This is a genomic window from Nostoc sp. FACHB-190, assembly GCF_014696905.1.
Classification (GTDB): domain Bacteria; phylum Cyanobacteriota; class Cyanobacteriia; order Cyanobacteriales; family Nostocaceae; genus Nostoc_B.
This window is the reverse complement of record NZ_JACJQW010000006.1, coordinates 57672-173014: the sequence shown is the minus strand read 5'-3', so window position 1 is coordinate 173014 and position 115343 is coordinate 57672. Positions and strand designations below refer to the sequence as shown.

Here is a 115343-nt window from a genome sequence, read left to right as displayed (position 1 = left end):
TATCCTGGCTTTGGAGAATTTATCGGCATAATCGCCATAAATCCACGCATCCAGTTTTTGGTAAACCTAAACATCGCTTTCTGGCTTCTTTCGCCTTTGTTGGGTGACGTTTATTGGCTTACTGTGTTAATGTTAGCATAGGTTTATGGACATTAGCCAGCAATAACAGTGATGAACATATTTTTTTATGTGACTATGGACATATAAACTTATGTAATCATTTACAATGCCAGCTAGAGGAAAAGGCGCGAACCCTGACTATATGCAAATTTCTGGATATGTACCGCGTGAATTGGGGTTAAAATTCAAAATTGCTTGTACAGCAAAAGAAATTACACATAGCGATGCGCTAGAACAAATGATAAATGATTGGTTGCAGGGTGACGACTCAACCAATTCGCCAGGAAAGGGTAAAAAAACTTAGTTTTGTTTGTGTCAATGTGTCCACCTGTCATTTCGTGACACGAAAGAGCGATCGCCTATCCAACTGTCATTTTGTGACACGAGCGATCGCAAAACTAAACTCTCAATTTTTAATTGATATGCAGATTCCAGAAAATCAAGAGACTTTTGCAGAATTGATTGCAAGAACAGTTACTAGATACAAAGCAGTTAAAACACTGCTAGAAGATCCACGTAATTCAAAATCGGCTGGAGAAATTAGGGATTGGTTTGATTTAAATGAATCTAGATTACCGCTAGGCTACGTAAGCCAACATTATTTGGAGCAAGTAACGGCACTTTACTTTTCAGACATCCTTTCGCAACAAATCTAGCGATCGCATACCCAGACTCTAAACAATGACGGTGATTGTCGGTTTTTGGCGGTATTTTGTTTAAATTATGGATGAATTGTTAAAAGAAAGAACTCTAAAAACTTTGGATGGGTTGCCACCACTGGAACACCTATTTGCTTCTACAACAGAAGATCAGGTTGCGGCGTGGAAGCAAGCTAAGACAACCTTTGCTTGGCTACGGGAATCATTCAAAGACTATTTTTCAGGACAACCAAGCAAACATGATTTACTCTCACCAAGAGATCAAGAGTTTTTAGGGTTGTTAAGAGATTTTTACTTGACTTGGTACACGGCTATTCAATGGGGATGGAGTCACATACAGCAAGACATCCATAAGCGAGGGTTAGATGTTAACGACTATGCTGCTACCCCAGGAGATGCACTAATTCAGTTTTTAGAAAATTCTGCTGATGCTGTGATGCAACCGTCTAGATCAGGCTACTACAGATTTACCCCTCATAATGTGCGTGAGTTGGTTAAATCCGAGAGACAAGTAAATTCAATAATTAATAGGAGGAATGAGCCACCAACAGAAACAGAGTCAGAGGTAATTAAAAAACATTGGTACAAAGTAGCGCAGTCTAGTAAAGAGTTTGAACCATATTTCAACTTTTACGAATCTACCGTCAGGCTACTGGAGTCGGTAAAACGTGACACTCAGTTAAAAAAATATATAAAAGAGCATCTAAGAGCCAAAGACGATCTAGATGCTTTCATTCAATCTGAATGCAACCCTAAGCGCAAGCGCAAGGGATTTGAGTATAAAAATGGTTTATTTTCTCTAATGGATAAACATGGGGGGAAACCCTCTTAACCTTTCTTAATAGTAGATTACCCTCTAGCTGAAAGGGCTATCCTCTGGGGTTTTTATGGATTATTGTAGAGTAAGCAAGCAGAACAGATGCACTATTCATAGGTTCTGCAAAAGCCCAAAAAGAAAAAGGGGTGATTCGCCAAATAATGGAACAAAGCCTGCTACCCGGTTAGATCAAACGAGGTAACGACAGTCCGCTAAGTGGAAAACCACCACAATTTTTAATCTTAAATCTAACAGTAGCAATCTTTTCATCCTTTTACCAGCGAATTTACCCCAGTAGTCGAAAATTACTGGAGTATAAAATGGCAAAAGCGCCGAAGTTTGGAGACCGGGCGCTTTCAGCAAAAAATATTCATAGGGATATTATAGCTGAAAGCTCGGCATTACGGCAAGAATTTTCGCAATTAGAAAGAGCATTTCAGGCGATCACTAGAGAGTTCAGCAAAAAACTGGAGGTGAGCGCGTGAATTTCACCCAGATTGAAGCTGATTTTGAGAAGCTGATTGCTAGTTTTCAGGCGATCGCAACCATTGAAAGTCGCGTGAAACAGGAATTTTACCTTAGCCGAATCGCATCTTGGCATGGCATCACACGCGCTGATTGCAGAAGGCTTTTCAGATTATTTTGCTGTGAAGAATTAATCAATTCCTTGGGTGTAGGAGGGGTAAGAGAATGATTGCTCAAGTAAAGCGAGATTTCCCCAAAATCAAATACGCCTACAATTCCCAAGGATGTAATAAAAACTGGGACATGGCAAAGCTCACAGAGGGCTTTGCAGATGCAGAAGGCACAATCTTAGATGTAGCCCAGCATATTCAAGAAGGTCACGCAATTTGCGCCGGATTACTCGGCGGAAAGCGTAGAAGTAAGCAAAACGTAATCGGTTCGCAGTGGTTGTTGCTCGACATCGATAATTCAAAAGTAAAAATAGACGAAGAAGGACGAAGAGTAACAGATGGTAACGGCAAGGCGATCAGTATTCTCGATCAGCAATTAACTATCGAAGATGCTTTACAAAACGACTTCATAAAAGAGCATTGCGCTTTAGGCTACACCACTGCCAGCCACAGATCAACCTGGCCTAAATTCAGGCTAGTATTCCCTTTACCTGAATATATAGAGGATGTGGCATTAATAGAGGCTTGCACAAGGCTCTTAATGCAGCAATTACCCCATGATCCAGCGTGTAAGGATGCCAGCCGTGTATTCTACGGCAATACAGAGGCAGACTTATTTATTATCAATCCTTGCGCGACATTACCCCACGACTGGATAAAGAAAGCGAAACAACTTCTAGAGCAGGAGATAGCAGAAAAAGAACGCCGCCGCCAAGACCATGAGGAACGCTACAAGCACGAACGAGAACAATTTCAAGCGCAGAGATGGGACGAGGATTTATTAATTGAGCAAGCATTAAGATTCATTCCACCACGTTACTACGGGTCGAATAATTATCAGGAATGCTTGCAAGTTTTGATGGCGTTGACGGCTCATTATGGGGCATCTAAAGCGGAGGCGATCGCCGAATCCTGGAGTCCCTCGCAACCAAGAGAAAACGACAAAGAGTGGAATATTGCCAAAAAAATCAAGTCATTTAAGCGCGATGGCGTTGGAATCGGGACGCTGTTTCATATCGCCAAACAGCACGGATTCAGTTTTCCAAAAAAAGAGTACAAGTCAAGCGATCGCTTGCTTTCAAAAGAGGAGTGGGAGAAGATGCACGGGAGAACTGAGAAACAGGCGATCGCATCCAAACAAAACAATGTAATTCCACATCCGGCAACAAAACAGTTTTTATCTGGTGACGAACTGATTAAAGAAATTAATCTATTGATTGAGAATGACACTAGTAGATCGAAACTTGAAGTAAAAATACTAGACCTAGCAACCAGATCAGGCCGTACCAGTAACGAAATATGGCGGCTCTATAAAACAAGAGATGAGGAAGAAACCGAAATTCTTGACCGGGAAGTAGCCACAAAACAGTTACCCACGCTTCTGGAGGCACAAAGGGCTAGTTTGTCGCCGGATCATCTGCTGTGGGGCGACGGTGGTAAACTTGCATATTTACTAAAAACCACTGCCGAGAGTATGCCCGTGTCGGTTGAAGCCTTGCTAACCACATTGTTTCCAGTCGCAGGGTCAAGAATTGGCACATCATCACGCTTAGTTGTGAACGCTCGGACAAACTACACAGTCACATCAATAATCTGGTCGTGCGTTATCTCTAAGACTGGAACTTTAAAAAGCCCAGCACAGAAAGTAATTATTAATCCACTAGACAAGTTAGAGGCGCAAGAGTACCACAACTGGAGAACTGCAACTGATGACTACAAAAAAGAGTTGAAACGATGCGGCAAGGGTGACGAATTACCAGATGAACCAGCACCGCGTAAACGGTTCATTGTGCAAGGTTGCACAACAGAAGCGCGGATGAAAATTCACGGTGAGAACCCTAGAGGATTACTCTATTACCGTGATGAATGGGCATCGTTTATCACTGGTCGCAACAAATATCGTGGTGGTAAAGGTGATGATGCACAGCTAGACCTAAGCGAATTTAACGGTGATGCCCTCTATAAAGACGTTATAGACGGCGAAAAATGTATTTATCTGGAACGCTCTGCCATTAATCGCACTGGAAACACTCAACCAGAAGTGCTTAAGAAGTTTCAATCTGAGGGTAACTTTGCGGATTACGCTGGCGAGTTCGCCCGTTGGCTGTATTGCTGTAAAGAAAGCCCGTTAGCCTTTATTGACCTATTCGCAGATGATGACGGCATAGGCAAGCTATTGAGCGATGAATTGACATTCCTTTATCAATACTTGGGCAGACTGCCAGAACGTGATTATTTTCTGTCACCCGAAGCAAAGCGAATTTACCAATCTTACCAGCACCAATTAATGAGATGGTTAGCAGTGGAACAGCATCCAGGTCTGTCGGCTACTTACCCCAAACTCCAAACTTATTTGGGTAGGTTCGCCCTATGGTTGCACCTAGTCAACTCTGTCCTCTCTGGAGAATCTACACCAGATCAAATCATCAACGCTAGGGCAATGCAAGCGGCTGTACACTGCGTTGACTTCTACTTGGCACAAGCAAGGCTGATGTATGCCCAAAACAGTGACCAACAAGCGATCGCGGGCAACCTTCTCAAAATTAAAGAGTACATAGAAAAGCACCCAGAGGGTGTGACGGTTCGCAAGATTCGCAGTGGTATATATTCCTTCCGAAAAACATCACCAGATGAAATAAACCAAGGATGTCTCGAACTAGCCCGTATGCGGTTGATAAAGCAGGTAGCAAAAACATACTACCCATTATTAAGTGGAGATGATGATAGTGATGATGAAATGATGATCAACCATCATCACCCTGAGACCATTGGAAATAAAGGGATATATAAAAATGATGATGGTGATGATCAAAAAATCATCAATTTTCAAGAATTAACCAATTTAGATAAACATCTAATGGATGATGATGAAAATACTTTTATATCCGCAACGCATCATCAACCATCATCACTTTTGGAAACTCCTATAGAGCAAGCATCTCAGCGTGATGATGATATCTCACCACAGATCATCACCATCATCGAGAATACAGAGAAAGTGTTGGGTGGCAATAAAAACAGTAAAACAGTAAGTACAGCGATCGCACCTTTACCAAAAGTTGGAGAGAAGGTTCTTTTGAATGGTGAGGAATGCACAGTTTTTAGCTTTGATGAAAAATCGCTAAAGGCGGTTGTTGATCATGAAGACGGTCGATCAACTTGCATAAATGCTTCAAAATTGGAGGTGATCCGATGAATCCGAATCAGTGGAACACCTTAGATGATATTAATTATGTGCGCGAATGCCTTGAACACTGCAAAGATAGCTCAATGTTGCAGGAGTTGAGAGAGATATTTTCACCTGAACTACTCAAAAAAGCTGCTGTTGTTTTAAGCTCGGAGAAAAAATCTTTGATTAAACAATGGGTATTGCATTTGAATCAGTTAAAAACAAATGAATGAAGTAATAAAATATGAATCAACATCAAATTAACCAATCCGTTGAAGAACGCGATCGCCTGTCTCACCAGTGCCATCAATTAGTGGATAAAATTGCTAATCACCGCTATGCAATCAAATTGCTGAGAGTAGCGATCAAATCCCTTCAAACTATCGCAAGCTATAAAATGAATAGGTTAAAGGTTGTCAACCATGATTGATGAATATTTATCAGTATTAAGTCACAAAAAAGCCGCTCAGAAGGTCACAAAGAAAGCCCCAGGTGAGATTCTTGACCCGTTGGAGGGAATCGCCAGAACACAAGCTGCAATGCTCAATCTTGAGCCTACTAGCGAGAATTTAGAGAGTATTGATGATGCTCTTTCGTCAGAGATTGATCTTGCGGATTTAGTCTTGAAAGAGTCTGTCAACTTAATGAATCTATCTGGACACTTTTGGAATAAATCATTAGTTGGTTTCGGTAGTCCTGAAGTGTTGCGAACAATGCCAGAATTGCCCAGCGAGCTTGCAGCGATCGCCTTACGATGTGCGTCAGAGTCGCGTAAGTATTTGCAGCTTTTAAATGAGATTCGCAATCCCAAGAGAGCAACCTTTATCAAGACACAGCAAAACGCGCTAATTGTTGACCAACCACAAAATCTGTTAGAGGAAACACAATTAAATGGCTGGAGAGTGGACACCCGAACGCAGAGAACGACAGAGGCAGATAGCGATGACTGTCAAGCCGTGGCTAAAATCAACAGGCCCAAAAACCGAACAAGGAAAGCGCAGAAGCTCTCAAAATAGCAGAAAGCACGGTAGAAGAGGCGGAGTAGTGCGCGAAATGGAGCAGACTTTATCTAAATTTAGGCGACATAGAAAAGCCTTTTTAAACCTCTCAATTCTATTTGAAAACTTAAATTCACCAACGAACTTTCATGAATATCGATGAACACGCGCAAAAATTAACCGATTACCGCCAGGAGATTGAATCATTAGGGCATGATTTGATCACTTCTGGTAGAGATTCGTTACAGATTTTGAGCGATCGCCTAGACCATCTCAACCCTAACGATGCCGATATTACTACACTCTCACTAATAGCTGAATCGTTTTTGCTGTTGGGCGATCGCTTCTTGTCACTAAGCTTAGGAATCGAAAAATTATTGGAGTTAATCTGATGGAATTGCACAAAAAATATATTGTTGAAATTGTGAACATTATTAATTCTCAAAACTACGAAAATAATTCTAAAAACCGTGAGTTCTTGGAAAGTATAGCTCTTAACTTAAAGACACTTTCAAAGTCCGGTGATTTAGCTGCAATCCTGGCTTTGCTCTTAAAATTAAAAGTAGGACTAGGTTTTGATATTAGTAAACCTGCACCAAAGCCATTTTTAAAAATTGGGTGTATCTCAATAAATGTGTCGGATTTATTTAATTTTCGCGTGAGTAATTTAAATTCACATGAAAGTCTAAAGATGTTACCTAAATTATGAATGACGTTCAACTATTCAAAAGAAATTTGGATGTATTTTACAATTTAGACCGACCATTGCTAAAAACTAAAATTCATTCCAATTTTCGAGACTTTATTTCAAGTAATGCAATACAATTGTTTTATGTTGAAATACTCCCTAAGTATTTAAAAGAGTTGGGGTGTTCTGTACTAAAACAACCAAACGGCTATTACATTTTATTGGATCAATCTCAATTAATTGAGATTTCTGAGCAAACGAAAACACCAATAAATTATGTAATAAATGTTGCAGTGTGCCATGAAATCAGTCATGTAATTGCAGATGCTTTTCAGCGTTTTGATGATGAGGATTTTATTTGGCAACTAGGGTCTACAATGCTTCAAAAAGCAAGTATTCCTGAGTATTTCTATACCAAGATTAAAAATTATCTAAGGAATTGAAAAAATGATTAATCTAGCTGAAGCGATCGCCTTTCACGAACAAAATTTAGGAAACATTGACGGTGACTGCGACGCTAAAAAACAAGCTTTTTACCGTCAAGTATTAAGGCTTTATCTAATGTTACGAGAGCTAGGTATAGAAGCAAATAAAATAAAATCTGCTCAATTTAAAGATACCCCTGGCATCGCTCAAGCGCCATCGGTTAATTTTAAAGTCGATGGAATTAGTTTTGATTTTTTTATCGTAAATGACGTTCTTCAATTGAGAAACAGTGGACAAACTCAGTTATTTGGTTTTCCTAGCGAATCAATCGGATGTGCGGTGAATTTAGCCACCAACATTGTACACAAAGCTTGTATTCAGAAAGCCAGAGCGATCGCTTAATACTTCAAAAATAAAACAAAGTAATTAACCCATCTTTATTAGGTGGGTTTTTATTTTTTTGTACACACTACTGTGAATTTTTATGAGCTAATATTCGCCATATTTACTAATATATTATATGAATTTAGGCGAATTAATTCTAGCTTTTAAAGGGGATTTCACCCAGCTTGATCGGGATATCACGGAAGCTAAGAGAAGGGCGCTCGCTAATGCTCAGGAAATAGAAAAGCAGTTTAGAGATTCACTAAATTTAAATTACAAAGTTCAATTCACTTATAACTCTAATGATGTTCAGAACTTAGTCAAGGACATCACAAGAACAGCACAGGAAGCAATTAAAGCACAGAAAATTGATGTCACTCCAGCACTAACAATTAACAACGCCGAGATAAAGAAATTAGGTCAGGAAGTTGCCAAAGGTCTTGCACAAGGCATCAAAAATAACACGAAAGAAGCACAAAGAGCAGCTAACGAACTTGCTGGATTAACGATTGACGAGACTAAGCGTAGATTAAGAATTAAATCCCCTTCAAGAGTATTCGCTGAAATTGGACAGGATATTGTAAAAGGTCTTGCTGAAGGTATTGGTATAGGTGGCGGACTGTCTGTCACTGGTGCTATCTCTGGACTAGTTGGAGGTGCAATAAATACTGCCAGAAACTTGGTTAATACTGGTTTAGCTTTTACCGGCACATCAATCAATAAATTTAGTGAATTAAGCTCTATCGAATCTCAGCTAAAACTGATTGAAGGTAGTACAAATAGCTTGAAATTTATTCGAGAAGAGAGCGATCGCCTATCTATTTCGCTCAACGATGCTCGAAAAGCTTATGTAGGTTTAGCTGCTTCCGCGAAAGGCACAGAATTGGAATCTGAAGTTAAACGGATTTTTTCTGCTGTTAGTAGCGCGGCACGAGTTTTCAACCTTTCAAACGAGAATTACCTGGGCGCGTTGACAGCTATTCAGCAGATTATTTCAAAGAATAAAATAACAGCAGAAGAATTAAGAGGTCAACTCGGTGAAAGACTTTATGGCGCGGTAAATATTACAGCGCGTGCATTAGGAATCACTACTCAACAATTGGATAAATTGTTGGAATCTGGACAATTATCTGCTAAATTCTTAAGCCAATTTGCGACACAATTAGAGAAAGAATTAGGACAGGGCGTAGAACAAGCGAGTAAAAACTCCACAACATCTTTGAATAGGCTGCAAAATCAAGTTTTGGATTTGCAAGAAAGTTTAGGTAAAGCGGTTGAACCCGGTGTAGTTGCTGGTCTAGATTTTGCTCAAAAAACTTTAAGTGAATTATTAAAGCAAGGCTTATTCAATGATCTAAATAAAGGTGCAGCAGAATTTCGTGATTATTTAGCCCAAAATCCGGAACTAGCCAAGCAGACAGCGCAGGCTATCTCTGGTCTTGCAAAAGACGGAATCAAACTAGCCTCTGATGGCGCAAGGTCATTGCTTGACTACCTCAAACAAAATCCGAACGCGGTTAAAGACGCTGTAACTGCATTTGGTAACTTTGGTAAGGGTATAGGAGATGCGGTAAAACTTGCCAGAGATTTATTAGATGTTTTTGACAATATAGGAAAAACAATTGATAGTTTTTACGACCGAATTAGTAAAGCATTTGGGGGAACCTCCGAACAACAGAAACAATTTGAAAATTTATTGAGATATGGCCCGTTATCATTCTTTTTTCAAGGCAATCAAGGGCAAGCACAACAAGGTTTGGTGGGAGGTCTTTTGTCTGGACTGGGATTACCAAATTCAACCACTACATCCAGTACATCAAATGCGCCCAATACGCCTAGTAGTAGAGTTATTTCACCTGTCGATAGTCGTTACCCTGTTACCTCAGAATATGGATGGCGCTATATCTTTGGGAAAAGGCAATTTCACAAAGGAATAGATTACGGCACTCCAGTAGGGACGGACGTAAAAGCCCCTACATCTGGCATTATCTCCAGAATATTCAACGACAACGGCGGAGGTTTGACAGTAACTCTACAATCAATGACTGAAGCGGGACAGAAAGTTGAGCAGTCATTCTTGCATCTGAGTAGAGCTTTAGTAAAAGAAGGCGATCGCATCTCCCAAGGACAAGTAATTGCTAAATCTGGTGCTTCTGGTGGAAGATCCACAGGCCCGCATTTAGACTGGCGAATCAAAGTTAATGGACAGCAGGTTAACCCCAGAGACTTCTTGAGGATGAATATCTCTGTCCCTGCATCCTCGCCCACTCCACAAACTCAAACACAAAATCAACAACCTTGGCAGAAAGCTGCTGCTAGTTGGTATGGTAGACCAGATGGTTTCCACGGGCGCAAAACCGCATCTGGCGAGATATTTAACGCCGATGCGATGACACTGGCTCACAAGACTTTGCCTTTTGGCACTAAAGTAGAACTTCGCAATCCCGACACTGGGACAACGGCGATAGGTACAGTCAACGATCGCGGCCCGTTTGTTAAAGGACGAGAGTTTGACTTATCCCAAGGGTTAGCAGGTAAGTTGGGGGTTCTCAATTCAAATCCGAATCGCCCCAACATTGAATATAGAATAGTCACACAATCGTCAAGTGGTGGGCAATCTCAACCCCAACCCAGCACATCCACAGCGCAGCAACCACCAGAAATTAGGGCTATCTTGCAAGGCGCAGAGGAGAAGGCAAAGGTAGAGCGCAGGAACGCGCTAAGGGCTACTCAAGACCAGATACAATCTGCGTTACGCGCAGCAAGAGAAGCCTATCAAGGTTCTACTCTGTTTCCCAGCGCCGATGAACGGAACACTCGCCAATCTCAACAACGCTTGCAACAGATTGATGATCAGATCGTGCAGCAACAACGCCAAAGAGAGGATGCCCAGTCAAGAATTAAAATTAACCAAACTCAGATTAGCAGTGGTAGCTTATCACCTGAAGTTGTTTCTGATTTAAATAATCAAATCAATTTAGATACCACGCTAATTCAAAAACTAGATGAATCATTAAAATCACTGCAAGATTCACGCCGAAAAACTTCTGAAGAATACGCTAAATTCAACGAACGCGATCGCCAGTTCAGACAACAACAATCTGACTTGCGAGTATTTCAGTCTAGCAACGAAATCTTGGTAGAAAGGATTGAGCAGTTAAGGGAGTTATCAAAACTGAATCCTTACGCCAAAGAGCTAGAAGCACTGCCACATCTAGAAAAAGAATTGCAATTAAATCAACAGCAAATTAAAATCAATCAAGATTTACTGAATCTTGAGAACCAACGCGATAGAAACGAAATTGACCAGCAAGAGTATTTAAATAGATTAAATGCTATCAAAAACCTGAATGCTGAAGAACTAAAAACAATTGACATTCGCCATAAATTAGCTCGAACTAATGAGTTTTTGCGGCAAGGACAGTTAAAGCTTGACGAAACACTGAGACGTAATTCTGCAATGGTTGAGCGTCTTAGAACTAATATAGATTTAAGAAACGTGGGCATTGGGACAGGCGATCGCATTACCTTACAACGAGATGCTGACTTGATTGAAAATAAAAGTAGTTACTTGCAGCAACGTCAACAATTGCAAGAAAGAGCGTTGCTTGAAGAGTTGCCGATTGACCAGATTAAAACAGAAAGATTGCAGATGGTTCTTAGGTTTAACGAACGCAATCAAGTAATTAACGATCAGGCGCAGCGAAACGCCGCAGACTTGATATTTAATAATTCAAATAGGGTTAATCAAAGCGGTATTGATTTAATTAATAATCGTGCTGATTATCTTGATAGTTTTGGTCTAAGCGGTAATAATCTACGAAAACAAGCAGCTATATCTAGTCAAGAATTGGACTTTAATAACCAGTTAAGAGATTTGCAAAACCTTAAAGATATTGGGGATATTACAGCAGAAACGTTTGCTCAACTCAAGGCTAATTTAGAACAGATTAACCAAGTCAGGCTTGATGCCATAAAGGCACAGTTCGACCCATTAACAGGGATTATTAGGGATAGTCAACAAGCTTTAAGTGGTTTTCTACAGTCGGCAATCATTGACACTAACAATATTGGCGATGCTTTTCGGTCGATGGTTCAAAATATTATTGCCAGTCTTGCCAAGCTTGCTGCTGAACTTCTAACCCAGCAGATATTTAAGGCAATTCTAGGATGGATCGGTATCGGGGTAGGTGGTGGCGCGGGATCTCCTGGTGGTGGATCAGGTGGTGGCGCTGCACCTACAGCTTACAACGGGATGAAAATTCCTAATTACGCGGATGGCGGAATAATTGGGAACATCCAGTCTATAGGTGCAGCCGCGCTTAAAGAGCGACAGATGACGGGGCGACAGCCTTATTTAGTAGTAGCCAGTGCTGGCGAAAGAATACTCAACCACCGAGAAACTGAGATTTGGGAGAGGTTACAGCAATCAGGGCGACTAAATTTTGCTGATGGTGGTGTCGTTGGGATGCAGGCGGTTTCCGCTTCATCCTCTACAACTCCACCAAGTGTCACTATCCCGATTACTATTAACGCTGGCGATAATCCTGGGTTTGATACACAGCGTTTCGCTCAAAAATTACATCCTGTTTTGAAGAATATCACTTATGAAATGATTCAAAATGAATTGCGTCAAGGCGGTGCAATCAAGAGAGGAGATAGATACGGAAGGTAATTAATCTCCAAAAATCCCTATGGTAAAACCATCTACTTCATCTAATTTAACCCTCCAGCAATTTTCATTGCTTATGGAATACGTAGTCCCATTTGATATGATTTTTACATTTTTAAGGTGTATATAAGTATGAGTTAAAAAGCCTCGCTCTTTCCTTTCTTCTTCTGATATGTCTAATATTGTGATTGAAGTTTGTTTAAAAACATCAATAAGTAATTCCCTTGCTGATAAATCACCCGTCCCCATTACGAATTTTTGAATTGTATTATCAAAAAACTTTTCCATAGGGATAACCAAACCAGTTACGATTATCCCCTTTGTAAAAATTGTCAACGGAAATTCGATATTTTTTGATTCCTCTACGGTTTCAACAATAAAAGAAAGAATTGGATCAACGTGGAAATTCATTTAGAATCCTCTAAACTTCTCTGTATCTGCAACCGATGAAATGGGTATTGACCCTCAGATTTTAGCGCAACGCCTCAAACCTGCTATGCAGAATACCGCTTATGAAGTGGTGCAGGAACAATTGAGGCAAGGGGGCGCTATTAAAAGGGGCGATCGGTACGGCTTTCAAGGGCAGGCTTTTTTTTATTAGACAAATTTTTGGGCTTTTAAAACCAAAATTATTGTCTGAACAGTTAAAACTACGTTTCATAATTGAGAATATTCTCAACTATTTATCGAAGGTTTAAAAACCTGCCCTTGAAAGGATCGGTACGGGAGGTAGAAAGTGCCACGAGTGCTTTAACCCTGCTGTATTCTAATATCAGCACGTATTTTTAGATATATGCGAAAAAGATTTGTATTATATTTAGCGATCGCTGCGGCGATAAACGTTTTTCTTTATTTTTCAGCGCCCTACATAAAAAGTTTTACAGAAAAGACAGAGAGTGCCAAGCCTGTTTTGCCATCTAGTAAGGATGAATCAATCTTTGATAAATGTGATAAAGAGGTTGGTAGAAAGATAAGAGAACAGTTTCCTGTAGATGTTGCTCCACGGGAGATAATATCCAAATACATTGATGAATGTCTTGAAAAGTATCAACAACCATGACGATCGCTACGGAAGGTAAAACCTGATAAAACCTGAAAATTTATTCATACATTCATAAATTAGGCGATCGCTAATATATGAATGATTATTCAGATAAACCTATAAAAACCATATTTCTAAAAGCAAGTAAGAAAAAAGTAAGAAATAAATTTCCTTGAATGCTGGCGATCGCTTGTAGTAAGGGTTTTGAGCAGGTGCAACTGAGCAACAACCTTGCGCGGTCGAGGCTAATTACTTAAAACCATAGATAAAAATACGCTTTTTACAGTTTTTTTACGGAATTTATCTATATTTAGTAATCCATAGACAATTTAGTTACTAAATTCTGATTATTTGCAAAATTGTCTATGATTGCGGAAGTATCGATAATTTTGTAAATAATTTTTGATAATTATCGAAATTCTCTATGGTGCGATCGCTACTGAGGAACTGAACCTAATTCTCAAAACTGGATTTTATATCTAGTAGTAGGTGATAGCTATGGTCGTTGACACGCATCCTTTTTTGGATCTAGTTGACAAATCGCTTCATCCAAACGTTTGAGACTATCTTGAACCTCTTTGATATTTTGTTCGTGTCTCGTGAGTGGTTTAGGGGTAATCATCTGAATTAGAAATGCTGCTCCAATCCATAAGACAAATAAAACCGCAACCGCTTTAAGAATTCCGATCGCTACTTGATTGCTATTCATGAGCTAAGTTTAAATTTTCAGCAATTCTCTCACAAAATAGCGATCGCTTGTGTTGTGGTAGTATACGGTATAACGCTCAAAAGCGGTGATTTAATCGACTTTTTGAACGCAAAAGTGCAAACCGTTGAGTTAACGAAATGGCTCAAAAACAATATCTTACACTGCAAGAGTTTTTACAAAGAACGCTAGTTTTGGCAGTCCCAGGCGTTTTACTATCCATTGTTTTGGGGACAACTTTATCCTCTATTTCGCCTCTTTCACCTCAAAATCAAAGTACAGATATACCAAAAAATACCGACACTTCAAATAATTTCAACCTACAGAATGCTAATACAACAGTCAATACAAATAGCATTCTCACCACAGAATCAAGAGGGGATTGTTACAACCGTGTAGGACAAGAACTAGCGCAATCTGAAGCAGGCAAGGTTGTAACTCATTCTCTTATGAATCAATATTATGATGAGTTTATCAGTCGGTGCGGCGGAAATTAGAAATAATAAAAAACTACGTTAAGAACTTGGTAAAAACGTCAGTGCATTTTAAACTGAGCAATTCAGAAAATTAATTTAATTTTGATAATTTTCTGAATTTTGCACAAAATTATCTATGGGTTAATAAGCAATAAAAAAGATGCTACCCCAGTAGGGATAACATCATCGTGTCAGATTATGACAGGAGAGAAGGCGATCGCTAGTCCATCCAAGGGAATCTGTCTTTGTCTGGGTGCAGGGCCACATAGGTGGTGTATTCGTCATCTGGATGCCTTAGAAGAAGCTCAATTTTATCTGGTTCTTGTCGCTCTGTAAGCTTACATCTCCATCCATCATCAAAAGGTATCCAGTCATAGCTGTTAAACTGAATTTCAGCACTCAAAACACTTGAGAAATCAGCATTAGTGTACGGTTGTAACTGTTCTTCCTCATCCTCAATAAAAACATCATATTTTGGTGCGATTGCTGCCACATCAACAAAGAAATGGGCAATATCCCACGATTCATCAATCATCAATTCTTCATCATGTGGAAGTAATGTTAACTGGCAATCATGGCAATGGTAAGTTAGCTGGCGATCGCGTATTTTGACTGTCTGCTGAACCAAACCAGATATATTAAATTGCCGTTGCCATTCCCTAACGCGATCGCGGAATGTGTGGTACAACAATATTCCTGTTAGATCATCTAGCGCAAAGAACTTTCCTAAATTGGCGTAATATTCACAACCTTTCTGCACTTCTGGATCGGCATCAAAGCTCCATCCTTTCGGATCTGTTAACACACGTCGCAATAACTCTTGATTTTGAGGCTTAGGAGAGTATCCAGCTAGTGAGAACAAAAAATCTGTCTTTTTTAGGGAATGGTGAATTCTGATATTCTCAGGACGTGTAATTGCTATTTGGTAGTCATTGAGGAGGCTAATAAATCCCTCAGTTGTAAATAGTTGAGGGTTTTCGTTGAGTAGGTCTTGGATCATGATGTGTTCCTTTTTTGATGATAGGTTGATACCCTCCAGATGGAGGGTATGGACTTTACGCTGCTGCTACTTTCTCACTATTGTTGAGGGCTACTGCTGCCTCACTTATGAATTGTTGGATATGCTCTCTCAGTTCGCGTTCTGTCGCCTTTACGCCTAGACTTGGATAGCCCCAACTAGCCAGGGTACGACAAAAAAAATGAAGCTGGCGACGGCTACGAGCATATTCTAGAACATCTTTCGCTTGATGGATTTGTGCTACTGTAAACATCAGTTCATGCCTCTAACGGTATGGATTTATGGAGGGGCGATCGCAGAGTTTCTCAGGCCATGCGATCGCTCTTTTGTTATTGATCAGCGTGTGACCACTGGTGAAGTATTTGGGCATCTGCCGCAATCTCAGCGTCTAGGGTATCTATGCGTTTTAAAGTTGTATTTACGCTGGCGATCACTGTCTCTACTTTTTTGTTAAACTCTTGTTCTTTTTGGCGCTGTTCTTCAATCCGTTGCAGTAGTTTTTTGTAGCGGGTCATTTGTTTTATCCCCTTTTGTTGTTCTCTAATATATTAATATTACCGTGGTATTACTATGGAGTAAATAAGGGAATTATTAGTATTTACAAAGGGGTTAGACGATAAAATGAATATTTACTTATACCGAGGTAATACTATGGCACTTCTTAGTATTACCCCTCCAGGGGGAGGGGGATAAGATATTTAGTTTTTGAACAGGAGATCCAATTTTTCTTGTTTCGCTGCCTCTATGCCTTTTTCTAAAATCTCTTCTGCGCTTACCTCTACCTTCTGGTTTCTGTACCATCCGCAGTAGGGTTGTATCTCAAACGGCCATCCGGCGAGGTAGAATTTCGCTTTTTCTAAAACCTCGTTCTCTGGAGTGTTTGCTGGGAGACTGAAGTGTTGAGCTTGTCCGTAGAAGGGGTGTAGCAGGGTTATTTCCCAGGTTTTAGCAAATTTGGTGATTATTGCATCACCGTGTTCTGTGGTTGTACCGCAATCCTTTAGCTTTTCACCTGTGCGTTCCAGTTCCTCGGATTCAAACTCTGCTTCTTCTTCGGCGCTAATCTCTGCCTCAATCTCTTCGTAGCGTTCTTCGCATTCTTCTTGTAATTCACTGATTGCATCGGCTAACTCTTGTAGCTCCCCTTGAAGTGCTTCGATTTCCTCAAGAGTGGTAGCGGATGCGATCGCAGACTTGATTGCTTCTAGCATCTTAAAATCTCCTATTCGGTTATCAAGGTTCTGGTTAATTTCTGTGCGGTGCTTTGTGCTGTTTCCTCACCGCTTATAGATATATAATACCACGGTATTACTATGGATGCAATAGGGGAATGATTAGTATTTGCAAAGGTTTTGAGTTTAATTGTTCAATTTAGATTTTAAAAACTTATCCATAGTAATACCCTGGTATTTCAATTTTCCCCGTGGTAATATCGGGTAAAGATTACCAAGGTAATACAATGGCAAGAGACAGAGAGACAGGTAAATTCATTCCAGAAAAAAACAGTTTTGATAAAACTCCATTCCCAATCAAGATGACCGCCGAGATGAAAGAATGGGTCAAAAATCGTGGTGGGAGTGAATTTGTGCGATCGCTAATTCAAGACGCGATGGATCAAGAATCTAGCCCAAAGCAAGCAGCCTGAGCGTAGAGACTCAGGCAGAAGATATCAAAGAAGTAGGCGATCGCCCAAATTCTGAGTTTATTCCTTGTAGCCATTGCGGTAACGCCACGGAGGAAAGCGGGGAGGATAAATCTAATTCAAAGTGGGTTTATTCTTGTAAAAAATGCAAGAAAAAAACATATATAGAGAAAGAATCGGGATATTTTCAGGTTCCCGTAAAAAATACTTCACTTAACCTTGGTAAGTGGATTTTCGAGGAATCTAGGCTTGAAATCTTCTCAAATGCACTGGCAGATAAAATCGAAAAACTGAATAAGTAGCAGGTGTCATTTTATGACACAAACAAGAATCGCACGTTAAGAAAGTATAACCGCACTATCTGGCAAGCCTAAAACAATAATGCTTGGCAGTCCGCCTGAGACATCAACTTCCACTCCCACTTTTACAGCATCGATGCCAACAATTGATGCACTCCAGACTCTAGCAAGCATTATTTTAGTCCTTAGTCATTAGTCCTGCGTCCGTCTTATCATTAACAATTGGCAAATGACAAATAACACAATTACCAATGACCAATCAAGACACAATTTTTAGTAAGATTATTCGGCGGGAAATTCCGGCCAATATCGTTTACGAGGATGATTTAGCTTTAGCATTTACAGATGTTAACCCCCAAGCACCAGTTCATATCCTCGTAATTCCCAAAAAACCCCTAGCGAAATTAGCTGAGGCCGAAACGGAAGATGCAGCTTTGTTAGGACATCTGTTATTAACCGCCAAGCGTGTAGCCGCCGAAGCTGGTTTAACCAATGGTTATCGCGTTGTCATCAATACCGATGCTGATGCTGGTCAAACTGTCTTCCATTTACATTTGCATATTTTAGGCGGCAGACCAATGGCTTGGCCGCCTGGTTGATGTTTTCAATTTTAATCAGGGTGTGAGGGTTTAGGGGTGTGAGGGTTTAATTCAGGGGGGTGGTAGGTGGGAGGATGGTGAAGAAATCTTTCCCCCCACACTCCCCACACTCCCCACACTCCTTAGCCCTTTGAAACTATCTTTTGTGGGTAAATCATCTCTGTACGTACCGTTAATCAATATCTAGTTGGTGGGAATACTAACAAAGTCCAGACAAGCTCTGCACTGCTTGTTGATGGACAGCAAAAACCAACTTGTGCTATGAGGTACGTTTAGATGGCGACATTTAAAGCCCCCATCATTCCCGGATATAACATTAGCTCACAACTATATGCTGGCTCCAGAACGATTGTATATCGAGCTATCCGCGAATCAGATCAACTCCCAGTTGTCATCAAGCTATTAACCTCAGAATATCCTACTTTTCAAGAATTACTCAAACTCCGCAATCAATACACTATTAGCAAAAATCTCAATATTTCTGGGATTATTCAGCCATTATCTTTAGAAACATATAATAACGGTTATATTTTCGTGATGGCGGATACTGGGGGAATATCATTACGAGAATATATTCAAAGCAACACTTTATCCCTAGCAGAATTTTTGAGGATTGCTATTCAATTAAGTACTAGTCTTCATGAATTACATCAAAATCGCGTGATTCATAAAGATATTAAACCAGCAAATATTTTAATTCATCCCCAAACAAAACAAGTTCAATTAATTGATTTTAGTATTGCTTCATTACTGCCAAAAGAAACTCAAGAAATTAAAAGTCTTAATATTTTAGAAGGAACTTTAGCTTATATTTCTCCAGAACAAACAGGGAGAATGAACCGAGGTATAGACTACCGCAGTGATTATTACTCTCTGGGAGTGACATTTTATGAATTATTAACCGGAGAATTGCCATTTAATAGTGATGATCCGATGGAGTTGGTGCATTGTCATTTGGTGAAAATGCCAACTGTAATAGGGAACAGGGAAGAAATTCCGCCAGTACTGGCAGAGATTGTGTTGAAACTGATGGCGAAAAATGCCGAGGATAGATATCAAAGTGCTTTGGGATTAAAGCATGATTTAGAACTTTGTTTAACCCAACTCCAAGAGACAGGCGCAATTAGAGATTTTAAAATTGCTCAACGGGATGTGTGCGATCGCTTCCTCATCCCGGAAAAATTATATGGTAGAGAAGCGGAAGTCAGCACCTTATTACAAGCATTTGAACGTGTTGCCAGTGGCACATCAGAGATGATGCTAGTGGCGGGATTTTCCGGGATTGGCAAAACTGCTGTAGTGAATGAAGTCCACAAACCCATAACTCGTCAACAAGGTTACTTTATCAAAGGTAAATTTGACCAATTTAACCGGAATATTCCTTTCAGTGCTTTTGTCCAAGCTTTGCGTGATTTGATGGGGCAATTGTTATCAGAGTCGGATGCAAAATTGGCACAGTGGCGGAGTCAGATTTTAGAAGTTGTGGGGGAAAATGGGCAAGTTTTAATTGAGGTCATTCCCGAATTAGAGCGTGTAATTGGTAAACAATATCCTGCACCAGAATTATCGGGAACGGAGGCACAAAACCGATTTCAGTTACTGTTTCAAAAGTTTATTGCTATCTTCACCACAGCAGAGCATCCTTTAGTAATGTTTTTGGATGATTTACAGTGGGCAGATTTAGCTTCTTTGCAGTTAATTAAACTGTTGATGGAGGATGAAAATTGTCTGCTGTTGTTGGGTGCTTATCGAGATAATGAAGTTTCTGCTGCACACCCATTAATGTTGACGGTGGAGGAAATAAAGAAATCTGGTAAGACAGTTAATACTATTACCCTTACTCCTCTAGCTGCTCAAAATGTAAATCAGTTAATAGCTGATACTTTACGTTGTCCAACAGAGCGATCTCTCCCCCTCACCGAATTAATTGAGCGCAAAACCAGAGGAAACCCCTTTTTTATCACTCAGTTTCTCAAGAAACTATATGAAGATGGGGAAATTACCTTCAATCATCAGCAGGGTTATTGGGAATGTGATATTACCCAAATTCAATTGCTATCCCTAACTGATGATGTTGTGGAGTTTGTCGCCCAACAATTACAGAAATTACCTCAAACAACCCAAAATGTTTTGCAGTTAGCTGCTTGTGTTGGTAACTCTTTTGATTTAAAAACCTTAGCAATTGTTTCTCAGCAATCTGTCACCGATGCGGCGACAGCATTATGGAAAGCTTTACAAGAGGGTTTGATTTTACCCACTAGCCAAACTTATAAATTCTTTCAGATAGAGACTGAAGCACAAACTAATTCTCAGAACAATATTGATCATGATTCTGTAAATTTGACTTACCGCTTTCTGCACGATCGCATTCAACAAGCGGCTTACTCTTTAATTCCAGAAGACCAAAAACAAGTTACTCATCTGGCGATCGGTCAACTACTCTATGCTAATACACCAGAAACTCAACTAGATAGACATATATTTGAAATTGTCAATCACCTGAATCAAGGGATTGATTTAATTACTCAGCCTGATGAACAACTAAAGTTAGCCGAACTGAATTTAATCGCGGGATGCAAAGCTAAAAGTGCGATCGCCTATAATGCAGCCATCAATTACTTTACCCAAGGAATTGACTTACTCCCGGCTGATCCTTGGACAACAAACTACGAATTAACTCTAAATCTGCATCACGAGCGTTTAGAAGCGGCTTGTCTAAACACAGACTTTGACAAGTTAGCAGCCTGGGGTGACATTATATTGCGATCTGCAACTTCATTGCTCGACACCATCAAAGTCTATGAAACCCGAATGATGGCTTTCCGTTCTCAAGGTAAATTTGCCGAAGTGGTAGAAACTGGGTTGCAGGTGTTGAAATTACTGGGTGTGGAATTTCCCGAACAACCGACTCAGGCAGATATTGGTACAGCAGCGCAATATACACAGCAACTATGGATAGGTAGTAAACCCTCAAGTTTGGCAGATTTGCCTACAATGAACGATCCCTATCAACTGGCAGCAATGCAAATCATGACTAAACTAGTGGCATCTGTTTTAATTGCTGCGCCTGAACTTTTACCATTACTCATCTTTAAGCAAGTTGAGATGTCTATTCAGTTTGGAAATTCCTCTATTGCCGTTTTTTCTTATGCAGACTACGGATTAATGCTCTGTGGTTTTATGGGAGATATTGATGCTGGGTATGAATTTGGACAATTATCATTAAAGTTACTAGAAAAATTCCAGATTAATGCCTTTAAAAGCCGAGCTTACTTTGTTGTCAACTGCTTTATTCGTCATTGGAAAGAACCCTTGAGTCAGTCTATCCAATTTCTGCTAGAGGGCTACCAGAGTGGGCTGGAAACCGGAGATTGGGAATGTGTAGCACTAAATATACTAACATACTTTCAGTACAGCTACTGGAGTGGTCGAGAATTAAGTGCTTTGGCTCAGGAAATGGAAGCTTATCGACAAATTATCAGCCAGGTTAAGCAAGAATCAATTTTAAAATATTATGAGTGTTACCAACAAACAATTTTAAATTTATTGGTAATATCTGAAATCCCCTATTTTTTGGCAGGTGAAGTCTTCAATACAACCCAAATTTTGCCTCATTTACAGGCTACCAATGATCGAGGGGGATTATTTCATCTTTATTTATCTCAAGCCGTTCTCTGTTATTGGTTTGGCAAATATGAACAAGCTGGGGAACAAGCAGCTATAGCACAACAATATATTCATGCTAGTGCTGGCAGTTTTATGATGGTTGTTTTGGTTTTTTATGATGCCTTAATTCATTTGTCCCAATACGAAACGGCGGATACTAAACAACAATCAAAGATTATTGAGCGGGTCAATAGTCATCAAGAAAAACTCCAAAATTGGGCAAATTTAGCTCCCTCTAATCATCAACATTACTGTCAACTTGTAGCCGCAGAAACATTGCGGGTTTTGGGTCAAAATTATGATGCAATGGCACATTATGATTCAGCTATTGCTGGTGCAAAAACCCACGGTTATTTACAAGATGAAGCACTCAGTAATGAACTGGCTGCTAAATTTTACCTGCATTGGGGCAAAGAGAAAGTGGCCTCCGGTTATATGCAGGAGGCATACTACTGTTATGCTCGTTGGGGTAGCCAAGCCAAAACTCAAGATTTAGAAAATCGCTACCCTCATTTACTGCAACCTATTCTCCAGCAGAAAATAGCATCGATGAATGTGCTGGAAACATTATCAGCACAAGTTAATCCTCTGGTTTCCGTTCATAGTTCCCAACAACCGACTCGTTCTTCTAGTACCAACATCAATACATCTCTGGATTTTGCGGCGATTATCAAAGCTTCTCAAGCTATTTCTGGCACAATTCACCTGGATGAACTGCTGCAACAACTGACTCAGATTATTTTGCACAATTCTGGTGGCGATCGCTGCGCCTTAATTTTATCTAATCATCAAGGCGAATTTTTTGTCAGAGCAATTGCGACACCAGATAACACTGAACTTCTTGACGAACCTTTAGAGGGAAACCCAAATTTACCGATCAAATTTATTCAATATGTGAAAAATACCCAAGAAATTGTGGTAGTTAATGAACTGCAAACTGATCTACCTGTCATTGATGAATATTTACTGCAACGACAACCAAAAAGTCTGTTGTGCTTACCGATTCTCAATCAAGGTAATTTAATTGGCATTTTGTATTTAAAGAATCGCTCAACCAGTAATGTGTTTACTAGCGATCGCATCTTGATTCTCAACTTTCTTTGTACCCAAGCGGCGATTTCTCTCGAAAATGCTCGACTTTATCAAGATTCTCAAATTTATGCCCATCAGTTAGAAGAATCGCTGGAAAAGTTACGCCTGAGTGAAAACCGCTTTCAGAAACTTGCAGATAATATTCCCGGATTGATTTATCAAATTCGGATTCAACCCAATGGTTTATCTTCAATATCTTATGTGAGCTATGGATGTCAAAGCCTTTACGAAGTAGCGGCTGAAGATTTAATGTCAGGAAAATATAGTCTGCGCGATTTTGAACATCCCGATGATCAAGCTGAATTGTTTCGCGCCACTATGGAGTCAGCGCAAAATCTCACTACCTTTCGACATGAATGGCGGATTATTACACCCAATGGAAATGTTAAATGGGTAAAAGCCATTTCCCGACCAGAAATTAGCGAAGATGGGGAAATGGTGTGGGATGGGATTGTAATTGATATTAGCGAACAGCAAGCTGCACTTCGTGAACGCGAACGTGCCGAACAAGAGCAGCAACAACTACTAGCAATTGTCAATGCTACACCCGATATTGTCGGTATTGCCGATGCTAATGGCAATAATATTTACACTAATCCTGCTGGACAGAAAGTGTGGCATTTGAAAGATAGTAAGGCAGAATTTCATATTTCTAGTCTGGTGCCACCTCGACTAATACAGTATTTGCAAAATGTCATTATCCCTACCGCTATCCGTCAGGGAACTTGGAGTGGTGAGTCAGCCATCTTAGACTTACATGGTAAGGAAATTCCAGTTTCTCAGGTTGTGATTGCTCATAAAAATGCTGCCGATGAAGTTGAATATTTATCTACTATTATTCGAGATATTAGTGAACGTAAACAAGCGGAAGCTGCAATTGGGCAAAAATCGCAGGAACTCGAACAAGCTCTCAACGAACTCAAACAAACTCAGCTACAAATGGTGCAACAAGAAAAAATGTCTGCATTAGGTAACTTAGTTGCAGGTGTAGCTCATGAAATGAATAATCCTCTCAGTTTTATTTCGGCTAGTCTGCAACAAGCTCAACCCATATTTACTGATATCACCACACACCTCCAACTCTATCAACAAGCTCTCCCCAATCCTGATGCAGAAATTCTCGATCATGCCGAAGAAATTGATTTAGAGTATAGCTTAGAAGACCTACCAAAAATGCTCGATGCAATGGTTATAGCTGCTGACAGATTGAAAAATATCAGCACTAGTTTGAGAACTTTCTCCCGTGCCGATCAGAGTTATAAAGTGCCATTTAATATTAATGAAGGCATTGATAGTACAATTTTAATTCTCAAACATCGCCTGAAAGGTAATGAACAACGCCCAGAAATTATTGTGGTGACAGATTACGGTAATTTACAACCAATAGCATGTTTTCCTGGGCAATTAAATCAGGTATTTATGAATATCATCGCCAATGCGATTGATGCTTTAGATGAGTCAAGTATAGGACGCAGTTTTGAGGAAATTAAACTCAATCCTTACAAGATTATTGTCAAAACAGCAATCGAAAATCAGCATGTTAAAATCTCCATTGCTGATAATGGTAAAGGCATCAGTGAAGATGTCAAATCGCGCATCTTTGACCATTTATTTACAACCAAAGCAGTAGGTAAAGGCACAGGATTAGGACTAGCGATCGCCAGACAAATTGTTGAAGAAAAACATGGCGGCAAAATTGAAGTTAATTCTGTTTTAGGAGAGGGAACAGAGTTTGTAATTTCTCTCCCCATTACAGATAACAATCATTAAGTGAGGGACAAGGTAGATAAGGCAGAGATATTCTAATACTATAGCAGTCCTAAATCATTTGTAAAATTTCTATATCTTTTTCTTCTTTCTTACATTTGCATCCTTCTCTACGAGACGCTACGCGAAGGCGTTCTTGGTGAAGCAGTCCAGTCTTGGGGGTTTCCCCTATGAGGAACTGCTGTTAGCGCAGCGTTAGCGACGCAGGAGAGTCACCCGGAGGGCGGTTCGTTTCCATATCTATGTTTTTCACGACTCATTTAGGATTGCTATATTTCACAAAATTACGAAGATAAATCACTACCTATGCTTCCTCTGTTTGTCCCTTTGGATCATTTTTAAAGTGAAATGGTATTACTATCGACATCGTTAGTAAACTTCGATTTTATGGGAATACTAAATTCTAGACGCGAATACTAACTTGTGCTGCGAGGCATGTATATATGGCTACTGTAACCTGTACACCTATTATTCCCGGATACCAAATTTGCGCTCAACTTTATGTCGGTGCTAAAACCCACGTCTATCAAGCTATCCGCCAATCAGATCATCTGCCAGTAGTCATCAAACTGTTAGCGTCAGAATATCCCAGTTTTCATGAATTACTAGAATTTCGTAACCAATATACAATTAGCAAAAATCTCCAAATTCCGGGGATTGTACAGCCATTGTCACTCTTAACTCATCACAATAGTTATATTCTGGTGATGCCAGATACAGGGAAGATTTCTCTACAAGAATATGTCAACTCTACTCACATCTCCCTAGTAGAATTTTTAAGTATTGCTATTCAATTAACAAGTATTCTCGATGCGATACATCAAAATCGTGTCATCCATAAAGACATTAAACCAGCAAATATTCTAATTCATCCCCACACAAAACAAGTTCAATTAATTGATTTTAGTATTGCATCTCTATTACCAAAAGAAACTTCAGAAATTAAAAATCCTAACATTTTAGAAGGAACTCTAGCTTATATTTCCCCAGAACAAACAGGGAGAATGAATCGAGGTATAGACTACCGCAGTGATTATTACTCTCTTGGTGTAACATTGTATGAACTATTAACAGGAGAATTACCATTTAATAGTGATGACCCAATGGAGTTGGTGCATTGTCATTTAGCGAAAATGCTGCAGGTCATAGAAAGCAGTAAACCGATTCCGCAAGTAGTAGCAGAGATTGTGTTGAAATTGATGGCGAAAAATGCCGAAGATAGATATCAAAGTGCTTTGGGATTAAAGCATGATTTAGAACTTTGTTTGACACAACTTAAAGATACAGGCGCAATTAGACATTTTAAAATTGCTCAACGGGATGTGTGCGATCGCTTCCTCATCCCGGAAAAATTGTATGGTAGAGAAGCGGAAGTCAGCACTTTATTACAAGCCTTTGAACGTGTGGCTAGTGGGACATCAGAAATGATGCTAGTAGCGGGATTTTCGGGGATTGGTAAAACTGCTGTAGTGAATGAAGTCCACAAACCAATTACTCGTCAACAAGGTTATTTTATCAAAGGTAAATTTGACCAATTTAATCGGAATATTCCCTTCTCTGCTTTCGTCCAAGTTTTCCGTGATTTGATGGGGCAATTACTAGCCGAATCTGATAGCCAACTCCGCATCTGGAAACAGCAAGTTTTGGCAGCATTGGGAGATAATGCCCAAGTAATTACTAAGGTAATTCCCGAACTTGAACTCATCATTGGCACACAACCAACAGCACCAGAATTATCAGGTTTAGCTGCTCAAAATCGGTTTAATTTACTATTTGAAAAATTTATTCAAGTTTTCACCACAAAAGAACATCCTTTAGTGATATTTTTGGATGATTTGCAGTGGGCAGATGCGGCATCACTGAAGTTGATAGAATTGCTGATCAGTGAGTCATCAACTGGTTATTTGTTGTTAATTGGTGCTTACCGTGATAATGAAGTGTTTGCAGCACATCCATTGATGCTAACTTTAGATGCGATCGCTAAAGCAAAAGCAACGGTAAATACTATTACCTTAAAGCCATTATCAACCAGCAGTTTAAATCAGTTAATCGCTGATACATTACATTGTGCGGGTAATTTGGCACAACCTTTAACCGAATTAGTATATCAAAAAACTCAAGGTAATCCCTTTTTTGCGACGCAATTCCTCAAAGCATTACATCAAGAAAAACTAATTAATTTTGATTTACAAACTGGGCATTGGCAGTGCGATATTTCCCAGTTAAAATCCACCGCCTTAACAGACGATGTGGTGGAATTAATGGCGCAGCAATTAAAGAAACTGCCTTTAGCAACCCAAAATGTTTTAAAACTAGCAGCTTGTGTTGGTAATCAATTTGATTTAAGTACACTGACAATTGTCTCGGAACAATCGGAAGCAGCAACAGCAAGTGATTTATGGAAAGCGTTGCAAGAAGGTTTAATCTTGCCGATTAGCCAGATTTATAAATTTTTTCAGTTAGAAAATCTCGAACAATCAGAAATAGCTCAAAATGCCAATCCTAGTTATCGATTTCTACACGATCGCGTCCAACAAGCGGCTTATTCTTTAATTCCCGATGACCAAAAACAAGCAGTTCATTACAATATTGGACAACTACTCCTGAAGCAAATTTCTCTGTCAGCCAGAGAAGAACAAATTTTTGCTTTGGTGAATCAGTTAAACTACGGCACTTCCCTAATTACAGCCCAATCTCAGCGTAATGAACTCGCCCAAATGAATCTCTGTGCTGGACGAAAAGCCAGAGTCGCCACGGCTTATCAAGCTGCTTACGAATACGCCACTGTGGGATTAGGACTACTAGCCACAGACACTTGGCAACATCAATATGAAATGACCTTAGCACTCCATGAACTAGCTGCCGAAACTGCCGCATTGAGTGGTGATTTTGAGCAGATGGAGTATTGGATTAATGCCGTCATCCAGCATACCAAAACGCCCTTAGATCAGGTGCAATCTTATCAAATCAAAATTCAAGCGTTAAACTCCCGTAATGATTTTATTGCCGCGATCGCCACAGGTAAATCTGTGCTGCAAACCTTGGGTGTGAGTTTGCCAGATCAGCCAACTAGTGAAGATGTCCAACAAGCTAGACAGCAAATTCAAGACTTAATTGGCGATCGCGCGATTGCAGATTTGATTCATTTACCAAAACTCGTAGCACCAGAACAACTAGCAATTATGCAAATTGCTGCCAGTATCATACCTGCCTGCTATGTTACAGCTTCACCCCTCTACCCCTTAGTGGTGGCGCTTCAGGTTCAACATTCTATTCAATATGGAAACAGTTTATTTTCTCCTTGGAGTTATGCCAATTATGCCTTTCAAATTAAGTTAATCTGGGGCGATATCCGAGAAGCGGAACAGTTTGGACAGTTAGCATATCAGTTAGGGTTAGAACCAGAGTTTAAATACAGTCGAGCCGCAACCTTTGTTGTGTTCGCTGGATATATTTACCACTGTACTGCCCCTTTAAGAGAGACAATACCAATTTTACAGTTAGGCTATCAAGCAGGGGTCGAAACAGGTAGTTTAGAATTTGTGCTTTATACAGTGCAAGCACTGACCTTGAATGCCTTTTGGTCAGGGCAAGATTTGAGTGAGGTAGAATACCAAATTCGCTCTTATCACCAGCAGTTGCAAGAACTCAAGCAAGTAACTACCGCCAAGCATTATTTAATTTACTGGGAAACTGCTCTGATTCTGCTGGGTAAATCAGAAGATGAAGTAACTTTACGTCAAGCATCTTATGAAGCCACATTAATTGCCGAGGTGCAAGTTTCTCAAGATGTCTTTCGCTTGTGTATATTTTATCTGCATCGATTTATCTTGAATTTTTGGTTAGGAGAATATGGCCAAGCTCAACAAGATGCTGCCCAAACCAGACAGTATTTAGCAGGGTGCGTTGGTACAATTATCGAACCTGTTTTTTACTTTTATGATGCTTTGATAATGCTGGCTACATTGCCTCAAGGAAGTGAGGTGACAGAAACTCAATGGCAAAGGATAGAAGAGAATCAAACAGCTTTAAATAATTGGGCGCAATATGCACCAATGAATCATCAACATAAAGTTGATTTGATAGCAGCCGAAAAATATCGAGTTTTGGGGCAGAAAGCTGAAGCCATTGAACAATATAATCAGGCGATCGCCGGAGCAAAAACTAATGGATATCTCCAAGAAGAAGCTCTGAGTCATGAACTAGCTGCTAAATTTTACCTTAATTGGGGTCAAGAGAAATTGGCGGCAATTTATCTGCAAGACGCTTACTATTGCTATGCGCGTTGGGGTGCGAAAGCGAAAACTGAAGAGTTAGAAAATGCTTACCCCAATTTGTTACAGCCAATTTTACAGCCAACTGCCCAAAGTCTAATTCCTTTAGAAACCCTAGCCTCGATTGCTAGTCCCAAAGTTTCTATTCATTCTTCCAGCAAAACCATCCGTTCCGCCAGTACCCTCAACACGGCTCTAGACTTTGCCACCATTATCAAAGTTTCTCAAAGCTTGTCTGGAGTAATTCAACTAGATGAGCTACTACACCAACTCACTCAGATTATTTTGCAAAATTCTGGTGGCGATCACTGCGTCTTAATTTTGCCTGATACACAAGGAGAATGGCAGGTAAGAGCCATCGCTACACCTGAACACACTGAACTTTGCTCTCAACCCTTAGAAGGCAATCTCAATTTACCAGTCAAGCTGATTCAGTATGTGAAACACACCCAAGAACTTTTGGTGATTGATGACATTCAAACAGATTTACCTGTAATTGATGAGTATTTACAGGAAAAACAGCCGAAAAGTCTTTTATGCTTGCCGATTCTCAATCAAGGGCATTTAATTGGCATTTTGTATTTAAAGAATCGCTCTGCAAGTGGGGTGTTTACTAGCGATCGCATTCTCATTCTCAATTTTCTTTGTACTCAAGCAGCGATTTCTCTAGAAAATGCCCGACTTTATCAAGATTCTCAGATTGCTTTGCAAGAACTACAACAGTCTCAACAACTGCTAAGAAGTATTATCGACAACATTCCCCAGGTCGTTTTTTGGAAAGACCGCAACTCAAATTATTTGGGATGTAATCAAAAATTTGCCATCATGGCAGGATTGCCATCGCCAGAAGCGATCGTTGGTAAAAACGACTATGATTTACCTTGGAGCAAGGCTGAATCTGACTCCTATCGTGAATATGATCGCCGGATTATGGAGTCTAAACAGCCACAATTACATATTATTGAAACGCAACAGCAAACAGATGGTAAAACTATCTGGATAGATACCAGTAAAATTCCTCTGTGCGATGAAGCCGGAGAAGTCTATGGAATTTTAGGTAGTTATGAAGATATTAGCGATCGCAAACAAACTGAAGTTGCAATTCAGCAAAAATCTCAGGAATTAGAAAAAGCTCTGCAAGAACTACAACAAGCACAACTACAAATGGTGCAGAATGAAAAAATGTCTGCATTAGGTAACTTAGTTGCTGGTGTCGCCCATGAAATGAATAATCCTCTCGGCTTTATTTCCGCTAGTCTCCAACAAGCTAAACCCACCTTAACCGATATTATCGAACACCTAGCACTATATCAACAAGCTTTACCCAATACCCCAGACGAAATCCTCGACCATGCAGAAAAAATTGACATTGATTATAGTTTAGAAGACTTGCCAAAAGTTCTTGATGCAATGGTGTTAGCTTGCGATCGACTACAAAATATTAGTACCAGTTTAAGAACTTTCTCCCGTGCCGATAAAGATTACAAAGTTACATTTAATATCAATGAAGGCATTGATAGTACAATTTTAATTCTCAAACATCGCCTCAAAGCTAATGAACAACGTCCAGCAATTAACGTAGTTACAGAATACGCTAATTGTTCACCCATTGCTTGTTTTCCTGGACAATTAAATCAGGTCTTTATGAATATTCTTGCTAATGCTATTGATGCGTTAGATGAATCAGGCATGGGAAGGAGTTATGAGGAACTTAAATTAAATCCTCATCAAATAATTGTGAAAACTGCCATTGAAAATCACAGCCTCAAAATATCAATTGCTGATAATGGTAAAGGCATGAGTGAAGAGGTCAAATTGCATATTTTTGACCATTTATTTACGACAAAAGGAGTTGGGAAAGGTACAGGACTAGGACTAGCGATCGCTCGACAAATTGTTGAAGAAAAACATGGGGGTAAAATTGCAGTCAATTCTGTTTTAGGACAGGGAACAGAGTTTGTAATTTCCCTACCGATTACAGATAATTCTATTAACAATAACTAAGTGGGAGACAAGGGAGACAAGGTAGTTTGATGAAACTTATTTCTTTGCCAAGAATGAAAGAGAAACTAGTATGTTTACTCAGCACTTTCAACTCAGCACTCAGCACTTCCAAAAAGAAGAGATGTTTGTTCATCATTGAGTTCAAAAATCAAAGGTTGTACGAACAACTCCGACATATTGAGTATCGTTATTGCGGTTGTTTTCTGGGTTGAGAATTACCCAAAAACCAGGAGTCACCGATATATTATTGTTCAGTCGCCAGCGATAAAATGCTTCGATGTGGTAAGAGTTATCTCCTTCTTGACGGACATCACTGTGAGCAACTCGCGGTGGTAAACCAAAAATAATTCCTGGGAGATTACCCTTACCCCCCACATCAGGAAATGACATTCCAATTGCCCCAAACCACGCATTAGCATTGTCGCCACTATTGACAAACAAAGAATCTGTACTACCCCGCCCATTAGAAATATCGCTGAAACCAGAGTTTTTGGCAGTCGCCCAAATATATCCACCCCAAGCATGAACCTGGAAATTTGGGGAAAAGCGATAGTATCCTTGCATCCCCACAATACTGTTAGCAGTGGCAATACTATTCCCAAACGGAGAGGTTGCTAAAACGCTTCCCGTCCCACCCGTGAGATCAACTACGCCACCAGGGCTATAACCATGAGAGTAAGCTATACCCACAGCGCCTTTTTGACCATGATAAACCAAATGTGCCAGGGCGTTATAACCACCATCAAATAAGCCGTTTTTCTCGGTTGGGTTATTCGGACTGCTGGCTAAATAGCCCAAAGTCAGCACCAAGTCTTGAGTAATATTCCAGTTAGCGCCCACACCACCGCCACCTCTACGGAATATAGGGCTATACGAACCAAACAGTGAAAGTACTCCATTACCATCATCAGCAATACTCGCAGGTGTGACTGTGCTGGAAATATCTGTATAACCAATGCCGGTAGGGCCAACTACAAAGGAGAGGGAATCACTCACCGGGAAGTAGTAACGAACATGGGGTACAAACAGCGTATTGTTACTATCAAAATCGAAGTTCAAACGTGTCATTCCTGTGCCTGTGGCCGCCGCCACTTGACTAGAACCATTGGTATTCGTAAAGTTACCAAATTCCAGCCGGACTCGCAGTAAATCTTTGCCTGTAAAACTACTTTCTAAATTCAAACGACCGCGAGTTGCCAAGAATGGGTTAGTTTCATCTTTTGTACCACCTACTTTGTTACCAAAGGTATCACTCACAGCCGTAATAATTTGAGCATTTAACCTGGTGGTCGTAGAAAATTGCTGTTGTTCTAAAGTGTTTGTCCGCGCTTCTAAATTATCTATCCGACCTCGTATGGTGTTTAATTCGGTGGCAAAGTCTGTCTGTAACTTTTGCAATACCGCTAAGTCTTCTTTGTTGACTAGTTCACTAGTAGATGTGGCAATTAACTCGTTGATATGGTCTAAGCAAGCATTTAAACCGGCAGTAAATTCGTACCGCGTTAAGGCACGATTACCGCGATAAGTATAATTCGGATAACCTGCGATACAACCGTAGCGTTCTACTAATGATTGCAAGGCTGTAAATGCCCAATCTGTTGGCTGTACATCAGCAAATTGCGACACCGATGTGACTTGTCCTTGCAGTGTGTGAGTATTATCTATAGGCTCTGCCAAGACTGCTGGAGAGGCTAAGAGTAGAAGGGAAAAACTGTACAAAAGATGTTTCAACATGGTGTATGGTGTAGTAAAAATCTGCATGGTAAATTAGAAACCTCTGGCTGTATCTGAGCTTGAGAGATTTCGATTTATATGGCAGGAGGCAACTTGAACGAACCACAGAGGCGCAGAGGACGCTGAGGAAAGAGAGTTTCACAGAGTTTTTGTGTAAATCGATAGATTCTCTGGACTTAAAAACTCAACTTTCTATTAATTTCTCACTGATTTATATGTCTGCAATAATAGCACAGGTGATTGATGTGAAAGCTTTTATCTGCGGTTAATGATTCTGACTGAAGTGAGAACCGCTATGGAGGGAATAGAGAATCTGAAAACTGTTCCCTATTCCCTGGCGTAATTACATATCTTCTAATTCCATACCTTTGGTTTCCTTGATAAAAAAGAGGACGAAAAATAATGAGATAGCGGCCGCAGTGGTATAAAGTCCGTAGGCTGCACCCAAGCCGAAATATTGCAAAATCGGAGGAAATGATGTGGAAACAGCGAAATTAGCTACCCACTGCATCGCGGCTGCAACAGAAAGAGCCGCCGCCCGAATTTTGTTGTTAAACATTTCGCCTAAAAGTACCCAGGTGACTGGCCCCCAGGAGAAACCGAAGCAAAATACATAGAGGTTCGCTGCAACAAGAGCGACAAGACCTGCACTTCCGGTCAGGCTGGGATTTCCAGTCGCATCTAGTGGCGCAGTACCGAAAATCGATGCCATTGTTCCCAAGGTAATGGTCATCCCGATTGACCCTAGAATTAGTAAGGGCTTACGACCAAATTTATCAACGAAGGCGATCGCTACTAATGTAGTAATAATATTTACTGCACCTGTAATCACGGTAATGCTAAGGGAATCTTTTTCAGAAAAGCCAACAGCCTGCCATAAAACACTGCTGTAGTAAAAAATGACGTTAATACCGACGAATTGTTGAAGTAAAGATATACCGATACCAACCCAAACTATGGGGAGAAGTCCGCCACTCCGGCGTAAAAGGTCAGAAAATTGCGGTTCCCGTTCCCGCATCACTGTTTGGCGAATTTCTTCGATTTTGGCGAGGACGTTACCTCCGATAATTTTATTCAACACATTGGCGGCTTCTGGTTCTCGTCCTTGGGCTACTAAATAGCGGGGTGATTCAGGAATCATTAAAGCAGCCATACCATACAACACCGCCGGCGGAATTTCTGTCCAAAACATCCACCGCCAAGCATCTATACCAAACAAAAACGGTGACTCGGCGGAACCTGCGGATACTGCTATAAAGTAGTCGCATAGCAAGGCGATGAAAATTCCTACAACAATTGCTAGTTGTTGCAGAGATCCCAATCTACCCCGTAATTGACTAGGGGAACATTCAGCAATGTAAGCTGGGGCAATGACGCTGGCTGCACCAACCGCCAACCCACCCAACACCCGCCAAAAGGTAAAATCCCAAATGGTAAAGGGTAGCCCTGAACCGATAGCACTAATGGTAAATAATACGGAGGCTACTACCATTGCTTTGACTCGACCATAGCGATCGGCAATCTTTCCGGCATAAAAGGCTCCTACGGCCGAGCCTAATAATGCTAAGGATACTGCTAAACCAGTTTGGAGACTGTTGGCGTTGAAAGCTGTTGTCAGGGCTGCAACTGCACCGTTAATGACGGCGGTATCAAACCCAAACAGAAAGCCACCCAGGGCAGCAGCACCAGCAATTAAAATTACATAAAAGTTGTTAGATTTACGACGAGTTGTGGTGGATGTCATGGTTGTATTTGGTGTTGGGGAATAAGATTATGAGTTATTCACGCAGAGACGCATACTTCGACCCTTCTCCTGCCGGAGACGCTACGCGAACGACAGGCTCAGAGCGGCGCTGCGCTCAGTAAGCGGAGGCGCAGAGAGGAGAGACAAAGAGTTGAAACATTTGCCTTTCTGCCTCCTGCTTTCTTTTACCGTCTGGAACGTCTGCGGAGTCTATCAATCATGACTGCGGCAATGATGACTAAGCCTTTCACAACGAGTTGCCAGAAGTAAGACATATTCAACAGGGTCAAACCGTTGTTGAGGACAGCAATGATTAATGCACCCAAGAGTGTGCCGCCGATTGTGCCAATACCACCTGTAAAGCTGGTTCCACCGAGGATGACGGCAGCGATCGCATCTAGTTCATAACCTTGTCCTAACATCCCTGTAGCACTGTACAGGCGACTAGCACTCATCACTCCGGCTAAACCTGCCAGCAATCCACTTACGCCATACACAAACAACAACACCCGATTGACCTTTATACCTGTTAATCTGGCGGCTCGTTCGTTACCACCAACAGCGTATATCTGGACACCCAAAACTGTCTGTCTCAGTACAAACCAACTCACAGCCACTGTTAATAAAGCGAGGATAACTAAGCAAGGCAAGGGGCCGACGTAGCTATTACCTATCCAAGCAAAGTTGATGTTGCGGTTAATAACGGTTGTGCCATTAGCTACTAAATAAGCAGCACCCCGTAAGGCTGTTAATGAACCCAAGGTGACAATAAACGGTGGAACATCCAAATAGGTGATTAATGCACCGTTGAGTAAACCCAGACATAATCCTGTCAATAAAGCAGCCGGAACAGCTAACCAACCCAAGACAGGGATGAGAGAGACTAACACTGCAACTACAGCAGATACAGCCAAGATAGAACCTACGGAAAGGTCAATCCCGCCAGTAAGAATCACAAATGTCATGCCTGTTGCCAGCACTATATTAATAGATGCCTGACGTAAGATATTGACGGCGTTACCTGCGGTGAAAAAGTTGGGACTCAGCAGGGAAAATAAAATACAGATAATGACGAGAATCGGTAAAATACCAGCAACTTGCAAAAAGTTATTGATGGCTTTACGCCGACTGGCTGCGGCATTTTGGTTAGGTCTGTTGTTGACAGGTCTTAAGGCTTGACTCATGATGCTGTTACCTCCGATGCTCCAGTTGCACAGTGCATAATGTTTTCTTGGGTGATTTCTTTGCCTGGGGTGTCGTCGAGTTCGCCGACTAACTTTCCTTCGCGCATGACTAAAACGCGATCGCTCATCCCGACAATTTCGGGCAGTTCGCTAGAAACCATCAGAATTGCGACTCCTTGGGCGGCTAAGTCACTGATAATTCGGTAAATTTCGCTTTTCGCCCCAATATCTACGCCGCGTGTTGGTTCATCTAGCATCAAGACTCTGGGGTTAATAGCTAACCACCGCGCCAGCAGGAGTTTTTGTTGATTCCCTCCAGATAAATCCACGGCGCGAATTTCTAAGTTAGCTAGTCGGATATGGAAGTTTTCGACGGCTTCTGTGGCAATCTTATTAACTGAACCCCAGTTCACAATGCCCAGGTTGGCATCTTGCTTGAGTCTATTCAGACCAATATTCTTTCGGGAACTCATTTCTAGAAATAAACCTTGGTCTTTGCGGTCTTCTGGGACGTAACCAATACCTGCGGCGATCGCATCAGTGGGGGAATGAATCTCTAATTTTTTGCCATTTAAAAATATTTCACCACTAACTTTGCGGTCAGCACCAAAAATCAACCGCGATACTTCTGTCCGTCCCGCACCCACCAACCCAGATAATCCCAAAATTTCCCCAGCCCGCAGTTGAAAACTCGTCGGCTGAATTTTGCGTCCGTCAGTAATATTTCTCACTTCCAGCACTACTGCACCAGGATTCTTTTGTCGTTGATGTTCGTAGAAGTCCTGCATGGAACGACCGACCATCATTTGTACTAATCGCTGGGGCGAAATTTCATCACGAGTCAAACTGCCAATATATTGACCATCACGCAACACACTAATCCGGTCAGCCAACGCATAAATTTCTTCCATCCGATGACTAATATAGATAATGGCAATGCCATCGTTGCGGAGTTTGCGAATCACTTCAAACAAGCGTTCCGTCTCGCGGTCAGATAAGGCGGCTGTCGGCTCATCCATCACCAAAATCCGGCTGTTATCTTTCAGCGCCCTGGCAATTTCGACTTGCTGTTGTTCAGCGATCGCTAATGTGCCAACAATAGTTTGTGGTGTAAAGGTCGCTCCCAAGCTATTTAGCACCTGCTGGGCTTCGAGTTCCATTGTTTTGCGGTCTAAAAATTGACCCCTCTGCAACTCGCTCCCCATAAATATGTTTTCGGTAACGCTCAAGTTGGGTGCAACGTTCAATTCTTGATATATCAGGTTAATACCTGCCTGTCTGGCTGTACCTGGGTCAGTAATTTTTACTGGTTGACCATTAATGCGAATCTCCCCTTCATCCGCAATGTAAGCCCCAGCGAGAATTTTCATTAATGTGCTTTTACCTGCGCCATTTTCACCCATCAGGGCGTGAACTTCGCCGGGATAAATGGTCAGATTTACACCTTGCAAAGCCGGAACACCATGAAATCGTTTGGCAATCCCCTGCATTTCTAATACAGGAATGGCTGTAGAAGCCGGCAGAAAATCAGTTTGAATATTTGTAGTCATGATTATTAAGTGCTGAGTTGTGAGTGCTGAGTGTTGTACACTTCGACTTCTCCTGACGGAGACGCTGCGCGAACGCTCAGTGTACGTGTTGAGTTAATATTTCTCCCCCTTGTCTCCCTTGTCCCCCTTGTCCCCCAATTCCCTACCAACCAGTAGAAGTACTAACGTTCTCTTTCGTAATCAACTTGGCGGGAATCAAAATATTGGGTGATGCGGGTTTTTTGCCGTTTAAAATATCGTTACCAACTTGTACTGCGGTTGCTGTCATCCCTCTAGGATTTTGAGTGGCGGTAGCAGCATATAGGCTATCGTTAGCAGCGATCGCTTCGATTGCTTCTGGCGCACCATCCACTCCGACAATGAAAAATTCTTTGCGTTTGGCTTGGTTGGCGGCTAAATCTACTCCCACGCCACTAGGATCGTTGATGGCAAAAACAGCATCAATTTTGGGGAAAGTTACCAGAATATCGCTCATCACTCTCAGTCCCCCATCCCGGCTACCTTCGGCGTTCTGGTCTTTAGAAAGGATTTTGATATCGGGATATTTGGCTAATACTTTCAAGCAACCATCCACTCGCTGAATTACAGAAGTGACTGGTGGCCCGTTGACGATGACAACATTACCTTTACCTTTGAGGCGATCGGCAATATATTGACAGCTGATTTCTCCGGCTTGCACATTATTGGTGGTGACGGTAGCATCTACCTCTGCGTCTACGCCTGTGTCTACCGCAATTACAATCTTGCCTGCTTTTCTGGCTTGGTCAACTGCTGGTCTAATAGCTTTACTATCAGCCGCGTTGAGAATAATCATGTCAGTATTCGCCGCCACGAAATTTTCAATTTGATTAAATTGCTGATTCAAGTCATAGCCACTAGAAACAACAGTAACTCTGACATCATTACCGCCAATTTTCTTGGCTTCTTTCTCTGCACCCTGGGCCATGACAACAAAGAAAGGATTACTTAAATCGCCCAGGGTGACACCAACAGATCGTAATTTAGTGTTGTGTGTACTTATATCAGATACATTTTTTGCTTCAGTGTTGGGAGAAACATTGGTGCAGCTGACTAAAGTACCACTGACAATACTTAATAAAGTCGCTGCGATTGTTTTCTTGTTCACATTCACCTACATCCTAATAAAACAGTTTGTAAAACTCGAAATATGTGTAGAAATGTTAATCTAACTGAGATCATCTTTTAATTTTGCCGCCTACCTCCTGTTTCCTGCGTTCTCCTAACGATAGATATTCGCTTCCCCTTTCCCAGAAGAGGCTTCAGGGGAGAGAGCAGGGTGCAGGGCGCAAAGGGTAAGAATCTGAAGACTTCCACCCATAATTCAAATTTCCGCAACATTTTCTCAATCAAGAAACTGTTGTGAAATCTGATGTTCTTAAGTTGTAAATTGGTTTTATGCACAGGTGTGCATAACTGATGATTTTTATTTTTGCACACCTGTGCATAAAAAATGTGTTAATTTTATTTAAGTTACTGAACCAAAATGCAAAATCCAGCCGCCAGTCCTGGATTTCTCACAAGAGAGAAATCTAGGGGTGTGGGAGGTGTGGGAGGGGTGGGAGGTTTGGGAGGATGGAGAAGAAATCTTTCCCCCCACACTCCCCTCTCTTCCCTCTCTCCCCACACTTTCCACACCCGCTACCCATACGTGAGAAATTCGAGTTTGTCCTTCTCATCTACAGCAGTGGTCAATATGAGTAAACGAAAGATTTCCATTGAAGATATTGCCCGCAAAGCAGGCGTTTCTCATTCCACAGTTTCACGCGCTTTACGAGACAGTCCGTTAATTAGTGCCAAAGTACGGGAAGAAATCAAAAAACTAGCGCAAGAAATGAATTATGTGCCGAATGCGATCGCCCAAAGTTTACAAAATCAGCGCACTTATACTGTTGGGGTAATTGTTACATCCATCGCCGATCCCTTTTTTGGTGAACTAGTCGAAGGAATTGAACAAGTAGCCAGAAAAGCCGGCTTGAATGTGTTATTAAATGCGTCACATGGAAATTTTGACCAAGAAATAGCCGCTATTGAGAATTTCCACTACCGCCGAGTAGATGGAATTTTAGTTGCTGATTCCCGCGTTGGCAAACACTATAACCAGCAGTTAACGCAATTTACTGTGCCAACAGTTCTAATTAACATCGATACGGAAGATCAACACGAAACCTTTAACTCCGTCGCCATCGACGATCGCTTAGGTGGCTGTGTAGCCGTAGAACATCTCCTAGATTTAGGACACACTCGAATCGGCTATTTAGGAGTAGGTGATGGTAGCAAAGCCGACCAACAACGCCTAGAAGGATATCAACTGGCGCTATCTCAAGCAGAGTTACCAGCAAATCAAGATTGGGTAGCAATTCCCCAGCGAGACAGTCAAACAATCAGTGATTTTGATATCGGTAAACAACTCCTACCCCAATTAGTAGCGGCTGGCGTAACTGGCATTTTTTGCTACAACGATATGGTTGCCGTTGGCGCTCTTTTGACTTGTAAAGAATTAGGTATTTCCGTCCCACAAGATTTGAGCCTTGTGGGATTTGATAATATTGCGCTTGCCAGTTACATCACACCACCACTCACAACAGTCAGTCAGCGTATGGTAGAAATGGGCGAATTGGCTATGACTATGTTGCTTGACTTATTTGAAGAAAAAGCTGTAGACAATATTCTTCTATCGCCATTTTTAGTCAAACGGGGTAGTACTACCAAAGTCAGTCAAGCTAAAAAAATCAGTAATTATATTGAGGTAAAAATCTAGCTTGGTGGTAAAGTTTATAAGTATGTAACAAAAACTTTACGGTTATTTGTGAGCTGCTTTGATGATTTTTGTGCGTAATATCTTGTTCTGGCGATTTTTTATATATCGACACATCTATGTAAAAACCGTAGAATATTTTTCTCTACTTCCTACTCGTGACAGATGACAGATGACAGGTTACAGGTTACAGGTTACAGAGCAATTCTCAATGATTCACAAACATCTCTCTCCCTTGTCTCCCCTCTCCTCCTTGTCTTCCTTGTCTCTGAGTTAAACTCCGTCTCTCAAAAAAAATTACCGGAGCAGTTAGATATAAAACACCGCTCCGGTAAGTTAATTTAAATAAAATATTCACAGTCTTGGAAGTGGATTTACGCAACAACTTTTCTTGATAAATTCACTGTAGGCTATGATTTCGTCAATGCTGCTGAGAAAAGTTGTTTAAATCAAACTTTAATGGTTCTGCAATGTTTATTTGCCAAGAAAAATAATAGAAGACTCTGGATCAGGGAATATTTGTAGTAAAAAACTAGAGACTATAGCTATAGCTTCAGTGAGGTGGGCGGTAGATTTTTCTGTGTCTAAGTTAAACATCCAAAAAATATACTCCCAATCCAAAATCCGAAATCATAGACGGATTAGTCATTGTCCCATTGTTCACGACCAATGAGGTCGCCAATGCGATCGCGCAATAGAAAATCGCATTTTTCCAACTCACATTCAACGCACACCCACTCTCTTGCTGGGATGTATTGGCAGAGTGTATATATTGGCTGTTGTCGGCTAACCATCCCCTTCTGCACCAGTCGGCGTGCTTCGTCTTGGATTACATCTAGAGAGTAGTAATTGATAGAGGGCACCGTATTCACACTCATGATTTGTTCTCACACATTTATACGTAGATAGTATTCCCACTTATCATGGGAAACAAACATGACAGAGATTAGACTTGTAGCTAGGGTTTTGTATTTTGCTATACGGAACTTATTTCATTTTGACGCTACATCCCCTCAAATTATCTAAAGAAATGTTGCAAAAGTCAACGTTTTCTGACATTTATCTTCCATATAGTTAATACAAAAAATCCCATCGTAGTGAAATTGACCTCTTGTAAAGGTTGTTTTATCTGCCTTAAAGAAGTTCTAAAGCTTCACTGCAACGGCCTTCAAGCATAATTCAGCAGACGGTCATAGTTCATACTGTAAATTTAGTTATGTAATCAATCACCAGCAAGTCTAATTTAAAAATGCTGATGTAGGTTCATAGCTAAAATACCCGAAAAGTGTTTCGGTAAGAATTGAAGTATAAACTGTTGCAAAATATATGCGCTAACGTACACCACGAAAACTTGCACAGCCTCATATATTAATTATTTCTTAAAAAATAACTACAGTTGAGTTTGTTAATTACAGCACTGTGGCAAGATTTATGGCTGTAATTCGCGCACTAATGATTGGGTTTAAGGGTGTGGGGCTTCGCCGTGAGCGTCAGCCGAACGGTGTAAGGGTTTTGAATCAGTACAGGACTTACGCACCAAGATTGTCTATAAAGATTGGGTGTAAGGGTGTAAGGGTGTCTGGCGTAAGGGTTTTAGATATATGTACCCCTACACCCTCGCCAAAACCCTTGGTTTTTCGTCTTACTGCATCAGAAATAAGATAGAGACTTGAACCCAAAAAGATGAATTTTTATTGAGTTATTAATTTTCGCTGACGGAAAATTCCTGGCAGTCAAAATATATTGAGATTTGTAACAAGCTTGAAATTTCAGTTTTTTCACCACCTGAGTAACGGCAAAAGAAAGATTAAGGCATAAATCGATCTAAAGCCGCTTTTAACTGCTCAATTTCAACATCTATATTGCCATCTTGTGCTGCTCTGGCAATACATTCAGTCAAGTGTTCATCTAAGACAATGCGAGCGACTCGATCTAATGCGCCTCTAACTGCGGCAATCTGCAATAATACATCAGGACAAGGACTGCTTTGTTGCACCATTGTTTTAATACCGCGAATATGTCCTTCTATGCGTGACAACCGATTAACAATTTTGCGTAAAGACTCTTCACTATGAACATGAGAATGATGGGACTCTCCATGCTCATGATGATCTATATCGTGGGAGTGGAAGTTTTCGGTTGACTGAGAGATAGGCAAGGATTCTGACTTTAATCGGTTTGATCCATTCATGGTATTGAAGCACTGGCAGTACTAAGATCCTAGCCTAGAGGGGTGAGTAGGTGTTATTTCTATTTACTCTGAGGCGCGATCGCAGTATTTAGTTACTTGGTCAGGTATAACTTTCAGTTGAGCGATCGCTTTTTCCAGTAGTTCAATTATCCATCTTTCATATAAGTCTTTATTTTTTAAGATATGTAAACTATTATAAGGTTTCCAAAAAGCTCAAAAGGTCTGCCATTTCTTGAGGACTAGGCTGAAATTTTGGCATAGGCGGCGTTTCACCGCTAATCACTTGGTGAATCAACTTATAAGGAGATTTACGTTTAGAAACAGCTTGTAAACTGGGGCCGACTCGCCCATCTGCTTGCCAACCATGACAACCAGCACAGTTAATTTGAAAGATTGCATTTCCCTGAACTGTGTCTCCAGCCAAGGAAAGAACGGTTTTAACGTAGGGGTCTGAGGCTTGTACCATTTGAACACCAAAGATGCCCAAAGGGATTGATAGCAGTATCGCTAGAGCTAATAAGACGATACGCTGCATCAGAAGTTCAGGTTTGGTAATCTGGTTATCCAAAAGGTTTGCTGTGAAAGTGTAAGGTTATAAAATTTTTCATTTCCTACACATAGCTTAAAAGTTCTTGATTTGTACCGCAAGCACAGGTGACTATTTTCTTACAAGCGGGTATAGCTCAAAAACACTGCTGCAAGCGGGATTCGCCGTAATTTGGTAAAATCAAAAACGGGATATAAATCGTTAATAATTGCAAACAGGAGATTTAAAGTGGTTGAACCCCTGCTTTCTGGTATTGTGCTTGGTCTAATTGTTGTAACTCTCGCTGGTTTATTCTACGCTGCATACAAACAATACAAGCGCCCCAATGAATTGGGTGGTTGATATAGCAGGGGACAGGTAACAGGGTTATAAACCTTGCGGGGTCTATGTTTTCTCATCTGTTGCTGTCCTAAGCTATCAAGGCGAATAGAATTCGCAGCTACACAAACTAAGTCCGTTTATACGGAAGAACAATAAAATCAAAGACTATAAACCTATATATGCGGTTTTTGTCGGTGTAGCTGCGGTTTCTAACCGCCCATTTTGAGGAAATTTAACTTACTACAAAATTTACTATTGTTCCAAAATCCTTTCAATATTGCGCCCAGCATAGAGAAGTCGCACAATTTCGATGCTATCCTCCCGCTCAAAATAAAAAATTAGGTATCTCTTAAAACCCTTCACTGGCCATTTACGTAACCCTTGCAAACTTGGATTATCCAATAAACATAAGCTACCAATTCCAGGCATACGTGACAACTGAGCAAAGGTCTGACGTGCAGAGTCAAAAAATTGTAATGCAGCTTCTGAGTTTTCTAGCGCAATGTAAGCAAAGTGTTCATCAATATCTAAGCTTGCTTTAGGTGTAACAACAATACGTCTTGTCATTACTGTTTTTGATGTAGTTGTTCAACTAATCTGGCGCGTTTTTGTTCCCACCACTCGTCTGTTATTTCCACAACTTCTCCACTTTCAATACCTTCGATTAGCATTGATTCTAAATGTTTCTGGGCAATTCGCTCTTGTTCTTGACGGATGAGATGATTAATATATTCATTGGTATTAGCGTAGCCACCAGTCACAACCTGTTGCTCTAGAAATTCTTGCAATTGCTCAGGAAGCGAAATATTAAGTTTGAACATGAGCAACCACCTTCTGCATTTATCGCCACACAGTTCATAACTATTATGAACTGTGTTACTTGAGTTATGCAAAAAGTTTCTTTGCTTTGGGGGTGTCAGTTCACGGTTCGTTAATCACATCAGAGTCGATAACTCTGTAGAAAGTTAAGGCGGTGTTACCGTAAACTTTTTGGCGAGAGATTTCCCAATTGGGTATTACTGGCGGTGTCCAGCCTTGGGGGTTGTGTTCTGCGGCGATTTCACCCTTGGCATCTAATAAATTATAGTTAGCGATCGCTTCTAGCACAGGTTGATATAATCCACTAGCATAAGGTGGATCGAAATAAATTCTGTCAAACTGTTTTCCTGACAACATTTTTAACTGCTGAATTACATCACCACGTAATAGTTGCCATTGTTGTTCATTGCTGGCTAATTGCTGCCAATTTTCTTGAATAATTGCACAGGCTCGGCTTGATTGTTCAATTCCTACTACCAAGCTGGCTCCTCTACACAAAGCCTCTGCTCCCATTGAACCACTACCCGCGCACAAATCTAGCCAGCGACAACCAACAATTTCGCCTTGCCAAATATTAAAAACAGCTTCTCTTACCCGTGCGCTTGTGGGTCTGGTTTCTTTCCCTGGTAAAGTTTTAATTGGACGTTTGCCGTAAATTCTCAAACTCATGATTATTGGTCATTGGTCATTGGTCACTGGTCATTCAACATTTGCCAAGGACAAATGACAAATCACAAATGACAAATCACAAACCCTATGCTGCAATTTGTTCACGCACTTGAGAAACAAAATTAGATAGGATTTGCAATCCTATATTAGAGGATTTTTCGGGGTGAAACTGCACTGCCATGAGATTTTCTTTGGCAATGGCGGCTGTGATAGTTTGAGTACCGTGAGTAACAGTTGCAGCCCGGACTTGCGGATCTGTTGGGTCAACATAATAAGAATGCACAAAATAAACCCAAGGGTTAGCGGGCAAATGTTCCCATAAAATGCTTTTTGCTTGGGTTAATTCAAGTTGGTTCCAACCCATGTGAGGAATAGTAATTCCTGGTTCATGCTGAAAGCGGCGGACTTTTCCTTTGATAATTCCTAGCCCTGGTTGAGTTCCTTCCGCACTTGATTCAAATAAAATTTGCAATCCTAAACAAATTCCTAAGAAGGGTTTGCCAGATGATATCGCATCTTTTATGGGTTGTTCTAAATTCCGTTCTCTTAAATGTTGCACTGCGGGATCAAATGCACCAACTCCTGGCAATACTACAGCATCCGCTAATGATATCTCTTTAGCAGAATCTGTAATCTTGGGTGTTGCCCCAGCTTTTTCTATGCCTTTACAGACTGAGTGCAAATTTCCCATGTCGTAATCTACGACTGCAATAACTGGCATTGACCTGCTCCTTGTAAATTTATTATGGAGGGTTTTTCTATTCTAAATAATAATTCTAATGAAGAAAAGATTTTTATTAACTTCTTTTGACACTTGGTTAAGAGATCAAGATTCAAATTCATCGGATGATTTATTACAAGAAGTGAGTCAAGTTGCATCGCTCCCCCATGATTTAAAATTTCTGCGGCTGTTACCTGTAGATGTGATGCTGGCTAGTTCCTGGGTAATTCAAAAAGTTGAGGAGTTGCAACCGGATTATATTATCTGTTGTGGGATGGCTGCTAGTAGGCAAAGATTAAGTGTAGAGGAGGGTGCTAATCAAGGTGCGATTTTTTTGCCGACGGCAGTTAATTTGGAAAAATTAGTTTTGGGAACAGTAGCAACTGATATTAGTAGTGACTGCGGTAAATTTGTTTGCGAGGGTCTTTATTATGCAGTTCTTGACTATCTCCAGCAATCTAAACTCTCAACTCGTTGTATATTTGTTCACGTTCCGGTGTTAAATCAAGAAAATTTGCTGGTTGTTCTGGCTGACTTCTTATTAATTATTCACAATTTGGCACTCATATAAAATGGTGTGCGTCTTTAAGGAAAAATCATTACCTAAGTATATGTTGTCATTTTTACTCAGTTTACTGATTTCACAAACCACACCTCCCACACCGCCACCAGAAGAAGTTGTCCAACCGCAACAGGTTCTACCCTTACCAGGAAAGTTAGATTCAGTGCCAACTTTTAATAGCAATAGTCCGGAATTGGTGTTGAAAGAAGGGATTTTATTATCTACTTTTCCTGGGGATGGGAAAAAAGTTCCAACAGCACATTTAAATTTTCCCTTCCGGGGAAGATTTGATATTTTCGCTCATCATGTTGCTAAAGCTGATCCGCCAGAAAATTTGCGATCGCTTTATCTCGGTATAATTTTGCATAACCCGACTGACCAACCAGTCACCGTCAATATCTTGCAGGCGGCGAGTTATTTAAGTCAGCCAGATGCACCATTTATTGAACTACCGCCTTATGTCGAAGATGCGGCGGGTAAAGTATTTGCGGGGCCTGGTTCTCGCGTCATGTCTGATATTATCAGAGGCAGACGACAAGCAATTTTCCCGGCACAAATAGTCCTGGCACCCAAGCAAAGTCAAATGTTGCTCAATCTTCCAATTCCGGTGCAGGGGTTAACACCGCCTTTAAATGGTCGTTCGACTTTAATGCGCTTGCGGAGTAACGGTACAGTCTACGCCGCTAGTTTAGCGATGTTTGCCAAAGATAATCCTGATGGTAGTGAACGTGCGCCGACGTTGGCAGAGTGGGAAAATTTGTTAGATAACGGTGAATTATCCACACCACGAGATAAAACACCAACTCCTTTAGAAGAAACTGGGAAACCCAGAATTTACGGAAGAGTCGCCGGGGTAGCTGGCGGTTCCTTTTGGCGTGCATTTATCGTAGATAGTCCCAAAGCGCGATTTTTGACAATTCCCCAGCCGGGACAAGCTGTTTCTTACGCGCTGAGTACCTTACACGGCGGAACTTTGGGGACGAATCAAATTCAAAGTGCGCCAATGTTAGTCCGTTATCCCGACACTGCATATCGCGCACATGGTAACTATGCAATTCAATACAACTTGAAGTTACCGTTATATAACAACACTGCTACGCCAAAAACTGTTGCGGTGGCGATGCAAACTCCCATTAAAGAAGACCAGTTAGTTAAACCAGGACTGCGCTTTTTTGCTACCCCAGCCCGCCAAACCTTCTTTCGCGGCAGTGTGCGGATACGCTACAAAGATGATAAAGGTATGCCACAAACCAAATTTGTGCATTTAGTCCAAAAACGGGGTCAACCAGGACAACCACTAGTAGTATTAAATATGAAACCGAGCGATCGCCGATTAGTCGAAGTAGACTTTCTCTATCCACCAGATGCTACCCCACCGCAGGTATTAACTGTGTCAACGCAAAGATAAGTGCTGAGTGCTGAGTGCTGAGTAAAAATTTGGCGTTGGTGAATCAGAGTATGAAATGCAAAAACTACCTTTGTTTTTCTTTATACCTTTGCGCCTTTGCGCGGCAGTCGCTACAAGTCGGGAAACCCGCCCAACGCGCTGCCTTGCCTTTGCGTGAGACAAATTCATATTCTCAATCAGCAACGCCAAAAATTCTTCCCTTCCACTCTGCACCGACTCCCTAAGACTCTAGTGCTTGACGTAATTTCCTTTCTAACTGGGCTATTAAAAATTTGTTGTCAACTCTTTCTAATTCAGCAATAGAAACATCTGTACTTTTACGGACAGCTTCTAACCATTGTTCATACTTTTTATCATGTTCTTCCAAAAGCTCTAAAGCTTCGATAATTATTTCCTCAATAGTGTGATACCTACCGCTACTGAGTTTCTCTTCAATAAATATTTTGTGTCTTCGGTTGAATTTGAATTTCATTATTCATGGCTCAAATTTAAATACCAAGGTGCGATCGCCCAAACATTACAGATGTCAAACTTGTTGCAAATAATACTCAAACCGCTCTCGTAGTTGTTCCACAGCTAAATTCTGAGTCCAGTATTCGACAAGGGCGTGACCAAATGCCCAAGCATTCCGATCAGGTGTAGCTGAATTTTCTAACAATAATGGCCACAGTGAGATTAAATCAAAGTTAATTTTGTTGGAATTGTCTGTTTTGAATAGTGAAAATAACTCATAAGCAATTTGAAGTTTACCAATGACAATCGGTAACTGTTCTACAGGGATTTGCTCTGCTAATAAATAAGCCAAGGTGGGAGAACCTGTAGACATGGTAGCAATAAATTGCAGTACAGGACTTTTTAATAAGGTGGTGAGTCCTTGGGTAGTCGCCATCTGGAAGGTATAGTGATCAATAATTTTGGCTGCGGCGACGGTACGAGAATCTAAGTCACGTAAAAACCGGGCGAGTCGCAGTTGTTTGGCTGGTGCGATCGCTTCAATTAAGCCCAATGATAAAGTATCTATATTCCAAGCTGGACGGTTAGTTTTGCGATCGCTTGTAACTACGGGGACAATTAAGTTAGAAAATGCCTCTAGTTTTTCAGCCCGATATTGAGTTGCTTCGCGGATAGAAATTTCCTTTGGCCTGTCTCCCCATTCCCAATTGTATGGCGGTTGCCACTCCCGGATAGGACGCAATTTATCTACTTGGGTGACAACTGCGATCGCAGGTAAATCATCAACTGCGGCTTTCATATCTGCTAAAAAATCCACGTCCATTTGCAAAGCCGGGTCAAGGGCGGGTGTCACCAACAGTAACAAATCTGCGTTAGTTGCATAGTCTATTACTAATTGGCGGAGTTCACCGCGTTTGACTTGTTCGTAACCAGGAGTATCCCAAAGGGTGAGAGTTTCGCCACTAGAAGTTTCCCAATGATAATTTTTAATTTCGTCAGTACTGGGCAACACATCCACCGCCGCCAAGTCAGCTTGGAATAAAGTGTTAATTAGACTGCTTTTACCTGCACCTGTCCGTCCTATGAGTAAAATACTGATGGGTTTTTGCTCAACTTCCGTGACTGGTTCAGCTTGGGTGAGAATTTCGCGCAGAGTTTGGGTTTTGGTTTGGGGGAGAGTTGGTGAAGAACTCACGGCTGTTGTTGGTAGCGTCATACCTCCGTAAAGTGCGATCGCTTGTCTGCATAAATTTCTCAAAGCTGCTTCGCGCAACAGTTGACCTAAATTCACCAATAATTGCTGATTAGCGCGGTTAGTATAACCCTTCGTCGCCCGATTCGCCACCGCCGCTACCGGATTTAATAACCATTGCGCCCAGCCCCAAGCCCGCAAAAGTTTACGGGCTGATGGTTCTAGCTTGCGATATACTTCATAAGCTTGATAAGCTTGCCCGACAGTAGCTTGATTTAAAGCAGGTGATAATCTCTGCATCCACTGGTCTAAATCATCCACTGTTCCCCGAATCAATCCGTAAGCTTGGGGGACATAGATATTCAGCAGGGGATACTGTACTTGGGGATGGTAGATATTCGCCACAGCCACTACAACATCTTGACAGCGTTGCCAAAAAGTTTGCCAATCTTCCCAAATTGGGCGATCATTAATCGATGCTTCCAGAATTTTTTGTAATGCGGCTTCTGCTTGCTGTGTCGCTTCACTTCCCGCCGTTGTGGTGGTGGTATCAACCGCCGCCTCTAGTTCTTCTTGGAATCCCGCCAAAGCCGCTTCAACTTGGGCAATTTGCGGTTGCGTCCACCTCACCAACAACCGCCGCCAACCAAGAAACACAACCGTAAATACCGCCCAAATCCAGTTAATTCCCCAGGCATTGATTTTTAAACCTGCGGCGACTAGTAAGAAAATAATAATAGCTGCGATCGGTGTTGCTAAGATGACCCACTGCCACGGTTTTAAGCGCACCATTTCCCCTGTACCTGCCTTGATTACAGTTCCTATAATGCTATTTTCGCTCTAAGACTGTTTTTACAAGCTCTATATTATTGAGTATCTCAAAGTGTGAAATTCAACTAAGGATAACGCACTATGGTTGCTGTTAATTATGAACAGTTATCACCACAGTGGAGATTTATCCACCTTTAGGATAGGATTTACGTGAATAAGTCACAAAAAAACGCCTGAGACGCATTCAACTATGCTCGTAGACTTTACTGTGGAAAATTATCGTTCAATTAAAGAGCCTGTAACGCTAAGTGCAGTTGCTCAAAAACAAAGCACCCGTCAGAAAAGTCAAAACAGCAAACGCACGCGAGTGAAGTCAGACGATGAAATAACGCCTGGGTATCATCTTGAAGGCTGGGATATTGATATATTACCTGTCTTAGCAATTTTTGGAGCCAACGCATCAGGTAAGAGCAATGTTATTCAAGCTCTGGATTATTTATTGTTCATGATGAAGGATGGTATACAGGAAACAGCAAAAAGCCAGACACTCTTTAAGTACGCAAAATTAGATCCTTTTAAATTAGACAATATTTCAGAAAATAACCCAACCAAATTTGAGTTAAGAACTGTATTTGATAATGCTATTTACACTTATTCACTGATTTTGAACCAAAAACACGTAATTTTAGAAAAACTAGATTATGCTATATCAAAAACTAAGCGTACTCGTCGTTTATTTTCACGTCAATGGGATGAAATAAGTAAAAAGTTCATCTGGAAAACAGGTGATGATTTTTCTGGGCCTCACAACCAACTTCAGAAGAGTATTCGAGAAAATGAGTTATTTATCAGTACATTAGTCAAATTAGAAGTAAACAAAATTAAATCTCTACTAGAATGGTTACGAAGGCAGTGGTCTGATATTAATTTAGGATACCAAACGTCTGATCTGGATTTTATTGCTTCACTCCAAGACATTGATATATTTACATTTCAAGAAATTCTCAAAGAGACATTAGAAATTACCAAAAAGTTTGATACAGGATTATACAATATTAAAATTGAAAAGAAGTCTGAAGAATATTTTGGCTATAATATATTTGCTATACACGAAAAGCCTGATGGACAAACCATTAGTTGGCCATTTGAAGAAGAATCTTTAGGAACACAAAGATTACTTAGTTTTGCCTCTAGACTAGTAGTATACCTAAAAATAGGTGGCTTAGTAATTGTAGACGAATTAGGTCTTAGTCTTCATCCAAAAATCATACATAATATTATTAAAATATTTCAAAATACGAAGACTAACCCTAAAAATGCTCAACTTATTTTCACAAGTCATGATAATACTTTACAAAGAAATAATTTATTACGGCGTGACCAAATTTGGTTTACACAAAAACGCCCAGATCACAGCACAGAATTATATCCTTTGACGGATTTTCATGTTAGAAATGATTTGGCAATTGATAAAGCTTATTTAGATGGACGCTTTGGGGCAGTTCCGTTTCTACCATCTAGTGAAGAAATGATTTTGCAGGGTGATGAGCAGTGCCAAGACAGTTAAATCGTCGTCCACCTACCAAAAAAGTTGCACAAAAAATACTGATTGCTTGTGAAGGAAGTAAAACAGAACCAATATATTTTGATAGCATTCGTAATGATTTAAGATTGCCAACCTTAAAAATTATTGTCTTGCGCCATCAAGGTAAAACTGACCCACGTAGCATTATTGAAAGGCTGATTGAAGAGCGTCAGCAGATGAAAGATAATCAAGAGTGGACTAAAGATGATCATGCTTGGGCAGTTTTTGACGGCGATGAACATATTGAAAAAAGTCGAGATAAGTGGCAAAGTGCAATTTCTAGAGCTAAAAGCCAAAAGATTAATTTAGCAATTACAAACCCATGTTTTGAACTGTGGTATTTACTTCATTTTCAAGACAACTTATCTCAAGTTACTCGTGATAAACTAGTTAAGTTATTGGGCAAGCACATCAGTAATTACGATAAATCAATGTGTCTTTATCCAGAGCCGTTAAAATCGTTGACTGAACAAGCAATTGAGCGTGCAAAGAAAATTGCTAAACAGATAGAAGCGAATGAATTAGATGAACATTCAAATCCTTGCTGTAGCGGTTTGCCTAAACTAATTAGCAGTTTGTTAAGTTTAGAGAATATTTAATACCCTTAAGCTTGATATAAAGTTAGTCTTATTTAGGTCAGAGTTATTCTGTAAAATACTAAATATTAAATCATTATTTATTCAATTAAATGAAAAATTATGACATTTATATTTGAAAAATCTAAAAAATTAAATGAGATTTTACAGCGTTCTGATATGAGTGATGAAGAATTTATTCAAAATATTAAATTATCGAATAAATTATCTACAAAAACAGTAAATTGTGTCCGTATAGAGTTAGCTAAATCTTTTCAAGTGCCGGCTGAGAAGTTATATCCAGATGATAAATTTATAGATATCATATCCCTTCCCTGCTGGGAGTGGGACATGATAGAGCTTGTATTTGCTCTTGAAGAAACACTCAAAATAGATATTGATGAAGAGCAAGTACCTGACTGGACTGATAAAAATATAACTCTAGGTCAATGGATTGTAGAGTTTTTACGCCGCAATTTTCCAGAAAATAATAACCTTAAAAATCAGAAATTGTAACAACAAATGAATCCACCGATTAGACCTCAAAAATTGCCTTTTTTAGAGTCAATTTGTTGGCAGACAGCAGATGTTTATCAGTTTACGCCTGAGCAAATGCTAAGTCGCTATGAAAGGGGTTGGCAGTATCGTCAACTGTTTAATAATTTGGCAGGTGAAGAACTCAATTTTATCAAAGAACTTGCTAGATATTACGATTCTTGGTTACAAGCTGATTTGTCAGCTTGAGGTTGAATCAGGATAATTAAGTTTAGTAAACAAATTTCGGTAATTACCTACTTTGTTGCTGTATTATTTCTGGTTTGTCAGCCAGTTGTGTGAGGATAAAAATTATGTCACGAAGTGGGCGATCGCTACTCATCATCTCGATTACAATTATCAGTACCATCACACTGCTAACCTTTACAAGCTTTCCTGGTATCTCTGCAACACCACAAGCAAATCAACCTCCATCAGTGATTGCTCAAAATGTGAATCTTGGCAATTATTTCAAAGAATTAGGAATTGAAGGATCAATTTTAATTTACGACCAAAATAATAAGAAATTTTACCAACATAACGCCTCGCGTAATTCTACAGCCTTTCTTCCGGCTTCGACTTTCAAAATTGTAAATTCTCTCATTTCATTAGAAACCGGAGTTATTAAAGATGAAATTGCTATTTTGACTTGGGATGGAATTGTAAGAGAATTTCCAACTTGGAACCGAGATACTAATATGCGCCAAGCCTATAAAGATTCCACCGTGTGGTTTTATCAAGTCTTGGCGCGGCGAGTTGGACATGAAAGAATGCAGCAATTTATCAATCAATTTGGTTACGGAAACCGTCAAATTGGGACACCAGAACAAATAGATAAATTTTGGCTATCCGGCCCTTTACAAATTACTCCCAAACAACAAATTGAATTTCTCCAAAGACTTTATCGTAGAGAATTACCTTTTTCTCAACGCACATTCGATTTAGTGCAAGACATTATGATATTTGAGAAAACACCTAATTATATCCTACGAGCCAAAACAGGTTGGGCAATGAGCATAAAACCTAACATTGGCTGGTTTGTCGGATATTTAGAACAAAATAAGAACGTTTATTTCTTCGCCACTAATATCGATATGAAAGATGCTGCTGATGCACCTAAAAGAATTGAATTAACTCGGCGTAGTTTCAAAGCTTTAGGATTACTTTAAAACTTCCTATCTCAACCCCAAATAATTGACAAACATTTCTCTTCCTTGTCTACCTTGTCTCCCTTATCTCCCTTGTCTATTCTGTTATAGGCTCAATTACAAAGCCTGCAATCACCTGCGGTTAATTTTCATGCTTATACTCATCACCATCGGATTATTTTTTATAGTAGGTTTGATTGTTGTAGAAACCATACAAAAATTTCATCCTGCTAACCCAATAATTAATCCTATTTGGGAAGCCCTCTGTCTAGGAATTACTAGCAGATTTTGGATGTGGCTTTTCCGAGAAGCCCAAATTAAATCAGAATGGTTGATTGTATCGGCTATTTTTGGTTCCGTGCTGGCAATGACATCATCGCTGATATTTTGGTATGTTCATGATTCTACAGGTAAGAGTAAGTATACTCTTCGTAATGCTTATTTATTAGTAGGATTGTATCGAGTTGTACTTTACAGCATTAGCATTACCCTTGGCGTATTTTTATCCTAATATTCCACAGTTGAATTAAATATTGGTTAATATCAGCAAACTATCATTTTTTATTGGCGCTGATCTGTGGATTTTTACAAAGCTAATTTTAGTGAATCCTTACTCAAGCTGGTTTTTGCTAAAAATGAGCCTAAATCATTAAATTATGATGAATATGTTTTTGTAAGAAAAGTAGCATTTTGCCATTTAATTCCATAGTAATTATTGGTAAGGATAGTCAATTTATTGCTTAAAACCAGTGAGCCAAGGTTTTAACAGTTAATGCTGCCAAAAATATGGAATCTTAACTTTATTTGAGGAGAAAATACTTATGCCCATTAATGATACTAGTAAAGCATTACTTTCTCATAACGGGCTAAACTCTCAACTGCTCTCCTCAGCAGATAGTTTTGATAATAAAAATCAATATAATTCTTACCTTAGTAGCAGTAGTTATTACCAAACTAGTAATGCAAAAATAACTACAGCAACTAGCAAAAACTATAGTTCCACTACAGGATATGGGTTAGTAAATGCGGCGGCGGCTGTAGCTAAAGCTGTGGGTAGAAATACCTTTGCAAATGTTCCAAATTCGGGGGGGAATAATTGGGGTGCTGACCTTGTAAATGCTCCAGAAGCTTGGAACAATGGGTACACAGGTAAAGGTGTTGTTGTCGCTGTGATAGATACTGGGGTTGATTACAACCACGAGGATCTAAAAAATAATATTTGGACGAATACAAAAGAAATTGCTGGTAATGGCATAGATGATGATGGTAATGGTTATGTTGATGATGTCCGGGGTTGGAATTTTGTCAATAACAACAACAACACCCTAGACCAAAACGGTCACGGTACTCATGTTTCTGGCACTATTGCGGGAGAGAAAAATAGCTATGGTGTAACTGGCATTGCTTATAATGCCAAAATTATGCCGGTGAAAGTGTTAAATGAATCTGGTTCTGGTTCGTATAATGCTATAGCCAATGGCATTTACTATGCAGTGAATAATGGTGCTAATGTCATTAATCTGAGTTTGGGGGGCAATTTTTCTAACCGGACTCTACAAAATGCGGTTGAGTATGCCAATAGTAAAGGTGTAGTTGTGGTGATGGCGGCTGGTAATGATGGCGGTTCTCAACCAAACTACCCAGCCCGTTACGCCAACAATACAGGAATTGCGGTGGGCGCAGTAGATAGAAATAATAACTTGGCTAATTTTTCTAATCGTTCTGGGACAAATGAATTGGCTTATGTGACAGCCCCTGGTGTGGATGTTTATTCAACAGTGCCGAATAATCAGTATGCTTCTTACAGTGGCACATCGATGGCGACTCCTCACGTCGCTGGTGTAGTTGCGTTGATGTTGAGTGCTAACCGTAGCTTAACTCCTACACAAGTGCGGCAAATTATTACAGAAACCGCCGGAAATAATACCCAAGCTGCCACTGCTAGTTATCAGACTGATTCAATTAACACTAGCTCAATAGTAAAATCTGCAATAGCATTATCTAGTTATCAAATCTCTACTACTAATTTCAGCGTTGATCATCACTCGGTTTCTGAAATTACCTCTCCTGCTAAACTGACTAATCAAACCACCGCTACTAATTCAGCAACTAACTTACAGTTCCACTACTATAACGACAATATCGGTATTAAGAGTTACAACAGTACCGATGAAGAGACTCCAAGCGATAGCCCAAATAATGGCAATAATGGTAATTTGGGAAAATTCTTAGAACGACTAGATCAACTTCAAAAGCAACTAGAAGAATATCGCCGATTTTTGGGTTTTTCTAATGGTAAAAGTTAGTCATTAGAGAGTGTGCTTTAAGTATGGGTATAGCAATTATTAACATAACGCCTCTACTTCCAAAATCAGGGTGCGATCGCCTTTAACAATCGTCAGTTGAAAATCATCTCTCTCGTTATGCTGCTACCATCTCCGGTAAATATTGTCCCAGTGCTGGGTTTATGCTTTTAACCCACAGCATAGTCGCTCATTTCCCTCATAAAAGGCGGATAAAAACCTAGAACAATATCTTGTTTTGGTACGCCCAAATCAACTAAATCTGCTGCAATATCATGTTCTGTTGAATTGTAAAAAATCCAGATTTTCTCATTGCGAATATCAAGATGTATTAAACAATGATGCACCCAGCGTTTATGTAACCAACCTAGATGCACAATTTGATAGTGATGGCGCTGCGTATCAAAAATAGTTTCAACCTCAATCTCACCGTAAGCTGGCTTAACTTCTGCGTAACCAATCAACAATTGCTGTACAATTTGCTGGTAGTGCGTTAATTTATCCGTTAATCCTTCCATAGTAAAATTTGCTCCAATTCAATATCGTAAACAATTATTTTTACGGAATTTTCTTGCAGCATTGAGGTGGGAAAATCCAGTTGAAAGAAGCTGTTATAGATTAGATTAGGTACAGCTAGATAGAGAATGCGATCAGGGTCTCCACGGCGTAATGCAGCCCGATAGTTAATAAACTGACCTAGTGCTGTATGAAACTCAGAAATTGCCGATGCACTGGCTAAAAAACTTTTTACTTCCACTGCAATTTTCTCATCTCCTCGCTCCGCAGCTAGTAATCTTTCTGCCCCCAAGTCAATTTCCATATCTACACCACCTACTTTAATCTGAAATGGATCGTGAGTCACATTCCACCCATCTTTAGTAAGAGCCATCTTAACAACTTGATGAAAACGATCCTTAGCCACAAAAGAAGATTCGATATATAGGTGCAATTCAAACCTATCACACCCAGTAAAAGAGTGATATCGCATGGAAGTGTAAACTGTGAGGAATGCTATGACTCAACAACTGCGATCGCCAACAGTCTCATAACTATTGTAAGTTGACCGGAATCACACCAACCATCATCAACAACCGTCTTGGATAAGAGATATGATTAAGTGTGCATTGTGAATTGTTGATATGCTTACTCTGTCTCCCAGTCTACAAGCTAGACTCTCTCAACCTTTAAAAATCGGCTCGTTTGAGGTGAAAAGCCGGGTTTTACAATCGCCTTTATCTGGGGTGACAGATTTGGTGTTTCGTCGGCTAGTGCGTCGCTATGCACCAGATTCGATGATGTATACGGAAATGGTCAATGCCACGGGACTGCACTATGTGAAGCAGTTACCTAAAATTATGGAAGTTGACCCTAACGAACGCCCAATTAGTATCCAGTTGTTTGACTGTCGCCCTGATTTTTTAGCTGAAGCAGCCGTGAAAGCTGTGGCGGAAGGGGCTGATACTGTTGATATTAATATGGGATGTCCGGTAAATAAAATTACCAAAAATGGCGGTGGTTCTTCGCTGTTGCGTCAGCCGGAAGTTGCTGAAGCCATTGTGCGGGAAGTTGTGAAAGCTGTGGATGTACCAGTAACAGTTAAAACCCGAATTGGTTGGAATGACAAGGAAATCACTATTCTCGATTTTGCCAAGCGGATGGAAGATGCAGGGGCGAAAATGATTACTGTGCATGGACGCACCCGCGCTCAAGGTTACAATGGTAACGCCCGTTGGGAATGGATAGCCCGTGTGAAAGAAGTGCTATCGATACCTGTAATTGGCAATGGTGATATATTTTCGGTGGAAGCCGCAGTAAAATGCTTAGAGGAAACTGGCGCTGATGGTGTGATGTGTTCGCGCGGAACTTTGGGTTATCCCTTTTTGGTAGGCGAAGTTGACCACTTCTTGAAAACTGGCGAACTTTTACCGCCACCAACCCCAATTCAACGTTTAGAATGCGCCAGAGATCATTTACAAGCTTTATGGGAATATAAAGGCGATCGCGGTGTTCGTCAAGCTCGTAAACACATGACTTGGTACGCTAAAGGATTCGTCGGCGCGGCTGAGTTACGCGGACAATTAAGTGTGATTGAAACAGTCCAGCAAGGTTTAGATTTAATTGACCGCGCTATGGAAAAATTAGCATCTGGTTATGAGGTTTTGGAAGAAACTACTAGTTTTCAGATGGTTTAGAAGGGGGATGAGGGAGACAGGGGGGACAAGGGAGACAAGGGAGATGAGGGGGACAAGGGGGATGGAAGTTTGTGTGTAGGTAAACAAAAACTCTTAAATTCTTACCCCCCTACACCCTTACACCCCTAAACCCTTCCTACATCGTTACACCCAGCCTCAACAGATTTTGACATACTCTTAACTCTCTAACATCTGCCGTGCAAACTCAATCGCATCTGTAGCTGTAGCAATTTTACCTTCTGCTTGGGCGATCGCAATCTCGGTTAGCAGTTCCCCGACGACTGGCGAGGCTGGAATATTTAGTGCTAACATTAGTTGTTTACCACTCACTAGTTGAGTGGGATGAGCGACCAGATCATCAGGGTTAAGGTAGCGGCTGATCAAAGGTGAGTAAACCAACAGTGATTTGTCGCCTGACATCGCCTCTACCAAAGTATCTTGTGCTACCGCCAATAATACGACAACAGGAAAGACATGACCTGCTTCTTGGAACAAAAAATATTGTTCTCGGATAGACTTGTTGGTAGATTTTAACTGTGGGAATAATTTCAAAGCCGTTGTAATAGCGCGAATTTCAGCACGGCTATAGGTGAGTTCTTGGAGTTCTAATTCGGCAACTCCGGGGTTACTATCTACAAGACAAGCAAGTTTGGCAATACCTAACCAAGTGGTTTTCACAGTATCACGCACATATTGTTGTAATTCTGCACCAAATTGCGGTGCAAGGATGGCTGAAGTTGTGTCAACGGCGGCGAGTTTATCAAAGCTTTCGGCTGTAGCATTTTTGAAGAAATGCACCAGTAAACCATCTTTCCCGGCGTTGGTTAACCAGGGCGTACCTTGGGGACTGGCTAAAAGATAACCTATTTCGGTACGGACTCGTTCAGCTGCGACTGTGTTGAGGTGTGATGCTAAGGTGCGAATTGTGTTTTGTGTATTTGGTTCAATAGTAAAATTCAGTTGAGCGGCTTGGCGATATGCACGCATTAACCGTAAAGGGTCATCTGCGAGGTTGGCTGGTGATACCATACGCAACAGACTTTGTTGTAAATCAGCACAACCTTGCAATGGGTCGATGATTTCTTGGGTGTGGGGATTATAGGCGATCGCATTAATTGTAAAATCACGTCTATGCAAGTCAGTTTCTAAGCTATTGCCTTCTTGTTGGGCAAAGTCAGCCGTGGCTTGGGGAAATACTACACGGGCAATTTTGCGTTCTGCGTCGAGTAAAACAAAGCCAGCTTGATAACGTTTAGCGATCGCTCTAGCTACCTGCACCGCATCCGATGGTATCACAAAGTCAAGATCCCAATATTCACGGGTTCTGCCTAAAATCGCATCACGCACCGCACCACCTACCATGTAAGCTGGTTGTGGCAAGCATTCCAAACTAAAAGGCCAATTTTGTGGCGCGAGAATTGCAGAAACAGAACTGTGCATTGTAATAAAAATCAACCCGGCAACTAGTGAAGAATAGCTTTGCTTACGCTAGATTAGCAATAAAGCTCCTGGAGTTGGTTATATTATGTGTATTTGCGTGAACTGCCAATACGTAGACCGTTGTGTAACCTATCATGCTGTAGAAACCCAACACCAACAGCCTCATTTAACTGAGAACCCGACTTTTGACCCTAATGAACCCTCTATTAACGTTAACATCCGTACTAAAGAAGATGTGATTGAAATGGAATGGGATGTTGTTGGTTGTCTTAGCTTTAAGCAAGAAATGGGTAAATGGGCGAAATTGCGTCCCGGTGAACTAGTACCGACGTGATGAAGATGATAGGTAAATTATCAACGACTACTGCGATTTCTTGTAGTAGTCGTCTATTTTTATGGTTGAATAAATATCACGCCAACTCTAGGAAAATTAATATAATTACTCGCTTTGACCACAGAATTAACCACTCTACCACCCCAGCAATACGCTTTATCCCTGCATACAACCACACCAGAATTAGGTTTTGCCATTAGTAATTTTGCTGGCGAAACTCGCACAAATGTTTGGAATTTAGGGCGTGATTTATCTAGTTATATACATCAATATTTAGTTGATTTTATCCAACCACAAACTTGGGCAGATTTAGAATTTATTGCTGTTGCTAAAGGGCCAGGTGGCTTTACGGGAACTCGTATTGGTGTAGTTCTCGCCCGTACTTTAGGGCAACAATTAAATATTCCCGTGTTTGCCATTTCAACATTAGCGGCGGTAGCTTGGTCATATAAAAATCATACTCAAAAAGCGATCGCTGTGGAAATGCCAGCACAACGAGGTAAAGTATTTGGTGCGATTTATCAAGTTAATTCTCACACTTCAGAAATTACAGCTTTATTTCCTGATACAGTACTAACCCCAGAAGCTTGGCAAGAAACTTTAACTAATAGCAATACTGAGTATCAGTTAATTCATGCGACCTCTGGTTTAGCTGCAACTGTCACAAATATTTTGGAACTTTCTTATCTAGAATGGCGACAAGGAAAACGCCCTCAGTGGTCAGAAGCTTTACCTTATTATGGACAACATCCAGTAGAAATTTAAAAACACTGGCATTTCTCCACATTATAGTTATACTGCTGTCATCACTACGCAAAATTCGTAAGCTACAACTAAAATAATTACGGATAAATATGTGCTTAATACATTATTAATTGAGGAGTATCGATGTGTTTAGCCCAAAATTATGGCAATTTTTAACCGCAGGAACTATTACACTGGTTGGTGCTGGTGGTGGCTTGAGTCTCACAGGGTTATTACTCAAAAATCCCCTTAACATTCCTTTACTATTGACTCAATCAGTAGATAAGAAATCAGCAGTCACTACACAAAATGCCAGTTTAAATACGACCAAACAAACTGTATCAAAGGAATTTCAAGGACAAACCATTTATCAAGCTAAATTACCCACAACAGATAAAGTTATTGCCTTAACTTTTGATGATGGCCCAGGGCCAAAAAATACGACACAAATATTAGAAATTCTTAAACAAAATCATATTAAAGCAACATTTTTTTTAATCGGGCAAATGGTTAGTTACCATCCCCAAATTGTTAAACAAATTGCCGCCGAAGGTCATGTCTTGGGCAACCATACATGGCATCATTGGTATCGTCGGATGGATGTAGCCACCGCCGCGAGTGAAATTAATCGCACAGCAGATTTGATATATAAACTGACCGGAGTGAAAACCACATTATTTCGTCCTCCTGGTGGTTTTCTGCACAATGGCTTAGTGGATTATGCCAAAAGTCAAAAGTATGCAATCATTATGTGGTCTGATGAGTCGGGAGACTCTCAACGTCATGGTCAAACTCCAACATTAATTAAAAATGTTGTCAAAAGTGCCAAACCCGGTGGAATTGTGTTGATGCACGACGGTGGCGGTAATCGTTCTCGCACTGTGAAGGCACTACCGCAAATTATTGCAGATTTAAAGGCGAAAGGCTATAAGTTTGTCACCATCCCGGAATTGCTGGAAATGGAAACCAAAGCCAAAGATGTAGTCACAGCCGAATCTTCTATAGTTACCAAAGATGGACATTCTCATCGTCAATGATTCACAGGACTTACGCAAAAGTATAAAGAAACGAACCGCAAAGAACGCAAAGGACACGAAGTGATCAGAGTTTGAAAGATTTCTTGCGTAAGTCCTAATTCATTCGGGCGGGGTGAAAAAGGTATCTGAAAGGAGAGGGAACGGGGAACCGGGAAGAGTGTAGGGTGCAGGGGAAGAATGTTGACCCAACACTCATACCATTTCACTTTAAATATAATACATATCGGTAAGCAGCGCCTCGACTTCGCTCGGCGACCGGAAGCAGAAATACAGAGGAAGTGATTTGTATCAGTAATTTCGTGAATTGGTATCAGTACTTTGCTATGATCCTCGGCGGTTATGTCAACATGACCAACTGCTGCTTGATCAAGGTTCTCACTCCATCCAAAGTTAATTGCACATTTGCTAAAATTTCCCCTACCGTTGCTTGTCCATTACAGGCTTGCATAAACTCAAACTCTGCTGTGGACAAGTTGACAATTTGGTAGTCGTAATTAAAGATACATTGACTGGGAAAGCCATCAATACAAGGGTTTAATTCTGGGATAGCTGATAACAACTTGTCATCACTTGACCAGTCGGCTTTAGCTAGGGGAGGACGACCAAGGAAAAATTCGTAATGGGTAACTTCTGGGTCGAGTAATTCTATTAAACGATATAACTGACGTTCGCTGAGATTTTCTGCCCGTTCAATTAACTCTGGTGCTTTCCCTAAAAGTCTATCTAACTGCCAAAAACCAGGATTGGAAAAGCCGATAAATTCTAACTCAGAAGCATCAATTAATTCAAATAACGTCTCAACATTGTAATCAACTTCTTGGGGATGAACGTACATATCTGCAAAACATTCATCGCGCTGGTTTTCCATTGCCCAGCGTTGTTTTTCGTATTTGACAATTCTATTGTTTTCTGGTAAGGAGGAAAATATTTTGCGTCCGACTTGCACGCCATCACGGTAGTCGCCGCGTTGTTCGCCTTGGAGAAGGGCGATCGCTTTTTGCATAAGTTGAATTTCCCAACGTCCCAACTCGCCATACACAAAAATGTGCATAATTCCACCTGGGGCTAATTTCTTAGCTAAAGCTTGAATACCGCGAATTGGGTCTGGTAGGTGATGCAAAACCCCGACGCAATTAATTAAATCAAATTCACCGGGTAACTGTTCCACATCATAGATGCTGAGGTGATGAAATTCTACGCGATTCGCACCGGAACGCTGACAACGTTCTTGCGCCACAGCCAAAGCACCCGCACTCAAGTCAATCCCAACTACAGAAGCTTGGGGGTTGAGATGAACCAAGTATTCTGTACCTACACCTGTACCGCAGCCAGCATCTAAAATGCGGATGTCTTGCTTTTGCGGCTTTTGACCTGTACAGAAGCTATAAGCTGCTAACCAATTCCAACGCCAGTTATAACCCGGAGGTGGTTCATCTAGCAGGGGTTCTGGGGGAAAGGGATAGGTATTGTAGAGTTTGGCAACAGCAGCACTTACACTTTGAGAATCTGACATGATCAACAACATCGCAGCATTTCTGAGTTTATCGAAATGCTGGACATTTGTGGTAGGGATTTTTAGGGATTAGGGGCTGGAGGTTAGAGGTTAGAGGTTAGGGGGGACAAGGGGGACAAGGGGGACAAGGGGGACAAGGGGGACAAGGGGGAGAACTTAGAACTTACACTTCGACTACTTCGGCTGCGCTCAGTACAAGTGCGCTCAGTGTACAACACTTAACCCGGATTTCTCACCACACCTTTCAAAGCCTGTGCAGGGGAGCAGGGGAGAATGAAGGTACTCTCTCCCCTGCCCCTCCGCACCTCTGCCCCTCTGCCCCATCAAACGCCTGAAGCTTGTGAGAAATGCGGGTTAACACTCATCGTTCTTGGTAATCTTCGGAGGATTTTGGGTCTAGTTCCCAGCGACGATCATCGCGTTGTTCGAGAATTTCGTTGGTACGGAGGAAGGCGCGATCGCTCATTTCTAAACCAACGGCTGCTGCGATTTCTTCGGTAACATCTTGTTCAGGAACGGCGACAGTACCACCAACAGCTTCATCGCCTACGGTATCTTGCCAGTAAGTATAACCGTCTTGAGTGGTGACTTCGGGGCTATCGGGATACTCTGGGGTAGTTTGATCAAGCGATCGCTCACCAATATTGTACCCTGGTAATTCTTTGACTCCAGTGCCGTAAGATTCAGTAATTTCTTGTGGTAAATCTTCTGAATTAACTTCAGGATGCTGATTTTTTTCTGTCATATATATCTGCCTTTTCTGCATCCTTACCATAACGTTTTTATTAATAAAATTGGTCTGACTTTCGATGTATGACTTTAGTAGTAAAAAAATCTATCCCCTTAGAACGAAGTTAATGTAATTTTTACAGCCTAATCTTATAAGAGTAAATTCAAGGTTAAGCTACTTGTAGTTGAATCTGTTAGTTATGAGTTAGAAGTACTCAACCCACACAACAAGCCCCCTTAATTTCTTCTAAACTCATAACTTTTTTTGGTAAAAATTTCTCATACTCAAATAAGTATTGAGGTAATTTTAGTGGAGGTTAAAAGTGGAATATCACGAGTTTATTACCCATGTCCAAAGTCTCTCTCAATCTAATTCTCGTGAGGAGGCGGAACTTGCTACTCGTGCAACTCTAGAAACTATTAAAGAACGTATTGCAGAAAGTGAAATTCAAGATTTAGCTGCACAACTTCCACAGGAACTAAGTGATTATTTACAAGCACAAACACAAGCAAGTATTCAAAGTTTTCATCTCCAAGAGTTTATTCAACGTGTTAGCCAAAAAGAACATATAGAACCTACTACTACTGCAATTCATGTCCGAGCAGTTTTCGCTGTGTTGCAAAATGCCATCAAGCCTGAAATTTTTTCTCGGTTTCACGCCCATTTTAGTCACGATTACGAAGAACTATTTCCTGCACCATCTACTAGTGAAGTATGAAAGTTTTCCTGAGATTATATGATTCGTGATTTTTATAACATTTTTCATCTCAATAAATTACATTCCTCTAATCTCTAGCCTCTATTGGCTGGTAATTGATCAACTTTCACCCAATTAACAATTAAGCAAAATAGGTAATTCCATGTCATATCAAAACAATCATTCTGGGAAGAAAAAAGTTGCAATTCTAATTGAAAATGATGTCGAAGATGCAGAATTTATAGTTCCTTGTCACGGGCTGAAACAAGCAGGAATAGATGTAGTTGTCCTCGGTGCGCGGATGAACGAAAAATATAAAGGTAAACGCGGTAGAGTTTCTGTTCAAGCAGATGGTACAACTACAGAAGCGATCGCCTCAGAATTCGATGCAGTAATAATTCCTGGTGGGATGGCTCCTGATAAAATGCGCCGCAACCCCAATACAGTGCGCTTTGTCCAAGAAGCTCTGCAACAAGGAAAGCTCGTAGCAGCAGTTTGTCACGGGCCACAATTATTAATTGAAGGCGATTTGCTCAGAGAAAAACGCGCTACTGGTTTTGTGGCTATCCGCCGCGATATGCTCAATGCGGGTGCAAACTATCAAGATGAATCCCTGGTAGTGGATGGTAATTTAATTACTTCCCGCGAACCTGGAGACTTGGCAATTTTTACCACAGCTATTCTCAGCCGTCTTGGTTACGGTGGTAAAGATGTGGCTCTTCCCGATGAAACAGATATTAACGCCGAATGGTGGAAAATTGCTGATGCTTGGGGTGGTTCAACTAAAGGCGAAATTGCTAAAGGTTTAAATACGGCTTTAAGTGGTGAACGTTATTCTCTAGAAGCTCTAGAAAAGTATTACGAAAAAGAGTCTGATACTCAAGCTAAGGCACTGTTTCAAGAGTTAATGGCGCATAAACAGCGTCACATTGAAATATTAGAAACCTACCTGAATAAATTAGGTGAAAAGCCTTCGATAGCTGCCAATATCGCTAATCAATATGCCAAGGTAAAAGCGGCTTTATCTGGTAGTGATGATATCTATCAAATCCGTTGTGCTTTGGGTGATTTACAAACAGGTATTGGGGACATTGGTAATTTATCTGCAATGTTTACTGACCCCATAGCAACTGATATTTTCAAAAAGATTTACGGCGATTTGTTAAAAGACGAACAACGTTTGCTAGAGCTATATCGGGCGCGGCTAAGTGCGGGAGTGCAATCTCCTAAGCCGACAACTGGTGCAGCTGTTTCTATGTAAAACGAACCGCTCCAGGCGCAGATATCGCAGAGAAAGATATTTACGCCTCTGCAATGATTTTAAGGAGATATTAAAGTGACTTCAACAGGCGATCGCACAACTAAAACTACCCCAGAAGCTAATGAGATGGAACGCTGGGCTTCTCTCATTGGCGGTGGGGCTATGGTACTCACAGGTTTAAGTCAACGCTCTTTAAAAGGTGTATTAACTGCACTGGCTGGCGGTGGTTTAGTTTACCAAGGGTTAACTAAGCAAAGCACAATACAGCAAGCACAAGAAGCCCTGGGAATTAATAAACCCATCAAAGTTGAAAAGACGGTAACTATTAATAAACCAGCCGATGAACTTTACCGTTATTGGCACAACTTTGAGCAGTTACCCACCTTTATGAAGCATCTGCAATCGGTGAAGGTATACGACGCAAAACGTTCGCATTGGATTGCAAAAGCGCCTTTAGCTAACAACGTTGAATGGGATGCAGAGATTCTCGAAGATAGAGAAAACGAGTTTATCTCTTGGGCTTCTGTCGAAGGCGCAGATATTGATAACTCCGGCTTTGTCAGATTTAAAAAAGCTCCAGGCGAGCGAGGTACAGAAGTCAAAGTAGTTTTAGAATACAACATCCCCGGCGGTGGAATAAGTGCGGCTCTGGCAAAACTTTTTGGCGAAGAACCAGAACAACAAATCGGTGATGACCTACGCCGCTTCAAAATGCTCATGGAAGCCGGAGAAATCGCCACCACCGAAGGACAGCCAACAGGCAAAAGATGAAGGATAAAACTCACACTTTCTAATTCACATTTCATACTTCACACTTCATACTTTTATGAAAGCAGTCTGTTGGCAAGGTGCTAATGAAGTGCGGGTGGAATCGGTACCAGACCCGACGATTCTTAATCCCCGCGATGCGATTATTAAAATTACTTCCACAGCTATCTGTGGTTCGGATTTACATATATATGGCGGCTATATCCCAACAGTCCAAAAAGGTGACATTATTGGTCACGAATTTATGGGGGAAGTCGTCGAAGTTGGTAGGGAAGTTAATAATTTAAAAATAGGCGTAGACGCGAAGCGGCTTCTCCCTGGAGATCGCGTTGTTGTTCCCTCAACCATTGGCTGTGGTAATTGTGCTTATTGCCAGCGTGATATGTGGTCGCTGTGCGATAATTCTAACCCTAACAGTTGGTTAGAAGAAAAGTTATTTGGCAATGTCACCTCAGCAATTTATGGCTACTCTCATTTATTAGGTGGCTATGCAGGCGCACAAGCCGAATATATCCGCGTACCTTTTGCTGATGTGGGTGTTGTCAAAGTTCCGTCAGATATACCTGATGAAAAACTATTGTTCATCTCCGATGCTATCCCGACTGGCTACATGGGTGCAGAACTCTGTGACATTCAGCCAGGTGATACAGTAGCGGTGTGGGGTTGCGGTGCAGTTGGGCTGTTCGCCATGATTAGCGCCTATATGATGGGTGCAGAAAAAGTAATTGCTATAGACCGCTTCCCCGAACGCTTAGAAATGGCGAAAAAATATGCCAAAGCCGAAGTAATTAACTACGAAGAAGTTAATGCAGGTGAAGCATTAAAAGAAATGACTGGCGGACGCGGCCCTGATGCTTGCATTGATGCAGTCGGTTTGGAAGCGCATGGTGTTGGTTTAGAAGACTTCTACGACCAGACAAAACAAAAACTCAAGCTAGAAAGCGATCGCCCCCACGTATTACGAGAAATGATGGTAGCCTGTCGTAAAGGCGGCACTCTGGCAATTATGGGTGTTTATGGTGGTTTCGTTGACAAAATACCCTTGGGTGCAGCTTTTAACAAAGGTCTAACCTTCAGAATGGGACAAATGCACGGACAGAAATATATGCACTTGTTACTCCAGCAAATCTTGGACGGTAAACTCGACCCTTCTTTTGTGGTAACTCATCAACTCCCACTAGCAGAAGCGGCTCACGGTTATCACATTTTTCAACAGAAAAAAGATAACTGTGTCAAAGTTGTCCTCAAACCATGAATTGGCTGATAGCCGTTCAGTTGTACACACAAATAAATAAAGCAAATGAGGTTATTTATGAAGCAAGTGATTTCTAGCTTACGCAAAATTATGGTTGTTTTCTTAGTAGGATTTATGTTCTTACTGGGACAAGCCTTTAGCTTTGTCAACGTAGCACAAGCTGATGTGACAACTCCCGAAGGAACTTATTACAAAGGCGTACCCGAAGGTCAAAACGACAACCAAGTTAGAAATGCTCAGTCTAAACTGAAAGATGCTGCTGAGAATATCCGCGAGAAACTAAACTTAGATGAGGACACTCCCAGAGCTACAAAAGAGTTTCTCAAAGATGCGAAAAATAAAGCAGGCGAAGCAGTTGGTGGTAATCAACCTCAAGGTAGCAGAGAAGGTTATTATCAAAATCCTCCCAGCAAACAACTCAGAGATAGAATGTAAGTAAAAAGGCAAAAGTAAAAAGATAGCCCTCTGGGTGCGTTAGGCGAGTTTAGATGTTTCACGAAAAAGATAATCAAACTGCCTAACGCACTTGTTTATCTAGCTATTACTTCCATGATTTATATGTTCTCACAAATGACAAATGATAAATGACTAATGACCAAAAACAAATGACAAAGGACTAAAAATTATGAAAGCAGTTTGCTGGAATGGAGCAAACGATGTGCGGGTAGAAACGGTTCCTGACCCCAAAATTATTAACCCGCGTGATGCCATTATTAAAATTACTTCCACAGCAATTTGCGGTTCAGATTTGCATATTTATGATGGCTATATTCCCACCATGCAAAAAGGCGATATCCTTGGGCATGAATTTATGGGGGAAGTTGTAGAATTAGGTAGTGAAGTTAAGAATGTTAAGATAGGGGATCGCGTTGTTGTTCCCTTCACAATATCCTGCGGTAACTGTTTTTTTTGCCAGCGCGATTTATGGTCTTTATGTGATAACTCCAACCCAAATGCTTGGCTGGTAGAACTTCAAATGGGTCACTCACCAGCAGGCTTATTTGGTTATTCGCACTTATTTGGCGGTTACGCTGGCGGACAAGCAGAATATGTCCGAGTACCCTTTGCAGATGTTGGCTTATTCAAAATTCCCGACCACCTCACAGATGAGCAAGTTCTATTTTTAACTGACATTTTCCCGACTGGTTACATGGCCGCAGAAAACTGCAACATTCAATTGGGTGACATAGTTGCAGTGTGGGGTTGTGGCCCAGTCGGACAATTTGCCATTAAAAGTGCTTTTCTCCTTGGTGCAGAGCGCGTTATTGCCATAGACCGCATTCCCGAACGCCTGCAAATGGCCAAAGAACAAGGCAAAGCTGAAGTCCTCAACTATGAAGAGGTAGACATTGGGGAAGCACTCAAAGAATTGACAGGCGGTCGTGGCCCTGATGCTTGTATTGATGCTGTGGGTATGGAAGCACATGGTACAGATGCGATGGCTTTCTACGACAAAGTAAAACAAGCAGTTCGTCTAGAAACAGACCGTCCAACAGCATTACGTCAAGTAATTCTGGCTGCTGGTAAAGGCGGTCATGTCTCAATTGCCGGAGTTTACGGTGGCTTCCTCGACAAAATTCCAATGGGTTCAGCAATGAACAAAGGTTTGACTTTCAAAATGGGACAAACCCATGTCCACAGATACTTAAAACCCTTACTCAATCACATTGAAAACGGCGACCTCGACCCTTCATTCGTAATCACTCACACTCTACCTTTAGACCAAGCACCCCACGGCTACCAAATTTTTAAAGAGAAAAAAGATAACTGTATCAAAGTTGTTCTCAAACCATAAAGTGATTAATGAAATATGACTGACACCAGCGTTAAAAAAATAGATTCTAGCCATTCACCCAAAGGTAAACTCGGTCAAAAATATCTAGCTTCTGGTAAAACAGTTTCGATGCGCCTTTGGGAAAATGAACAACCAGGAGAAGATAAACCACCAACAGCACGGGAATATGAAACTGTTGGTTATGTAATTAATGGTCGTGCAGAACTACACATCGAAGGACAAATGATTTTGCTAGAATCTGGTAGTTCTTGGGTTGTTCCCAAAGGTTCACACCACACTTACAAAATCCTCGAATCATTCACCGCCGTAGAAGCCACCAGTCCACCCGCCCAAGTTCATGGACGTGATGAAAATTAAGTGTTCATAGTTCACCTGTTGAGGTGAGCAGGGGGGCGGAGGGGCTTCGGGTGCAGGGGAGAGCGTACCTTCCTTCCCCCTTTCACCCCTTTCACCCCTGCACCCTTGCTTGCCTACACAAGTAAGTTTCTTATCCGAACCGTATTGAGGGTGTATGGAGGAAGTCCAGTCCAAAAGTTTACCTGTAAACCCTTTCTCAATCCAAAATCCAAAATGGTATTACCCTTCCGCCAGCAGCTGATAAGTTAGCGTAATGAAAATAATAAATTTTTTTTTGTCAAGTCTAGTTGACGTTTTGTAACAAACTTGTTAAATTTGTTTACATAAGTTAACAAGCAAGGAAAAAAATTATGTATACCACCGTTAATGAAGATGGCGTTTTAAATAACTATGCAACCGAACCCCAGATTTACTACGCTGAATACCCAGCAATTTGGGAACAGCGTCGTTACGTTATCCAAGCTGCCGTTGCAAGTTTGTTTGTAACAGGTTTAGTATTATTTGCTTTTGCAGTTAGCTAAGAGTTTTAGACTTCGGTATCGGTATCTCCCATCGACATTCAGACCTTCTCCTTGAACCTCGGTTAGTTTCGCCGAGGTTTTTTATTATTCGTATAATCACAAAACACAAGCTTCAGCAATTGAGTATTAATACCATTTTGGATTTTAGATTTTGGATTTTGGATTGGGAAATTGCTTACTGGTGAGCTTTTCAGTAACCCATTTGTCGCAATCATTTTTCAAATTGGTATAACAACTTTCCCCAGCTTGTTCACAAGCGCCAATACTCACCCAAGTGCTAGAACCATTTTGCCAGTGTTCTTTTTTCCAAAAGAGTAAGCAATTACATGCTAGAAGTTTAGCAAATCAAAATTTTGGGGTGTATGCAAAATAACGTGTAAGGGTAAAAGAATTGCGATCGCTCTTAGCAAAACGAACCAGTCAAGATATCTTCACTTTTCTCAGGGTAACTGACCAGTTGACAACTTGAGCAAATAACCAAGACAGTTCCCGCAACCATTTTGTACAATCCCCGTTCGGATATCGTAAATTTGCTTCAATGTCATCAAAATTTCTGACAAAGCAGCATTATCTGTGCGATCGCCAACTCCGTTTACTGTAATGTTGACTGATAAGCTCCCAACTTCCACAGCCACCGATAAATCTGTCATTGTTTGCTCAAAATTATCTGCTAACTCTTCCTCAAACCAAAATAAATCCTCCACTTTGCAACCCAGCGCCTTGGCTAAACGCAGAGACATCCCCACAGAAGGAGCGTGTTCGCCTGATTCCACACCACTAATACTCTGACGACTTACGCCAGCCATATCAGCTAAATCTTGCTGACTCATACCCAAGCGAGTTCTAATTGATTTGAGATTGTTGCATAGATTCACATCCATTTTCATGAGGTTTTATCTCTCCGTTGTACCAAGTTAAATTTTGCATTGTGGAATTAAAAATTAACTGTAATCGTCAGAATTCAGCACACAGAAGTCAGAATTCAGAATTTAAGAGTAATTCAGGATGATTAATCTATCGTTCTTGAGAAGAATGTAATGAAGCTTTTTAAGCTTCTGACTCCTGGATTCTGACTCCTGAATTTTTACTTGTAATCTTGTGAATAAAAATGCCAAAACTGTTACAACTACAGCAAGTAGATGCAAAATTTTTGCTTAATCACAGTCAGATGAAGACTAATTTCTTCTAGAAAAGCAATGTATAGAAAAATCAGTCCAGCTTGACATTTAGAAACAGCTTCGCCAAACGAAAAACCGAATTCTTGGACGGCTTTGCTCCTTTTCGATTAACGTTAAGCCGTCACTAATTAATGACTAGGCTGGGCTGATATTCAATTGGCAAGCACATGAGGAGTTGTAATTTGACGGTTGAGATTCCCCTAAATCAAGAATATCATACATCTCGCCAATTTACTTGCGCTAATCAAATTTTTGACAAACAGTATTTGTGATTACAACTAGTTCACATTCAGAAAAAATCAAAGCTCACAATTACACTATGCTTTGATTTTTTGAGTTTTGAAATATCATCAATTCCTCATATAAGGCATTTATACTCAAGCCGGAAATCAAATAATTTATGTTGTTGATTTTAGATAGAATAGTCTGTCTATTTATATTAGTAAATATGGAATTATTTCGCTAATGAGTGCTGCGATGCTTGCAAAAACTTCCACAGCTAAAGATTAGCTAAAAAGTGCAAGTTGTTAAATGAAATATAAGTTAAAATTATTACAACCTCACATCCTATACAAAGTTTTAAGAAACAAGATTTGTGCATAATTGTTCAGTATTTTATAGATGGATAAATATACCTGTAACAATGTCAAATTACTGAATTGCGAAAAAAAAATTTCTGGCGCAAGTAAAATTGCAAGATGTATGTTATTCTTGACATATAAGGAATCAAAAGCGTAAAGCAAACAACTCAAGTCTATAACAGGTACGGCATTGTAGTATCTGGTTGATGTAGTAGAGTTCAATCCTGTAAGTTAACTAATTCTTTGATGAACTGATGGTCTAACTCTGCAAGTTTCTGGAGGTATTGTAGAGTTACTAGATAGGTAATAGTCTGAAGTATGGGGAAAACTTTAGCCTGCTTGCAGTTCATCAATTCAATTGGAATCAACCGCACTTTTATACAATTACTTCTGCAACCTGTGATGTGTGAAGTGCGACGAATACAAAGCTGGAAATTTTTTCTACATAACAACTAGAAATTAATGTGTGTCACCTCTCAAATGTAATATTCCGCCTTGATTGCGTGAGGTTTTATCACAATAAAACCAAGTGTTTGAGAGAATCTGGCTCATAAATTTGATTTGTGGCTACTACGCTGCTTGTTGGTAAGTAAAATGACGCAGATGGAGTTTATATTTTACACTCCATCTGCCCTTTATTTTCTCTAATATTTGGGAATTTGCGATCCTCACAACTTATGAGTTGTGTTTATTTAGCTACTTCTAAATCATTAAGTCTTGTGGCAAGTTTAATTGCGACTGGGCTAGTTTTAGCAAATGGAGATAATTGGCGATCGCTATGCTTTTACTGTCTTTCATTATTTTAGGACTGGCTATACTTTTTTGGATGATTGGGTTAATAATCCTTAATCCAATCTGGCAACTACCAATCATATTGTTAGGACTATTATGCTTTTGCATCAGCCTGAAGTTTTCCATTATACCTTTAGAATTACTAGGAATTATTGCCTTAGTAATCACCACACAAAGAATCAAATCCCTTAATAGTTCTCACTAGTACAAGAAGGCAAAAGTAAAAAGGCAAAAGTAAAAAAAGAATACTGATAAGCTAATCTTCATGGCTTATTTACCTAAAATAGCAATCCTAAATGAATTACAAGCAAATCTGCTCCCTACTCCCCATTCCCTATTTCCTACTCCCAGCTTGTACAGATAATTTCAAAAATCAAACCTGATTACTTTATGCGGTACTAACCTATGGAATCATCTATGCAATTAACTAACAACATGGTTTTGTTTGACGATAACGATCGCCTACTAGTCAGATTGTATGCTGCCAATAGCTTAAAAGGCGTTCTTTCGGAAGTTGCTCAAGCCTTTACCCGAAAATACAAGATTCCGATAAAGCTGGAGTTTGACTATGCAGATGTGCTGCGCGAACGCATCTTAGAAGGTGAAACGGCGGATATCTTTATTGCAGATGATGTTTACAATCCGCGTGTATTGATGCAAGCTAGTAAAAGCAGCCCTGTGGTGAACTTTGTCAGAAATAGAATTTGTGCGATCGTCAAATCTGATCTCACAGTCACTTCAGATAGTTTACTAGATTTGATGTTGTCACCTCAAACTCACTTAGGCATATCAGCACCCAAACCAGACCTTTTTGAAGATTATGCCCAAGCAGTCTTTCACCAAGCGGAAAAACTTCGTGTCGGTAGCTTTGAAAAATTAAATAGTAAAGCTTTACATTTAGTCGGAGGTAGTAATCATCCTATCATCGGCGACACAAAAAATAAATTTGCTTATTTCATCCAAGAAACACAACAAGTAGACATTTTTTTAAGCTATTACACCGATGCTCGTTTAGCACATTTAGCTGCACCGAGTTTACAAATAGTAGAGTTACCTACAAATTTAGCCGTTCGCGTCAATTATGGCATGACTATTATCAACAATTCATATAGTGCTGCGGTCATTTTAGCTATGTATATACTCTCTCCAGATGGACAAGAAATATTAGCTAAATATGGGTTTGATACATCTTTGATGGGATGAATAAGTAGAGAAAAGAGGGACAAGGGAGATAGAGGTATAACTGAGTAGTAAAATTTGATAATTTATCTTTTTGATCACATTCAATATGTGCGTTGGAGAGATGTTGTACACAACATCTCTGCTTATCTTTAAAATTCTTATATTATATAAGTTATGTGCAAGATGAATAAATATTTCAGAATAGTAGGTTGGGTGTAGCGATAGCGTAACCCAACAAAGTATGCGTGAATGTTTGGTTATGTTCCTCCAAGCAACCTACACAAATCTTCAGTTTATTAATGATTTTGTTTTGTTATTTATAACTAAAAATCATAAATATTGAAATTATCAATCATCCAGATTCAGAATAATAACTCTTGGTTCTAGAAGATAATAATATCTTTCTAGTAAAACCTAAGTTGGCTAAGTGCCTGGAATTCAAGTTATTGCTGTAAACATTATATGACAAGGCTTTATAGAAAAAATATATTCCCGATAAATATATTTAACTTACTCTAATAGATGTCTTGTAAATAGAATACTCTGTCTATTTTATTTTGTTTAATTGCCAAATATATTAATTGCTTTCTTATTAATATACAGACCTGTCTTTATAACTTAAAAAGGCTCATATTTTATTTATATTTATTTTGCTTTTGTCATCCAAAATACTGTTTAATAATTAGAAGAATTGTTAATCTTTAAAAAGACAAAAGAAAAAGATTTCTTCTTGAGGCGGCAATCAATTAAAAGCAAGAAGAAAGAAAAAGAAATCAGCAAAGGAGAATAAAGGAATGCCACTAAAACTATTAAAGTGCGACGAATCAATTCCTGAAAGAGAAAAACACGTATACATCAAAGAAAAAGGCGAAGACACCACCCAATTTCTCCCCCTATCCAACATCGAAACCATCCCCGGTTCACTCTCAGAACGCGGATGTAGCTACTGCGGAGCCAAACTCGTAATCGGTGGCGTACTCAAAGACACCATCCAAATGATTCACGGCCCCATCGGTTGCGCCTACGACACCTGGCACACCAAACGCTACCCCAGCGACAACGGTAACTTTCAACTCAAATATGTCTGGTCATCAGACATGAAAGAATCCCACATCGTCTTCGGTGGCGAAAAACAACTCCGCAAATCCATCATCGAAGCCTTTGCAGAGTTCCCCGATATCAAACGGATGATAGTCTACACCACCTGCGCCACCGCCTTAATTGGTGATGACATCAAAGCCGTCGTCAAAACTATCGAAAAAGAACTCGGTGACGTAGACATCTTCTGCGTCGAATGTCCCGGATTTGCCGGAGTCAGTCAATCCAAAGGACACCACGTCCTCAACATCGCCTGGATTAACGAAAAAGTCGGCACATTAGAGCCAGAAATCACCTCACCCTACACCATCAACGTCATTGGAGACTACAACATCCAAGGTGATACCTTCGTACTAGAAAAATACATGGAAAAAATGGGCGTGCAAATCATTGCCCACTTTACCGGAAATGGTACTTATGACTCCTTACGGGGAATGCACAGAGCGCAACTCAACGTTACTAACTGCGCGCGTTCCGCAGGATACATCGCCAACGAACTCAAAAAGAGATATGGTATTCCCCGTCTAGACGTAGACACCTGGGGTTTTGACTATTGTCAAGAAACCTTGCGGAAAATTGGTGCATTCTTTGGCATTGAAGACAGAGCCGAAGCCGTCATTGCCGAAGAAGTCGCCAAATACCAAGAGAAAATGGATTGGTACAAAGAACGACTCACAGGCAAAAAAGTCTGTATTTGGACAGGTGGCCCTAGACTATGGCACTGGACAAAAGCATTGGAAGATGATTTAGGAATGCAGGTAGTATCCATGTCTTCCAAGTTCGGACACCAAGAAGACTTTGAGAAGGTCATCGCCAGAGGTCAAGAAGGAACAATCTATATTGATGATGGTAATGAATTGGAGTTCTTTGAAGTTCTGGAAATGATTCGTCCTGATGTGGTGTTGACTGGGCCACGGGTGGGTGCGTTAGTCAAGAAGTTGCACTTACCTTATATCAATGGTCATGGTTATCACAATGGGCCATACATGGGCTTTGAAGGTGCGGTGAATATGGCGCGTGATTTGTACAATGCCATTTATTCTCCTTTGATGCGGCTTGCTGCTATTGATGTTCGTGATGATGCTCCTAAAGCTGCTCCCAAGACAAAAGAAATTGAACACTTGAATGAAAAAGTGACAAATATCACAACCTACATTCAAGAGCGTTGTTTATGGCAATTCCACTCCCGTGCATGGGATAGAGAAGAGAACATCGATGGTGTAATCAAGAAAGCTGTCGAACTCTTAAGTGGAGAAAGATCAGTTCAGGAAACACTGACTGACAAGCTGCATTATGCAGATGCGAAGATTCTGGTGTCTGAACTCAAACGCAACTTACCTTGGATCAAAGAGTTGGACAAAGAGCAAGTTAAGTCTGTATTAGAGTCAGTTAAGCAAAATCTAGTCGGTATTGCGATCGCTGGTTCTCTCAACGGTGAATTGCACCACTCTCTATATTAATAGGAGTCTCACGCAGAGTCGCAGAGTCGCAGAGAGGTGGAAGAGTAGTTTTTTAATTTCTCTACTGTAATTCAGCAACTGTTTCTCACTCCCCAGTCGAACTTAGACAATCACCAACATAGAACTCAGAACTGCAAAATTTAGGCGGAATTCGATTCAAATATCGGTTCTGAGTTCTATTTCCCCCACATTTCACCCTATTCTGGAGGCAATTTAGATGACTTTAGCTGTAAGTAAGAAAGAACGTGCTGGGGTAATCAATCCCATCTTTACCTGTCAGCCTGCGGGTGCTGAATATGCAACCATCGGTGTTAAAGATTGTATTCCCTTGGTGCATGGTGGACAAGGTTGCAGTATGTTTGTCCGCTTGATTTTTGCTCAACACTTGAAAGAAAACTTTGATATTGCATCTTCTTCACTCCATGAAGCTAGTGCGGTATTTGGTGGTATGCCACGGATCGAAGAAGGTGTGAAAACAATAGTAGCACGCTATCCTGATGTGCGTTTGATTCCCATCATCACTACTTGTTCTACTGAAACCATCGGGGATGACGTAGAAGGTACAATCAACAAAGTCAACAAATTCCTCAAAAAAGAGTATCCCAATCGGGAAGTGAAGTTGATTCCTGTACATACTCCTAGTTACCGTGGTAGTCAGGTGACAGGATATGATGCTGGTGTCACTTCCTTGATTACTAACTTGGCGAAAAAAGGTGAACCCAACGGTAAGTTAAACATCATTACTGGTTGGGTTAACCCTGGTGATGTGACTGAAGTTAAGCACATCCTCGGCGAAATGGGTGTTGAAGGTAATATCTTACTCGATACCGAAACCTTCAATGCTCCTACAATGCCAGATAGAAACAGCTTCACCTTTGGTAATACCACCATTGAAGATATTGCTGGTTCTGCTAATGCTGTAGGAACGATCGCTCTGTGCAAATATGAAGGTGGTAACGCCGCTAAATTCTTACAAGAGCAATTTGACGTTCCTGCAATTGTTGGGCCTACACCAATTGGTATCAAAAACACTGATGCTTGGTTGCAAAATATCAAGAAACTAACTGGTAAGGCAATCCCAGAATCTTTGGTTATCGAACGGGGTAAAGCAATTGACGCTTTAGCTGACTTAGCTCACATGTACTTTGCTAACAAGCGTGTAGCTATTTATGGCGACCCCGATTTAGTAATTGGTTTGGCTGAGTTCTGCTTAGAAGTTGAGTTAGAGCCAGTGTTGCTGTTGTTGGGTGATGATAATAAAGCTGCTTCCCAAGACCCCAGACTAGCTGAGTTAGCTAAGAGAGCAAACCACGCTGAGTATGATATCGAAGTGATCTGGAATGCTGACTTGTGGGAACTGGAAAGCCGCGTGAAAGAAAAAGGCGATATCGATTTGATTTTGGGTCATTCCAAAGGTCGGTATATTGCGATCGATAATCAAATTCCAATGGTACGTGTAGGCTTCCCCACCTTTGACCGTGCAGGTTTGTGGAAAAACCCTGTGATTGGTTATCGCGGTGCGGAATGGTTGGGAGATGCGATCGCTAACGCCATGTTTGCAGATATGGAATACAAGCATGACCGTGAGTGGATCTTAAACGTTTGGTAAGAGGCTTCTAAACGCAAAGGTACGCGAAGTATAACGCAAAGGTACGCAGAGGACTTGATTTAAAACTCTGCGTTACTTTGCGCTCACCTTAGCGACCCTCTGCGTTTTTATAGAACATGGGAGAGAGGAATTATGGCAACAAATATGGATGCAAATGTTGTATTTTACGGGCATTTAAGTGAACTTTATCAATTGGCAAAAGAAGGTAAGATTAAAACTACTCTACAAGGTAGTCATACTCGACCCTGTAAATTTTGGACTGCAACTAAAATTTTAAGTGGGATTAAAGATGCGATCGTCATTTCTCATGGGCCTAGTGGCTGCGCGTATGGGGTGAAGCGGGCGTATAAACTTACTAATAGCCGTAACAGTGGTTCGCCTTATGAACCCGTTGTTACTACCAATATGAGTGAGAAAGCGGTAATTTTTGGGGGTGAAAAAGAATTACGCGGTGCGATTCTGGAAGTAGATCAAAAATATCATCCAGATGCGATCGTTGTTGCTACCAGTTGTGCGTCTGGGATTATTGGCGACTGTGTAGATGAAGTGGTGGGTAAAGCCCGTAGCGAAATCAATGCAGAAATCATGACGATACACTGTGAGGGATTCGCCGGGGAATATCGCAGTGGCTTTGATATTGTCTTCCGCCAAATTGTAGACTTTATGGAAGCCCCGACTCCAGAACGCCAATCACAATTAGCTGATTCTGTCAATATTGTGGGCGCGAAGATGGGGCCGGAAAGGACAGAAGTAGAAGGAGATGTCAAGGAACTAAAACGACTGATTAAGGGGATGGGTGCGAGAGTTCACAGCGTGATTGCTGGTGACTGCACATTAGAAGAACTCAAACAAGCACCAAGCGCAGCCGTTAACTGTACCTTATGTTTGGATCTGGGCTATACCATCGGTAAGGCTATGTCAGATAGATTTGGTACACCTTTAAATTCGACAATTCTGCCTTATGGTATCAGTGCTACAGAAAAATGGTTGCGTGGGGCGGCAAAATATTTAAAGATGGAAGCACAAGCAGAAGCTTTGATGGAACGGGAATATGCAGCTATCAAAACAGAATTTGAAGCAGCCAAGAAATATATCGAAGGTAAGTTAGCCATTATCGAGGGACATGACGCTATTAAGTGCTTATCTATCGCCCACATGTTGGAACGTGATTTTGGGATGCGTGCTGTTATCTATAACTTCCATCCCTGGAGTACAGAAGCGCGAGAAACCAGCGTAGATTACTTGTTAGAAACGGGGTTAGACCCAGAAATCTTGATTACCAAGGGGACTTTAGCTTTTGGTAAGTATGAATCAATGAAACAAACTGAAGATGAATTACTAGAATTTATCGGTGGTTTAGATGCTGATTCTGTAGTTTACTTCGGTTCTTCCTTGAGTTTCCCCCATATTCCCGTTGTCGATTTAAACGCCATCTTAAATCGTCCTAGATTTGGCTATCGCGGAGCTTTAAAGGTCGCTAAGTGTATTAAAACCGCCCTTGAATATGGTTTTAGACCCCGCAGTTCCCTAACTAAGCAAATGGTATTCCCGAAAAACTCAGGATTAGCGTCTGCTCAATCACTCACAGGCAAATTAGCCCAAGATTTACCAGATTGTACCGTATATGCAGGGAAGAAGCGGGGCAAATGTTTTAACGAGTAATAACTTAACGCGATGTGCGACTTATTCTTAAAACCCCTCTCCAAACCTCTCCCCTGCAAGGAGGAGCCACTGCGTTGCGCGGGTTTCCCGCGTTGTAGCAAGTGGCGTTAGAGGCTTTAATTATTACTCCCCTTCCCTACAAGGGAAGGGGTTGGGGGTTAGGTTTGAGAGAAACTTGCACACGGCCTAACTTAGCTGATTGTACTTTATATACAAAGAAGAGAACAGGAAAATGCCCTCAGCAATAACAAGTGAAAACTCCCAGAAACTCAATGTCATAACCTCCCACACAGAGCCACTAACCTTTGATAATTGTGACCACAGCAAAGACCCCATTGTCGGCTGTGCGTTAGAAGGTATCGCCAACATGGTGGCAGGGATTAAAGATGTGAGTATTGTGATTCACTCTCCCCAAGGTTGCGCGTCCACTGTGGCGGCTGGTTATGATAACCATGAGGTGGATTTTACTAAACGAAAAGTAGGTTGTACGCGCCTGTTTGAGTCAGACATTGTGATGGGAGCATCTGACAAACTCAAAGGTTTGATTAAAGAGGCGGATCAATCTTTCAAAGCTAAAGTGATGTTTGTCGTTGGTACTTGCGCCGCAGATATTATCGGTGAAGATATTCAGGGATTATGCAATAGTATTCAGCCAGAAATCAACGCCAAGCTTGTTCCTCTGCTGGCTGGTGGTTTTCGCGGCAATGCTTACGATGGCTTGGAAATGGGTTTAGAAGCTTTACTTCCTTTCATCCACAAAAGAAAGAAGCGGCGAGGTGGTAAAAAGCCCAGAATTGTCAATATTATTGCACCACAGGCAAATGTCAATCCTACTTGGTGGGCTGATTTGCAATGGGTAACGCAGACTTTAAAATCTTTAAGGATTAAAGTACAGACCGTAATTTCTCATGGTACTTCCTTTGAAGAATTGGAAAAAGCGGGTAACGCAACTGCCAATATTCTTCTCAGCCATGATGTGGGGTATAAGTTTGCGCGGAAAATGCAAGAAACCCATAATATCCCCCTAATTCTGGATGATATACCTTTACCCATTGGTGTGCAGAATACTACACGCTGGTTGAAAGCTTTAGCAGCGCATTTCAAAATAGACGAAACAAGAGTAGAACCTCTCATTCAAGAAGGTGAAAACAGGGTTGTAGAAACTCTTCGCAAACGAGCATTGATGATTATTCCCCGATATCGTAACTGTAGAATTGCTGTGTCTGCTGATGGGACGATGGGTATTGGGTTGGTAAGAATGCTGTTTGAAGAGTTAGAAATTATTCCAGAGGTGTTGTTGTTCCGTTCAGGAATGCGCGAATCTCGTTCAATTCTAGAGCGAGAATTACAAAGTATGGGAATTTCTCCCCGTGTAGTATTTTCTGCTGACGGGTATCAGATTAAACAAGCCTTGGCTGATGTTGATACTGATGCTGTGATTGGCTCGGTATGGGAAAAATACATGGCGGAGGAATTGGGAATTAAAATTGCTTTTGATGTATTTAGCCCGACAAACAGAGAGACTTATCTTGATAGACCTTATTTTGGCTATGAAGGTATGATTAACATGATGGAAGTTGTTGCTAACGATTGGGAAAGAGCTTTCCGTTCTAAACATATTCATTGGACTTAAGTGGAATGCGATCGCTCTTGGGGAATCATGAGGGCGATCGCTTTATAATAGAATATGGAAAATAAATCTCCATTATGTAAAAAATATGACACACTCTTCACCCGAAAGAATAGTGAGACGTGGAAGAGTATTCCCCGAAATTCAGTGGACAGAAGCCCAAAAAGCCCAAGATAGAGCCAGAAGACAAGCATTTTATGAGCGTTGTTGGGCTATTTTCGAGCGTTTAAAACCAGACATCCTAGATAAATATTATGGTTGGTATATTGCCATTGAACCGGATAGCGGTGATTATTTTATTGATGAGGATAAAGAAGTAGCAAGTAAAATGGCTAGAGAAAAACACCCTCATGTGATTCATCATATTTTTGGCATTAATGAAACAGGTGTAAGTGGCAGAATATGATTGAGGGAAGATTTGGAGAATATGGACAAATTTATTTTGAAATAGATTTAATTGGCGGGGATGGCTTGAGTTTTCCTGTAGAAACAATGCTAGATACAGGATTTACTGAGTTTTTAGCTATGAACAAACAAGATGTAGAGAGTCTTGATTGGCAGTTTTTAAATCAAGATAAATTGAGAACTGCTCAAGGAGAAACTGATTTTGATGTTTATAGCGGTAGAGTCATCATAGATAATCGAGAATGGGAAATTCCTGTATTTGCTGGAGATGAAATACAGGAAATTTTATTAGGTTCTCGATGGTTGAAATCATTTATTTTAGTCGCTGATTATAGTCAAAATAGAGTTACATTAGATTACATATAAAATATGTGGTGTTACTGAATAAAAAGATGAATTAATTTATTAGTGTGATTTGGCGATCGCTTCCACGGTCACAGTCTTAAATGCGATCAGCTACGCTGGGCGTTTACGCCATCGCATTTTTGGTCAGTGCTGGCAAGGACAAACTAATTATAAATTTGAGTGAAAGCGATCGCCATTAATTGGGAATCAAGCATAAGAATACCTAATACCTAAGCAAAGTTCCGCATAGCATCACTCACCAACTGGTGCTTCTGGGGATTACTTGCTCACTGCATAGCAATAACAGTCTCGTGGCTCTTGAGATATATTTGGATGAATAAACCACCGTTTTAATATCCCTTCTCTGTGCATTCCAACTTTCTCCATAACCCTCACTGAAGCGGAATTTTCGAGGTCACAAACAGCCCAGACTCGATAAATCTCATCTTGTTCTAATGCCCAATCTGTTAATACTTGGACGGCTTCTGGCATATATCCTTTACCCCATTCTGATTTTGCCAGAACATATCCTAAATCTGCTTTAAAGTTATTGAAGCGAATTTCTACCATGCCAATGAGTTGAGCATCTTCCTTGCGAATCAGGACATAAGGAAATGCAGAAGCATTAGACCACACTGAGATACATCGGCTGATCCATTGATGGGTTTCTTCAATCGATTGATGGGGTCTCCAACTTGTATATTTAGCTACTTTCATATCTTGTGCGTATTGCTTGAAGATTAATGCTGCATCTTCAGCAACTGGTTGTCTTAAGGACAATCGTTGAGTTTCAAAAGTTAGTGGCGGTTTCATTCACACTCTTCTATTTCCATAACATCCTTATTTAGAGTAACTAATTGTTATGCTACGCTACCCGATGATATAGAGGTCAGTGTTTAATCAGCCATTGCAATACAATGTATCGATCAACTAAACTAAGTTTATGGACTTAGTTCTTCAAAAGTATGGAAAGTGTAAATATCCATCAAGCCAAAACAAACCTCTCACGCTTGTTGTCTCGTGTGGAACTTGGAGAAGAAATTATTATTTCCAACAGAGGAATCCCAATTGCCAAGTTGGTTCCGTTTCATAACCCATCTAATCGGCGAGCTAGTTTAGGGCTAGATCGAGGACGCTTCATTGTACCATTCGACTTTGATGCGCCTTTGCCAGAAGATATCTTGGCAGCATTTGAGGGTGGTGAAGAGTGAAACTGTTGTTGGATACTCAATGTTGGTTGTGGTGGTTTGCTCAACCAGAAAAGTTGAGTGAGGAGGCAATTACACAGATTGCTGATGAAACCAACGAGTTGTGGTTGTCGGTTGCTAGTATCTGGGAAATTGGGATTAAAGTTGCGATCGCAAAGTTACCATTGCCAGAACCACCAGATAGCTACATTTCTAGCCGTATGGGGCAGTTGGGTGTGCGATCGCTAGAAATTACAGCAACTCACGCTTTAAAAGCGGCTTCATTGCCCTTGCATCACCGAGATCCGTTTGACAGAATGTTGATTGCACAGGCACAGCTAGAAAACATAACGCTTGTCAGTGCTGATACCATATTCAGGCAGTACAACGATGTGGCAATTCTTTGGGCTGCCAATTCGTGAAAAGACATAGAATAAAAACATAGTTTTCAAAGGTGGTGTATCATGCAAATACCCATTGCAGACGCATCAGAAGAATTAGTTCGTTTGGTGGAAGCGGCTTTGCAGGGTGAAGAAATTGTCATCCTTAAAGATAATCAACCTGTAGTAAAGCTGATTGTAGTAGAACAAGTAAAAAAGCGTCGTCCTGCTAAGGCTGGTAGTGCTAAAGGTCAAGTCTGGATGTCTGAGGACTTTGACGAACCGCTTGAGGATTTCAAGGAATATATGGAATGAGATTTCTGCTCGACACTCATACATTTATAAATTTTCTTTGGATCTGGGTTGAACTTCAAAAGCTAACTCGTGCCGATAAAAACATACGTTAAATTCTGCAAAGAAATTCATGTGGCCAAGAATAATGGGTGCGTCTCTTACTTGAGTCCACGCAAAAACGAGCATAACAGGGGAAAACTGAGCAACTGTACCAGAAAGTACCAACCCCCTCGCTTCACTGAGACCTAAATTACCGCTTAACTGAACCTTGACAGTCTGCTCATCCCAAACTGCCCCTAACTGCAAGCCTAGATCATAGGGTAAAACATTAACGCTCGCACCAGTATCAAGCAATGCCATCACCTCAACAGAAGAGTTGCGAGATGAGAGAGTCAAGGGCAGATATGGCATGATGACTGAGCGTCCAAGGCTATCGGTGCGCTCTGTAAATGAAAAACGTTGACTATCAAGCATTGGCTATTGACTGAGCCTCAGCTAAAAGGTCTGATAAGGCTTGAACTGAGGTAGAATCGGCTTGTGGAGACCATACAACGGCTTGGGTTGATGCAAGTTGGTTGAGAAGGTCGTGTTTGGTTACGTCATCATCATTAAGTTCCAAGGTACACCCATCTTCTCTGGCTATCTCAAGTAGAAGAAAATGAATCAAGCGTAATTTATCCTGATGAGACAGCTGATTAATGGTAGGTAAAATTTCTTGGAGTGACATACCACAAAATTGAAAAGGTCTAGCTTCTAGTTTATCCCAGTAACATTTTGCCTAAACAGTATGGCGATCGCTTCCACAGTCACAGCCTTAAATGCGATCGCTCTTTTGGTCAGTGCTGGCAAAGAAAAACTAACTCTTCACTATTTGCACATAGTTATTACATAAATTATTACAATAATAAACCTTCAATGAAGGAGAATATTGTGTCTTGAACTTCAGTTGTATTACACATAAGATAAGGAATGTTTAAATTATCTTTAATATACTCAGCATACGCAATCTCTTGTTTTTGAAAAGACTCAAGTAGAGTTAGTTCATATTTAATACTGTCTCTCGCAATTAACTTATTATAAATGTTTTCAGGGTGATCAACTAGAACAAGAATAGCACTTGGACAAATGCCTTTATATGTTGAATATGGAATTGGCGTGATTTCATTATTTTTGTTTAAGAGGCAAAAATGTCCGTCAAGTAAATACCAGTCATCATTTCTTAAATACTTGTCTATTGCAGTTAAGAGAATGTCTTGATTTCCTGGAATATTTCCCACCTGTTTGTTATGAAAATCCTTTTCTTCCTTTTCTAGAGAAATGAGATGACTTGCAGAAAAATATTTGATATTAAAATTTGATAATATTTCGTTACAAAATGTTGTTTTACCTACACCGTGTACTCCACCAACGAAAATAATTTTACGTTTTTTCATATTTTTGTATATAAAACTGACATAAATAATGGACGGTCATGTAAATTCTTTAATCGTAACTAAATCTATCCACTAAAATGCAAATAAACTTAACTGTTCACCTATTTTACCCTGCTCCATTAACTCATGTCTTCCTTGATTCAGTGCATCTATCCATTCAGATTGAATATACCAATCTCTACGCCAGTTTATTGTGGCTTGTGGTGGAGTAAAATTAGGGCAAAGTTCATATATCTGTTTGAGTGAAATTGACGGAAACGTAAAGCTTTGATAGATAAAAGTGCCGTAAGCGAACTCAGATTTTTCAAAATACATATCATAAAACTCTTTTTCCACTCCTAAAATTTGGTGATACTTATCCCACATCTGATCAACAGGTAAAGATATAGTTTTATCAGCAATAAACCCTCCCTTGATCAGAGAATCAGGTGTAGTTTCGTATAAAAGAATTAGATCACCTAATTCAATTCCAATAGAACGTTTTCGCAGCTCAATTTTTTTGCTGCCATCAATAATCCGTTCGGCGTAAATACGCTTAATGCTTAATGCTTTTATATACTTATCCTGCATAAATACCTCCAAGTTCAATAGCTTTTTTGTACCTTTCTAATGGTAGGCTGTGCATTGTCTGTGGCGCACCCTTGAGAATCTCATTGCTGCGTAAGTCACTTAGATGAATCATTTGACGGAGTGGCATAAGGAAATCAAACTCAACAGCCTGCCGTACTTTTTCTTCACTACCGATTTCTTCCAGCGTCAGAACACCCTTCATTCCTAAATCACTGTAGAGTTTAGTAGGTGTACCAATGTAGCGATTAACAATTCTGGCGATCGCTACAACACCAGATATAGGACTACTAGCATAGAACAAGATAAATGCTCCTCTCATCTCATCCTGGGTACGACTGCACCTACCATAATAGACTGTCTTGCCTGCTTGGAATATCTGAATCAGGAATTGAGGACGAATCGGTATCACGTAAGCTGTTTGAGGAGTGTAAACTGAATCGGCGGGATAGGTCAAGTTAAGCCAAGAATGAAGAGAAAATTGATGAATAATATCACCATTATCAGCACTTAGTTGAACCGTACCACTATTCAAGTTAATTTGTCCAATTTCTTCTCTACCAATAGGATTATGAAATGTCGATATTATGGATGGGAATAGAATTTTTGCTTTATTTATAGGGTCTAAATTATTCTGATCATGCTCATAAAAAAACAGTTTTGTTAAAAACCATTCCGGGTTATGACCTTCACGTTCGTATATTTCTCTTCCTATACCTTCTACCCAGAAGCCGTAACGTTCAAAAAAAGAAACTAGTTCAACTCTCGCTGTTGTAACAAAGGCTCTTCTAATTCGTTCTGATTTCCATTGCTCAAAACAAGTTAAGATTAAGTTCCGACCGATACCGCTACGTCTATAATCCTCAGTTACTAAAAGAGTAGATAATTTAGCTATTCCATTGGCCTTTGGCTTCCAGATAGCAACTCCAATTGCTTGTTGATCTCTATAAGCTACGTTAAAAACACTCTCTGAATTTCTCATGGTTTTATCTAACCATTGAGGGAAGCCGGGATAAAGTGGAGATAGCTCATGATTAAGAACTTTGATTAATTCCATCTCATGCCTAAACTGACTACCACTAAGTTTCTTTACGCCAAATGCGGAAACAATAGAATCAAAGGATTCTCCTTCAACATCTCTTCTTCCCCCACCTAATTGTGAGAAATCGCCAATAATTACGGAACTATAAAGCGTATCTAGAAAATTCTGTAACTCTTGTTGATTGGGAAACTTAAACCACTCTACTCCAGGTGCTTCAGAAATGTGATATCCCTTGTTTTTCAACTGGGAGTGGATTGTTGTTTCTATCCACTCACCTGGAACTGTGACTGCACCCAATAATTTAGGTTCTTCTGGATGTGAAGTTCTAACTTGTGAACGTATACGCTGCCATGCCAATTCTACAGGGTCAGCATCAATGCTCCCAGAGGTTCGGCCAATTTTAACTCGTGGCTGTTCCCGAAGATACGAAGGAAATGAATAAATGTAAAGGACGATCTGAATTTCCATGTCTTGAGCGTAGCAGCTTAAGCAAAGCAGTTAGTCTAGAGATTATAACTTTTATCTATGCTGATTTATTCAACCAAATCTTCTATGTTCATTGATCAAGTGAAAAGCTAGATAAGTATATGTCAGTTTACTAACTGGAAATTTCTACCAAGTTAGAAAATAATTCCTTTGGAAAGCCAAGTTTTTTTGTGCAAGACTCGGTACAACTTGCTTTCCATTGGTGGGTGAATTTACAATAACTTGAAGCCGAAGTTATTGAGAGTCTCGCGTAAATTCTTGCATCCTTTGAGATAGTCTAGAGTGGCGATTCTTTCGGCGGAGTGTTCTGACCAATCACCAGCGACATTCATCTTTTGTTCAGTATAGAACTGTTTCATAATATCGTTGTAGTGAGCGATCGCATCTTCTTGTTCTGCTAATTTATAAGTCTCCCGATGCAATATAGCTTGCTGGGGTAAACGCGGTTTTACTGCTGGTTGAACTTCTGGATTAGGAAAGCCTAAACACTGTCCAAATACGGGGAAGACGAAAGGCGGTAAGTTCAATAATGTGGCTACTTCTTGGGTATGGTTGCGGATTGCGCCTATGTATACTGTTCCTAAACCCAAGGACTCAGCCACTACAGTCACATTTTGCGCTGCTACGGAAGCATCGACTATGGCTTTTACCAAAAGTTCGGTGTATTCTAACGCAACATGAGCTAGTCCACGACTGTCAGCAATTTGAGCTAAACGTCCTAAATCGGCTAACCATACTAAGAATACTGGAGCTTGTTTGACATGGGCTTGATTATTGGAAAAACGATATAGTTCTTGTTTGCGTTCTTCATCTTCAACCGCTACCACACTCCAGCTTTGCAAGTTTGCGGAAGTAGGTGCAGATTGAGCCGCAGCTACTAATAACTCGATGATTCCTGGTGGTAAAGGTTCAGGTAAATAAGACCGGACTGAACGGTGAGATAATATTGTTCCGATAGAGTCATTCCAAGGAATATTGACATCAAAAGGAATTTCACCATAGCGCGATCGCAAAACTTCTACAGGATTAGTCATAATTAAAAACTCCCAACATTTCAAAGGTACAAAAAAACTCTTCGCGTAACTTTGCGCTTACCTCCGCGCCCCTCCGCGTTTATCAACTATTCTGGAAACAAAAACACAATCTTAGTCAAAGATTCTAATTCGCTTGAAGAGTAATAATCAGAGTAAATATCCACTGCTAATATTTCTCTTACTGACATCACAAAAGAGATAAATATCAGCAAAACAAACAGCGCAGGAACAATTTGTTTCCAAAGTCTTGAGAAATGATAAACTTTGCTATTCATCATCCATTTTTCCTAGAAAATAGTTAGGATTTACTCACTAAACATTCCGAAAAAAAGCTACTCGTAAAGCCAAGCGACTTTCAGACATGGGAGAAGTAACCGGAGTTACCATGTGCCAAGAATTATCAGAACGTACAATCACAACTGAAGAATGGCTCAGAGGTAAAATATCTTGAAAAGCCGAATCTGGCTCAGAGTCTTTAAGAATCCGCAAACAACCACCCCAATTTTCTGACCATTCTTGATTAAAAAATAGCAGATGAGTTAAAACTTTATTCGGTTCATCTGTATGGGGAAAATGTTGATGTCCTGATTTATATTTACGAAATCCAATATCTATTACACAATCCGTCAAATCTAAGCCAGTCATATCTCCCAAAGCTTGACGATAAGCATTTGTCCAGAGTCCTTCTATTAGATTTCGCCATACATGACTGAGGTGTTTTAAATCAGAAGTGAGTTTTCCTTGTGAAAGCCGTTGTCGCCAGCGATCGTCTTTAAATTTGAGTAGTAAAGGAATATCTTGACTAGAAGCAATTATCTTTCCCCAGTAATAGCCGTAACCCTCCCCTGTTGATAAAGAAAAATCTTGTTTGGGAAAACTAGCTGTTAATTCTAGACTTACATCTTTTGATAATAAGTCTTTAATTAAAGCCCAATGATACGGAACTTTTTGGATGACTGCGGTACGAATAGATTGGAGATTTAGCATGATTTGGTTAAGGTAGATGACTAAACTGAAAACGAAACGTAAATCTGTCTACGATCGCATTTTGCAAACAGCATCAGATTTGTTTTATCGAGAAGGGATTCGCAATGTCGGGATTGACAGAATCATTGCGGAATCTGGTGTAGCAAAAATGTCGCTGTACAATCATTTCAAGTCAAAAGATGCTTTGATTGAAGCATGGTTGCGACAAGAGGATGAAAAATGGTGTCGATGGCTAAAAACCACTGTTGAACAACAAACTTCTGAGCCAGCTAAACAACTTTTGGCAATCTTTGACGCTTTAAGAGAATGGTTTGAAAGTCCAGATTTTCGAGGTTGTGCATTTATTAACGCCTCCGTAGAATTAGCTAATCCTGATCATCCTGGGTATCGAGTAGCACTAGAACATCAACAGGCGATTTACCACTACATCAAAACTCTCGCTCAAGCCGCAGCCCTGACATCACCAGAACAATTAGCCAGACAATTGCTTTTGCTTGTACAAGGTGCGATCGTAGTTGCCATGATGGAAGGCAGTTGGTCAACCGCATCACAAGCGAAGAAAGCGGCGGTAATCCTAATTCAAACAGCATCAACATAAACTCTGCGCTACTCTGCGTTTACCTTTGCGCCCCTCTGCGTTTAAAAAACCCCAATTCATACAAAATGTGCATCTCTCGGATGAAACGCCAACTTAATCAAGCTGTGATGGTAAACATTCTCTGACACATCATTACGAGGGACTCTAGCCGTTAAAGTTTGTTCTCCTACTTTCACTTTGATGGTATAAGTTCCTACACCCCGTACAATCCTTTCTACCCTGCCTTGAATAGAAACTGACCCTGGCTGTTGCGGAATTGCAGAACGTGTATCATCAATGTGGAAAGCATCGCCGGATAGACAACAGGCTGTGATGGGTGCATTGATTTCGCCATAATATAAAAACTCCATAGTGTTAGCTAACTTAATCAAATAACCACGGTGTTCTGCTTCTATTTGACAAGGGATGACGTTATCCATACCGACAAGTCTGGCGAGTTGTTGGTTAGCTGGGCGACGGATGAGCATTTCTAACTTATCGTCTTGGATAATTCCACCGTCAAATAATGCGATCGCGCGATCGGCAAAATTCAAGATATCTGTAAAGTTATGGCTGACTAATATCACCGCCGCCCCTCTAGCTTCCGCCCATTGGCGAATTTTTTCGATGATTTGCGGACGAATTGCTACATCTAAATAAGCGGAAGGCTCATCTAATAACAGTAATTCTGGATCAGCTACTAACCCACAGGCAATACACACCCGCTTACCTTCGCCACCAGAAAGGGCGCGGGCTTGTCGATGTGCTAAATGTTCACAGCCGAATGTTTCCAGTGCAGTATATACCCTATGCTTAATTTGATGCTTGGGTACACCGCGAAACTGTAAGACTCTAGCAACATTATTAAATACCGTGTCATCTAACAGTAATGTCTCCTGAAACACCAATGCAGAACGACGACGCAAGGCTGTTTGATTAACTTGACTAGCATTCTGTCCAAACAATTGCATTTCCCCACGGTAGGATTGCAACATATTGATGGTTCTTAACAGAGTGCTTTTACCCGCACCATTAGGGCCAACTACGGCGAGAAGTTCCCCTGGACGCACAGCGAAATTATCAATTGATAAGATATTTTTGCGGCTTTTACTATCAACCTTCACCTGACGCATATTCAGGATATATTTATTGATTTTCCCCAGATTTTCCTGTGGTTTCATAGGAGGGGATTCTAAATTGACAAACGACTTTAACTTATGTAATTTACTCATAACATCTTTTTATCGTGCTGCAAGATAGTCAGCGACACAACAATGCTGTAGGTGATGAACAGGAGAATGTACGCGATCGCCATCGCCACATCAAAGTTACCTTTTTCTACTTCTGTGACAATAGCTGTAGTTAAAACTCGCGTCTGTCCTTTGATATTTCCCCCCACCATCATCGATGCTCCAACTTCCGAAATGACGCGACCAAAACCAGCAATAATGGCAGCTATCAAGCCTAATCGTGCTTCCTTAATTAATAACCAATGAGCTTGCCAAGGTGTCGCCCCCATTGATAATAATTGCCAACGTAGTTTCGGATTTATACTGAGGATGGCTGCAAAACTAAACCCTGCAACTATCGGGAAAGCAATAATAGTTTGAGCGATAATCATGGCTGTGGTTGTGTACATCAAGTCCAAGTCACCCAAAGGGCCAGAACGCCACAAAAATAGACTCACCACCAAACCAACCACCACAGGCGGTAATCCCATCCCGAAGTTAACAACACTGTTTAATACAGATTTCCCAAAGAAATCTTCTAAAGCCAACCACAACCCCAAAGGTACACCCAACAAAACACTAATAGTTGTCGCCACTCCAGAGACTAGCAATGTCATCGTCATTACTTCAATAACATTGCGATCGCCACTAATTAATAACTCTAGAGCCTTATTCGCTCCATCAATGATTGTATCCACGAGTCTCTTAAAAATCGAAAAAATCTTGAAACGTGCAGTTACCCAAAACCACTCTTTCTTTCTACCTTTGCATCTTTGCGCCTTTGCGCCTTTGCGTGAGCTTTTAAATAATACTATCAGCAACACCAAAGTATTGATGCAACAGGCCTAATCGCTAAAACCCATAATCCTTTTCACTTTTACCCCCATCAGCAAAAAACAATGGCTGTCCAAGTTCTTTCCTACCGTGAGCAGCAATTATTCTCTGTCCTTCAGTAGATAGAACAAAATCAATAAAAGCCTTAGCCCCCGCACTATTAATTTTGGGGAATTTCTGCGGATTTACTTGCATCACATGGTACAGATTTAATAATTTCCTGTCTCCTTCTACCAACACCTGCAAAGAATCAAGATTCTTTTTCTGAAATATATAAGTTGCCCTATCTGCTAATGTATATCCCAGTTTTTGATTAGCAACCTGTAAAGTCTTCGCCATTCCTGAACCTGTTTGTTGATACCAACTACCAGCAGGTTTGACATTCGCTTGTTGCCATAAATCTTTTTCTAACTTATTTGTACCTGAATCATCACCTCTTGATACAAATAATGCTTGATTTTTGGCAATTGCATTAAACGCTTGCACAGCATTTTTATTCCCTCGAATCTTGGCTTTATCAGGATTACCTGGCCCTACAATTACAAAGTCGTTGTGCATAACTAAACGGCGATTAGTCACTACACCACCTTGTAAAACTTTGCGTTCGGCTTTGGGTGAATTGACAAATAGTGCGTCAACTTCGCCTTTTTCTGCTAAAGCTAAAGCTTGTCCAGTTCCCACAGCAACTTTTTTGAGTCGATAGCCTGTTTTTTTCTCAAATGCTGGAACTAAATCATCAAGTAATCCACTGTCTTCGATGCTAGTTGTCATGGCGACAATGACATTGCGATTTGTAGGAGATTGAGCGTTGGCTTGTGGTGTTAAAAAATTACCAATGTCAGCAGTTACAATTGCTAAACAAGAAGCTAAAGCTGCTATGACGAATCTTCTTTGAACCATATAACCTCTCAGGATTTACACAGATGGCGTTGTTGATTGAGAATAGGATTTGTCTCACGCAAAGGCGCAAAGACGCAAAGGTAAGAAGAAAAAGAAACGCAATTTTTATAGTTGATAAGTTTATGAAATTCTGAGTTTTTTTACTGACTCAGGAAGTATTAATTACAGAATTAATTGCAGTGTTGAGAGATAGTTTCACCTCTACTTGCTCAGGTTTTTAGCTTTGAGGAACTAAACTTAGTAGTTCTTCAACGGTGAGGCTGCGTTTGGTTTTGACTGATTGATGGCGGACTGCATCTAATACTGATTGAATTTCGGCTTGGCCGAGGGTAATACCGTGTTGTTCCAGGACGCTGAGTAGGAGATGGCGGCCGGAATGTTTACCTACTACTAAGCGTCGTTCCCAACCTACATCTTCTGGTGCGAACGGTTCATAGGTGATGGGGTTTTGCAGTACGCCATGAGCATGAATCCCTGATTCGTGTGCAAAGGTATTTTCACCGACGATCGCTTTCCAAGGAAGTACAGGGAAATTAGTAGCTTTGGAGACTAATTTTGATACTTCTACCAGTCGTTTGGTATCAATTCCTGTGGGTATATCGTAGAGATATTTGAGTCCCATCACTACTTCTTCTAAAGGTGCATTTCCGGCTCGTTCACCTATACCATTGACGGTGGTATTCACAGATATTGCGCCAGCTTTCACACCGGCTAAGGTGTTCGCCAAGGCCATACCAAAGTCGTCATGTGTGTGCATTTCAATGACAATGGATAGGTGCGATACTAGATGACTAACTTTTTTGTAGGTGGTTGTGGGGTCGAGAACTCCTACGGTATCACAGAAGCGAAACCGAAACGCGCCCCATTCTTGAGCAGATTGAGCAACTTCTAATAGAAAGGATTCATCGGCTCTCGAAGAATCTTCACCACCGACGGAGACAGATAAACCGCGATCGCCAGCAAAATTAATTGCATCCCGTAGTTTATCTAAGACTAACTGTCGTTGTCCTTTGAATTTAGCAGCTATCTGAATATCGGAGACGGGAACAGAAACATGAACTCTATCCAAACCACAATTGATAGATGCTTGGATATCTGACAAGTTAGCCCGATTCCAGCCAAGTAGTTTGGCATTTAATCCCAGATTGGCAATTCTTGTAATGGATTCTGCTTCTTCATGTCCCATTGCGGGAATGCCAACTTCTAATTCATGAACACCGATAGAATCGAGTAGAGAGGCGATCGCAATTTTTTCCTCAACATTGAAGGCTATACCAGCCGCCTGTTCCCCATCTCGCAAGGTTGTATCGTTAATGTGAATAGCCTGCTTGTTCATAGTAAATAGATAACCAATGGTTTAACTCTAAATAGTTGCGACAACTTCCCCAATATCTCTAATGTCATAGCCACCAAGCACCTCTAATTGTGATTGCACCAGGCGATGTCCCAAGATACTCAAAAATTGCTGTACTGGTGCTTCTTCCAAGTATTCCTTAAGAATCACCAAGTCATACCGTGCTTGATGCAAGGGGATAAATCCCAAACCAAAAGCCGCCGCTACAGAAGCCGTACTCACACCCGCATCAGCGATACCTGCGGCGATAGATAAGGCTACATCTTGATGGCTATGAACAATATGCTCATATCCTTTAATTGTGCTGGATGATACTTGCTCTTCTTTGAGTTTGCGTTCTAATAGCATCCGACTACCAGAACCAGGTTCACGGTTAATGATTGTGGCTTCTAGTTCTACCAAGTCAGATAAGGATTTGATTTCCATTGGATTCCCAGGCGCAACTACTAGCCCCTCTTCCCAAATGCCCAGAGTGATTAAAACTGCACTTCTACCATCCAAAGCTTCTCGCGCAAAGGGAATGTTATGTTCTCCTGTTTGCGGATCGTACAAGTGCATCCCTGCAATGTGGACTTCACCCCGATTTAAACTACGCAAGGCAGCCATACTATTAGCAAAATGATAATGAACCCGTAGCTGGGGATGCCAGCGTTCAGTCGCTCTCGCTAAGAAGGAAATCACCGGTGTACAACCAGCAATGACGACTGTATTTTGTAATTTGTCTAAATCATCAAGTAGCCGCACCTGGACTTTATTCGTATGTGTCTGACTCTCTGCTTTACCATCAGCAGGAATCATTTCCATCCGAAAAGCTTCCTTGCCGACAAGAGGGTAAGCTATCCATTGACCGCCAACCTTTGCTAGACTCACTCTCAGTTGTTGCCCAGTGGGGACTGGTTTAGCCAGAACTGCTTCAACTTCTGGTAAATCATCTTCTAACCAGAATAAGTTTTCGACTTGACAACCAAGTGCTTTAGCTAAACGTAGAGTAATGGCGACAGAAGGCGCATATTGCCCAGATTCTACACCACTAATCGTCTGACGGGTTACGCCAGCTATATTAGCCAAATCTTGCTGGCTCATGCCTAAACGGGTTCTGATAGATTTGATGTTGTTGCAGATATTGATATCTAGCTTCATGAGACTTTATTTACTCCGTGACAAGAAGCTACCAAGAGCAAATGTAATCTGCTGAGGTAATAGCACAGCCTTCTACTATATATTTGAGAAGACTGATGATTGAGTTTGGATGACTGCATACATATTCCATTACTTGCTGGATTGCTATGTTCACAGCAAATAATTTGTCAGTTGAATTGATTGCGAGTTGATTTACAGGTTTTGTCCCCCCTTAACGCAAGTTTAACATACATTTCGCCAAAATAATTGCCAAAGAAAAAACTTTTTATACCGATATTTTCTGTCAGTAATGTATATGTAGTTACAGAAATTTGTGACTTTTATAGTTTTAACAAGCCAAGACCGTCGAAACGAGTAAAAAAGCACGCAGAATTGTTGGCCTGCACTGCTACATAACACTGACTGAATAGGCACGAACTGCTGAATCTACTGTCGCAATTATCAGACCATTTTGTAAGGCTTGACAGATAAGCATTCTGTCAAATGGATCACGATGTAATAATGGTAATTTAGCCAGTTGAATCACACTATTTTCATCCAGAGCAAGACTGGCAATCTGATGAAGATCGCGCTGTTTGGGTAAATAAGTTTCCGGCTGCTCCGGCAGAGGTAGCTTACCCAACTGGTACTTAACAATTGCTTCCCAAATTGAAACTGAACTCAGATAGACATCATTGTCTGGATCACGAATCGCATCCCGAACATCTGTTGACAACTGAGTATCGCCACTAATGAACCATAAAAAGATGTGCGTATCCAGCAGAATCCTCATTTGCCCTCAAATGTACTGAGAATATCTTCTGGCAAAGGAGCATCGAAATCATCTGGAACGGTAAACTCACCTGAACACAAACCAAATGGTCGCAATTGCTTATTACTGGCGATAGGTCTAAGTTCAGCGATCGCTTTATCTGCTTGAACAATTACAATTGTTTCACCTGCCTCCACTTGACGCAAATACTTGGAAGGATTGCGCTGAATTTCATCAACTGTCACGCTTAACATAAAAAGCCTCAGTATAAGCTCAAGGGATAATAATCTACCTGATTCAATTGTAAATGATGAATAATTCCTAGTGTTCTAAATACTGTGATACTAAAAATTGCAGTTCTAACCAGAGGATGGGGTCTTTTTGTTTTAATGTGGAACAGCGATCGCGGATAATGCGTGTAGCGTTCATACAAATCGCATTGGCTATTCCCAGATCCTCAGCGACACTTCTAAAAGTTTCTTTGTAAGCACTTACTGAAGCCAACAGTTGATGAGGAGCGTAAATTACAAAATACTGTAGAAGCTTTTCGGGTTTACCCCAGTAGGAGTTGACAAGCTCGACATGACAGTATTTAAGTAAAGTATTGAGTTCAGGACAGCGATCGTTAACAACAGTAGTAAACTTCTGCACTAAAGCTTCTTCAGTCAACATTTCTAGAAATACTCCTTGAATATTTTGAGGGTGTAAGGGTGTAGGGGAACAACTTAAGACCATACCCAGTCAACAGTCAACAATCCCCACTTCATCCATAATGTTTCAAGCTGCTGATTAGACAAAGGTTTGGGAACGACAAAATTAGTGTTTTGGTCAATTGCTTTGGCTAGGTGACGATAATGTTGTGCTTGTTCACAATTAGGAGCATAAGCAATCACTGTCTGACTGTAAAATTCTGCTTGCTGGACTATATTATCTCTAGGTATGGAATAGATAATTTGAGTCCCCAATTGTTCTGCAAAAGCCTGAACTAAATCATCTTCTTGATCAAAATTGGGAGAGTTATAGATTAACCCTCCCAAACGCACACCACCTAGAAACGCATATTTTTGGATTCCTCGGCAGATATTATTGATGGTGTACAAAGACAAACTTTCACCAGAAGTGACGATGTAAATTTCCTGTGCTTTCTTCTCACGCATAGGCATGACAAAACCACTGCACACCACACTACTTAAACCATCATAAAAAGTATAATCAAGCTGTAATTTGGGATCGTAAGCACCTAGTTGTTCCAGTACGCCAATTGATGTGATGACGCTTTTACCAGTACATCCCACCCCAGGTTCAGGCCCTCCTGATTCGACACAGAAAGTTTTTCCCCAGCCTTCTTTACGAAAATCTTCTAGGTGCAAATCTTCTGATTCTTGGCGTAGTGTGTTGAGTACAATTTTCGGATGCAATCTCCCTAAAAGCAGTCTGGTAGAATCTGCTTTGGAGTCGCATCCTACAAGCATCACTTTACGACCCATTTCAGCTAGTGCCGCTACAGTGTTTTGAGTAATGCTAGACTTACCGATACACCCTTTACCGTAAATAGCAATCTTCCGCATAGATGTTCACCGATAGAAAGAATTTACCTCACGCAGAGACGCGGAGGCGCAGAGAGTAAGAAAACTCTGCGTACCTCTGCGCTTACCTTAGCGTTCCTCTGCGTTTCTACTCCCCATAATGAGGACTAACAACTTTACCTCTAAATACTCGGTAAAGATAGATGTTGTAGAACAGTAGAATCGGGACAAAAAAGCCGATGAAAGCAATCATGAAGGCTTGAGAAATCAAAGAAGAAGAAGCCTGATAGATGGTGAGTTGGAAAGGAATGATGTAGGGAAATACAACGAAAGCCAAGGCCAGAATAGTGATCAAGAAAAGTACAATTGTCCAGATAAAGGGCATGATTTCTTGACGGTGGTTGATACTATTCATCAGTAATCCGGCTGCAACGGTCGCTAAGACGGGAATAGCAGCAAATATCAAGACTTCTGGTTGATGAAATAGCCTTTCTTTGACTTGTTCGTAAAACATTGGTGTCGCAATTGTCAGGACTAATGCACCCAAGTATGTGGTGATGGCACTAAATTTGGCGGTGATATAGTGATATCGTTTGAGTTCACCTTCTGTTTTGGTAATCAAATAAGTTGAACCAATCAATACATAGCCTTGAACAACTGTTATCGCTACTAATATTGATGGTAAATTCAACCAATCCCAAGTCCCACCAATAAAGTTTCCGGCTGCATCAACTTTAATTCCCGCAATTACGCCGCCTAATACTAATCCTTGGGAGAAAGCAACTAACAAACTACCTCCACCAAAACCGATATTCCAAAAGGTTTTGTCTAGAGAATGTTCCCGAAATTCAAAGGCGACGGCGCGGAAGATAAACCCAATCACCATCATGGTAATCGGAATGTAGAGGGCATTAACGATAGTAGCGTAAGCCAGGGGGAATGCTCCATACAATAAACCCCCTGTACACACTAGCCAAGTTTCATTCGCATCCCAAACGGTGCTGAGGGTGTTGATAATGATCCCCCGTCGCCCTTCGTTAGCAGCAGTTAGGGTCAAAATGCCTACGCCTAAATCAAAGCCATCGGTAATTAAGTACAAGGTGAGGAACAGGGCAACAAGTCCAAACCAAAGTAGTGGTAGAGTGGTGCTTACGGATTCCATGAGAGTTGTATTTTTTGGGTATTAATTGTGTACGGTTTCGCTGATTTGTATGGTGTTGCTGTGTTGTAAACTTTGATGTGGTAAAGGAACACCTAAGTTTGGCCCTTGAAGAACTATCCGACGACCAAAGTATAAGGCGCAACCCAACAATAATAGATAGATACTGGTGTAACCCAGGAGTGAAATTAAGACGTTGCTGGCTGGGACATTAGAAACAGCATCGGCTGTGCGAATTTGTCCATACACAATCCAAGGTTGTCTACCAACTTCTCGTACCATCCAACCAGATTCGACGGCGACATAACCCAAGGGTGCAGCTAATATCCACGCTCGCATTAACCAAGTTTGGGTGGTGATATTTTCCACAGTCAGCTTACCGCGCAACCATTGAACGACGCTGACACCCATCAAACCCAGGAAAAAGAAGGCAATACCTACCATGATGCGGAAGGTATAGAATATCAAAGAAACTGCATGGGGTCGGTCTTCTGGCTTCCACTCATTTAAACCCAGTACAGGTTCAGAAAGTTTGGGCTTCATTTCCAAAACCATACCTAAACCATTAGGAACACTGAGTGACCAATTATTCTTGTTATCTTTGTCATTGGGTGCAACTAAAACATTCCAAGGTGCTGATTCACCTGCGGGTACAGTGTCCCATAAAGCCTCGATCGCAGCTAATTTACTGGGTTGGTTGTGGTATACTTCCTCACCACTAAAGTGACCGACTAGAATTTGTAGGGGTGTGACAAGAATAGCAAGTGCGATCGCAATCTTGAAAGACTTGCTAAAAAACTCCTCATAACGCTTGTTGAGGAGATACCAAGCACTAATCCCACCAATCACAAACAAAGCGGTTTCGAGAATCGCCAAGATCATGTGAAACCAACTATTCAAAGCTGCGGGGTTAAAGATGGCTTCTAGATAACTGTGAACCAGAAATTTACCATTCACCATTTCTCCGCCTGCTGGTGTTTGCATCCAAGAGTTAGCAACAATAATCCAAAAAGATGAGAGACTCGCACCAACCGCTACACATAAAGTTGCGAATAGGTGCATCAATGGTGGTATTTTATTCCAGCCATAAATCATAATCCCCAAAAAAGCAGCTTCCAGCATAAAGGCCATCGTACCTTCAAAGCCTAAAATACTGCCTAAAAAATCACCCACAGCTAGAGAAAATGGAGCCCAGTTTGCACCAAATTCAAATTCAATCGCCACACCAGAAGCCACACCTAAACCAAAATTGAGAATGTAGAGTTTTGACCAAAAACGTGCATGGTAATAAAAAGTAGGATTTTTGGTTTTTAGCCATAAAATCTCGACAACAAATAAATACCAAGACATCCCAATGGTGAGGATAGGCCAAAACATGTGAAAGATGCTGGTGACTGCAAATTGAAGACGCGACAGCATCACTGTATCTGAGAATAAATTCATCGTGTGTTCTCCAATCTTGAGTTCTGATTTATTTAGTTAAGTTCACTGTTCACACATCATGCTTATTTGTTGCTGCATCTTGATTTTGGGTGGTATTTTCTGTTACTTGTTCATCTGTGAGGATATGGGATTGTGTAAAAGTCTCTTTTCCTTGAATACCCATACCTTCATAGATTTGATAGCTATAACCTGCAATCCAAAACACTAAGAAGATAGGAATTGCTGTCCAGATAATTTCGAGGGTGATATTTCCATCAATCGGAGAACCATCAGTAATATCAGAATTATCGGCTCGATGCAAAACTAATGAATAAATCAAGACTCCAATAACTCCGAGAAAGATAAATGAGCCGATGCTAATTAAGAAACTAATTACATCATCAATGAGGCGTGATTCTGCTGTGGCTTGAGTAGGTAGCCAATAATATGCTATTCGTCCTATTCCCAGACTACCAACAGTTGATGTCAGTGCGATCGCACTCAAACTCAAGATATTTCTGATGTTCATAGCAGCATCTTGTTGCAAGCTACACAGATAAATTTGTACTGCAAATATTACATCCCTTCCCTTGTTGGGAAGGGGTTAGAGGTAAGACGTTAAGTCTCTTAATTTCAGACTTCTAAATCTTTTCCATAAACAACTTCCTGCTGCACCTGTTGAATTTTCGTTGCTAATTCCCGCCGGGAATTAGCTTTCAGTAGATATCGCAACACAAACCAGACAACATAAACAATTCCCACAAACTCAAAAGTTAAATTGATAAAGGGAATGTCATTGATTGTATACAGTAAAACCAAGAGTAATTTGACTGTAAACAATAAACCAATAGTTAAAGCAATACCAGCAACTATGCGTTTAACTTCATGATAAAACCTACCAAATAATTGAGGAATTTTTAGGATAAATCCCCAATATTCTCGGAGAATTTGCAACCATTCTGGTGATTTTTGTGGATTAGTTGGCAATGCTTGAGCCTCAATTGGTAAAATTTGAGTTTCTGTGATGACTTCACTAGAGGTAATATCAACAGATTTCAATTGTTCTAGATTACTTTCCATAACTCTCCCATTTTCGTGAGTGAAATTTAAATCTAAATATTCGGTATCAGACAAGTCTGTGACACCATAACTTAGTTCATTAGATATTTCCATGATTGTTACTTCTTTAATTAAGATTTCATCAGTTGTTTGGATGTCCACAGTGATGTTATTTTGCTGCTCAAATACACGGGGTAAGTTTAATTCTGCGTCTTGTATTTGCTCATCACGAACATCAATAGCAGCAAGCTGCATTAAAGGAGAATAAATGGCATTGTACAAATCTCTTGCCATATTCACCGCACCCTCAAAGCCCATGTATGGCCCATTGTGATAACCGTGACCATTAACATAAGGCAAGTGCAGTTTCTTCACTAACACACCCACCCGTGGCCCAGTCAACACCACATCAGGACGAATCATTTCCAGAACTTCAAAGAACTCTAGTTCATTACCATCATCAATATAGATTGTGCCTTCTTGACCTCTGGCAATGACTTTTTCAAAGTCTTCTTGGTGTCCGAACTTGGAAGACATGGATACTACTTGCATTCCTAAGTCATCTTCCAATGCTTTTGTCCAGTGCCATAGTCTGGGGCCACCTGTCCAAATACAGACCTTTTTACCTGTGAGTCTTTCCTTGTACCAATCCATTTTCTCTTGGTATTTGGCGACTTCTTCCGCAATCACAGCCTCGGCTCTGTCTTCAATGCCGAAGAATGCGCCGATTTTGCGTAGTGCTTCTTGGCAATAGTCAAAACCCCAGGTGTCTACGTCAAGACGAGGAATGCCATATCTCTTTTTGAGTTCGTTGGCGATGTATCCGGCTGAACGCGCACAGTTGGTAACGTTGAGTTGCGCTCTGTGCATTCCCCGTAATGAGTCATAAGTACCGTTACCTGTAAAATGGGCGATGATTTGAATGCCCATTTTTTCCATGTACTTTTCTAGAACGAAGGTGTCACCTTGGATGTTGTAGTCGCCGATGACGTTGATGGTGTAGGGTGAGGTGATTTCTGGCTCTAGTGTGCCGACTTTTTCGTTAATCCAGGCGATGTTGAGGACGTGGTGTCCTTTGGATTGGCTCACACCTGCAAATCCGGGACATTCTACACAGAAGATATCGACATCACCGAGTTCTTGCTGGGCGCTTTTAACGACGGCGCGGATGTCATCACCAATTAAGGCGGTGGCGCAGGTGGTGTACACAATCATCCGTTTGATGTCGGGAAATTCTTTGAAGGCTTCTCGGATGGATTTGCCTAGTTGTTTTTCGCCACCAAAGACGATGTGAGATTCTTTCATGTCTGATGACCAGACATATTTGAGTTGGAAGTGGCCGTTGTCGCTGGGGTAGCGTTTGGTGTGCCAGGTGTCGTAGGCGCAACCGATGGGGCCGTGAATCATTTGGATGGTGTCTTTGAGTACGCCACCAATTACGAGTTTGGCTCCGCAGTAGCTACATCCGCGTTCTGAGAGTGAACCGGGGATGGTTTCGATGTTGGATAGGGGGAGAAATTGGGTTGTGTCTTCGCCTTTTTCTTTGATGTATACGTGTTTTTCTCTTTCTGGAATTGATTCGTCGCACTTTAATAGTTTTAGTGGCATTCCTTTATTCTCCTTTGCTGATTTGGAAATTGGTAAAATAGGTTCGATCGCACCAAATCTGATAACAAAATCGCTGTGCTTCACTGACTTATATCAGTGCAAGATGTCAGTAACTAAAATCCAAAATGGAGATAAACTTCAACCAGCAATCAACAAAAGATGAGAAAGATTGCCTGAATCATGGCTAAAAATTTAGCCACATTACAAAAATAATTTAAAACTAGATATTCAATGTTAATTACAGATTGTTTCTAAACCAAAATATTTAGACTTTCACAATCCTTACTATTGATATTCAAAATGATTTAGAAGGAAAAACAAGAAATAATTCTTTATGCTTCAACTAATTAAATATTAGTATTTCTGATTCCGCGCAATAGTAACTAGAGTAACAGATGACAAAAATAAATTTATAAATATTTTCCTTCGATTAAACAAACAATTTTTCTCATGTTTCTACTAAAGTAACATGAGAAATAAGACGATTGATAAATTTTCAAATTTTCATCTAAAGGCTAACTAAATCTATCGATTTATTATTTGTGGCTGGCTTTTTTCTAATTCTGCGGCTTGTTTATTATTCTCTCGAACAAGCATTGTAGGTACTTCCAATTTACCTCCATTGATGGATTCTGTTTTAACAATGACAATATTGTTAGAGTTAATTACTGCACAAGCTTCTATTCCTTCGTCTAAACATAATTCATCTGCGGACGCATTAGTAATTGCTAATATTAACTGTAATGTATTAGATACTTTTAAAATTACTTCAGTATTTAATTCTGTCCGAACTACTTTTGTAATTACTCCTTTAACAATAGTACTAGGACTAAATTCCAGATTTTTTCCAAAGGAGTTACGAGTATATTTTCCAGGTTGCTTTCTGTTTGATTTTGATTGCTTTAAGTTGGGGTAATAATTGTTCAACCCTCTAACTAATTCTCGTAAGATTTCTGTTTTGGTACGTTGAGATTTTCTACATAATTCCTCTAACAGTTCTAGTTCTTCCTGAGAAGCTTGAAATGTGATCCAACCTTGGTCTTTTCTTGGCATATATTGTTTCCGAGGGTTTTTTGATTTTGAATAGTACTTAAAAATAAGAAAGGATAGATTAACCGGAGATAACTTTGTACATCAGACGAATAGAAAACACTACATAACACTCAACTAACACCATGATTAACTTTGTCATTTGAGAGCTTACGCAGTAATACGAAAAATCAAGGGTTTGTAAGATAGCAAAAATCTTGACACCCCTAAACCCTGAAAGTCAGTCTCAACATACAATCTCTGTGGATAAGACTTGATAGGATAGAGAACTTGCATTGTAGAAATGAGTATTTGCGATCGCAGCATATTTCTCTAGCAATTATTTTAGCATAATGTTAATTTAACTTGCTAAAACAAGAATTTTGGTAAGCATTTTTACAAAATCTCCAATTTTTTGCAGAAAAATCTAAATAGCAAGTAAATTAGCAAAATGTATGCTATGCTTGCATTAAAGGATAAAAAAGCAGCAACAAGTCTTTCATCAAAACTACAAGACTTGGCTATTTTTCCTAGAGGTGCTACTTAGTTAGTTCTCGCAGTCTTCGTAAACTCCGTACCTTATTCGTGCTGCAATCAAGAAGTTACAAGGCTGTTTTAAATGGTGAGTTTATTTCTTCTGTGCTGTATTAAACTCAAATAAATTCACTCAACATCAAAGTAATTACAACTAGGCCAAGTACATTGGTTGGCCTGTAATAGTGTTTTGCTGATAGGGGGGATATGAGGTAAATCATCCGACTCCTTTCTTTTTGTAGAGTTATTGTGCTTGCTCCTTTTACTCTCTATTCCCCTATCTTTCTTCTTCTAAACCAGCAGACTCCAGCACTATAAAAGTTTGTGGATAAACAGACTGTTATATGTCTTGTCACTTTGAGTCTGCTAATTATAAATTCAATTTTTCTTGTTGTAATTTAGCCAGGACTTACGCACAAAGATTATCTATGAAGATTGGGTGTAAGAGTTTTAGATACATACACCCTTATACCCTGTACCCCTATACCCTCACTAAAACCCTTGATTTTTCGTTTTTATGCGTAAGTTCTATTAACATTACTACCTCTTCACTCATATCATCTGACAAGAAAAAAGCAATGAAACAGACACAAGAACAAATCAATCAATTACTCAACGAAATCGCCTGCGAATATAACGTCAAAAAATTGCAGAGCAGAAAAACTAAACCTTGTAAAAAACCACCCAAACCAGGCGCAGCCCAAGGTAATTGTCCTTTTGAGGGGGCGATGGTTGCACTTGGGCCAATTACTGATGTGGCTCATTTAGTACACGGGCCTGTTAGTTGTACTCGCAATCCTTGGGGTAGTCGTGGTAGTTTATCTTCTGGTTCTCAGCTATATCAAATGGGATTTTCTACTGATTTAGGCGAGAATAATATTATTTTTGGGGGTGAAAAAAAACTTGATAAAGCAATTCAAGAAATTGCTCACCGCTACAATCCTGCTGCTATTTTTGTCTATGCTACTTGTGTAACTGCTTTGATTGGTGATGATATAGAAAATATTTGTAAGCAAGCAGCACACCAAGTCGGGATTCCAGTTATTCATATAGATGCACCTGGATTTTTGGGAAGTAAGAATTTAGGTAATCGCATTGGTGGGGAAGCTTTATTTGAATATGTAGTAGGTACTGCGGAACCGGAATTTACTACACCATTCGATATTAATATTATTGGTGACTATAATGTTGCTGGTGAAATTTGGAATATTTTACCGCTTCTCAAAAAACTAGGTATTCGGGTTTTGAGCAAAATTACAGGTGATGCTCATTATCAAGAAATTTGCTATGCTCACCGTGCCAAATTAAATGTAGTAATCTGCTCGAATGTATCACTAAAAATGGCACAAAAAATGCAAGAGCGTTATGGCATACCTTATATTGAAGAATCTTTTTATGGTGTAGAAAATATTAATCACTGCTTGCGAAATATTGCCGCAGCATTAGGTGATCAATACCTACAAGAACGAACTGAATGGTTAATTACGGAGGAAACAGAAGCGTTAAATATTGCCTTAAGTTTTTATCGTTCTCAACTGCAAGGTAAACGCATTGTTCTTTATAGTGGTGGCGTAAAGAGTTGGTCAATTATTCTAGCAGCAAAAGACTTGGGAATGGAAGTTGTTGCTGCTAGTGATAGAAAGAATACCCAAGATGAAAAAGTTAAAATTAAGCAATTACTTGGTCAAAATGGGATGGTTTTAGCCAAGGGTGGCCCCAAGGCTTTATTACAGGTAATAGAAGATACAAAAGCCGATATTTTAGTTGCTGGAGCCAGTAATCAATATACAGCACTGAAAGCACGAATACCTTTTTTAGATGTTAACCATGAACGCCATCATGCCTATTCTGGCTATATGGGAATGCTAACGATGGCAAAAGAATTTTATGAAGCTTTGTATAGTCCTGTATGGGAGCAAATTAGACAGCCTGCTCCTTGGGATTAGCAAAAGGTGGGAGGGTGGGAGGATGAAAATTGATGAACTTACAAACAACAATTAATTTTTGACGGAGCAAATCAATGAAAGTAGCTTTTACCACTAGCGATGGTACTCATATTAACACTCATTTTGGTGTTGCGAAAGAAATTGATGTCTATGAAGTAACCAAAGATGGATTTGAATTTGTTGAAACTTTAGTCTTTGAAGGTGACTTAGAAGAAGCTGCCCATGAGGATAAAATTACTCCTAAAATGGAAGCAATTGCTGACTGCAAGATTTTGTATGTTAAGGCTATTGGTAAGCCAGCAGGAAACAAGTTAATTAAGCAGGGTATGACTATTGTCAGAGCGCAAGAATATGATACAGTGCCTGATATTTTGCATGTATTGGTTAAAAGTCTGAATGGTGATGCACCACCTATGTTGCGTAAAGCTTTATTACAATAAAATCATGAATTAGCATATTCCTGTAATGAAGAGTAGTTTAATTTATTGTTGATATTTTCTCCTGCTACACTGTATGGTTAGCAGGAGATTTTAATAATGACACGTTTGGTTTTTTCTTCTTCCAACTCGACTTATTTTGATAGAGTTTTTTCGCGTTAAAAACCCGCCCAATTTTCTGCCTGTTCTCTAGATGAAACATGGGCATAGGCAACTACTTCGGGAATTTTAGCAATTTTGTCCTGACTGTTCACAAGCACCAATACTCACCTAAGTGCTAGAACCATTTTACCAGTGTTCTTTTTTCCAAAAGAGTAAGTAATTACGTGCTAAAAGTCTAGCAAATCAAAAATTTTGTGTGTATGCAACATAACGTGTAGAGGGATAGGGGTAAAGTAATTGCGATCGCCTGCAACAATACTGAGCCAGCATTGCTTTTCCATAGAACTAATTCTGCAAATACTTGACCAATAATCGCCTACCCTAGTCCAGAATACCAGTGTTAAGAGAACACTGATCGCTATTTTCTCAATAAAAACCTTTTACCAATTGATAGCAAACCAACTGGTAGTTTTTATGCTCATGAGGAAAATTAGATTCAAAACTAACCTCAGCCTTTCATAATATATTCCTCAGAATTTATTTTAATCCCCTTAAGGGGATTAAAATTTAGAACAATTGAGTAAACAGAACTAGTAAATTAAGTACTCAGACCTACAAATAATTTTTAGTCCCCTTGCGGGGAAGTATTGAAACTAACAATTTAAATGCTCACAATACACGAGAGCGCGAGTTTCAATTCCCTTACGAGAAAGTTTTTTGTATATGGCCATTATACTACCATATATTTCTATTTTTGTTTTTCCCTGGTGTTCAGCTAAATATTTTTATTAATTTTGTATCAAAAATAACAATTTGTAATAACACAAGAAAAGTTTTATCACCTATAATTTATCCATACTGACACTTGTATGCTTCTAATTTGCTTCCTAATCTTCCTCATAGCTTAGTTTAAAGCTAAAAACTTTTATTTTTATAAAAAGATTTAGCTATCAGCTAGAGATTTGATTTTATAGCAGTTATTGGATCTGGTGTCATATTTCAGTAGATAACTCTTCTGGAGAATACTATGAGTCGTACAAATGTGTTGATGATAACAAGTAAAGGGATAGATCCACCAGTTTCTACCTAAGCAATAATTTACAAGGCTCAGAGTACATGGGATGTGCGAACTAATAATTTATAAGGCTCAGAGATACGCGGGATTTGCGAATTTAATTTTTGAGGAAGAAAGTGATGACATCTAATCAAATAAGTACATTAAGAGTAATAAATTACTCTGACTTTCAGTCGGGTTTACTGAATTATAATAAGCAGTTACAACCGAAGACTGAAAAACAACGCAACTTCAGGACAATACCGAATATACCGCTTTTAAGCGAATTTCAATTGCAATCATATATCCTCGCTACAACATATCAGCACAACAGAGTATCAAAAGAGAAGGCTAGTACTGTGAGTAAAATTTTTGATGGAATAAAATCAATGCTGCCAGTACTTTCATTGATTCGGTTGTTAGAATTCTTGTTTCATCAGTAAATGAGACTGCGAAGAGTTTCATAAAAACTTTATTGAAGAAACTGGAAGTACACCTAAAACAGCACTTTAATGTGTACCACAGTTCGGTGTAACTCAATTTTCCAATGACTAATAGCAATTTAAGTGCGCTAGTCTAATTGGAAAATTTCTAACTGTAAAAAAGGACACCTCTAACTGGTGTCCTTTATTTTCAAGGGTCATCATGAACAATTCTCACATACGAACAATTACTGCGATCGCCTGGTGTCTTGCTTGGGGCGAAAAGCACAATCTCAATCAGGATGAACTCAGTACTTTGCGTCAAATGCGACAGGCAATTAAAGATGGGCAGGACGTACCGGAGAGTATCAAATCTGTTGTTAAACAAGCACAGCGACTCTACGATATTCCTCACAACTACGAACCCGAAACACTGGAAGACTTAAAGAAAGATTATCCAGACCTTTGGGATGAAAATAGACGCATTGGGTTGGTATATGGGGGAGCTACCAAAATCAAACAATACGTATTTGAAGCTGCTAAAATCAACGATATTCGCGGTGCATCGGCACTACTTGACCGCATTAATCTTGATGATATTCCTGGTTTTTTTGGAGAGGGTGGGCGATCGCACCGAATAGGTAAATGGCTGGATGAAAATGGATTTTCTGACTTAAGACAAGCCTTAATTCCCGAATTGATTATCTATTCTACAGGTGGTAGCGTGCTTGCTTTCTGTCCTGCTGCATTGACTGACGAACTCGCCAATGCAATAGAAAAACGCTACACTCACGAAACTCTAACCGCTAATTCCTGTGCTGTTGGTGATACTTTCAGGCTTTTAGAATTCCGCTTTGGGTTACTGCAAGACCCAATTGAAAGTACACTATGGCTTAAAGAGTACAAACAAAAACAAGAAAGTAATCTTATTATTCAAGCTTATTTTAACCAATCAAATGAATCGGACTTAAACAAAAAATTTTGGCTACGCAAGAATTTTAACGAACTTGTGGGAAAACTTGCTAACCAATTTACCCACCGCCGTAACGGAAACGCATCAGCAACAGCACGTCCTACTCGTTCTTTTCCGCCGATGTTTGAAACTCATCCCTACTTGCAACGAGATGGAACTGACAATAGAGCAGCTGTAGCAAAAACAGATTTACCGGGAACGCCTAGTTTTTCCGATGCTTTAGCACGAAAAGTTATTGTTGGACAGCGTAGCAAACGCGATCGCCAGCAACGACGACGATGGTACAAAAACTTTAGATTCCGCAGACAGTCAGGAAAAGAAGAACTATGGAGTCCTGGTTATTTTCCTAGTTGGGTGACAAGATTTCACAAATTTTTAGAACAATCAGGAAGCGATCGCCAATATTATCAAGTAACACAAGGTAAGCGAGTAACAGAGGCTTTTTCTTTACGTGAAATAGGTAATGTCAGTAAACTTCGTGGTTTTGTTGGCTATATCTATGCGGATGGTAATAATATGGGTGGCTACCTCCGCCAGCACATCCGCACACCAGAAAAATACCGCGAGTTTAGCAAACAGGTTTTAGATGCAACGCAGAATGCTGTTTATATTGCGCTAGAAAAACATCTTATACCGCGCCGACTTAATAATCTTATTGACCCAGATAACGCCCACCGTAATGGTGATTGGATTTATCCTTTTGAAATTATTACGATTGGTGGCGATGATGTACTGTTAATTGTCCCTGCGGATAAAGCTTTAGATGTTGCTAAAACTATTGGTGAAGAATTTGAACGAGAAATATTAAAAGGTAGCATTCTATTTTGGCAAATATATTTTTTACATTGGTTGCTAGAATCTGAATTACACAGTTTAATCAGGTATTTCTTTTTCAGGGAAGGATACTCCCTATTGAAATTATCAGCTTTTAGGCTTAACAAACCTTATGAACCCGAAATAGTCCACCGCTATCAAGGAAAAGAACCATCAGTTTATAAATCCCAGTGTGAATTAAGTATGTCGGCAGGTGTTTTAATAACTGCTGAAAATACACCTATTTACTACGCACAAGAACTCACAGAGCAACTTCTAAAATCGTCGAAGAAACTTGCTAAAGAACTCAAACGCCATAACTATTATGGTGGAACGGTTGACTTTTTAGTATTAAAAGCCGTAACAATGATTGCTTCAGATGTCAAAGAGTTCCGTGAACAAGGATTAACAAAAGGTAATCTTAAACTATACGCTTCACCTTATACCCTTCATGAATTAGGAGGGTTATTACAAACTGTGGAAGCACTTAAAAAAGCCAAATTTCCTAAATCACAACTATATCAAATTCGCAGTTTGTTAGAGAGAGGTAAACATACTGCTATCCTCAACTATCGTTACTTCCGAGTCAGACTACAACAAGGACAATTTGAACTGCAAAACCAATTTGAAGAGTCTTGGTGTAAAGCTTTAACCAATGATGGTAATTTAGCACCTTGGATGAGTGATAGAAGATGTATCATCAGAAATTTGATGTTGTTACTCTTTGTAGAAGCCAGTCCTCAAACAGAATTTTGGCTACATTATCAAACTTTACGCTTTTTAAACAAGCCAACTTATGAAACTCTTTGGCGTGACTTGGTAGATTTATACCCATTTCTAGTAGAAGATGAGCCAACACCAGCGAACCAAGGAGAACAACAAGAACAAGGAGTCAAGCAATGATTGACCTGAGTACACTTTCCCAAACAGCGTCTGAAAACTGGGAAATAAATGCAATTATTGATACGGCTTTGTGTGTTGGTGCTGGCGGTTCATCTGGTTCACTGGCAGATAAACCCATTGTCCGCAACGCCCAAGGACAACTTTTAATTCCCGGTTCTCAAATTAAAGGTAGGCTGCGCCACGAATGTGAAAAACTTGCAAGGGCTTTGGGTTGGCAGATTTTTTATGCACCTGTAGCCACAGAACTTTGCCCAAAAAAAGACCAAGTGTGTAGTCAATTTCAAGAAATTTATCAAGTTAGCGGCTACAAAGGCTACCACTGCGTTGTATCGCAAATCTTTGGCGACCCAATCTTACCATCCCGTGTCATTGTGGATGATTTTATCTGTACAACACCAGTTGAGGAACTAGCAGAAGTTTTTCGTCCTGGTGTGACTATCAACCGTCGTCGTCGCACGGCTGAAGAAAACAAACTCTATTTATTAGAAACGTCCCCTGCAAATGCCCAGTTAGAGTTTAAAGGTAAGATTTACCTACAGCCCCGCTTTGATTCTGGCAGTCCAGACTTAGCAAAGCCTTTGATTTTTGCTGCTTTACGACGCATCTATGCTTTGGGAGGCAGTAAATCAACAGGTTTGGGATGGTTGCATTGGCAGAATTTACCGACGTTATCTGATGATGACCCAATATGGTCAAATTTGGATGCTAAGGAGTATCTAGCAAATCGTCAAGTTTCTGTTGGTGGTACTGTATGAAGCGAATTGAACTGACCATCAAAGCATTGTCACCCTTGGCAATTGGTAAACAAAAACCCGGCGGTTCTATCAATGAAGTGGAACGATATATTCCAGGTTCAGTGTTGCGTGGTGCGATCGCTAAACATATCCTACAACGTGCTGGTAGGGAACTGGAAAATCTGGCAACTAACGGCGGTGACTTTGCAGATTTATTTTTAGCAGAAAATCCAGCTATTTTCCAAAATGCCTACCCCGCAGTTGCTAAAGTGGAGAGCAAGCATCAAGTAGTAGATAACACTATCAAAGTTTTACCTACAACTGCTGTTAGTTCCAAAGCCAATCCTGGTTTTTTACCCAAAGGACATGGTGTATTTGATACATTAATTGACTCGTTTTGCGCCGAACAATTCCAGCATCCTTATGACCCCAGTAGTTTGAAAGCATTAGAACATGGGGTAGACCCGCGAGTTGAAACCTACAATTCTTTATATAGCAAACATAATGGGCAATACTGCACTCATGCTGCTACAAGTCGTTTGTTAACGCGGGTGGGCATTAATCGTTATCGTGCTACATCTAGTGATGATATTTTATACAGTATAGAAGTTCTCAATGAAGCATTTATCGCTACAAATGAAGGTAAACATAAGCAATGGGATAACTACGTTTATCGCGGTTATATTAACGTTCCTAATGACTCTTTAGCTGAAAAACTCAAGTATTTTATCAACAATAACTCTGAAGTTTTTCGAGTCGGTGGTTCAGTATCGCGTGGGTTAGGTAAAGTAAAAATTAATGCTGAAGAAAATCAAATTGCTGATGATATTTCTAGTCGCATCGATCTATTTAATCAAGTATTGCACGAACGCTGGAAAACTTGGTCTGAAGCATTTGGCGATCGCACACCTAACCCAACTAGTAAACGCACTTTCTTTACACTTAACTTGCATTCTGATGCAATTTTAACTGAAGATTGGCAGCGTACTACAGTAATTTCGCCAGAAATGCTTAAGAATTTTGCAGATGTGGAAGATCCTAGCTTACAACTCCACACAGCTTACAGTAGTTATAGTTACACTTCTGGTTGGAATAGTGCTTGGGGTTTGATGAAAGATGTTGAACTTGTCACGAATAAAGGGTCAGTTTATTTATTTAGCACTGAAAATCGACAGTTGTGGAAGGATGCAATCTCTAGTTTAGAGTTGCGGGGTGTAGGCGATCGCACCTGTGAAGGATTTGGACAAGTGGAAGTTTGCAACGAGTTTCATCAAATATTTCGGGAGAATGCAGTATGACAGTTTTGACTGAACAGCAACAAAAATTTGAGCAGCAAAGAGAAATCCAACAAAAAGAATTCAAAATCCAAAAAGAAATCCGTCAAATTGAAGATGATTTAGTTATAGCTATTGAGAAAATTTTAAAAGATAAAAATTCCTGTGAAAACTTAGAAGAAGCTCAATATCGCAACTTAATGCACGTTGCAGATACAACAGAAAGTATTGAAGTCATCAAGAATTTTTTGCGCTATCAGTTAGGTCGTGATAAAAAGTGGGGCGTAGGAGAAAATTCAATTGCTCAAAGAATTATTAATGATATTGATGGCTTACTTCATAATCAAGCCGAAAAAATTGTCGAAAAAGTCAACTATATAGAAAGATTTAAATCTCTTCGGTTAGACTTAACCCGCCGTTATCTTGGTTACGGTTCTCGCCGTCTTAAGTATATTAAGTCCAATAACAGTAATAAATCTTAAAGTTAATCTTAGGTAAAAATATGTTTGAAATCTTTAAAAATCGTCTAGAAATTATCGGTACTCTTGAAACTGTCACAGCTTTGAGAATCAGTGCTGGACGTTCCACAGAACCAATTGGCTCAGATTTACCAGTGATTAAAGATGCTTTTGATAGACCATTAATCCCTGGTTCGAGTTTAAAAGGTGCATTACGTTCACGCCTGGAAAGCTTTCTACGCGCAATTCATCATGATTTTGCTGCTAACCCAGCCCAGGAAACAGAATGGTCAATTCCTCCCGATGAAATGACTAATGTTAAAGAGCGTATCAAAAATTTAACGCCACAAGAAAAAGAAGCTCAATTACACGAATATATTATCAACAACACTGATTTAGTCTCTTCATTATTTGGTTCACCTTGGCTGGCTAGTAAATTTCAAATTCGTGATTTAACAGTCAGCCAACCTGAAGAAAATTGGTTTGGTCAGTATCAAGAACGTGATGGTGTTGCGATTGATAGAGATACAGAAACTGCTGGTGATGGCAAACTTTATGACTTTCAAGTTGTACCAGCCGGGACTCCTTTTATATTTCATGCAGTAATTGAAAATGCCGAAGAATGGGAATTGGGAATGTTAATGATTGGCTTGCACCAATTTCAAACAGAACAAATTCCCCTTGGTGGCGGACGTTCTCGCGGCTTAGGAGTTGTCAAGCTGATAATTGAAGAAATGAAATGGGTTGATGTTCGAGATGAGAATTATAAACGAGATAAAACTTACAAACCACAAACAGACCCAAAGAAAGTACAAGATTATCTCAAATCTTTGATTAATAATAGTTCTAATCCTACTTCTCATGATATTGATACTCAATCTTTAAAACAAGCTTGGGCTGACGCTTTTATTAATCATCTTTCTAGCGAACTTCAAAAACGCACCAACACTACAGCAACTTCTTCTCAATAGAATTATGCACAAGCAATTTGTTAACCACTGCACAATTGACCTGACAATTATTCCAGATGGCCCTATTTTGATTAAATCTGGTCGGGAAGGTGCAGACCCCACTAAACCCCAGATGGAATTTGTCGAAACTTTTCACAATGGTAAATCCATAATTTATTTACCTGGTAGTTCCCTTAAAGGTGCAATTCGCGCCCATGC

The 115343-nt window shown here is 40.3% G+C and carries 110 protein-coding genes and 2 pseudogenes (1 of these 112 only partly in view); 63 read left to right on the top strand and 49 right to left on the bottom strand.

The features are described 5' to 3' along the window. Positions 1 to 226 precede the first annotated feature (226 nt). The 14 genes from H6G28_RS10170 (at position 227) to H6G28_RS10105 (ending at position 12571) form a co-directional block, all read left to right on the top strand. Positions 227 to 424: a hypothetical protein gene (locus tag H6G28_RS10170; RefSeq protein WP_190670552.1), complete on the top strand. Its 198-nt coding sequence runs from the start codon at positions 227 to 229 to the stop codon at positions 422 to 424. A gap of 16 nt (positions 425 to 440) precedes the next feature. After that, positions 441 to 776: a hypothetical protein gene (locus H6G28_RS10165; protein WP_190670550.1), complete on the top strand. Its 336-nt coding sequence runs from the start codon at positions 441 to 443 to the stop codon at positions 774 to 776. A 67-nt stretch (positions 777 to 843) separates the two neighbouring features. Continuing rightward, on the top strand, positions 844 to 1611 hold the full coding sequence (locus tag H6G28_RS10160) for a hypothetical protein (RefSeq protein WP_190670549.1): 768 nt from the start codon (positions 844 to 846) through the stop codon (positions 1609 to 1611). Between the two features lie 305 nt (positions 1612 to 1916). Beyond that, a complete protein-coding gene (locus H6G28_RS10155) occupies positions 1917 to 2081 on the top strand; it encodes a hypothetical protein (RefSeq protein WP_190670548.1) in 165 nt (54 codons plus the stop codon). After that, entirely contained in the window at positions 2078 to 2290 is a 213-nt protein-coding gene (locus tag H6G28_RS10150) for a hypothetical protein (protein WP_190670546.1), read from the top strand. The genes H6G28_RS10155 and H6G28_RS10150 overlap by 4 nt, the downstream gene beginning before the upstream one ends. Then, a complete protein-coding gene (locus tag H6G28_RS10145) occupies positions 2287 to 5427 on the top strand; it encodes a DUF3987 domain-containing protein (RefSeq protein ID WP_190670545.1) in 3141 nt (1046 codons plus the stop codon). The genes H6G28_RS10150 and H6G28_RS10145 overlap by 4 nt, the downstream gene beginning before the upstream one ends. Then, a complete protein-coding gene (locus H6G28_RS10140) occupies positions 5424 to 5633 on the top strand; it encodes a hypothetical protein (protein WP_190588502.1) in 210 nt (69 codons plus the stop codon). The genes H6G28_RS10145 and H6G28_RS10140 overlap by 4 nt, the downstream gene beginning before the upstream one ends. 11 nt (positions 5634 to 5644) lie before the next feature. Continuing rightward, positions 5645 to 5830 carry a hypothetical protein gene (locus H6G28_RS10135; protein ID WP_190588503.1) on the top strand — a complete coding sequence of 62 codons (186 nt, stop codon included), beginning with the start codon at positions 5645 to 5647 and terminating at the stop codon, positions 5828 to 5830. After that, positions 5823 to 6416, top strand: a complete 594-nt coding sequence (locus tag H6G28_RS10130) for a hypothetical protein (RefSeq protein ID WP_190588504.1) — start codon at positions 5823 to 5825, stop codon at positions 6414 to 6416. The genes H6G28_RS10135 and H6G28_RS10130 overlap by 8 nt, the downstream gene beginning before the upstream one ends. A 131-nt stretch (positions 6417 to 6547) precedes the next feature. Next, positions 6548 to 6790, top strand: a complete 243-nt coding sequence (locus H6G28_RS10125; RefSeq protein WP_190588505.1) for a hypothetical protein — start codon at positions 6548 to 6550, stop codon at positions 6788 to 6790. Beyond that, a complete protein-coding gene (locus H6G28_RS10120) occupies positions 6790 to 7107 on the top strand; it encodes a hypothetical protein (RefSeq protein WP_190670544.1) in 318 nt (105 codons plus the stop codon). Before H6G28_RS10125 ends, H6G28_RS10120 begins: the two co-directional genes overlap by 1 nt. Continuing rightward, entirely contained in the window at positions 7104 to 7529 is a 426-nt protein-coding gene (locus tag H6G28_RS10115) for a hypothetical protein (RefSeq protein ID WP_190588507.1), read from the top strand. Before H6G28_RS10120 ends, H6G28_RS10115 begins: the two co-directional genes overlap by 4 nt. A 4-nt stretch (positions 7530 to 7533) precedes the next feature. Further along, a complete protein-coding gene (locus H6G28_RS10110) occupies positions 7534 to 7914 on the top strand; it encodes a hypothetical protein (RefSeq protein ID WP_190670543.1) in 381 nt (126 codons plus the stop codon). 118 nt (positions 7915 to 8032) lie between these two features. Then, on the top strand, positions 8033 to 12571 hold the full coding sequence (locus tag H6G28_RS10105) for a septal ring lytic transglycosylase RlpA family protein (protein WP_190670542.1): 4539 nt from the start codon (positions 8033 to 8035) through the stop codon (positions 12569 to 12571). Here H6G28_RS10105 and H6G28_RS10100 read toward each other — a convergent pair whose 3' ends face one another. Next, positions 12572 to 12979 (bottom strand): GvpU-like protein, encoded by a 408-nt coding sequence (locus tag H6G28_RS10100; protein WP_190588510.1) that lies wholly within the window; start codon positions 12977 to 12979, stop codon positions 12572 to 12574. A gap of 40 nt (positions 12980 to 13019) precedes the next feature. Between H6G28_RS10100 and H6G28_RS10095 the strand changes: the two genes are divergently transcribed. Continuing rightward, positions 13020 to 13169: a hypothetical protein gene (locus tag H6G28_RS10095; protein WP_190670541.1), complete on the top strand. Its 150-nt coding sequence runs from the start codon at positions 13020 to 13022 to the stop codon at positions 13167 to 13169. A gap of 192 nt (positions 13170 to 13361) precedes the next feature. After that, complete coding sequence (locus H6G28_RS10090; RefSeq protein ID WP_190670540.1) at positions 13362 to 13628, top strand: hypothetical protein; 267 nt, start codon at positions 13362 to 13364, stop codon at positions 13626 to 13628. A 478-nt stretch (positions 13629 to 14106) separates the two neighbouring features. On the opposite strand, the gene H6G28_RS10085 is transcribed toward H6G28_RS10090, so the two are convergent. Further along, complete coding sequence (locus tag H6G28_RS10085; protein ID WP_190670538.1) at positions 14107 to 14319, bottom strand: hypothetical protein; 213 nt, start codon at positions 14317 to 14319, stop codon at positions 14107 to 14109. A 137-nt stretch (positions 14320 to 14456) separates the two neighbouring features. Between H6G28_RS10085 and H6G28_RS10080 the strand changes: the two genes are divergently transcribed. Next, positions 14457 to 14813 carry a hypothetical protein gene (locus H6G28_RS10080; RefSeq protein WP_190670537.1) on the top strand — a complete coding sequence of 119 codons (357 nt, stop codon included), beginning with the start codon at positions 14457 to 14459 and terminating at the stop codon, positions 14811 to 14813. 199 nt (positions 14814 to 15012) lie between these two features. Here the strand turns inward: H6G28_RS10080 and H6G28_RS10075 are convergent, their stop codons facing one another. The 4 genes from H6G28_RS10075 to H6G28_RS10060 all read right to left on the bottom strand — a co-directional run bounded on the left by H6G28_RS10075 (position 15013) and on the right by H6G28_RS10060 (position 17021). Beyond that, on the bottom strand, positions 15013 to 15792 hold the full coding sequence (locus H6G28_RS10075) for a hypothetical protein (RefSeq protein ID WP_190670536.1): 780 nt from the start codon (positions 15790 to 15792) through the stop codon (positions 15013 to 15015). A gap of 55 nt (positions 15793 to 15847) precedes the next feature. Beyond that, complete coding sequence (locus H6G28_RS10070) at positions 15848 to 16063, bottom strand: hypothetical protein (RefSeq protein ID WP_190670535.1); 216 nt, start codon at positions 16061 to 16063, stop codon at positions 15848 to 15850. Positions 16064 to 16139: 76 nt separating this feature from the next. Next, on the bottom strand, positions 16140 to 16325 hold the full coding sequence (locus H6G28_RS10065) for a hypothetical protein (protein ID WP_190588519.1): 186 nt from the start codon (positions 16323 to 16325) through the stop codon (positions 16140 to 16142). A 183-nt stretch (positions 16326 to 16508) separates the two neighbouring features. Next, the gene (locus H6G28_RS10060; protein ID WP_190588520.1) at positions 16509 to 17021 is read right to left on the bottom strand and encodes a hypothetical protein; all 513 of its coding nucleotides are present in this window, start codon (positions 17019 to 17021) and stop codon (positions 16509 to 16511) included. A 248-nt stretch (positions 17022 to 17269) separates the two neighbouring features. Here H6G28_RS10060 and H6G28_RS10055 point away from each other — a divergent pair, with 248 nt between their 5' ends. Then, on the top strand, positions 17270 to 17455 hold the full coding sequence (locus H6G28_RS10055; RefSeq protein WP_190588521.1) for a hypothetical protein: 186 nt from the start codon (positions 17270 to 17272) through the stop codon (positions 17453 to 17455). Positions 17456 to 17790: 335 nt separating this feature from the next. Here H6G28_RS10055 and H6G28_RS37330 read toward each other — a convergent pair whose 3' ends face one another. Further along, positions 17791 to 17925 carry a hypothetical protein gene (locus tag H6G28_RS37330; protein ID WP_277877224.1) on the bottom strand — a complete coding sequence of 45 codons (135 nt, stop codon included), beginning with the start codon at positions 17923 to 17925 and terminating at the stop codon, positions 17791 to 17793. A 77-nt stretch (positions 17926 to 18002) separates the two neighbouring features. Between H6G28_RS37330 and H6G28_RS10050 the strand changes: the two genes are divergently transcribed. From H6G28_RS10050 to H6G28_RS10040, 3 genes are all read left to right on the top strand, one after another. Beyond that, complete coding sequence (locus H6G28_RS10050) at positions 18003 to 18350, top strand: histidine triad nucleotide-binding protein (RefSeq protein WP_190670534.1); 348 nt, start codon at positions 18003 to 18005, stop codon at positions 18348 to 18350. A 276-nt stretch (positions 18351 to 18626) separates the two neighbouring features. Further along, on the top strand, positions 18627 to 24878 hold the full coding sequence (locus H6G28_RS10045; protein WP_190670533.1) for an ATP-binding sensor histidine kinase: 6252 nt from the start codon (positions 18627 to 18629) through the stop codon (positions 24876 to 24878). Between the two features lie 440 nt (positions 24879 to 25318). Beyond that, positions 25319 to 31153, top strand: a complete 5835-nt coding sequence (locus H6G28_RS10040) for a trifunctional serine/threonine-protein kinase/ATP-binding protein/sensor histidine kinase (protein WP_190670532.1) — start codon at positions 25319 to 25321, stop codon at positions 31151 to 31153. 141 nt (positions 31154 to 31294) lie between these two features. On the opposite strand, the gene H6G28_RS10035 is transcribed toward H6G28_RS10040, so the two are convergent. The 5 genes from H6G28_RS10035 to H6G28_RS10015 all read right to left on the bottom strand — a co-directional run bounded on the left by H6G28_RS10035 (position 31295) and on the right by H6G28_RS10015 (position 38497). Next, complete coding sequence (locus H6G28_RS10035) at positions 31295 to 32887, bottom strand: iron uptake porin (RefSeq protein WP_190670598.1); 1593 nt, start codon at positions 32885 to 32887, stop codon at positions 31295 to 31297. A gap of 343 nt (positions 32888 to 33230) precedes the next feature. Next, positions 33231 to 34631, bottom strand: coding sequence for a sugar porter family MFS transporter (locus tag H6G28_RS10030; RefSeq protein WP_190670531.1), 1401 nt, complete (start codon positions 34629 to 34631; stop codon positions 33231 to 33233). Positions 34632 to 34816: 185 nt separating this feature from the next. Further along, positions 34817 to 35815 carry an ABC transporter permease subunit gene (locus H6G28_RS10025; RefSeq protein ID WP_190588526.1) on the bottom strand — a complete coding sequence of 333 codons (999 nt, stop codon included), beginning with the start codon at positions 35813 to 35815 and terminating at the stop codon, positions 34817 to 34819. After that, on the bottom strand, positions 35812 to 37365 hold the full coding sequence (locus H6G28_RS10020) for a sugar ABC transporter ATP-binding protein (protein WP_190670529.1): 1554 nt from the start codon (positions 37363 to 37365) through the stop codon (positions 35812 to 35814). The genes H6G28_RS10025 and H6G28_RS10020 overlap by 4 nt, the downstream gene beginning before the upstream one ends. Before the next feature lie 142 nt (positions 37366 to 37507). After that, positions 37508 to 38497 carry an ABC transporter substrate-binding protein gene (locus H6G28_RS10015; protein WP_313949899.1) on the bottom strand — a complete coding sequence of 330 codons (990 nt, stop codon included), beginning with the start codon at positions 38495 to 38497 and terminating at the stop codon, positions 37508 to 37510. 582 nt (positions 38498 to 39079) lie between these two features. Between H6G28_RS10015 and H6G28_RS10010 the strand changes: the two genes are divergently transcribed. Then, positions 39080 to 40144 (top strand): LacI family DNA-binding transcriptional regulator, encoded by a 1065-nt coding sequence (locus tag H6G28_RS10010; protein ID WP_190670526.1) that lies wholly within the window; start codon positions 39080 to 39082, stop codon positions 40142 to 40144. 638 nt (positions 40145 to 40782) lie between these two features. On the opposite strand, the gene H6G28_RS10005 is transcribed toward H6G28_RS10010, so the two are convergent. From H6G28_RS10005 to H6G28_RS09995, 3 genes are all read right to left on the bottom strand, one after another. Next, positions 40783 to 41019 (bottom strand): DUF4327 family protein, encoded by a 237-nt coding sequence (locus H6G28_RS10005; protein WP_062297131.1) that lies wholly within the window; start codon positions 41017 to 41019, stop codon positions 40783 to 40785. A gap of 929 nt (positions 41020 to 41948) precedes the next feature. Then, the gene (locus H6G28_RS10000; RefSeq protein ID WP_190588530.1) at positions 41949 to 42332 is read right to left on the bottom strand and encodes a metal-sensing transcriptional repressor; all 384 of its coding nucleotides are present in this window, start codon (positions 42330 to 42332) and stop codon (positions 41949 to 41951) included. A 193-nt stretch (positions 42333 to 42525) separates the two neighbouring features. Next, a complete protein-coding gene (locus tag H6G28_RS09995) occupies positions 42526 to 42900 on the bottom strand; it encodes a c-type cytochrome (RefSeq protein ID WP_190588531.1) in 375 nt (124 codons plus the stop codon). A gap of 207 nt (positions 42901 to 43107) precedes the next feature. On the opposite strand from H6G28_RS09995, the gene petG reads away from it, so the two are divergent. Next, entirely contained in the window at positions 43108 to 43221 is a 114-nt protein-coding gene (gene petG / locus H6G28_RS36780; RefSeq protein WP_010995538.1) for a cytochrome b6-f complex subunit V, read from the top strand. Between the two features lie 231 nt (positions 43222 to 43452). On the opposite strand, the gene H6G28_RS09985 is transcribed toward petG, so the two are convergent. From H6G28_RS09985 to hisH, 4 genes are all read right to left on the bottom strand, one after another. Continuing rightward, positions 43453 to 43767: a type II toxin-antitoxin system RelE/ParE family toxin gene (locus H6G28_RS09985; protein WP_190588532.1), complete on the bottom strand. Its 315-nt coding sequence runs from the start codon at positions 43765 to 43767 to the stop codon at positions 43453 to 43455. Further along, on the bottom strand, positions 43767 to 44021 hold the full coding sequence (locus H6G28_RS09980; RefSeq protein ID WP_190588533.1) for a type II toxin-antitoxin system ParD family antitoxin: 255 nt from the start codon (positions 44019 to 44021) through the stop codon (positions 43767 to 43769). Before H6G28_RS09980 ends, H6G28_RS09985 begins: the two co-directional genes overlap by 1 nt. A gap of 100 nt (positions 44022 to 44121) precedes the next feature. Beyond that, entirely contained in the window at positions 44122 to 44688 is a 567-nt protein-coding gene (rsmD, locus tag H6G28_RS09975) for a 16S rRNA (guanine(966)-N(2))-methyltransferase RsmD (protein WP_190588534.1), read from the bottom strand. Between the two features lie 85 nt (positions 44689 to 44773). Then, positions 44774 to 45409: an imidazole glycerol phosphate synthase subunit HisH gene (hisH, locus tag H6G28_RS09970; RefSeq protein ID WP_190588535.1), complete on the bottom strand. Its 636-nt coding sequence runs from the start codon at positions 45407 to 45409 to the stop codon at positions 44774 to 44776. Positions 45410 to 45467: 58 nt separating this feature from the next. On the opposite strand from hisH, the gene H6G28_RS09965 reads away from it, so the two are divergent. After that, positions 45468 to 45980 (top strand): pyroglutamyl-peptidase I family protein, encoded by a 513-nt coding sequence (locus H6G28_RS09965; RefSeq protein ID WP_190588536.1) that lies wholly within the window; start codon positions 45468 to 45470, stop codon positions 45978 to 45980. Between the two features lie 40 nt (positions 45981 to 46020). Further along, on the top strand, positions 46021 to 47379 hold the full coding sequence (locus H6G28_RS09960) for a DUF3370 domain-containing protein (protein ID WP_190588537.1): 1359 nt from the start codon (positions 46021 to 46023) through the stop codon (positions 47377 to 47379). Positions 47380 to 47599: 220 nt separating this feature from the next. Here the strand turns inward: H6G28_RS09960 and H6G28_RS09955 are convergent, their stop codons facing one another. Both H6G28_RS09955 and H6G28_RS09950 read right to left on the bottom strand, forming a co-directional pair. Next, the gene (locus tag H6G28_RS09955; protein WP_190670525.1) at positions 47600 to 47851 is read right to left on the bottom strand and encodes a type II toxin-antitoxin system ParD family antitoxin; all 252 of its coding nucleotides are present in this window, start codon (positions 47849 to 47851) and stop codon (positions 47600 to 47602) included. Between the two features lie 54 nt (positions 47852 to 47905). Continuing rightward, positions 47906 to 49816, bottom strand: a complete 1911-nt coding sequence (locus tag H6G28_RS09950; protein ID WP_190670524.1) for a GTPase family protein — start codon at positions 49814 to 49816, stop codon at positions 47906 to 47908. 247 nt (positions 49817 to 50063) lie between these two features. Between H6G28_RS09950 and H6G28_RS09945 the strand changes: the two genes are divergently transcribed. The 7 genes from H6G28_RS09945 (at position 50064) to H6G28_RS09915 (ending at position 55943) form a co-directional block, all read left to right on the top strand. After that, on the top strand, positions 50064 to 51362 hold the full coding sequence (locus H6G28_RS09945) for an AAA family ATPase (protein WP_313949898.1): 1299 nt from the start codon (positions 50064 to 50066) through the stop codon (positions 51360 to 51362). Beyond that, positions 51347 to 51979, top strand: a complete 633-nt coding sequence (locus H6G28_RS09940) for an RloB family protein (protein ID WP_190670522.1) — start codon at positions 51347 to 51349, stop codon at positions 51977 to 51979. Before H6G28_RS09945 ends, H6G28_RS09940 begins: the two co-directional genes overlap by 16 nt. A 99-nt stretch (positions 51980 to 52078) precedes the next feature. Beyond that, a complete protein-coding gene (locus tag H6G28_RS09935) occupies positions 52079 to 52471 on the top strand; it encodes a hypothetical protein (protein ID WP_190670604.1) in 393 nt (130 codons plus the stop codon). Between the two features lie 6 nt (positions 52472 to 52477). After that, positions 52478 to 52699, top strand: coding sequence for a hypothetical protein (locus tag H6G28_RS09930; protein ID WP_190670521.1), 222 nt, complete (start codon positions 52478 to 52480; stop codon positions 52697 to 52699). 104 nt (positions 52700 to 52803) lie between these two features. After that, entirely contained in the window at positions 52804 to 53658 is an 855-nt protein-coding gene (blaOXA, locus tag H6G28_RS09925; RefSeq protein WP_190670520.1) for a class D beta-lactamase, read from the top strand. A gap of 130 nt (positions 53659 to 53788) precedes the next feature. Next, positions 53789 to 54148 carry a hypothetical protein gene (locus tag H6G28_RS09920; protein WP_190670519.1) on the top strand — a complete coding sequence of 120 codons (360 nt, stop codon included), beginning with the start codon at positions 53789 to 53791 and terminating at the stop codon, positions 54146 to 54148. 310 nt (positions 54149 to 54458) lie between these two features. Continuing rightward, a complete protein-coding gene (locus H6G28_RS09915) occupies positions 54459 to 55943 on the top strand; it encodes a S8 family peptidase (protein ID WP_190670518.1) in 1485 nt (494 codons plus the stop codon). A gap of 167 nt (positions 55944 to 56110) precedes the next feature. Here H6G28_RS09915 and H6G28_RS09910 read toward each other — a convergent pair whose 3' ends face one another. Continuing rightward, complete coding sequence (locus H6G28_RS09910; protein WP_190588546.1) at positions 56111 to 56458, bottom strand: XisI protein; 348 nt, start codon at positions 56456 to 56458, stop codon at positions 56111 to 56113. Continuing rightward, positions 56446 to 56862: an element excision factor XisH family protein gene (locus tag H6G28_RS09905; RefSeq protein ID WP_190588547.1), complete on the bottom strand. Its 417-nt coding sequence runs from the start codon at positions 56860 to 56862 to the stop codon at positions 56446 to 56448. The genes H6G28_RS09910 and H6G28_RS09905 overlap by 13 nt, the downstream gene beginning before the upstream one ends. Positions 56863 to 57079: 217 nt before the next feature. On the opposite strand from H6G28_RS09905, the gene dusB reads away from it, so the two are divergent. Continuing rightward, complete coding sequence (gene dusB, locus H6G28_RS09900; protein ID WP_190588548.1) at positions 57080 to 58132, top strand: tRNA dihydrouridine synthase DusB; 1053 nt, start codon at positions 57080 to 57082, stop codon at positions 58130 to 58132. Between the two features lie 177 nt (positions 58133 to 58309). On the opposite strand, the gene H6G28_RS09895 is transcribed toward dusB, so the two are convergent. After that, positions 58310 to 59572, bottom strand: coding sequence for a tRNA nucleotidyltransferase/poly(A) polymerase-related protein (locus H6G28_RS09895; protein ID WP_190670516.1), 1263 nt, complete (start codon positions 59570 to 59572; stop codon positions 58310 to 58312). An 85-nt stretch (positions 59573 to 59657) separates the two neighbouring features. Between H6G28_RS09895 and H6G28_RS09890 the strand changes: the two genes are divergently transcribed. The 3 genes from H6G28_RS09890 (at position 59658) to H6G28_RS09880 (ending at position 61687) form a co-directional block, all read left to right on the top strand. Beyond that, positions 59658 to 59906, top strand: coding sequence for a Ycf34 family protein (locus H6G28_RS09890; RefSeq protein ID WP_190588550.1), 249 nt, complete (start codon positions 59658 to 59660; stop codon positions 59904 to 59906). A 114-nt stretch (positions 59907 to 60020) separates the two neighbouring features. Next, positions 60021 to 60671, top strand: coding sequence for a tRNA (adenosine(37)-N6)-threonylcarbamoyltransferase complex dimerization subunit type 1 TsaB (tsaB, locus tag H6G28_RS09885; protein WP_190588551.1), 651 nt, complete (start codon positions 60021 to 60023; stop codon positions 60669 to 60671). A 125-nt stretch (positions 60672 to 60796) separates the two neighbouring features. After that, positions 60797 to 61687, top strand: coding sequence for a polysaccharide deacetylase family protein (locus H6G28_RS09880; protein ID WP_313949897.1), 891 nt, complete (start codon positions 60797 to 60799; stop codon positions 61685 to 61687). 337 nt (positions 61688 to 62024) lie between these two features. Here the strand turns inward: H6G28_RS09880 and H6G28_RS09875 are convergent, their stop codons facing one another. Both H6G28_RS09875 and H6G28_RS09870 read right to left on the bottom strand, forming a co-directional pair. Next, entirely contained in the window at positions 62025 to 63200 is a 1176-nt protein-coding gene (locus H6G28_RS09875) for a class I SAM-dependent methyltransferase (protein ID WP_190670515.1), read from the bottom strand. Positions 63201 to 63561: 361 nt separating this feature from the next. Next, positions 63562 to 63945: a DUF6335 family protein gene (locus H6G28_RS09870; RefSeq protein WP_190670513.1), complete on the bottom strand. Its 384-nt coding sequence runs from the start codon at positions 63943 to 63945 to the stop codon at positions 63562 to 63564. A gap of 307 nt (positions 63946 to 64252) precedes the next feature. Between H6G28_RS09870 and H6G28_RS09865 the strand changes: the two genes are divergently transcribed. From H6G28_RS09865 to psb34, 8 genes are all read left to right on the top strand, one after another. Next, positions 64253 to 64648: a DUF2267 domain-containing protein gene (locus H6G28_RS09865; RefSeq protein ID WP_190670511.1), complete on the top strand. Its 396-nt coding sequence runs from the start codon at positions 64253 to 64255 to the stop codon at positions 64646 to 64648. A 142-nt stretch (positions 64649 to 64790) separates the two neighbouring features. After that, positions 64791 to 65888 (top strand): DJ-1/PfpI/YhbO family deglycase/protease, encoded by a 1098-nt coding sequence (locus tag H6G28_RS09860; protein WP_190670510.1) that lies wholly within the window; start codon positions 64791 to 64793, stop codon positions 65886 to 65888. Between the two features lie 75 nt (positions 65889 to 65963). Then, the gene (locus tag H6G28_RS09855) at positions 65964 to 66659 is read left to right on the top strand and encodes an SRPBCC family protein (protein ID WP_190670508.1); all 696 of its coding nucleotides are present in this window, start codon (positions 65964 to 65966) and stop codon (positions 66657 to 66659) included. Between the two features lie 55 nt (positions 66660 to 66714). Continuing rightward, positions 66715 to 67911, top strand: coding sequence for a zinc-dependent alcohol dehydrogenase (locus tag H6G28_RS09850; RefSeq protein ID WP_190670507.1), 1197 nt, complete (start codon positions 66715 to 66717; stop codon positions 67909 to 67911). A gap of 57 nt (positions 67912 to 67968) precedes the next feature. Continuing rightward, positions 67969 to 68346 carry a hypothetical protein gene (locus H6G28_RS09845; RefSeq protein ID WP_190670505.1) on the top strand — a complete coding sequence of 126 codons (378 nt, stop codon included), beginning with the start codon at positions 67969 to 67971 and terminating at the stop codon, positions 68344 to 68346. A gap of 190 nt (positions 68347 to 68536) precedes the next feature. Then, the gene (locus tag H6G28_RS09840; RefSeq protein WP_190670504.1) at positions 68537 to 69706 is read left to right on the top strand and encodes a zinc-dependent alcohol dehydrogenase; all 1170 of its coding nucleotides are present in this window, start codon (positions 68537 to 68539) and stop codon (positions 69704 to 69706) included. A 15-nt stretch (positions 69707 to 69721) separates the two neighbouring features. Beyond that, on the top strand, positions 69722 to 70063 hold the full coding sequence (locus H6G28_RS09835; RefSeq protein WP_190670502.1) for a cupin domain-containing protein: 342 nt from the start codon (positions 69722 to 69724) through the stop codon (positions 70061 to 70063). Between the two features lie 350 nt (positions 70064 to 70413). Then, positions 70414 to 70584, top strand: coding sequence for a photosystem II assembly protein Psb34 (psb34, locus tag H6G28_RS09830; RefSeq protein WP_190588561.1), 171 nt, complete (start codon positions 70414 to 70416; stop codon positions 70582 to 70584). Between the two features lie 665 nt (positions 70585 to 71249). On the opposite strand, the pseudogene relB reads toward psb34, so the two are convergent. After that, positions 71250 to 71471: pseudogene (gene relB, locus H6G28_RS36425) on the bottom strand (type II toxin-antitoxin system RelB family anti-toxin); the annotation flags it as partial. Positions 71472 to 73540: 2069 nt separating this feature from the next. Between relB and H6G28_RS09820 the strand changes: the two are divergent. The 7 genes from H6G28_RS09820 to H6G28_RS09790 all read left to right on the top strand — a co-directional run bounded on the left by H6G28_RS09820 (position 73541) and on the right by H6G28_RS09790 (position 82547). Further along, a complete protein-coding gene (locus H6G28_RS09820; protein WP_190670499.1) occupies positions 73541 to 74338 on the top strand; it encodes a molybdate ABC transporter substrate-binding protein in 798 nt (265 codons plus the stop codon). Positions 74339 to 75111: 773 nt separating this feature from the next. After that, positions 75112 to 76875, top strand: coding sequence for a nitrogenase vanadium-iron protein, alpha chain (vnfD, locus tag H6G28_RS09815; RefSeq protein WP_190670498.1), 1764 nt, complete (start codon positions 75112 to 75114; stop codon positions 76873 to 76875). A 217-nt stretch (positions 76876 to 77092) separates the two neighbouring features. Then, a complete protein-coding gene (gene vnfK / locus H6G28_RS09810; RefSeq protein WP_190670497.1) occupies positions 77093 to 78484 on the top strand; it encodes a V-containing nitrogenase subunit beta in 1392 nt (463 codons plus the stop codon). Positions 78485 to 78616: 132 nt separating this feature from the next. Further along, positions 78617 to 80146, top strand: coding sequence for a nitrogenase component 1 (locus H6G28_RS09805; RefSeq protein ID WP_190670495.1), 1530 nt, complete (start codon positions 78617 to 78619; stop codon positions 80144 to 80146). A gap of 232 nt (positions 80147 to 80378) precedes the next feature. Then, entirely contained in the window at positions 80379 to 81779 is a 1401-nt protein-coding gene (locus H6G28_RS09800) for a nitrogenase component 1 (RefSeq protein WP_190670494.1), read from the top strand. A gap of 85 nt (positions 81780 to 81864) precedes the next feature. Next, a complete protein-coding gene (locus tag H6G28_RS09795) occupies positions 81865 to 82182 on the top strand; it encodes a hypothetical protein (RefSeq protein ID WP_190670493.1) in 318 nt (105 codons plus the stop codon). Continuing rightward, positions 82179 to 82547 carry an aspartyl protease gene (locus H6G28_RS09790; RefSeq protein ID WP_190670492.1) on the top strand — a complete coding sequence of 123 codons (369 nt, stop codon included), beginning with the start codon at positions 82179 to 82181 and terminating at the stop codon, positions 82545 to 82547. Before H6G28_RS09795 ends, H6G28_RS09790 begins: the two co-directional genes overlap by 4 nt. Positions 82548 to 82805: 258 nt before the next feature. Here the strand turns inward: H6G28_RS09790 and H6G28_RS09785 are convergent, their stop codons facing one another. Continuing rightward, on the bottom strand, positions 82806 to 83339 hold the full coding sequence (locus H6G28_RS09785) for a GNAT family N-acetyltransferase (RefSeq protein WP_190670491.1): 534 nt from the start codon (positions 83337 to 83339) through the stop codon (positions 82806 to 82808). Positions 83340 to 83491: 152 nt separating this feature from the next. On the opposite strand from H6G28_RS09785, the gene H6G28_RS09780 reads away from it, so the two are divergent. Genes H6G28_RS09780 through H6G28_RS09770 form a run of 3 tightly spaced genes read left to right on the top strand, consistent with a single transcriptional unit; the run spans position 83492 to position 84408 of the window. After that, positions 83492 to 83737 carry a type II toxin-antitoxin system Phd/YefM family antitoxin gene (locus tag H6G28_RS09780; RefSeq protein WP_190670490.1) on the top strand — a complete coding sequence of 82 codons (246 nt, stop codon included), beginning with the start codon at positions 83492 to 83494 and terminating at the stop codon, positions 83735 to 83737. Continuing rightward, the gene (locus tag H6G28_RS09775; protein ID WP_190670489.1) at positions 83734 to 84135 is read left to right on the top strand and encodes a type II toxin-antitoxin system VapC family toxin; all 402 of its coding nucleotides are present in this window, start codon (positions 83734 to 83736) and stop codon (positions 84133 to 84135) included. Before H6G28_RS09780 ends, H6G28_RS09775 begins: the two co-directional genes overlap by 4 nt. Before the next feature lie 42 nt (positions 84136 to 84177). Further along, positions 84178 to 84408: a type II toxin-antitoxin system Phd/YefM family antitoxin gene (locus tag H6G28_RS09770; protein WP_190670488.1), complete on the top strand. Its 231-nt coding sequence runs from the start codon at positions 84178 to 84180 to the stop codon at positions 84406 to 84408. 24 nt (positions 84409 to 84432) lie between these two features. On the opposite strand, the gene H6G28_RS09765 is transcribed toward H6G28_RS09770, so the two are convergent. From H6G28_RS09765 to H6G28_RS09735, 7 genes are all read right to left on the bottom strand, one after another. Next, positions 84433 to 84861 (bottom strand): pepsin/retropepsin-like aspartic protease family protein, encoded by a 429-nt coding sequence (locus H6G28_RS09765; protein WP_190670486.1) that lies wholly within the window; start codon positions 84859 to 84861, stop codon positions 84433 to 84435. Then, the gene (locus H6G28_RS09760; RefSeq protein WP_190670485.1) at positions 84854 to 85114 is read right to left on the bottom strand and encodes a hypothetical protein; all 261 of its coding nucleotides are present in this window, start codon (positions 85112 to 85114) and stop codon (positions 84854 to 84856) included. Before H6G28_RS09760 ends, H6G28_RS09765 begins: the two co-directional genes overlap by 8 nt. Positions 85115 to 85283: 169 nt before the next feature. Continuing rightward, positions 85284 to 85820, bottom strand: coding sequence for an ATP-binding protein (locus H6G28_RS09755; RefSeq protein ID WP_190670484.1), 537 nt, complete (start codon positions 85818 to 85820; stop codon positions 85284 to 85286). A 72-nt stretch (positions 85821 to 85892) separates the two neighbouring features. Then, complete coding sequence (locus tag H6G28_RS09750; protein ID WP_190670482.1) at positions 85893 to 86390, bottom strand: ASCH domain-containing protein; 498 nt, start codon at positions 86388 to 86390, stop codon at positions 85893 to 85895. Further along, positions 86380 to 87897 carry a GNAT family N-acetyltransferase gene (locus H6G28_RS09745; RefSeq protein WP_190670481.1) on the bottom strand — a complete coding sequence of 506 codons (1518 nt, stop codon included), beginning with the start codon at positions 87895 to 87897 and terminating at the stop codon, positions 86380 to 86382. Before H6G28_RS09745 ends, H6G28_RS09750 begins: the two co-directional genes overlap by 11 nt. Before the next feature lie 230 nt (positions 87898 to 88127). Next, a complete protein-coding gene (locus H6G28_RS09740) occupies positions 88128 to 88949 on the bottom strand; it encodes an NADPH-dependent oxidoreductase (RefSeq protein ID WP_190670480.1) in 822 nt (273 codons plus the stop codon). Between the two features lie 312 nt (positions 88950 to 89261). Then, positions 89262 to 89936, bottom strand: coding sequence for a 2OG-Fe(II) oxygenase (locus H6G28_RS09735; RefSeq protein WP_190670479.1), 675 nt, complete (start codon positions 89934 to 89936; stop codon positions 89262 to 89264). Between the two features lie 16 nt (positions 89937 to 89952). Here H6G28_RS09735 and H6G28_RS09730 point away from each other — a divergent pair, with 16 nt between their 5' ends. Further along, a complete protein-coding gene (locus tag H6G28_RS09730) occupies positions 89953 to 90534 on the top strand; it encodes a TetR/AcrR family transcriptional regulator (protein ID WP_190670478.1) in 582 nt (193 codons plus the stop codon). Between the two features lie 56 nt (positions 90535 to 90590). On the opposite strand, the gene H6G28_RS09725 is transcribed toward H6G28_RS09730, so the two are convergent. The 14 genes and pseudogenes from H6G28_RS09725 to H6G28_RS09660 form a co-directional block, all read right to left on the bottom strand. Continuing rightward, on the bottom strand, positions 90591 to 91694 hold the full coding sequence (locus tag H6G28_RS09725) for an ABC transporter ATP-binding protein (RefSeq protein WP_242054511.1): 1104 nt from the start codon (positions 91692 to 91694) through the stop codon (positions 90591 to 90593). A gap of 47 nt (positions 91695 to 91741) precedes the next feature. Continuing rightward, entirely contained in the window at positions 91742 to 92440 is a 699-nt protein-coding gene (locus H6G28_RS09720) for an ABC transporter permease (RefSeq protein ID WP_190670476.1), read from the bottom strand. Between the two features lie 154 nt (positions 92441 to 92594). Continuing rightward, entirely contained in the window at positions 92595 to 93476 is an 882-nt protein-coding gene (locus H6G28_RS09715) for an ABC transporter substrate-binding protein (RefSeq protein WP_190670475.1), read from the bottom strand. 217 nt (positions 93477 to 93693) lie between these two features. After that, on the bottom strand, positions 93694 to 94812 hold the full coding sequence (nifV, locus tag H6G28_RS09710; RefSeq protein WP_190670473.1) for a homocitrate synthase: 1119 nt from the start codon (positions 94810 to 94812) through the stop codon (positions 93694 to 93696). 27 nt (positions 94813 to 94839) lie between these two features. Continuing rightward, the gene (locus H6G28_RS09705) at positions 94840 to 95970 is read right to left on the bottom strand and encodes an XRE family transcriptional regulator (protein WP_190670472.1); all 1131 of its coding nucleotides are present in this window, start codon (positions 95968 to 95970) and stop codon (positions 94840 to 94842) included. A 388-nt stretch (positions 95971 to 96358) separates the two neighbouring features. After that, a complete protein-coding gene (locus tag H6G28_RS09700; RefSeq protein ID WP_190670470.1) occupies positions 96359 to 96742 on the bottom strand; it encodes a type II toxin-antitoxin system VapC family toxin in 384 nt (127 codons plus the stop codon). Further along, positions 96739 to 96975, bottom strand: coding sequence for a type II toxin-antitoxin system Phd/YefM family antitoxin (locus H6G28_RS09695; protein WP_011320733.1), 237 nt, complete (start codon positions 96973 to 96975; stop codon positions 96739 to 96741). The genes H6G28_RS09700 and H6G28_RS09695 overlap by 4 nt, the downstream gene beginning before the upstream one ends. Positions 96976 to 97042: 67 nt before the next feature. Next, positions 97043 to 97393: a hypothetical protein gene (locus tag H6G28_RS09690; protein WP_190670469.1), complete on the bottom strand. Its 351-nt coding sequence runs from the start codon at positions 97391 to 97393 to the stop codon at positions 97043 to 97045. A gap of 53 nt (positions 97394 to 97446) precedes the next feature. Then, complete coding sequence (locus H6G28_RS09685; protein WP_190670468.1) at positions 97447 to 98289, bottom strand: nucleotide-binding protein; 843 nt, start codon at positions 98287 to 98289, stop codon at positions 97447 to 97449. A gap of 106 nt (positions 98290 to 98395) precedes the next feature. Next, positions 98396 to 99409, bottom strand: coding sequence for a cytochrome d ubiquinol oxidase subunit II (gene cydB / locus H6G28_RS09680; RefSeq protein WP_190670467.1), 1014 nt, complete (start codon positions 99407 to 99409; stop codon positions 98396 to 98398). Between the two features lie 21 nt (positions 99410 to 99430). Further along, positions 99431 to 100849 (bottom strand): cytochrome ubiquinol oxidase subunit I, encoded by a 1419-nt coding sequence (locus H6G28_RS09675; RefSeq protein WP_190670466.1) that lies wholly within the window; start codon positions 100847 to 100849, stop codon positions 99431 to 99433. 121 nt (positions 100850 to 100970) lie between these two features. Further along, positions 100971 to 101357, bottom strand: a pseudogene (locus H6G28_RS09670) (cytochrome c oxidase subunit II transmembrane domain-containing protein); the annotation flags it as partial. A gap of 104 nt (positions 101358 to 101461) precedes the next feature. Then, a complete protein-coding gene (vnfD, locus tag H6G28_RS09665) occupies positions 101462 to 103495 on the bottom strand; it encodes a nitrogenase vanadium-iron protein, alpha chain (RefSeq protein WP_190670464.1) in 2034 nt (677 codons plus the stop codon). 525 nt (positions 103496 to 104020) lie between these two features. Next, complete coding sequence (locus H6G28_RS09660) at positions 104021 to 104548, bottom strand: TOBE domain-containing protein (RefSeq protein WP_190670463.1); 528 nt, start codon at positions 104546 to 104548, stop codon at positions 104021 to 104023. A 1088-nt stretch (positions 104549 to 105636) separates the two neighbouring features. Here H6G28_RS09660 and nifE point away from each other — a divergent pair. The 8 genes from nifE to H6G28_RS09620 form a co-directional block, all read left to right on the top strand. Continuing rightward, positions 105637 to 107004: a nitrogenase iron-molybdenum cofactor biosynthesis protein NifE gene (gene nifE, locus H6G28_RS09655; RefSeq protein WP_190670461.1), complete on the top strand. Its 1368-nt coding sequence runs from the start codon at positions 105637 to 105639 to the stop codon at positions 107002 to 107004. Between the two features lie 74 nt (positions 107005 to 107078). Next, positions 107079 to 107444, top strand: a complete 366-nt coding sequence (gene nifX, locus H6G28_RS09650) for a nitrogen fixation protein NifX (RefSeq protein WP_190670460.1) — start codon at positions 107079 to 107081, stop codon at positions 107442 to 107444. Between the two features lie 1798 nt (positions 107445 to 109242). Continuing rightward, positions 109243 to 111708: a type III-B CRISPR-associated protein Cas10/Cmr2 gene (gene cas10, locus H6G28_RS09645; protein ID WP_190670459.1), complete on the top strand. Its 2466-nt coding sequence runs from the start codon at positions 109243 to 109245 to the stop codon at positions 111706 to 111708. Next, entirely contained in the window at positions 111705 to 112463 is a 759-nt protein-coding gene (locus H6G28_RS09640; protein ID WP_190670457.1) for an RAMP superfamily CRISPR-associated protein, read from the top strand. The genes cas10 and H6G28_RS09640 overlap by 4 nt, the downstream gene beginning before the upstream one ends. Then, on the top strand, positions 112460 to 113740 hold the full coding sequence (gene csx10 / locus H6G28_RS09635; protein WP_190670456.1) for a type III-D CRISPR-associated RAMP protein Csx10: 1281 nt from the start codon (positions 112460 to 112462) through the stop codon (positions 113738 to 113740). Before H6G28_RS09640 ends, csx10 begins: the two co-directional genes overlap by 4 nt. Further along, complete coding sequence (locus H6G28_RS09630; protein WP_190670455.1) at positions 113737 to 114198, top strand: hypothetical protein; 462 nt, start codon at positions 113737 to 113739, stop codon at positions 114196 to 114198. The genes csx10 and H6G28_RS09630 overlap by 4 nt, the downstream gene beginning before the upstream one ends. Before the next feature lie 20 nt (positions 114199 to 114218). Further along, positions 114219 to 115145 carry a type III CRISPR-associated RAMP protein Csx7 gene (gene csx7, locus H6G28_RS09625; RefSeq protein WP_190670453.1) on the top strand — a complete coding sequence of 309 codons (927 nt, stop codon included), beginning with the start codon at positions 114219 to 114221 and terminating at the stop codon, positions 115143 to 115145. A 4-nt stretch (positions 115146 to 115149) separates the two neighbouring features. Then, positions 115150 to 115343 carry the 5' portion of an RAMP superfamily CRISPR-associated protein gene (locus tag H6G28_RS09620; RefSeq protein WP_190670452.1) on the top strand. The gene runs 820 nt beyond the window's last position, so only the first 194 of its 1014 coding nucleotides appear in the window; it begins with the start codon at positions 115150 to 115152; the stop codon falls past the right edge of the window.

Excerpts from the sequence above, each read along its gene's own strand:
- H6G28_RS10170 (WP_190670552.1), top strand. The coding sequence starts at position 227 with ATGCCAGCTAGAGGAAAAGGCGCGAACCCTGACTATATGCAAATTTCT.
- H6G28_RS10160 (WP_190670549.1), top strand. The coding sequence starts at position 844 with ATGGATGAATTGTTAAAAGAAAGAACTCTAAAAACTTTGGATGGGTTG.
- H6G28_RS10155 (WP_190670548.1), top strand. The coding sequence starts at position 1,917 with ATGGCAAAAGCGCCGAAGTTTGGAGACCGGGCGCTTTCAGCAAAAAAT.
- H6G28_RS10145 (WP_190670545.1), top strand. The coding sequence starts at position 2,287 with ATGATTGCTCAAGTAAAGCGAGATTTCCCCAAAATCAAATACGCCTAC.
- H6G28_RS10140 (WP_190588502.1), top strand. The coding sequence starts at position 5,424 with ATGAATCCGAATCAGTGGAACACCTTAGATGATATTAATTATGTGCGC.
- H6G28_RS10135 (WP_190588503.1), top strand. The coding sequence starts at position 5,645 with ATGAATCAACATCAAATTAACCAATCCGTTGAAGAACGCGATCGCCTG.
- H6G28_RS10130 (WP_190588504.1), top strand. The coding sequence starts at position 5,823 with ATGATTGATGAATATTTATCAGTATTAAGTCACAAAAAAGCCGCTCAG.
- H6G28_RS10125 (WP_190588505.1), top strand. The coding sequence starts at position 6,548 with ATGAATATCGATGAACACGCGCAAAAATTAACCGATTACCGCCAGGAG.
- H6G28_RS10120 (WP_190670544.1), top strand. The coding sequence starts at position 6,790 with ATGGAATTGCACAAAAAATATATTGTTGAAATTGTGAACATTATTAAT.
- H6G28_RS10115 (WP_190588507.1), top strand. The coding sequence starts at position 7,104 with ATGAATGACGTTCAACTATTCAAAAGAAATTTGGATGTATTTTACAAT.
- H6G28_RS10110 (WP_190670543.1), top strand. The coding sequence starts at position 7,534 with ATGATTAATCTAGCTGAAGCGATCGCCTTTCACGAACAAAATTTAGGA.
- H6G28_RS10105 (WP_190670542.1), top strand. The coding sequence starts at position 8,033 with ATGAATTTAGGCGAATTAATTCTAGCTTTTAAAGGGGATTTCACCCAG.
- H6G28_RS10100 (WP_190588510.1), bottom strand. The coding sequence starts at position 12,979 with ATGAATTTCCACGTTGATCCAATTCTTTCTTTTATTGTTGAAACCGTA.
- H6G28_RS10095 (WP_190670541.1), top strand. The coding sequence starts at position 13,020 with ATGGGTATTGACCCTCAGATTTTAGCGCAACGCCTCAAACCTGCTATG.
- H6G28_RS10090 (WP_190670540.1), top strand. The coding sequence starts at position 13,362 with ATGCGAAAAAGATTTGTATTATATTTAGCGATCGCTGCGGCGATAAAC.
- H6G28_RS10085 (WP_190670538.1), bottom strand. The coding sequence starts at position 14,319 with ATGAATAGCAATCAAGTAGCGATCGGAATTCTTAAAGCGGTTGCGGTT.
- H6G28_RS10080 (WP_190670537.1), top strand. The coding sequence starts at position 14,457 with ATGGCTCAAAAACAATATCTTACACTGCAAGAGTTTTTACAAAGAACG.
- H6G28_RS10075 (WP_190670536.1), bottom strand. The coding sequence starts at position 15,792 with ATGATCCAAGACCTACTCAACGAAAACCCTCAACTATTTACAACTGAG.
- H6G28_RS10070 (WP_190670535.1), bottom strand. The coding sequence starts at position 16,063 with ATGTTTACAGTAGCACAAATCCATCAAGCGAAAGATGTTCTAGAATAT.
- H6G28_RS10065 (WP_190588519.1), bottom strand. The coding sequence starts at position 16,325 with ATGACCCGCTACAAAAAACTACTGCAACGGATTGAAGAACAGCGCCAA.
- H6G28_RS10060 (WP_190588520.1), bottom strand. The coding sequence starts at position 17,021 with ATGCTAGAAGCAATCAAGTCTGCGATCGCATCCGCTACCACTCTTGAG.
- H6G28_RS10055 (WP_190588521.1), top strand. The coding sequence starts at position 17,270 with ATGGCAAGAGACAGAGAGACAGGTAAATTCATTCCAGAAAAAAACAGT.
- H6G28_RS37330 (WP_277877224.1), bottom strand. The coding sequence starts at position 17,925 with ATGCTTGCTAGAGTCTGGAGTGCATCAATTGTTGGCATCGATGCTGTA.
- H6G28_RS10050 (WP_190670534.1), top strand. The coding sequence starts at position 18,003 with ATGACCAATCAAGACACAATTTTTAGTAAGATTATTCGGCGGGAAATT.
- H6G28_RS10045 (WP_190670533.1), top strand. The coding sequence starts at position 18,627 with ATGGCGACATTTAAAGCCCCCATCATTCCCGGATATAACATTAGCTCA.
- H6G28_RS10040 (WP_190670532.1), top strand. The coding sequence starts at position 25,319 with ATGGCTACTGTAACCTGTACACCTATTATTCCCGGATACCAAATTTGC.
- H6G28_RS10035 (WP_190670598.1), bottom strand. The coding sequence starts at position 32,887 with ATGTTGAAACATCTTTTGTACAGTTTTTCCCTTCTACTCTTAGCCTCT.
- H6G28_RS10030 (WP_190670531.1), bottom strand. The coding sequence starts at position 34,631 with ATGACATCCACCACAACTCGTCGTAAATCTAACAACTTTTATGTAATT.
- H6G28_RS10025 (WP_190588526.1), bottom strand. The coding sequence starts at position 35,815 with ATGAGTCAAGCCTTAAGACCTGTCAACAACAGACCTAACCAAAATGCC.
- H6G28_RS10020 (WP_190670529.1), bottom strand. The coding sequence starts at position 37,365 with ATGACTACAAATATTCAAACTGATTTTCTGCCGGCTTCTACAGCCATT.
- H6G28_RS10010 (WP_190670526.1), top strand. The coding sequence starts at position 39,080 with ATGAGTAAACGAAAGATTTCCATTGAAGATATTGCCCGCAAAGCAGGC.
- H6G28_RS10005 (WP_062297131.1), bottom strand. The coding sequence starts at position 41,019 with ATGAGTGTGAATACGGTGCCCTCTATCAATTACTACTCTCTAGATGTA.
- H6G28_RS10000 (WP_190588530.1), bottom strand. The coding sequence starts at position 42,332 with ATGAATGGATCAAACCGATTAAAGTCAGAATCCTTGCCTATCTCTCAG.
- H6G28_RS09985 (WP_190588532.1), bottom strand. The coding sequence starts at position 43,767 with ATGACAAGACGTATTGTTGTTACACCTAAAGCAAGCTTAGATATTGAT.
- H6G28_RS09980 (WP_190588533.1), bottom strand. The coding sequence starts at position 44,021 with ATGTTCAAACTTAATATTTCGCTTCCTGAGCAATTGCAAGAATTTCTA.
- rsmD (WP_190588534.1), bottom strand. The coding sequence starts at position 44,688 with ATGAGTTTGAGAATTTACGGCAAACGTCCAATTAAAACTTTACCAGGG.
- hisH (WP_190588535.1), bottom strand. The coding sequence starts at position 45,409 with ATGCCAGTTATTGCAGTCGTAGATTACGACATGGGAAATTTGCACTCA.
- H6G28_RS09965 (WP_190588536.1), top strand. The coding sequence starts at position 45,468 with ATGAAGAAAAGATTTTTATTAACTTCTTTTGACACTTGGTTAAGAGAT.
- H6G28_RS09960 (WP_190588537.1), top strand. The coding sequence starts at position 46,021 with ATGTTGTCATTTTTACTCAGTTTACTGATTTCACAAACCACACCTCCC.
- H6G28_RS09955 (WP_190670525.1), bottom strand. The coding sequence starts at position 47,851 with ATGAAATTCAAATTCAACCGAAGACACAAAATATTTATTGAAGAGAAA.
- H6G28_RS09950 (WP_190670524.1), bottom strand. The coding sequence starts at position 49,816 with ATGGTGCGCTTAAAACCGTGGCAGTGGGTCATCTTAGCAACACCGATC.
- H6G28_RS09935 (WP_190670604.1), top strand. The coding sequence starts at position 52,079 with ATGACATTTATATTTGAAAAATCTAAAAAATTAAATGAGATTTTACAG.
- H6G28_RS09930 (WP_190670521.1), top strand. The coding sequence starts at position 52,478 with ATGAATCCACCGATTAGACCTCAAAAATTGCCTTTTTTAGAGTCAATT.
- blaOXA (WP_190670520.1), top strand. The coding sequence starts at position 52,804 with ATGTCACGAAGTGGGCGATCGCTACTCATCATCTCGATTACAATTATC.
- H6G28_RS09920 (WP_190670519.1), top strand. The coding sequence starts at position 53,789 with ATGCTTATACTCATCACCATCGGATTATTTTTTATAGTAGGTTTGATT.
- H6G28_RS09915 (WP_190670518.1), top strand. The coding sequence starts at position 54,459 with ATGCCCATTAATGATACTAGTAAAGCATTACTTTCTCATAACGGGCTA.
- H6G28_RS09910 (WP_190588546.1), bottom strand. The coding sequence starts at position 56,458 with ATGGAAGGATTAACGGATAAATTAACGCACTACCAGCAAATTGTACAG.
- dusB (WP_190588548.1), top strand. The coding sequence starts at position 57,080 with ATGCTTACTCTGTCTCCCAGTCTACAAGCTAGACTCTCTCAACCTTTA.
- H6G28_RS09895 (WP_190670516.1), bottom strand. The coding sequence starts at position 59,572 with ATGCACAGTTCTGTTTCTGCAATTCTCGCGCCACAAAATTGGCCTTTT.
- H6G28_RS09890 (WP_190588550.1), top strand. The coding sequence starts at position 59,658 with ATGTGTATTTGCGTGAACTGCCAATACGTAGACCGTTGTGTAACCTAT.
- H6G28_RS09875 (WP_190670515.1), bottom strand. The coding sequence starts at position 63,200 with ATGTCAGATTCTCAAAGTGTAAGTGCTGCTGTTGCCAAACTCTACAAT.
- H6G28_RS09870 (WP_190670513.1), bottom strand. The coding sequence starts at position 63,945 with ATGACAGAAAAAAATCAGCATCCTGAAGTTAATTCAGAAGATTTACCA.
- H6G28_RS09860 (WP_190670510.1), top strand. The coding sequence starts at position 64,791 with ATGTCATATCAAAACAATCATTCTGGGAAGAAAAAAGTTGCAATTCTA.
- H6G28_RS09850 (WP_190670507.1), top strand. The coding sequence starts at position 66,715 with ATGAAAGCAGTCTGTTGGCAAGGTGCTAATGAAGTGCGGGTGGAATCG.
- H6G28_RS09845 (WP_190670505.1), top strand. The coding sequence starts at position 67,969 with ATGAAGCAAGTGATTTCTAGCTTACGCAAAATTATGGTTGTTTTCTTA.
- H6G28_RS09840 (WP_190670504.1), top strand. The coding sequence starts at position 68,537 with ATGAAAGCAGTTTGCTGGAATGGAGCAAACGATGTGCGGGTAGAAACG.
- H6G28_RS09835 (WP_190670502.1), top strand. The coding sequence starts at position 69,722 with ATGACTGACACCAGCGTTAAAAAAATAGATTCTAGCCATTCACCCAAA.
- psb34 (WP_190588561.1), top strand. The coding sequence starts at position 70,414 with ATGTATACCACCGTTAATGAAGATGGCGTTTTAAATAACTATGCAACC.
- H6G28_RS09820 (WP_190670499.1), top strand. The coding sequence starts at position 73,541 with ATGGAATCATCTATGCAATTAACTAACAACATGGTTTTGTTTGACGAT.
- vnfD (WP_190670498.1), top strand. The coding sequence starts at position 75,112 with ATGCCACTAAAACTATTAAAGTGCGACGAATCAATTCCTGAAAGAGAA.
- vnfK (WP_190670497.1), top strand. The coding sequence starts at position 77,093 with ATGACTTTAGCTGTAAGTAAGAAAGAACGTGCTGGGGTAATCAATCCC.
- H6G28_RS09805 (WP_190670495.1), top strand. The coding sequence starts at position 78,617 with ATGGCAACAAATATGGATGCAAATGTTGTATTTTACGGGCATTTAAGT.
- H6G28_RS09800 (WP_190670494.1), top strand. The coding sequence starts at position 80,379 with ATGCCCTCAGCAATAACAAGTGAAAACTCCCAGAAACTCAATGTCATA.
- H6G28_RS09795 (WP_190670493.1), top strand. The coding sequence starts at position 81,865 with ATGACACACTCTTCACCCGAAAGAATAGTGAGACGTGGAAGAGTATTC.
- H6G28_RS09790 (WP_190670492.1), top strand. The coding sequence starts at position 82,179 with ATGATTGAGGGAAGATTTGGAGAATATGGACAAATTTATTTTGAAATA.
- H6G28_RS09785 (WP_190670491.1), bottom strand. The coding sequence starts at position 83,339 with ATGAAACCGCCACTAACTTTTGAAACTCAACGATTGTCCTTAAGACAA.
- H6G28_RS09780 (WP_190670490.1), top strand. The coding sequence starts at position 83,492 with ATGGAAAGTGTAAATATCCATCAAGCCAAAACAAACCTCTCACGCTTG.
- H6G28_RS09770 (WP_190670488.1), top strand. The coding sequence starts at position 84,178 with ATGCAAATACCCATTGCAGACGCATCAGAAGAATTAGTTCGTTTGGTG.
- H6G28_RS09765 (WP_190670486.1), bottom strand. The coding sequence starts at position 84,861 with ATGCTTGATAGTCAACGTTTTTCATTTACAGAGCGCACCGATAGCCTT.
- H6G28_RS09760 (WP_190670485.1), bottom strand. The coding sequence starts at position 85,114 with ATGTCACTCCAAGAAATTTTACCTACCATTAATCAGCTGTCTCATCAG.
- H6G28_RS09755 (WP_190670484.1), bottom strand. The coding sequence starts at position 85,820 with ATGAAAAAACGTAAAATTATTTTCGTTGGTGGAGTACACGGTGTAGGT.
- H6G28_RS09750 (WP_190670482.1), bottom strand. The coding sequence starts at position 86,390 with ATGCAGGATAAGTATATAAAAGCATTAAGCATTAAGCGTATTTACGCC.
- H6G28_RS09745 (WP_190670481.1), bottom strand. The coding sequence starts at position 87,897 with ATGGAAATTCAGATCGTCCTTTACATTTATTCATTTCCTTCGTATCTT.
- H6G28_RS09740 (WP_190670480.1), bottom strand. The coding sequence starts at position 88,949 with ATGACTAATCCTGTAGAAGTTTTGCGATCGCGCTATGGTGAAATTCCT.
- H6G28_RS09735 (WP_190670479.1), bottom strand. The coding sequence starts at position 89,936 with ATGCTAAATCTCCAATCTATTCGTACCGCAGTCATCCAAAAAGTTCCG.
- H6G28_RS09730 (WP_190670478.1), top strand. The coding sequence starts at position 89,953 with ATGACTAAACTGAAAACGAAACGTAAATCTGTCTACGATCGCATTTTG.
- H6G28_RS09725 (WP_242054511.1), bottom strand. The coding sequence starts at position 91,694 with ATGAAACCACAGGAAAATCTGGGGAAAATCAATAAATATATCCTGAAT.
- H6G28_RS09715 (WP_190670475.1), bottom strand. The coding sequence starts at position 93,476 with ATGGTTCAAAGAAGATTCGTCATAGCAGCTTTAGCTTCTTGTTTAGCA.
- nifV (WP_190670473.1), bottom strand. The coding sequence starts at position 94,812 with ATGAACAAGCAGGCTATTCACATTAACGATACAACCTTGCGAGATGGG.
- H6G28_RS09705 (WP_190670472.1), bottom strand. The coding sequence starts at position 95,970 with ATGAAGCTAGATATCAATATCTGCAACAACATCAAATCTATCAGAACC.
- H6G28_RS09700 (WP_190670470.1), bottom strand. The coding sequence starts at position 96,742 with ATGAGGATTCTGCTGGATACGCACATCTTTTTATGGTTCATTAGTGGC.
- H6G28_RS09695 (WP_011320733.1), bottom strand. The coding sequence starts at position 96,975 with ATGTTAAGCGTGACAGTTGATGAAATTCAGCGCAATCCTTCCAAGTAT.
- H6G28_RS09690 (WP_190670469.1), bottom strand. The coding sequence starts at position 97,393 with ATGTTGACTGAAGAAGCTTTAGTGCAGAAGTTTACTACTGTTGTTAAC.
- H6G28_RS09685 (WP_190670468.1), bottom strand. The coding sequence starts at position 98,289 with ATGCGGAAGATTGCTATTTACGGTAAAGGGTGTATCGGTAAGTCTAGC.
- cydB (WP_190670467.1), bottom strand. The coding sequence starts at position 99,409 with ATGGAATCCGTAAGCACCACTCTACCACTACTTTGGTTTGGACTTGTT.
- H6G28_RS09675 (WP_190670466.1), bottom strand. The coding sequence starts at position 100,849 with ATGAATTTATTCTCAGATACAGTGATGCTGTCGCGTCTTCAATTTGCA.
- vnfD (WP_190670464.1), bottom strand. The coding sequence starts at position 103,495 with ATGCCACTAAAACTATTAAAGTGCGACGAATCAATTCCAGAAAGAGAA.
- H6G28_RS09660 (WP_190670463.1), bottom strand. The coding sequence starts at position 104,548 with ATGCCAAGAAAAGACCAAGGTTGGATCACATTTCAAGCTTCTCAGGAA.
- nifE (WP_190670461.1), top strand. The coding sequence starts at position 105,637 with ATGAAACAGACACAAGAACAAATCAATCAATTACTCAACGAAATCGCC.
- nifX (WP_190670460.1), top strand. The coding sequence starts at position 107,079 with ATGAAAGTAGCTTTTACCACTAGCGATGGTACTCATATTAACACTCAT.
- cas10 (WP_190670459.1), top strand. The coding sequence starts at position 109,243 with ATGAACAATTCTCACATACGAACAATTACTGCGATCGCCTGGTGTCTT.
- H6G28_RS09640 (WP_190670457.1), top strand. The coding sequence starts at position 111,705 with ATGATTGACCTGAGTACACTTTCCCAAACAGCGTCTGAAAACTGGGAA.
- csx10 (WP_190670456.1), top strand. The coding sequence starts at position 112,460 with ATGAAGCGAATTGAACTGACCATCAAAGCATTGTCACCCTTGGCAATT.
- H6G28_RS09630 (WP_190670455.1), top strand. The coding sequence starts at position 113,737 with ATGACAGTTTTGACTGAACAGCAACAAAAATTTGAGCAGCAAAGAGAA.
- csx7 (WP_190670453.1), top strand. The coding sequence starts at position 114,219 with ATGTTTGAAATCTTTAAAAATCGTCTAGAAATTATCGGTACTCTTGAA.